General features: G+C 31.7%; 97 protein-coding genes and 2 tRNA genes (1 of these 99 running past the window's edge). 42 read left to right on the plus strand and 57 right to left on the minus strand.

Annotated features, from left to right (window positions below):
* The 5 genes from H527_RS21620 to folE form a co-directional block, all read right to left on the minus strand.
* Window positions 1-240, minus strand: a 240-nt coding sequence (locus tag H527_RS21620) for a transposase (RefSeq protein ID WP_035087603.1), incomplete at its 3' end; no start/stop codon positions are given.
* 301 nt (window positions 241-541) lie between these two features.
* A complete protein-coding gene (gene lgt, locus H527_RS0107095; protein ID WP_027412056.1) occupies window positions 542-1,471 on the minus strand; it encodes a prolipoprotein diacylglyceryl transferase in 930 nt (309 codons plus the stop codon).
* 119 nt (window positions 1,472-1,590) lie between these two features.
* On the minus strand, window positions 1,591-1,851 hold the full coding sequence (gene yidD / locus H527_RS0107100; protein ID WP_027412057.1) for a membrane protein insertion efficiency factor YidD: 261 nt from the start codon (window positions 1,849-1,851) through the stop codon (window positions 1,591-1,593).
* 18 nt (window positions 1,852-1,869) lie between these two features.
* Entirely contained in the window at window positions 1,870-3,366 is a 1,497-nt protein-coding gene (gene cysS, locus H527_RS0107105) for a cysteine--tRNA ligase (protein ID WP_027412058.1), read from the minus strand.
* Between the two features lie 37 nt (window positions 3,367-3,403).
* Entirely contained in the window at window positions 3,404-4,081 is a 678-nt protein-coding gene (gene folE, locus H527_RS0107110) for a GTP cyclohydrolase I FolE (RefSeq protein WP_027412059.1), read from the minus strand.
* Window positions 4,082-4,358: 277 nt separating this feature from the next.
* Between folE and H527_RS0107115 the strand changes: the two genes are divergently transcribed.
* Entirely contained in the window at window positions 4,359-5,873 is a 1,515-nt protein-coding gene (locus H527_RS0107115; RefSeq protein ID WP_027412060.1) for a T9SS type B sorting domain-containing protein, read from the plus strand.
* Between the two features lie 80 nt (window positions 5,874-5,953).
* Here the strand turns inward: H527_RS0107115 and H527_RS0107120 are convergent, their stop codons facing one another.
* Entirely contained in the window at window positions 5,954-7,468 is a 1,515-nt protein-coding gene (locus tag H527_RS0107120) for an OmpP1/FadL family transporter (RefSeq protein WP_035087605.1), read from the minus strand.
* A 65-nt stretch (window positions 7,469-7,533) separates the two neighbouring features.
* The gene (locus H527_RS0107125; protein WP_027412062.1) at window positions 7,534-8,616 is read right to left on the minus strand and encodes a hypothetical protein; all 1,083 of its coding nucleotides are present in this window, start codon (window positions 8,614-8,616) and stop codon (window positions 7,534-7,536) included.
* Window positions 8,617-8,715: 99 nt separating this feature from the next.
* Here H527_RS0107125 and proS point away from each other — a divergent pair, with 99 nt between their 5' ends.
* The 4 genes from proS to rpsT all read left to right on the plus strand — a co-directional run bounded on the left by proS (window position 8,716) and on the right by rpsT (window position 10,768).
* Window positions 8,716-10,194: a proline--tRNA ligase gene (proS, locus tag H527_RS0107130; RefSeq protein ID WP_027412063.1), complete on the plus strand. Its 1,479-nt coding sequence runs from the start codon at window positions 8,716-8,718 to the stop codon at window positions 10,192-10,194.
* A 77-nt stretch (window positions 10,195-10,271) separates the two neighbouring features.
* Window positions 10,272-10,343 (plus strand) — tRNA-Glu (locus H527_RS0107135).
* A 67-nt stretch (window positions 10,344-10,410) separates the two neighbouring features.
* Window positions 10,411-10,482, plus strand: a tRNA-Glu gene (locus tag H527_RS0107140).
* Window positions 10,483-10,519: 37 nt separating this feature from the next.
* Window positions 10,520-10,768 (plus strand): 30S ribosomal protein S20, encoded by a 249-nt coding sequence (gene rpsT / locus H527_RS0107145; RefSeq protein ID WP_027412064.1) that lies wholly within the window; start codon window positions 10,520-10,522, stop codon window positions 10,766-10,768.
* A 159-nt stretch (window positions 10,769-10,927) separates the two neighbouring features.
* On the opposite strand, the gene H527_RS0107150 is transcribed toward rpsT, so the two are convergent.
* From H527_RS0107150 to H527_RS0107160, 3 genes are all read right to left on the minus strand, one after another.
* Window positions 10,928-12,169 carry a glycosyltransferase gene (locus tag H527_RS0107150; protein WP_027412065.1) on the minus strand — a complete coding sequence of 414 codons (1,242 nt, stop codon included), beginning with the start codon at window positions 12,167-12,169 and terminating at the stop codon, window positions 10,928-10,930.
* 65 nt (window positions 12,170-12,234) lie between these two features.
* On the minus strand, window positions 12,235-13,011 hold the full coding sequence (locus tag H527_RS0107155) for a zinc ribbon domain-containing protein (RefSeq protein ID WP_027412066.1): 777 nt from the start codon (window positions 13,009-13,011) through the stop codon (window positions 12,235-12,237).
* Window positions 13,012-13,014: 3 nt separating this feature from the next.
* Window positions 13,015-14,109 carry a Nif3-like dinuclear metal center hexameric protein gene (locus H527_RS0107160; RefSeq protein WP_027412067.1) on the minus strand — a complete coding sequence of 365 codons (1,095 nt, stop codon included), beginning with the start codon at window positions 14,107-14,109 and terminating at the stop codon, window positions 13,015-13,017.
* A gap of 143 nt (window positions 14,110-14,252) precedes the next feature.
* Between H527_RS0107160 and lpxK the strand changes: the two genes are divergently transcribed.
* On the plus strand, window positions 14,253-15,269 hold the full coding sequence (gene lpxK, locus H527_RS0107165) for a tetraacyldisaccharide 4'-kinase (RefSeq protein ID WP_027412068.1): 1,017 nt from the start codon (window positions 14,253-14,255) through the stop codon (window positions 15,267-15,269).
* A 179-nt stretch (window positions 15,270-15,448) separates the two neighbouring features.
* On the opposite strand, the gene H527_RS0107170 is transcribed toward lpxK, so the two are convergent.
* Genes H527_RS0107170 through lipA form a run of 3 tightly spaced genes read right to left on the minus strand, consistent with a single transcriptional unit; the run spans window position 15,449 to window position 19,605 of the window.
* Window positions 15,449-17,671: a tetratricopeptide repeat-containing hybrid sensor histidine kinase/response regulator gene (locus H527_RS0107170; protein WP_027412069.1), complete on the minus strand. Its 2,223-nt coding sequence runs from the start codon at window positions 17,669-17,671 to the stop codon at window positions 15,449-15,451.
* A gap of 31 nt (window positions 17,672-17,702) precedes the next feature.
* Window positions 17,703-18,707, minus strand: coding sequence for a type I glyceraldehyde-3-phosphate dehydrogenase (gene gap, locus H527_RS0107175; protein WP_027412070.1), 1,005 nt, complete (start codon window positions 18,705-18,707; stop codon window positions 17,703-17,705).
* Between the two features lie 25 nt (window positions 18,708-18,732).
* Window positions 18,733-19,605, minus strand: a complete 873-nt coding sequence (lipA, locus tag H527_RS0107180; protein ID WP_027412071.1) for a lipoyl synthase — start codon at window positions 19,603-19,605, stop codon at window positions 18,733-18,735.
* 1,161 nt (window positions 19,606-20,766) lie between these two features.
* Between lipA and H527_RS0107185 the strand changes: the two genes are divergently transcribed.
* Window positions 20,767-20,997, plus strand: a complete 231-nt coding sequence (locus H527_RS0107185; RefSeq protein WP_027412072.1) for a hypothetical protein — start codon at window positions 20,767-20,769, stop codon at window positions 20,995-20,997.
* On the opposite strand, the gene H527_RS0107190 is transcribed toward H527_RS0107185, so the two are convergent.
* From H527_RS0107190 to H527_RS0107205, 4 genes are all read right to left on the minus strand, one after another.
* Entirely contained in the window at window positions 20,989-21,573 is a 585-nt protein-coding gene (locus H527_RS0107190; protein ID WP_027412073.1) for an RNA polymerase sigma factor, read from the minus strand. The two genes, H527_RS0107185 and H527_RS0107190, sit on opposite strands and share 9 nt — an antisense overlap.
* 37 nt (window positions 21,574-21,610) lie before the next feature.
* Window positions 21,611-21,817 carry a hypothetical protein gene (locus H527_RS0107195; RefSeq protein WP_027412074.1) on the minus strand — a complete coding sequence of 69 codons (207 nt, stop codon included), beginning with the start codon at window positions 21,815-21,817 and terminating at the stop codon, window positions 21,611-21,613.
* A gap of 241 nt (window positions 21,818-22,058) precedes the next feature.
* A complete protein-coding gene (gene murB, locus H527_RS0107200) occupies window positions 22,059-23,072 on the minus strand; it encodes a UDP-N-acetylmuramate dehydrogenase (protein ID WP_027412075.1) in 1,014 nt (337 codons plus the stop codon).
* Window positions 23,072-24,262, minus strand: coding sequence for a pyridoxal phosphate-dependent aminotransferase (locus H527_RS0107205; protein ID WP_027412076.1), 1,191 nt, complete (start codon window positions 24,260-24,262; stop codon window positions 23,072-23,074). The genes murB and H527_RS0107205 overlap by 1 nt, the downstream gene beginning before the upstream one ends.
* 104 nt (window positions 24,263-24,366) lie before the next feature.
* On the opposite strand from H527_RS0107205, the gene H527_RS0107210 reads away from it, so the two are divergent.
* Complete coding sequence (locus H527_RS0107210; protein WP_162143811.1) at window positions 24,367-25,737, plus strand: aspartyl protease family protein; 1,371 nt, start codon at window positions 24,367-24,369, stop codon at window positions 25,735-25,737.
* Between the two features lie 55 nt (window positions 25,738-25,792).
* Here the strand turns inward: H527_RS0107210 and H527_RS0107215 are convergent, their stop codons facing one another.
* The gene (locus tag H527_RS0107215) at window positions 25,793-26,194 is read right to left on the minus strand and encodes a DUF1573 domain-containing protein (RefSeq protein WP_027412078.1); all 402 of its coding nucleotides are present in this window, start codon (window positions 26,192-26,194) and stop codon (window positions 25,793-25,795) included.
* 126 nt (window positions 26,195-26,320) lie between these two features.
* Here H527_RS0107215 and H527_RS0107220 point away from each other — a divergent pair, with 126 nt between their 5' ends.
* Window positions 26,321-28,954 (plus strand): valine--tRNA ligase, encoded by a 2,634-nt coding sequence (locus tag H527_RS0107220; RefSeq protein WP_027412079.1) that lies wholly within the window; start codon window positions 26,321-26,323, stop codon window positions 28,952-28,954.
* Window positions 28,955-29,021: 67 nt separating this feature from the next.
* Here the strand turns inward: H527_RS0107220 and H527_RS0107225 are convergent, their stop codons facing one another.
* From H527_RS0107225 to rsfS, 6 genes are all read right to left on the minus strand, one after another.
* A complete protein-coding gene (locus H527_RS0107225; protein WP_027412080.1) occupies window positions 29,022-29,288 on the minus strand; it encodes an acyl-CoA-binding protein in 267 nt (88 codons plus the stop codon).
* A gap of 151 nt (window positions 29,289-29,439) precedes the next feature.
* Window positions 29,440-30,087: a phosphatidylserine decarboxylase family protein gene (locus H527_RS0107230; RefSeq protein WP_027412081.1), complete on the minus strand. Its 648-nt coding sequence runs from the start codon at window positions 30,085-30,087 to the stop codon at window positions 29,440-29,442.
* Window positions 30,077-30,937 carry a phosphatidate cytidylyltransferase gene (locus tag H527_RS0107235; protein ID WP_308427899.1) on the minus strand — a complete coding sequence of 287 codons (861 nt, stop codon included), beginning with the start codon at window positions 30,935-30,937 and terminating at the stop codon, window positions 30,077-30,079. The genes H527_RS0107230 and H527_RS0107235 overlap by 11 nt, the downstream gene beginning before the upstream one ends.
* Complete coding sequence (locus tag H527_RS0107240) at window positions 30,888-31,499, minus strand: LUD domain-containing protein (RefSeq protein ID WP_027412083.1); 612 nt, start codon at window positions 31,497-31,499, stop codon at window positions 30,888-30,890. The genes H527_RS0107235 and H527_RS0107240 overlap by 50 nt, the downstream gene beginning before the upstream one ends.
* A 115-nt stretch (window positions 31,500-31,614) precedes the next feature.
* The gene (ftsH, locus tag H527_RS0107245) at window positions 31,615-33,567 is read right to left on the minus strand and encodes an ATP-dependent zinc metalloprotease FtsH (RefSeq protein ID WP_027412084.1); all 1,953 of its coding nucleotides are present in this window, start codon (window positions 33,565-33,567) and stop codon (window positions 31,615-31,617) included.
* Window positions 33,568-33,580: 13 nt separating this feature from the next.
* Window positions 33,581-33,952: a ribosome silencing factor gene (rsfS, locus tag H527_RS0107250; RefSeq protein WP_027412085.1), complete on the minus strand. Its 372-nt coding sequence runs from the start codon at window positions 33,950-33,952 to the stop codon at window positions 33,581-33,583.
* A 90-nt stretch (window positions 33,953-34,042) separates the two neighbouring features.
* Here rsfS and H527_RS0107255 point away from each other — a divergent pair, with 90 nt between their 5' ends.
* A complete protein-coding gene (locus H527_RS0107255) occupies window positions 34,043-34,774 on the plus strand; it encodes a biotin--[acetyl-CoA-carboxylase] ligase (protein WP_027412086.1) in 732 nt (243 codons plus the stop codon).
* Between the two features lie 62 nt (window positions 34,775-34,836).
* Here the strand turns inward: H527_RS0107255 and H527_RS0107260 are convergent, their stop codons facing one another.
* Together H527_RS0107260 and pyrE are read right to left on the minus strand one after the other, a co-directional pair.
* Window positions 34,837-35,229, minus strand: coding sequence for a hypothetical protein (locus tag H527_RS0107260; RefSeq protein ID WP_027412087.1), 393 nt, complete (start codon window positions 35,227-35,229; stop codon window positions 34,837-34,839).
* A gap of 15 nt (window positions 35,230-35,244) precedes the next feature.
* The gene (gene pyrE, locus H527_RS0107265; RefSeq protein WP_027412088.1) at window positions 35,245-35,886 is read right to left on the minus strand and encodes an orotate phosphoribosyltransferase; all 642 of its coding nucleotides are present in this window, start codon (window positions 35,884-35,886) and stop codon (window positions 35,245-35,247) included.
* An 8-nt stretch (window positions 35,887-35,894) separates the two neighbouring features.
* Here pyrE and H527_RS0107270 point away from each other — a divergent pair, with 8 nt between their 5' ends.
* Window positions 35,895-36,488: an NUDIX hydrolase gene (locus tag H527_RS0107270; RefSeq protein WP_027412089.1), complete on the plus strand. Its 594-nt coding sequence runs from the start codon at window positions 35,895-35,897 to the stop codon at window positions 36,486-36,488.
* A gap of 253 nt (window positions 36,489-36,741) precedes the next feature.
* Here H527_RS0107270 and H527_RS0107275 read toward each other — a convergent pair whose 3' ends face one another.
* On the minus strand, window positions 36,742-38,487 hold the full coding sequence (locus H527_RS0107275) for a M14 family metallopeptidase (RefSeq protein ID WP_027412090.1): 1,746 nt from the start codon (window positions 38,485-38,487) through the stop codon (window positions 36,742-36,744).
* 159 nt (window positions 38,488-38,646) lie between these two features.
* On the opposite strand from H527_RS0107275, the gene H527_RS0107280 reads away from it, so the two are divergent.
* A complete protein-coding gene (locus tag H527_RS0107280; protein ID WP_027412091.1) occupies window positions 38,647-40,278 on the plus strand; it encodes a SulP family inorganic anion transporter in 1,632 nt (543 codons plus the stop codon).
* 180 nt (window positions 40,279-40,458) lie between these two features.
* On the opposite strand, the gene H527_RS0107285 is transcribed toward H527_RS0107280, so the two are convergent.
* Complete coding sequence (locus tag H527_RS0107285) at window positions 40,459-41,610, minus strand: hypothetical protein (protein WP_027412092.1); 1,152 nt, start codon at window positions 41,608-41,610, stop codon at window positions 40,459-40,461.
* A 397-nt stretch (window positions 41,611-42,007) separates the two neighbouring features.
* Between H527_RS0107285 and H527_RS0107290 the strand changes: the two genes are divergently transcribed.
* From H527_RS0107290 to H527_RS0107300, 3 genes are read left to right on the plus strand one after another with little or no spacing between them, the layout of a single operon-like run.
* Window positions 42,008-42,748: a prolipoprotein diacylglyceryl transferase family protein gene (locus tag H527_RS0107290; RefSeq protein WP_027412093.1), complete on the plus strand. Its 741-nt coding sequence runs from the start codon at window positions 42,008-42,010 to the stop codon at window positions 42,746-42,748.
* Complete coding sequence (locus H527_RS0107295) at window positions 42,738-44,132, plus strand: radical SAM protein (RefSeq protein WP_027412094.1); 1,395 nt, start codon at window positions 42,738-42,740, stop codon at window positions 44,130-44,132. The genes H527_RS0107290 and H527_RS0107295 overlap by 11 nt, the downstream gene beginning before the upstream one ends.
* Entirely contained in the window at window positions 44,129-44,347 is a 219-nt protein-coding gene (locus H527_RS0107300) for a hypothetical protein (protein ID WP_035087608.1), read from the plus strand. Before H527_RS0107295 ends, H527_RS0107300 begins: the two co-directional genes overlap by 4 nt.
* A 13-nt stretch (window positions 44,348-44,360) precedes the next feature.
* On the opposite strand, the gene H527_RS0107305 is transcribed toward H527_RS0107300, so the two are convergent.
* Window positions 44,361-45,182, minus strand: coding sequence for a class I SAM-dependent methyltransferase (locus tag H527_RS0107305; protein ID WP_035087610.1), 822 nt, complete (start codon window positions 45,180-45,182; stop codon window positions 44,361-44,363).
* A gap of 33 nt (window positions 45,183-45,215) precedes the next feature.
* A complete protein-coding gene (locus H527_RS0107310; protein ID WP_027412097.1) occupies window positions 45,216-45,512 on the minus strand; it encodes a hypothetical protein in 297 nt (98 codons plus the stop codon).
* A 200-nt stretch (window positions 45,513-45,712) separates the two neighbouring features.
* On the opposite strand from H527_RS0107310, the gene H527_RS0107315 reads away from it, so the two are divergent.
* Together H527_RS0107315 and H527_RS0107320 are read left to right on the plus strand one after the other, a co-directional pair.
* A complete protein-coding gene (locus tag H527_RS0107315; protein ID WP_027412098.1) occupies window positions 45,713-46,030 on the plus strand; it encodes a roadblock/LC7 domain-containing protein in 318 nt (105 codons plus the stop codon).
* Between the two features lie 32 nt (window positions 46,031-46,062).
* The gene (locus H527_RS0107320; RefSeq protein ID WP_027412099.1) at window positions 46,063-46,437 is read left to right on the plus strand and encodes a hypothetical protein; all 375 of its coding nucleotides are present in this window, start codon (window positions 46,063-46,065) and stop codon (window positions 46,435-46,437) included.
* Between the two features lie 246 nt (window positions 46,438-46,683).
* On the opposite strand, the gene H527_RS0107325 is transcribed toward H527_RS0107320, so the two are convergent.
* Complete coding sequence (locus tag H527_RS0107325; protein ID WP_027412100.1) at window positions 46,684-48,276, minus strand: choice-of-anchor I family protein; 1,593 nt, start codon at window positions 48,274-48,276, stop codon at window positions 46,684-46,686.
* Window positions 48,277-49,042: 766 nt separating this feature from the next.
* On the opposite strand from H527_RS0107325, the gene H527_RS23490 reads away from it, so the two are divergent.
* The gene (locus H527_RS23490; protein WP_081414567.1) at window positions 49,043-50,350 is read left to right on the plus strand and encodes a M12 family metallopeptidase; all 1,308 of its coding nucleotides are present in this window, start codon (window positions 49,043-49,045) and stop codon (window positions 50,348-50,350) included.
* Window positions 50,351-50,565: 215 nt separating this feature from the next.
* Here H527_RS23490 and coaD read toward each other — a convergent pair whose 3' ends face one another.
* Both coaD and H527_RS0107340 read right to left on the minus strand, forming a co-directional pair.
* Window positions 50,566-51,021 carry a pantetheine-phosphate adenylyltransferase gene (coaD, locus tag H527_RS0107335; RefSeq protein WP_027412101.1) on the minus strand — a complete coding sequence of 152 codons (456 nt, stop codon included), beginning with the start codon at window positions 51,019-51,021 and terminating at the stop codon, window positions 50,566-50,568.
* Between the two features lie 346 nt (window positions 51,022-51,367).
* Window positions 51,368-52,345 (minus strand): D-alanine--D-alanine ligase, encoded by a 978-nt coding sequence (locus H527_RS0107340; RefSeq protein ID WP_027412102.1) that lies wholly within the window; start codon window positions 52,343-52,345, stop codon window positions 51,368-51,370.
* A gap of 95 nt (window positions 52,346-52,440) precedes the next feature.
* Between H527_RS0107340 and H527_RS0107345 the strand changes: the two genes are divergently transcribed.
* From H527_RS0107345 to H527_RS0107355, 3 genes are all read left to right on the plus strand, one after another.
* A complete protein-coding gene (locus H527_RS0107345; protein ID WP_027412103.1) occupies window positions 52,441-53,025 on the plus strand; it encodes a PASTA domain-containing protein in 585 nt (194 codons plus the stop codon).
* Window positions 53,026-53,027: 2 nt separating this feature from the next.
* Window positions 53,028-54,077: an RluA family pseudouridine synthase gene (locus tag H527_RS0107350; protein ID WP_323054131.1), complete on the plus strand. Its 1,050-nt coding sequence runs from the start codon at window positions 53,028-53,030 to the stop codon at window positions 54,075-54,077.
* 142 nt (window positions 54,078-54,219) lie between these two features.
* On the plus strand, window positions 54,220-54,411 hold the full coding sequence (locus H527_RS0107355) for a cold-shock protein (protein ID WP_027412105.1): 192 nt from the start codon (window positions 54,220-54,222) through the stop codon (window positions 54,409-54,411).
* 59 nt (window positions 54,412-54,470) lie between these two features.
* Here H527_RS0107355 and H527_RS21630 read toward each other — a convergent pair whose 3' ends face one another.
* Window positions 54,471-55,880, minus strand: a complete 1,410-nt coding sequence (locus tag H527_RS21630) for a glycoside hydrolase family 99 protein (RefSeq protein ID WP_155837825.1) — start codon at window positions 55,878-55,880, stop codon at window positions 54,471-54,473.
* 452 nt (window positions 55,881-56,332) lie between these two features.
* On the opposite strand from H527_RS21630, the gene yaaA reads away from it, so the two are divergent.
* The 4 genes from yaaA (at window position 56,333) to H527_RS0107380 (ending at window position 60,228) form a co-directional block, all read left to right on the plus strand.
* A complete protein-coding gene (yaaA, locus tag H527_RS0107365; protein ID WP_027412106.1) occupies window positions 56,333-57,094 on the plus strand; it encodes a peroxide stress protein YaaA in 762 nt (253 codons plus the stop codon).
* Window positions 57,095-57,235: 141 nt separating this feature from the next.
* A complete protein-coding gene (locus H527_RS0107370; RefSeq protein WP_027412107.1) occupies window positions 57,236-57,739 on the plus strand; it encodes a TRAP transporter small permease subunit in 504 nt (167 codons plus the stop codon).
* Window positions 57,739-59,085 carry a TRAP transporter large permease gene (locus H527_RS0107375; RefSeq protein WP_027412108.1) on the plus strand — a complete coding sequence of 449 codons (1,347 nt, stop codon included), beginning with the start codon at window positions 57,739-57,741 and terminating at the stop codon, window positions 59,083-59,085. The genes H527_RS0107370 and H527_RS0107375 overlap by 1 nt, the downstream gene beginning before the upstream one ends.
* 12 nt (window positions 59,086-59,097) lie before the next feature.
* Window positions 59,098-60,228 carry a TRAP transporter substrate-binding protein gene (locus H527_RS0107380; RefSeq protein ID WP_051316677.1) on the plus strand — a complete coding sequence of 377 codons (1,131 nt, stop codon included), beginning with the start codon at window positions 59,098-59,100 and terminating at the stop codon, window positions 60,226-60,228.
* A gap of 57 nt (window positions 60,229-60,285) precedes the next feature.
* On the opposite strand, the gene H527_RS0107385 is transcribed toward H527_RS0107380, so the two are convergent.
* Window positions 60,286-61,119 (minus strand): hypothetical protein, encoded by an 834-nt coding sequence (locus H527_RS0107385; protein ID WP_027412110.1) that lies wholly within the window; start codon window positions 61,117-61,119, stop codon window positions 60,286-60,288.
* A gap of 234 nt (window positions 61,120-61,353) precedes the next feature.
* Here H527_RS0107385 and H527_RS0107390 point away from each other — a divergent pair, with 234 nt between their 5' ends.
* A complete protein-coding gene (locus H527_RS0107390; protein WP_027412111.1) occupies window positions 61,354-64,806 on the plus strand; it encodes a pyruvate carboxylase in 3,453 nt (1,150 codons plus the stop codon).
* 87 nt (window positions 64,807-64,893) lie between these two features.
* Here H527_RS0107390 and H527_RS0107395 read toward each other — a convergent pair whose 3' ends face one another.
* Entirely contained in the window at window positions 64,894-65,565 is a 672-nt protein-coding gene (locus H527_RS0107395) for a matrixin family metalloprotease (protein ID WP_027412112.1), read from the minus strand.
* Between the two features lie 396 nt (window positions 65,566-65,961).
* Here H527_RS0107395 and H527_RS0107400 point away from each other — a divergent pair, with 396 nt between their 5' ends.
* The 10 genes from H527_RS0107400 (at window position 65,962) to H527_RS0107450 (ending at window position 77,193) form a co-directional block, all read left to right on the plus strand.
* Window positions 65,962-66,684 carry a hypothetical protein gene (locus H527_RS0107400; protein WP_155837826.1) on the plus strand — a complete coding sequence of 241 codons (723 nt, stop codon included), beginning with the start codon at window positions 65,962-65,964 and terminating at the stop codon, window positions 66,682-66,684.
* 569 nt (window positions 66,685-67,253) lie between these two features.
* Window positions 67,254-68,762: an SGNH/GDSL hydrolase family protein gene (locus H527_RS0107410; RefSeq protein ID WP_155837827.1), complete on the plus strand. Its 1,509-nt coding sequence runs from the start codon at window positions 67,254-67,256 to the stop codon at window positions 68,760-68,762.
* Complete coding sequence (locus H527_RS0107415; RefSeq protein WP_027412115.1) at window positions 68,749-70,029, plus strand: GDSL-type esterase/lipase family protein; 1,281 nt, start codon at window positions 68,749-68,751, stop codon at window positions 70,027-70,029. The genes H527_RS0107410 and H527_RS0107415 overlap by 14 nt, the downstream gene beginning before the upstream one ends.
* On the plus strand, window positions 70,022-71,680 hold the full coding sequence (locus H527_RS0107420) for an MBOAT family O-acyltransferase (RefSeq protein WP_027412116.1): 1,659 nt from the start codon (window positions 70,022-70,024) through the stop codon (window positions 71,678-71,680). Before H527_RS0107415 ends, H527_RS0107420 begins: the two co-directional genes overlap by 8 nt.
* A 66-nt stretch (window positions 71,681-71,746) precedes the next feature.
* Entirely contained in the window at window positions 71,747-72,400 is a 654-nt protein-coding gene (locus tag H527_RS0107425; protein ID WP_027412117.1) for a uracil-DNA glycosylase family protein, read from the plus strand.
* Window positions 72,401-72,563: 163 nt separating this feature from the next.
* Window positions 72,564-73,508, plus strand: coding sequence for a tRNA dihydrouridine synthase (locus H527_RS0107430; RefSeq protein ID WP_027412118.1), 945 nt, complete (start codon window positions 72,564-72,566; stop codon window positions 73,506-73,508).
* 49 nt (window positions 73,509-73,557) lie between these two features.
* The gene (locus H527_RS0107435; protein ID WP_027412119.1) at window positions 73,558-74,481 is read left to right on the plus strand and encodes an endonuclease/exonuclease/phosphatase family protein; all 924 of its coding nucleotides are present in this window, start codon (window positions 73,558-73,560) and stop codon (window positions 74,479-74,481) included.
* Window positions 74,482-75,089: 608 nt separating this feature from the next.
* Window positions 75,090-75,929: a class I SAM-dependent methyltransferase gene (locus H527_RS0107440; RefSeq protein WP_027412120.1), complete on the plus strand. Its 840-nt coding sequence runs from the start codon at window positions 75,090-75,092 to the stop codon at window positions 75,927-75,929.
* A complete protein-coding gene (locus H527_RS0107445) occupies window positions 75,919-76,128 on the plus strand; it encodes a hypothetical protein (RefSeq protein WP_027412121.1) in 210 nt (69 codons plus the stop codon). The genes H527_RS0107440 and H527_RS0107445 overlap by 11 nt, the downstream gene beginning before the upstream one ends.
* Before the next feature lie 495 nt (window positions 76,129-76,623).
* Window positions 76,624-77,193, plus strand: a complete 570-nt coding sequence (locus H527_RS0107450) for an NADPH-dependent FMN reductase (protein ID WP_027412122.1) — start codon at window positions 76,624-76,626, stop codon at window positions 77,191-77,193.
* A 105-nt stretch (window positions 77,194-77,298) separates the two neighbouring features.
* Here H527_RS0107450 and trpA read toward each other — a convergent pair whose 3' ends face one another.
* The 11 genes from trpA to H527_RS0107505 all read right to left on the minus strand — a co-directional run bounded on the left by trpA (window position 77,299) and on the right by H527_RS0107505 (window position 86,927).
* Window positions 77,299-78,066: a tryptophan synthase subunit alpha gene (gene trpA / locus H527_RS0107455; RefSeq protein ID WP_035087613.1), complete on the minus strand. Its 768-nt coding sequence runs from the start codon at window positions 78,064-78,066 to the stop codon at window positions 77,299-77,301.
* 32 nt (window positions 78,067-78,098) lie between these two features.
* Window positions 78,099-79,280 (minus strand): tryptophan synthase subunit beta, encoded by a 1,182-nt coding sequence (trpB, locus tag H527_RS0107460; protein WP_027412124.1) that lies wholly within the window; start codon window positions 79,278-79,280, stop codon window positions 78,099-78,101.
* 57 nt (window positions 79,281-79,337) lie between these two features.
* Window positions 79,338-80,003, minus strand: a complete 666-nt coding sequence (locus H527_RS0107465; protein WP_027412125.1) for a phosphoribosylanthranilate isomerase — start codon at window positions 80,001-80,003, stop codon at window positions 79,338-79,340.
* Window positions 80,004-80,043: 40 nt separating this feature from the next.
* A complete protein-coding gene (locus H527_RS0107470; protein WP_027412126.1) occupies window positions 80,044-81,177 on the minus strand; it encodes an SDR family oxidoreductase in 1,134 nt (377 codons plus the stop codon).
* 4 nt (window positions 81,178-81,181) lie between these two features.
* Complete coding sequence (gene trpC, locus H527_RS0107475; RefSeq protein WP_027412127.1) at window positions 81,182-81,964, minus strand: indole-3-glycerol phosphate synthase TrpC; 783 nt, start codon at window positions 81,962-81,964, stop codon at window positions 81,182-81,184.
* Between the two features lie 111 nt (window positions 81,965-82,075).
* The gene (locus H527_RS0107480; RefSeq protein ID WP_027412128.1) at window positions 82,076-82,597 is read right to left on the minus strand and encodes a hypothetical protein; all 522 of its coding nucleotides are present in this window, start codon (window positions 82,595-82,597) and stop codon (window positions 82,076-82,078) included.
* A 22-nt stretch (window positions 82,598-82,619) separates the two neighbouring features.
* Window positions 82,620-83,615, minus strand: coding sequence for an anthranilate phosphoribosyltransferase (trpD, locus tag H527_RS0107485; protein ID WP_027412129.1), 996 nt, complete (start codon window positions 83,613-83,615; stop codon window positions 82,620-82,622).
* Between the two features lie 47 nt (window positions 83,616-83,662).
* On the minus strand, window positions 83,663-84,235 hold the full coding sequence (locus H527_RS0107490; RefSeq protein ID WP_027412130.1) for an anthranilate synthase component II: 573 nt from the start codon (window positions 84,233-84,235) through the stop codon (window positions 83,663-83,665).
* A gap of 7 nt (window positions 84,236-84,242) precedes the next feature.
* Entirely contained in the window at window positions 84,243-85,640 is a 1,398-nt protein-coding gene (locus H527_RS0107495; RefSeq protein ID WP_027412131.1) for an anthranilate synthase component I family protein, read from the minus strand.
* A gap of 228 nt (window positions 85,641-85,868) precedes the next feature.
* The gene (locus H527_RS0107500) at window positions 85,869-86,435 is read right to left on the minus strand and encodes a YceI family protein (protein ID WP_027412132.1); all 567 of its coding nucleotides are present in this window, start codon (window positions 86,433-86,435) and stop codon (window positions 85,869-85,871) included.
* A 30-nt stretch (window positions 86,436-86,465) separates the two neighbouring features.
* The gene (locus tag H527_RS0107505; protein ID WP_027412133.1) at window positions 86,466-86,927 is read right to left on the minus strand and encodes a MarR family winged helix-turn-helix transcriptional regulator; all 462 of its coding nucleotides are present in this window, start codon (window positions 86,925-86,927) and stop codon (window positions 86,466-86,468) included.
* A gap of 239 nt (window positions 86,928-87,166) precedes the next feature.
* Here H527_RS0107505 and H527_RS0107510 point away from each other — a divergent pair, with 239 nt between their 5' ends.
* The 4 genes from H527_RS0107510 (at window position 87,167) to H527_RS0107525 (ending at window position 89,218) form a co-directional block, all read left to right on the plus strand.
* Window positions 87,167-87,688, plus strand: a complete 522-nt coding sequence (locus H527_RS0107510) for a TlpA disulfide reductase family protein (RefSeq protein WP_027412134.1) — start codon at window positions 87,167-87,169, stop codon at window positions 87,686-87,688.
* Between the two features lie 39 nt (window positions 87,689-87,727).
* Window positions 87,728-88,354 (plus strand): thioredoxin family protein, encoded by a 627-nt coding sequence (locus tag H527_RS0107515; RefSeq protein ID WP_027412135.1) that lies wholly within the window; start codon window positions 87,728-87,730, stop codon window positions 88,352-88,354.
* Between the two features lie 145 nt (window positions 88,355-88,499).
* Window positions 88,500-88,814: a rhodanese-like domain-containing protein gene (locus tag H527_RS0107520; protein ID WP_035087615.1), complete on the plus strand. Its 315-nt coding sequence runs from the start codon at window positions 88,500-88,502 to the stop codon at window positions 88,812-88,814.
* 8 nt (window positions 88,815-88,822) lie between these two features.
* Entirely contained in the window at window positions 88,823-89,218 is a 396-nt protein-coding gene (locus tag H527_RS0107525) for a rhodanese-like domain-containing protein (protein ID WP_035087617.1), read from the plus strand.
* Between the two features lie 72 nt (window positions 89,219-89,290).
* On the opposite strand, the gene H527_RS0107530 is transcribed toward H527_RS0107525, so the two are convergent.
* The 7 genes from H527_RS0107530 to H527_RS0107565 all read right to left on the minus strand — a co-directional run bounded on the left by H527_RS0107530 (window position 89,291) and on the right by H527_RS0107565 (window position 103,271).
* Window positions 89,291-90,202 carry an ROK family protein gene (locus H527_RS0107530; RefSeq protein ID WP_051316679.1) on the minus strand — a complete coding sequence of 304 codons (912 nt, stop codon included), beginning with the start codon at window positions 90,200-90,202 and terminating at the stop codon, window positions 89,291-89,293.
* 279 nt (window positions 90,203-90,481) lie between these two features.
* The gene (locus H527_RS0107535; protein ID WP_051316680.1) at window positions 90,482-92,824 is read right to left on the minus strand and encodes a GH92 family glycosyl hydrolase; all 2,343 of its coding nucleotides are present in this window, start codon (window positions 92,822-92,824) and stop codon (window positions 90,482-90,484) included.
* Between the two features lie 54 nt (window positions 92,825-92,878).
* Window positions 92,879-94,177 carry a sugar MFS transporter gene (locus H527_RS0107540; protein ID WP_027412140.1) on the minus strand — a complete coding sequence of 433 codons (1,299 nt, stop codon included), beginning with the start codon at window positions 94,175-94,177 and terminating at the stop codon, window positions 92,879-92,881.
* 91 nt (window positions 94,178-94,268) lie between these two features.
* Window positions 94,269-95,177, minus strand: a complete 909-nt coding sequence (locus H527_RS0107545) for an ROK family protein (protein ID WP_035087619.1) — start codon at window positions 95,175-95,177, stop codon at window positions 94,269-94,271.
* Window positions 95,178-95,255: 78 nt separating this feature from the next.
* Complete coding sequence (locus tag H527_RS0107550; protein ID WP_081414568.1) at window positions 95,256-98,234, minus strand: GH92 family glycosyl hydrolase; 2,979 nt, start codon at window positions 98,232-98,234, stop codon at window positions 95,256-95,258.
* A 122-nt stretch (window positions 98,235-98,356) separates the two neighbouring features.
* On the minus strand, window positions 98,357-100,036 hold the full coding sequence (locus tag H527_RS0107560; RefSeq protein WP_027412143.1) for a RagB/SusD family nutrient uptake outer membrane protein: 1,680 nt from the start codon (window positions 100,034-100,036) through the stop codon (window positions 98,357-98,359).
* 82 nt (window positions 100,037-100,118) lie between these two features.
* Window positions 100,119-103,271 (minus strand): SusC/RagA family TonB-linked outer membrane protein, encoded by a 3,153-nt coding sequence (locus tag H527_RS0107565; protein WP_027412144.1) that lies wholly within the window; start codon window positions 103,269-103,271, stop codon window positions 100,119-100,121.
* A 401-nt stretch (window positions 103,272-103,672) separates the two neighbouring features.
* Between H527_RS0107565 and H527_RS0107570 the strand changes: the two genes are divergently transcribed.
* The gene (locus H527_RS0107570; protein WP_229809266.1) at window positions 103,673-104,173 is read left to right on the plus strand and encodes an Lrp/AsnC family transcriptional regulator; all 501 of its coding nucleotides are present in this window, start codon (window positions 103,673-103,675) and stop codon (window positions 104,171-104,173) included.
* Window positions 104,174-104,277: 104 nt separating this feature from the next.
* Here the strand turns inward: H527_RS0107570 and H527_RS23095 are convergent, their stop codons facing one another.
* The gene (locus tag H527_RS23095; protein ID WP_081414569.1) at window positions 104,278-107,631 is read right to left on the minus strand and encodes a basic secretory protein-like protein; all 3,354 of its coding nucleotides are present in this window, start codon (window positions 107,629-107,631) and stop codon (window positions 104,278-104,280) included.
* Between the two features lie 431 nt (window positions 107,632-108,062).
* Here H527_RS23095 and H527_RS0107585 point away from each other — a divergent pair, with 431 nt between their 5' ends.
* Window positions 108,063-108,593 carry a DUF4494 domain-containing protein gene (locus H527_RS0107585; RefSeq protein ID WP_035087621.1) on the plus strand — a complete coding sequence of 177 codons (531 nt, stop codon included), beginning with the start codon at window positions 108,063-108,065 and terminating at the stop codon, window positions 108,591-108,593.
* A gap of 459 nt (window positions 108,594-109,052) precedes the next feature.
* Here the strand turns inward: H527_RS0107585 and H527_RS0107590 are convergent, their stop codons facing one another.
* On the minus strand, window positions 109,053-113,885 hold the full coding sequence (locus H527_RS0107590) for a reprolysin-like metallopeptidase (RefSeq protein WP_027412147.1): 4,833 nt from the start codon (window positions 113,883-113,885) through the stop codon (window positions 109,053-109,055).
* A gap of 327 nt (window positions 113,886-114,212) precedes the next feature.
* Window positions 114,213-115,343, minus strand: the 3' portion of a protein-coding gene (locus H527_RS0107595; protein WP_027412148.1) for a PepSY domain-containing protein. It continues 1,065 nt past the right edge of the window; only the last 1,131 of its 2,196 coding nucleotides appear in the window; its start codon lies off the right edge, out of view; its stop codon occupies window positions 114,213-114,215.

Here is a 115,343-nt window from a genome sequence, read left to right on the forward strand (position 1 = left end):
CTCCACTACATCTACATCTGAAATGGTATAAATTACTTTTAGCAGAAGATATTTGAATAGTCTTATGGGACTTTCTGCTTTTCTGCCTTGAGTTTGAGAATATTTTGATTGAAGTTCTTCATAGATGAAATTAAAATCTATTAAATCATTTATACGCCTTAACAAGTTGGTGTGAGGAACAATTAAATCATATAAAGAACTGTACTCGCTTAATCGAAGAGATTCCTGTTGAACTATCATGAATACAAAATACAAAAAACGGCAAGTATCTAAAATACTTACCGCTTTTATTTAAGTTCGTGACTTTTTCAGTAGCCTCGTATTATAGTAGTTGTTTTTTTAAGTAGAAATATTCTTTGTCGTTATAAATCCTGTTTTTAGGCTTACTGTATAATAGTAAAAATTCCTAAATCAGGATTTATTTTTAGTACAAAAACAGTTTTATAGAGTAATAAACATAATAATACAAAATACTCTAGCCAATAATATAGTTATCTTTTACAAACCTTACAGCTTTTATATTCTGTAAGGTTTGTTTTTTTTAGTCAGAAATTTTCTTTTTGGATTGTATCACAAAATACAAACCAACAATAACAAAAGGAATACTTAGCCATTGTCCTGTAGATAAGGAATCACCTAATGAATCTTCAAAGCCTCCTTGACTGGTTTTAACATATTCTACAATAAAACGCACTGCAAATATTAAAATTAAATACATTCCAAAAAGAAATCCTCTATTATTTCGTTTATCCGTTTTCCAGTAGATCAGCCATAAGATAATAGATACAAATATATATCCAAAAGCTTCATATAATTGAGCTGGATGGCGATATGGAATAGCTTCTAATAAGTTAGAGAATTTAGGGTTTTCTACAATAGCAGAATACGCTTTATTAACACTGTCCATTCCTGTTTCTTTTAAAGCTTCTCTTTTGCTAAAACCATTACGGACGAACTTTACTCCAAAAAAAGAATCACCAGATTCTTTACCAATAATCTCAGAGTTAAAAAAGTTACCTAGTCGAACAAAAATACCTCCGAATGCTGCAGGAATAGTAACCCTGTCCAGAACCCAAAGAGGATGTTTGTGTATTATTTTTTTAGAATAATAATACATTGCAATAATAAAAGCTATAGCAGCTCCATGACTTGCTAATCCTTGAAAACCTGTGAATTCAAAGGCTGGGTCAAACCTAAAAGGTAAAAGAATTTCTAAAAGATTGTTCTTGTAATAACTCCAATCATAAAAAAACACATGCCCTAATCTGGCACCTAATAATGTACCAATAACTGCATATATAAATACAGAATCTAGTTTCTCCATAGAGATGTTCTCTCGGATATAGATTTTCTTCATTAAATACCAACCTAATGTAAATGCAATTACAAACATTAAGCTGTAAAAACGAATAACAAAAAAGCCAAGATCTATTCCTTCAACAGGGTTCCATATAATTTTTGATAATATCATGCGTAAATTTTATTTTTTGGAAAGTAAATATAGGTATTTATAAGCTAAAATGAAGATGTATTCCTGTTATGAAAGAAGGAATATGAAAATTAAAATAGAACTCATAAAGATAGTTTTATTTACTTGTTTTTTTTATTTTGAATATCTTTGTTGACATCTGGTACAGGATCATAACCACTTCCTCCCCAAGGGTGGCAGCTAAAAATACGTTTTAAAGAAAGTAAACTTCCTTTAAATAAACCATGTTTTTGTAAAGCTTCTATAGTATAATGAGAACAAGTTGGATGATAACGACAAGTAGCAGGAGTTAAAGGAGAAATTAAATTCTGATATAACCGTACCAAAATGATAAAAGGAAATATCAGAATTTTTTTTATTATTGTTTTAGCCAAAATATATTAGTTTAAAGAAAAACTAGTTCCTTCACGACCATCTTTAAGCTGAATACCAATTTCAAGAAGCTCATCTCTTATCTTATCACTTGTAGCAAAATCTTTGTTTGCTCTTGCTTCAGCTCTAAGGTTAATTAATAATTCGACAGTACCAGATAGTTTTTCACTTATGTCAGACGAAGTCTCATTTATATTAACCAGTCCTAATACGTCAAATACAAAATTATACATAGTTTGGCGTAACAAATCAAGATCTGTTTTAGATATAGTAGCCTTTTGTTCTTTAACAGTATTAATAAACTTAACAGCGTCAAATAATTTTGCAATTAGGATTGGGCTGTTGAAATCATCATTCATTGCGTCATAACATTCTTGTTCCCATGCTTGTACATTAAAACCATCTGTGCTAGAATTAGCTATTAATGTATTTACTGTTTGTATAGCGTCTATTAATCGATAGAAACCTTTTTCTGAAGCTTCCAGAGCATCATTAGAGAAATCTAAAATACTTCTATAATGAGCTTGAAGCATAAAAAACCGAACGATCGTAGGATCAAAAGGTTTGCTTAAAATATCATTATTTCCAGAAAATAATTCTCCTGGAGATATAGTGTTACCTGTCGATTTAGACATTTTTTTGCCATTAAGTGTAAGCATATTGGCATGCATCCAGTAATTTACAGGATTTTGACCACAAGCAGCTTCTCCTTGCGCAATTTCACATTCATGATGAGGAAACTTTAAATCCATTCCACCTCCGTGAATATCAAATCGTTCTCCAAGATATTTGGTGCTCATTACAGTACATTCTAAGTGCCAACCAGGGAAACCATCACTCCATGGCGATGGCCATCGCATGATATGTTTTGGCTCTGCTTTTTTCCAAAGTGCAAAATCTTGAGGATTTTTCTTATCACTTTGTGCAGACAGTTCTCTGGTATTAGCAATCATATCCTCAAGATTACGTCCGCTTAATTTACCGTAATGATTGGTTTTGTCAAACTTCTGAACATCAAAGTAGATAGAGCCATTAGATTCATAAGCAAAACCATTATTTATTATGGTTTTAATAATTTCAATTTGTTCTATAATATGCCCTGTAGCTGTAGGTTCTATACTTGGTGAAATAGCATTGAACCTAGACATGACATGATGAAAATCTAAGGTATATCGTTGTACGATTTCCATAGGTTCTAACTGCTCTATTCTGGCTTTTTTCGCTACTTTATCTTCCCCTTCATCTGCATCATTTTCAAGATGCCCAGCATCTGTGATATTTCTAACATAACGAACCTTATATTCTAAATGTTTTAAATATCTAAAAATTAAATCAAAAGAAATAAAGGTGCGGCAGTTTCCTAAATGTACATTACTATAAACTGTTGGACCGCATACATACATGCCAATATTACCTTCTATAATAGATTTAAATATTTCTTTTTGTCCCGAGATAGAATTGTAAATCTGTAATTCTTGAGTTTTATACAACGGAGTTGCTGCCATAATAATAGAATAATACGTGTAAGTTTATATTGAAAAATTAAAAAGTAGTGTCTAGTTTAATGTAATCTAAAAATTCTCTTTTTACAGAGTCTTCTTTAAATTTCCCTCCAAATTCACTAGTAACTGTGCTGCTTTCGATATCTCTAATACCTCTTGAGTTTACACATAAATGTTTAGCATCTATTACGCATGCCACATCTTTGGTTCCTAAAACTACTTGAAGATCTTGCACAATTTGCATAGTCAAACGTTCTTGTACTTGTGGGCGTTTAGCATAATAATCTACAATACGATTCATTTTAGATAATCCAACTACAGTACCATTAGAGATGTAGGCAACATGAGCTCTGCCAACAATAGGTAACAGGTGATGCTCACAGGTAGAATAAAGAGTAATGTTTTTTTCTACCAACATTTCTCCATACTTATAATTGTTTTTAAACGTAGAAGCATCTGGTTTGCGTAGAGGGTGAAGACCCGAAAAAATTTCATTTACAAACATTTTTGCTACACGTTGTGGAGTTCCTTTAAGACTGTCATCTGTTAAGTCTAATCCAAGTGTTTCCATAATATGCTTTACATCTTCTCTAATCAAAGTGATTTTTTCATTATCACTAAGTTTAAAGGCATCTTCTCTAAGAGGAGTGGTAGCGCTAGTAGCTATATGATTATCACCTAGCGCTTCAATAGCTTCAAGGGCCTTGTCAATTTTCACACTTCAAAATTTATAATTCATTAAAACTTCATTAAAAAATAATAAAGTAAAGCGATTTTATGAAAACCATTCTTTACTTTGCCATCTTTTTAAATATACAAAAGAAGATTATTAAACAATAGCTTCCGTTATATGGGTTGCAAAGATACGATTTTGTTGTTTTACTTAGTAAAAGCTATGTTAAACAATTAACTTGGTTAGATTTTTTGCAGAAGTTACGTATATTTAAATTCCGAATAGAACTAAAACAAACGAAAAACATAGTTTTTAACGTTATATGAAAAAGGCAAAAACATTACCTCAGATTTTATTATTTTTTAGTATTCTTTTTTTTAAAAGTACTTTTTTTTATTCCCAAGATTTTGATGTTGCCTGTAGAGGAGCGCAGCCATTTTGCTCAGACGCTTCTCGCGAGTTAACATTTTCTAACACCATTGGTGACATGGATGGTTTAGGAGAAATAGGTTGTTTAAACACAACTCCTAATCCATCTTGGTATTTTATTCGTATCGATCAGCCAGGAAAATTGGTGTTTAATATCCAACAATGGATAGATGCTGATGGAGATAGTGTTTTAGATAAAAGAGAGCGTCAATTGGATGTGGATTTTGTGGCATGGGGACCCTTCAAGACCTCTTTTATAGCATGCGATATACTTTCTAAAGGGTGCGATAATAACGGAGATGGGGATAATATTAGACCAGCAGAATGTGTGAATAATGTAGATGATCCATTTTATTATATTGAAAATAGTGATAATACAAATATTGTAGATTGTAGCTATGCAAGAACACCAGATGATGATGTTTATACAGAAACATTTACAATACCTAATGCGTTATCCAAAGAATATTACCTTATTTTAATAACAAACTTTGCGAATGAAGAAGGGGTTATACAACTACAGCAAACCAATTTAGATGAGCCTAATGCAGGTACAACAGATTGTGCTATTTTAGAACCTGGAGTAGGCCCTGATATAGCAACTTGTGGTGAATACCCAGTTACAATAGAAGGAAGGTTCCCTGGGGATCCTCCAGATGTGCCTGGAGCTGTATCTTTTAGATGGGCAAGAGCAGATGTTGGTACTACAAATTTTATAGATATTCCAGATCCAGAGGGGATGGTTCCTTTTTTAGAAGTAAATACTGAAGGAGTATATAGATTAAGTGGGTTTGATTCTTCTGGTAACCAAGTTCCTGATTCCCCAGATGAGCTAGTAGTTTTAGATGTTTCTAATGCGGTTGTTTCTGTAGGGTATGCGATTGCAGAAGAATCTTTTGCAGGAAGTTATACAATTACCGCAGAAGTAGTGACTACTCCTGAGATTGAAACAGCAGGTTTTGATAATTTTGAATATAGCCTTTATAGGAATTTAGGTAATGGTTTTGTAGAGTACAGATCCTACCAGTCTTCTGCAGCTTTTTCTAATGTTCCTCCAGGAGATTACTTTATTAGAGCAAGGTATGCTAATTGCCCAGACAGTGAAGAGAGATCAGAAATAATAATGATATTAGGGTATCCTAAATACTTTACCCCAAATGGAGATGGTTTTCATGATACTTGGAGTCTTATTAATATTGAAAACCAGCCTACAGCACAAATTTATATATTTGATAGATACGGTAAGCTTTTGAAACAATTAAGAGCAGGAGGTCCTGGTTGGGATGGTACTTATAATGGCAGAAATATGCCCTCTGCAGACTATTGGTTTAGAGTAGAGTTTAATGAGCCAAGAGACCCTAATATGCGAAGAAGGGTTTTTGCAGGGAATTTTTCTTTGATTCGATAGCGGCGCGGCTAACATAAGTTATGTGAAAAAAATAAGGTTTGTGGTTTTTTAAACCACAAACCTTATTTTTTGAAATGTTTTTAGAAATTCATTCCAACGGAAATAGTAATATTTTGAGTATAATTATCTATTAAAACAAAATTTGTGAAACTTGGATTGGAATAAAATTCTTCTGTACGTTGTTGCTCTGTGTAATTATATGCAGCGTCAATTTTAAATTTTCCAAAAGAATATCCTGCTCCAATCGAATACCCAGTCTTGTCTCCTAAAATGAAATTGTTTTTATAGGGGCTTTCTTCAAAACTGTACCCGCTTCTAAAACTCCAGTTGTCAAATCTCCATTCTGTTCCAATTCTTATGGTAGATGCTCCTTGTAGATTAGAATCTATATCGTTATTGAGGTTAGTTAAATTACTACCTTCATTAGAACTTGTTTTTATAGTAGAATAATCTTTGTAAGAATAATCTAGACTTATTAGACCTTGTTGATCAAATAATAAAGCGATACTTCCAGTTGCTTTTGCTGGAGTTCTTAATTTATATTCAGGAAAAACATTGATTATTCGAGGGTTTATAACAGCTCTACCGTCAGTATCACTTATTGTTTCTAACCTTTGCGTAGTCTCTTCTTCAATAAGATACCAAGTAGGGGACTCATAAGAAGCGCCTAAACGAATCATTTTATTTACTTTGGCTATACCTCCAATTTGAGCAGAGAATCCAGCTCCTGCGGTAGATAATTTATTAGTAAATATTATCTCATTTATAGTACTTCCGGTATTATTGTTCCCTTCAAAAAACTCAGTAACTTTATCATAGTTAATAAAATGAGAATTTAGGTTGATCCCTAAATAGAAGTTATTGTTAATCTGCGCACCACCGTTTATAGTAAATTTTCCATTTAAACCAGTGCTTTCAAGATAGTATTCCTGATCAAAAAAACCAGATGAAATATTTGAAGAATAAGAAGTGTTATCTGGGTTGTTAGAGTTGCTTGGTTCAATAATAAAAGCTTCATATCCTAAAAAAGCTTGTTGTGCTCGATATCCTTCATTTTCACCTAAAAAACTATATAAATCTTCAATGGTTTCTCCTGTTCTTCTCGAAATCAAGCTTAAAGGTAATCCTTGCGCTTCGTTTAGGAAAATGCTACTTATAGAGTTTGAGCTTCTTCCAGAAGCAAATAACTTATTTGCATTATCTGTAGTCTGATCATAAGTTAATCCTAAAGAGATTTTATTAACTCCTGAAGATTCATAATTTTTATTTTGATAAACAAAAACTGCTCCCAGCTGGTTTAGGTTTGTGCTTCTGAAACTACGATTATTAAATCTATTAAAATAATTTACATCGTTATCAGTATGTTTTGTAGAAAGAGTAAGAGAACCATAAGAATTAAGAAAAACAGCAGATCCTGCTGGGTTTATTTGTAGTGAGGATATATCTCCTCCTAGGGCTCCAAAAGCGCCACTCATAGCTCTAAAACGAGCAGTTCCTAATATTTCTTGTTGTGAATATCGTAAAGCATCGGTAATATCTTGAGCGTTTAAAAAAGACATAGATATTACACTTACGAATAAAAATATTTTTTTCATTAGTAGTTTAGTTTTTGAATCATAGGGTTTTAGAGAGGAAAAATAGTATGATATTGAACTTTGAATTAGTTTCTTCCACGGCTTCTGTTTCCACTGCTTCGATTTCCGCTACTTCTAGATCTACTACTACCGCTGGATCTAGAGTAGCCACTGTTACGAGAGGAACTACTTCTGGAATAACCAGAATTGTTATTGGATCTTGATCTACTGTTAGAAGGAGTGTATCCCCGACTTCTATTGGAAGAGGAATTACTTCTGGAACGAGTACTGCTCGGAGAGCTTGATCGAGAATTTGTTCTATTTATCGTTGATCTGGAACGAGAGTTTGCACTATTTGATGATCTGTTGTAATAATTATTTGAAGATCTAGATCTACCTGTTGCATTAACTCTTCCTTTAGAATACCCTTGTCTATTTCTGTTGTAATTTGAAGAGTTTCTGGATCTTGAATTGTTATAAGTTTGGTAAGATTTACGACTTCTGGTAGAATAAGAGTATGCGTTTCTTGATCTTCTGTTATGGGTATAATAGCGACTTCTGCCGTAGTAATAAGGATACCTATTATAATAAGATTGATAACCTCTATAGTAGCCTGCATAATGACCGCCATAATAATAAGGAGGACAATAAAAACCACCATACCAATATGGAGTGTTCCATCCTGCTCCCCAAAAAGAATTGTAATATCCACCCCATCCATAATTATTCCATCCGCCATATCCAATTCCTCCATACGGGTATCCAGACCATCCAGTGTTAATTACATTGACGTTAATTTCAGAAGGATTACTTCCCCATGATGGTTGTCCAACTTGATAGTTTAAAGCTGTGGTAATTGTATCTGCAGTATTGTAATCTTTACTTGAATATGTATCTATATCTGTAAAAATAGGATCCTCTTCGATCGCATCATCAATTTGGGCGGATTTTTCAGAAAAATAATTAGTATAATAACTAGGTTTTTCGTTTGTACTATGCTTGGTGTTCTCTGCGTAGTTCTCTGTTTTTCTGTGGTTTCCTGTTTCTCCATAAATACCATCTCTATAAGGAACATACTCATACGAACCACAAGATGTCAACATTAGTATGGAAGCTACAATTAGAAATCCTTTAGCTCCATTCTTCTGAAAATAATTTTTAAGTCGCATATCTTCTTATTTTATTGTTGAACATTACAAATTTAGTTAGTTTTGCGCTAATTAAATTATATTTAACAGAGTCACAACATTTGTGCCAAATAGAAGTATATGAGCAAGAATCTAACAAAACGTAGTGAAGACTATTCAAAATGGTATAATGAATTAGTTGTCAAGGCTGATCTGGCAGAAAATTCGGCAGTAAGAGGTTGCATGGTAATTAAGCCTTACGGGTATGCTATTTGGGAAAAAATGCAGGCTGAATTAGATAAAAAATTTAAGGAAACAGGTCATCAAAATGCTTATTTTCCATTATTTGTGCCTAAAAGTTTATTTGAAGCCGAAGAAAAAAATGCAGAAGGGTTTGCAAAAGAATGTGCTGTTGTTACTCACTACAGATTAAAAACAGATCCTGAAGATGCGTCTAAGCTTATCGTAGATCCAAATGCAAAATTAGAAGAAGAGCTAATTGTAAGACCAACTTCTGAGGCTATTATTTGGAGCACTTATAAGGGGTGGATTCAATCTTATAGAGATTTGCCTTTGTTGATTAATCAATGGGCAAATGTGGTGCGATGGGAGATGCGTACTCGATTGTTTTTGCGCACAGCTGAGTTTTTATGGCAAGAAGGGCATACAGCGCATGCCACAAAACAAGAAGCAATTGCAGAAACAGAACAAATGAATAATATATATGCCGATTTTGCTGAGAATTTTATGGCGATACCTGTAATTAAAGGAAGAAAAACAGAAAGTGAACGTTTTGCAGGGGCAGAAGATACGTATTGTATAGAAGCTTTAATGCAGGATGGTAAGGCCCTACAGGCGGGAACTTCGCATTTTTTAGGGCAAAATTTCGCAAAAGCATTTGATGTTAAATTTACGTCTAAAGAAGGTAAGTTAGATTATGTGTGGGCAACTTCTTGGGGTGTTTCTACCCGTTTGATGGGAGCGCTAATCATGACGCATAGTGATGATAATGGGTTGGTATTGCCACCAAATTTGGCTCCTATTCAAGTCGTAATAGTTCCTATATATAAAGGAGAAGATCAGTTAGATCAAATTTCAATAGTAGCTAATGAGTTAGTTATGGATTTAAGATCTAAAGGAGTTTCTGTTAAGTTTGATAATAGAGATACGCATCGACCAGGAGCAAAATTTGCTCAATATGAATTACAGGGAGTTCCTCTTAGGATTGCAATAGGCCCTAAAGATCTAGAAAAAGGTACGGTGGAGCTTGCGCGACGAGATACATTAACAAAGCAATTTGTAGAAAAAGATCAAGTGATAGATACTGTAGTTTCTTTGCTTAGCGAAATTCAGGAAAGCTTACATCAAAAAGCTACTAAGTTTAGGGATGAACACATTACGGAAGTAACCACTTTTGATGAGTTTAAGAATGTTTTAGAGGTTAAAGGAGGTTTTATATCGGCGCACTGGGATGGTTCTGCAGAAATAGAACAGAAGATTAAAGAGATCACAAAAGCGACTATACGATGCATTCCTTTTGATGGAAAAGAAGAAAATGGTGTTTGTGTATATAGTGGTAATCCGTCTAAAATCAGAGTGTTATTTGCAAAGGCGTATTAAGGTTGAAAAAAAAATAAAATAACACTTGCGCGATTGAAAAATAGTTGTATTTTTGCATCCGCAATTAGGCAAACAATGGCCCGTTCGTCTATCGGCTAGGACGCCAGGTTTTCATCCTGGTAAGAGGGGTTCGATTCCCCTACGGGCTACAAATAGTGAAATTAATTGCAAATTTAAAGTTAAAGCTATAAATTTGCAATCCTTGAAAAAGAAAATGGCCCGTTCGTCTATCGGCTAGGACGCCAGGTTTTCATCCTGGTAAGAGGGGTTCGATTCCCCTACGGGCTACAAATTTTATAGTAAGAAATTTAATTAGAGAAGAGAGATGGCAAATCATAAGTCAGCATTAAAAAGAATTAGAAGTAACGAGACAAAGCGTCTTAGAAACAGATATCAGCATAAAACTACACGTAATGCTATAAAAAAACTGCGTGAGTCTGAAAAGAAAGAAGCAGAGACCTTGTTTCCTACTGTTGTTTCTATGTTAGATAAGTTAGCTAAAAATAATGTTATTCATAAGAATAAAGCAGCTAATTTAAAATCTCAGTTAGCAAAGTACGTAGCTGCATTGTAATATACAATTGCGCTAAAAATATAGAGGCTTTTCCATAATATGGAAAAGCTTTTTTTTGTTTTCAATATTGAAAACAATTTTTTGATTGAAATAGGAAATGATTACGGATCAATCCCAATTGTTGTGGGATTTAGTATTTACATGATTACATGAATCTAATCATTTAATTTTGTTTTTTTCTTCTATCCAACGAGACATAAATTCTGTGCTTCTTATAGAGTGATGTTGTAGCATGGCACCTATAAAGTTATTGTTTCTATGTTGTTTTATGTTGTGTTGGATTTTTGAGATTTTATTCATGAATGAAACAGAAAATATTTTTTTCTGAAATCTTGTATTTATAATTTCTATTCCATTTTGCTGTGCTTGGCTCCAGGTACTAGAGTTGGTGTAAATGTGTATAGCTGCTTTAGCAAACTCTATAGGGTTATCGGTAATAAATCCGTTCCAATCTGATTCTTTATTAAGCATTCCTTCAGCTCCAATTGTGGTTGTGATACTAGGTGTGCCACAAAGCATTGCTTCAGCTAGCTTTCCTTTAATTCCTGCGCCAAATCGTAATGGAGCGAGACAAACTTTGGCTTGTTGCATAACTTCGTTTGCATTTTTTGCCCAGCCTTTAATATGGAACCCTTGTTTTGGGTTGTGTAACTGAGTTGCTTTTGGGGGAGGGTATGCACCATAGATGTGTAATTCTGCTTCTGGGAGTTCTTTTTGAATTAAGGGCCAAATGGTTTCTTTAAGATATAGGATACTATTCCAATTTGGTTCATGGCGAAAATTACCAATAGTAATAAAATGTTTTCTACTATTATAATTAGGCCACTCTTTTTTTGTTTCTGTAGTAATTGTGTTTAATAAAAAAGGAATGTGAAACAATAGGTTTTTGTCTATTTTGAAAACATCCTCTAATATTTTTACTTCATAATCTGAAATGATTAAAGAAAGATCGCATCTGTATATACTGGCAATTTCTCTTTTGGTGTGTTCATTGTTTAAAAGATCAGTGATTTCAAATTCCTTTTTATTTTTAAAGCATTCTTGTCGTGTTTTTCTAAGACAATGAAGGTCTTCTGTATTTAATATTTTTAAGGCACCTGGGCATTGTTTAGATACTCTCCATCCAAATTGTTCTTCCATTATAAATCTATCAAATAAAACGATGTTTGGTTGTGTTTTTTTAAGATAGGTGTCAAAACTTGTGCTATTTGGTTTTATGTTAACTGTAGAGATGCCAATATCTTTAAGGTTAAACATGTGTTTTGTCTCTATAGCAGGGCTAGCGAAGGTGATTTTCCAGTTTTGAGCAATATATAAATCGATAAGTTGTAGCATTCTACTTCCTGCAGCTGATGAGTTGGGTTCTGGCCAAACAAATCCTATGATAAAAAGATGATTCATGGTTTATAAAATCAAAAAAAGCCTCAGTTGGACTGAGGCTATGTGTTATTTAGGTACTTTTTTTACTATAATTTAGTAAAAAGTGTTTGCATTTTTTCTTTTTGTTCTCTGGCAAGTTCTTGATCTACCAAAATTCTACCGCTATGCTCATCGGTAATAATTTTTTTACGAGAGGCGATTTCCATTTGAACTTGAGGAGGTATTGTAAAGAAGGATCCTCCAGATGCTCCTCGTTCGATAGCTACAACTGCAAGTCCATTTTTTACATTCTCTCTAATTCTTTTGTATGCAGTGACTAAACGATCTTCAATTTCTTTTTGGTAATCTTCAGATTTAGAAAGTAAAGCTTTTTCTTCTTTTTCTGTTTCTGCTAAAATGGCATCTAATTCTCCTTTTTTATGACCAAGGTGATTGTTACGTTCGGTAACTTTTTGTTTTGTTTGGTCAATAATTTCATTTTTTTGAATAATCTGAGCTTTGTGCTCTTTAATGTGTTTTTCTGCTAATTGAATTTCTAATTCTTGAAACTCAATTTCTTTGCTAAGGGAATTGTACTCGCGATTGTTACGAACATTTTTTTGTTGTTCTCCGTACTTTTTGATCAGTGCTTTGGCTTCTTCTATTAGATTTTTTTTAGTTTTAATGCCTTCATCTATAGTGTCAAGGTCATTGTTTAACTTTTCTAATCTTTTGTTTAATCCGGCTACTTCATCTTCAAGATCTTCCACCTCTAAAGGTAATTCTCCGCGCACATTTCTGATCTCATCAACTCTAGAGTCAATTAATTGCAAGTCATATAAAGCTCTTAATTTTTGCTCAACAGTAACTTCTTTCTTTGCCATATTTTATATGTATTGAATAGGATTGGTATTTTTATCCGATAAAATGATTGCAAAATTACTGATTTTTTTTTGAAGATAACTAACAATTAAGTTTTTTGTGTACTGTTCACTTTCATAATGGCCAATATCTGCAAGTATTAGTTTTCCTTCTGCTTCATAAAACTGATGATATTTTAAGTCTGCTGTTATAAATATATCTGCTTCTGCATGTATGGCATTGGTGATTGCAAAACTTCCGCTACCTCCTAATACTGCTACTTTTTTGATAGGCTTGTTTAATAAAGAGGAGTGTCTTACACATCCAGAATTGAAAACTTTTTTGATATGTTTTAAAAAATGAATTTCTTCTATAGATTCTGTTAGTTCTCCTATCATACCTATTCCGATATTTTGATTTTTATTTTCTAGTGTAGTGATTTCATATGCGACTTCTTCGTAAGAATGATTTTCAAAAAGAGCTTTTAGTATTTTGTTTTCACAATGCCTAGGGTAGGTAATCTGTATCTGTGTTTCTTTTTCTTTATGAAGTTTTCCAATTTCACCAATAACAGGATTAGCAATTTCTGTAGGTTTAAAAGATCCTATTCCATTGGATAAAAAGCTACAATTAGTATAATTGCCTATTGTTCCTGCTCCAGCTTCAAAAAGTTTATTAAGTAATTCTTCAGTCTGATTGATAGGGGTAAAGGTTACTAATTTTTTTATGTTTCCGCTTTGTGGGATAAGAATTTTGCGATTTATTAATCCTAATTGCTCACATATCATATTGTTTACTCCGTGTAAAGTATTATCTAGAGCTGTATGTATAGCAAAGATTGAAATATCATTTTTGATAGCTTTGATTACAACTCGCTCTACATAATTAGTACCATTAAACTTTTTGATTCCTTTAAAAATAATAGGATGAAAGCTAATAATTAGATTACAACTATTTTGTATCGCTTCATCTATTGTTTCTTCGAGAGTGTCTAGGGTAACTAAAATCCCAGTAACGATAGTTTTAGGTTCGCCTACTAATAAACCAATATTATCAAAGTCTTCTGCGTAGGCTGTGGGAGCTAAGTCCTCTAGGTGTTCTATAACCTCTTTTATTTGCATTAGGATAGGTTTTTCTTTTTATTAAAATGTAAAAAAACAATATTTTTTGTGATAAAAATGGAATGTAAAAAAACTTTTATCAATAATCAAAGTTTCGTTTTATACTTTTGTTAGATAAATTTATTATTAAAAATATTAAGTGTGTGAATTTACTTCGAAAATTACTTTTGCCTTTTGTTCCTTTTTATTATTTGGTTACATGGTTACGAAATATAATGTATGATCTTGGACTTAAAAAATCTAGCACATATAATTTTCCGGTTATTGCTGTTGGTAATTTGAGTGTTGGAGGAACGGGTAAATCACCAATGGTAGAATATCTAATTTCATTATTGAAAGATGAATTTGTAATAGCAACACTTAGTAGGGGGTATAAAAGAGAAACAAAAGGGTTTCAGATAGTAGAGCCTTCGTGTACTGCAAAACAAGTAGGGGATGAGCCTCTTCAGTTTAAAAAAAAATTTAAAGACATTATAGTGTCTGTAGATGAGGATAGGCAAAACGGAATATCAAATTTACGATCATTATCTCCTTGTCCAGAAGTTATTATACTAGACGATGCATACCAACATCGTAAGGTAAAAGCAGGTTTTTATATTTTATTAACAGCGTATTATAATCTTTATTGTGATGATATTGTTTTGCCTACAGGAAACTTAAGAGAGTCAAGAAAAGGAGCAAATCGAGCAGATGTAATTATTGTTACAAAGTGTCCTAGCAATATATCTTTTGAAGAAAGAGAGAGGATTACTAAAAAACTGAAAATTCAATCTAATCAAGATTTGTTTTTTACGACGATTAATTACCAAAAAAATATAGTGAATGCTTCTGGAGTAAAAACTTTAGATTCTTTACAAGATATAAATTTCACTTTGGTAACAGGTATTGCAAATCCAAAGCCTTTATTGGATTTTTATATGTCATTAGGTTTGCAATTTAATCACATTAATTTTCCAGATCATCATAATTTCACTAATGAGGAAATGGAGAAATTAAATAATCTTGAGTTTATTATTACTACAGAAAAAGATTATGTTAGATTAAATACAGGTATCTTAGAAGGTAAATTGTGGTATCAACCTATGGAAGTTATGTTTGTGGAGAATTCGGGCATTTTTGATTGTAAGATATCTGATTATATAAAAAAGGATATACCATAAGTTTTTCCTTTTTTTAATCCACATTGTGGAGTTTAATTCTCCTAGGCTTGCCTCGAAAACAAAATATATTTTCAGAAGTATAGCTCGTGAGCTTGCTTTGATGTTATTGATTTTTGAACCTCTTAAATAAGAGGTTCTATAAGTTAATTGGATTATTACTTAAAAATATACTTAAAGTATTAGAAAGTAGTTTGGCTTTTTGTTAGGGCTTTATGAAGTTTAGTGAAAAACTCTTCAGTTTTATATGGTTTGGGTATAATATCATTAAAACCATTGTCGTAAAATTCATCCAAATTATCATCCAGAGTAACTGCTGTTAAAGCTATAATAGGTATATCTTTATTAAATATTCTTATTTGTTTGGTTGCTTCTATTCCGCTAATTCCAGGCATGTGAATATCCATAAGAATTAAATCAAAGTTATTTTCTTTAGCTTTGGCTACTGCAATATCTCCGTTGTCTGCAACATCACATTTTATTTTATTTTTTTCTAGTATTTTTCGAGTAATTAATTGGTTAATTTTATTGTCTTCGACTACTAAGATATATTTGTCAATCATTAAATTATGATCAATTTTTTTAGCTTCCTCTATATAATTAGGGCTTTTATCTTCGAAGATTTCGAACTCTAGATCGAATAAAAACTTAGAGCCTTTATCTGGTTCGCTTTCCAGTTTTATTTCACTATCCATTAATGATAATAGATTTTTAACGATAGATAAGCCTAGTCCTGTTCCTCCAAATTTCCTGTTGATTTGTACAGAGCCTTGTGTGAAATTTTCAAAGATAGTAAGCTGTTTTTTTTCGGATATTCCAACACCATTATCTTCAATTTCAAAATTAAGAGATATTCTATTTTCGATTTGGCTAATTTTTTTTACACGAATCCAGATATCTCCATTTTGTGTAAATTTTATAGAGTTGCCAATAAGATTGATAAGGATTTGAGAAATCTTTAGAGGATCTCCTTTAAGTTTTGAAGGTATAGATTCGTCGAATTCATAATGGAAGTTATTGTTTCTATCTTTTGCAGATTTGCCTAAAGCAATCAGTACATCATTTATTCGTTTCTTTAAATTAAACGAAGTGTTTTCTATTTCAACTTTGTTTGCTTCTAATTTATTAAGGTCTAGTATGTTGTTTATTAATGATAAAAGATATTCTCCAGAGAATTTAAGAGAATTAAGATGTTCTTTTTGGTTAGGAGTTGGACTTTCTTCAAGTAACAAGTGGGTTAATCCCGTGACAGCATACAAGGGTGTTCTTAATTCATGGGTAATAGTAGATAAAAATTGAACTTTTGCTTCACTCGCTCTTTCTGCATTTTCTTTAGCAAGTATAAGTTCGGTATTTTTGTTTTGTAATAGTTCGTTTGCTCTTGCTCTTAAATTATTGTTTTTGTATAAGGATAGTGTCAAAAGAGATAGTATTGTAATTAAAGCAATACTTAGTATTGTTGTTAGACGGCCTAGTTTTAAAGACCTTTGTTGTTGGATGTTTTCTTCGGTTAATTCTTCAATTAAAACATTATGTTCATTTAAATTTAGTTTAGCACCAGCTTCTTGGGCTATAATTTCTTTATTGGTATTAAACAAAGAGTCTTTTATTTTTTCGTGGGCCCTAAGATTACGTAAAGCAGTAGGGTATTCCTGTTTTTTTTCATATATCTGACTATATAAACCAAAGCATTCAGATTGTATTTCTGAATAGTTCATTTCTTTGCCAATTTCCATAGCCAGATCATTAGTCTGTTTTGCTTCGTTTGGTTTATTAAGTAATAACTGTGCTTTGGCTTTATTTGTGTATAGTTTAGCTTTGTAGTAGTATTGGTCAAAAGAATGTATAATAGGAAGTCCGCTATTGAAATGCAGTATAGCTAATTCGGGTTGTTCTTGAGCAAGCTCTAAAAGCCCTAGATTTAACTTGATAATACCTTCTTGGTCTTTAATTTTATTTTTTCTGGTTAGAATAAGAGCTTTTTCTAAGGTCTTTAATGCAGTATTATACTTTTTAAGCTTTATAGCTATAGATCCATAAATAGTATAGGAGCAGGATAGCATGTATTCATCATTGTCTTCTTCTTGAAATGCTATAGCGTCAAGAATTTGCTGTTCTGCTTTCTTTAAATCTCCTAGTTCACGATACAATTTTGCAAGTATCATATTAGTTTTTGCTATATAGATTTTATCCTGTTTCAGGACTGCAAGTTCTTTAGCATTTATAATATTAGAAAGTGCAGGTTGTAAACTAGCTTTATCAATAGATCGCGAAGCATTAGTTAGGTATTTATCAATAGAGTCTTTTATTTGAGTGTTTTCCAGGTGTTCGGTAGTTTGGGAGAAACCAAAAAAACAACAAATAAGAAAAATTTTGATTATATAATATCTGATTTGGGTTGGCATTTTTTCCTATGAAATATGTCAACTAAGATAGTTATTTCTTACAAATGTTAATAATTAAATCGATTATTCTGTTACTATATCCAATTTCGTTATCATACCACCCTATGATTTTTACCATCTTACCTATTACAGAAGTCATTAAAGAATCGAATGTGCAAGAGTATGGGTTTCCTAAAATATCGACAGAAACAATGGGATCTTCTGTATAGGATAAAATACCTTTTAAGTTAGTCTCAGAAGCTTTTTTGAATTCATCATTAATTTCTTGTATAGAAGTTATTTTCTTTACATTAAACGTAATATCAGTAAGCGAACCATTAGGAACAGGGACTCTTATTCCACAGCCTCCAATAACATTACTTAATTCTGGAAATATTTTTGTTAAAGCTTTTGCTGCTCCTGTAGTCGTAGGAACAATAGATTGACTAGCGGCTCGTGCACGTCTTAAATCTCTGTGTGGTTGATCATGTAGGCTTTGATCTGTAGTGTAGCTGTGTATAGTTGTAATGTACGCTTGTTCGACGCCGCATAGATCATTGATTACTTTGATCATAGGTGCAGCGTTATTGGTGGTGCATGAAGCGTTTGATAAAATAGTTTCTGATCCATCTAATATATGGTCATTAACTCCCATTACAATAGTTTTGATACTATCTTCTATAGCAGGAGCAGAAAGGATTACTCTTTTTGCTCCTGCTTTTAAATGCTTTTCTGCATCCGATTTTGTTTTAAATTTTCCAGTAGACTCTATAACTATATCTACATCATATAGTTTCCAGTTACAATGCTCTGGGTTTTTTTCATTAAGTAATGGTGTGGCTTTATTTTGAACTATTATATGATCTTTATTGTGTGTTACTTCATAAGGAAGTACACCATGTATACTGTCGTATTTTAAAAGGTGGCTTAGGGTTTTTGAATCTGCAAGATCATTTATAGCAACAACTTGTATTTGAGGATGATTTATTAATAATCTAAATAAATTACGACCAATTCTTCCAAAACCATTTATGGCGATTTTAACAGGAGTATTCATTAAGTATTTGCTGTTATTTTTTTGATTATGTTAAGTGTTTTTGTGCTTTATAAGAAGACCTAACAAGTGCACCACTTTCAACATGCCTAAAGCCCATTTTTAAACCAATTTCTTCATATTTCTTGAATTGATCTGGAGTTATAAATTCTTTTACAGGAAGATGTTTTTTACTTGGCTGTAAGTATTGTCCTATAGTTACAATATCTAAATTGACAGACCTAAGATCGCTAAGTGTTTGTATAACTTCTTCTTCTTTTTCTCCAAGACCAAGCATAATACCGCTTTTTGTACGATTTATGCCATTTTCTTTAAGGTAATTTAATACTTGTAGACTTTGCTCGTATTTGGCTTGAATTCTAACTTCTCTAGTTAATCTTTTTACAGTTTCCATGTTATGAGAAACTACTTCGGGTTTAACAGCTATAATTCTATCTATGTTATTTGTTTTTCCTTGAAAATCAGGTATTAATGTTTCTAATGTCGTATCTGGATTCATTCTTCGAATTGCCTGAATCGTTTCTGCCCAAATAATAGATCCTCCATCCAAAATATCATCTCTATCTACAGAGGTGATAACAGCATGTTTTATATTCATGAGTTTTATAGATCTAGCTACTTTTTCTGGCTCTTCCCAATCTATAGTCTCAGGTCTTCCTGTTTTTACGCCACAAAAACCACATGAACGTGTACAGATATTACCTAGTATCATAAAAGTTGCGGTACCTTCACTCCAACATTCACCCATATTAGGGCAACTACCAGAAGTGCATATAGTATGCAAATTATATTTATCCACTAACCCTCTTAGTTCAGTGTATTTTTTTCCTGTAGGAAGCTTAACTCGTAACCATTTTGGTTTTCCTTTAGGAGGTGCTACGCTAGTGATATCATTATTCATACAAGCAATATTTTTAGCAAAAATACAAAGAAAGCTTAGATTACTGTCTAGTAGATTCAAAAGTTATGATTTTGATGTGATTTTGAACAAGTTTTCTTTATTTGTATGACTATTAAGAAGAATTATAGTAAATAAAAAGAAGGTTTTAATACAGGTAAGATTTTCTAAGGCTGTTTTATTGTATTTTCTAAATTCATCTTGGTATGAGGAAAACAAGTATTCAATATATAATAAAATTTATTATAGGCTCCTTGGGTATTTACTATAAGAACAGTTTTATTAGGTCCGGTAGGTTAAGACTATTCGTATTTCAAATTTTATATCTTAATATAAAACAGTGTCTTAGTTTATGGGGAATATAGCTCTTTTAATAATACATTATCATTAGTTTTACTTTTTTTAAATAACCTCTTGATTTGGGGATTTCAGCTTCTATTGTGAGCTATTATAGAGAAGAGGTTTCTTTATATGAAACAGCATTATTGGTATTAAGCTAGAAAAAACTAGATTAAGTTGTATGTTAATATTTAAAGCATTGTAATTAGTAATTCTGTATTGTTTTTTTATAGCTTATCTCTTCTGTTTTTTTTCATGATTTAGTCGTAAATCACTTTAAAATCACTTTTTGACAAGTATAATTCTTTTCATAGTTTACTCGATAGCGGTAACTATTCACTTTTCTAATCTATTTAGGTTAAAACCTGTTTTTACTACTTTGGAAAATTTTTTTAAGGGAAGTTCGCCTATAGTTTCAATATTATTTGAATATTCTTTATAAAAAACAAAAAAAGCCGCTAAGAGGTTAAAAGACTACTGGATTTTTTAATTTCAATTTATGGAATAATTTTTGTCAAATATTAGTTGCTTTTGTACTAATATTATAAGAAATATCTTTTTATTTATGTTTTTTTAAGTTGTGTGAAAAAGATAAGTATGGATTAAAAAGTTTGATTTAATAATGTTGAAGATAGTGTGGTAGGAGTAGTAAAATTGTTATTTTACAGTGCTTTATGTTTAATTTAGGTTTTTGTTTTTTTGAAAATAGATTTTGTAGAAAAACCTTAATCCTACAGAGTGTTAACTTCAAGTTAAAATTAGGTTAACTTAAAATTTTTTTATGATTTATTAGTTATTCTCTCTAAAAAAGAGAAAAATAATATCATGCTCGAAGAATTGGTAAGCTCTAAAAAAACAAAAAATAATCGAAAGCGTGTAGAGAAATGGTTATTGAATAATCAAAAGTATATTAATATTACAGCAATAGAAAAAGAGATTTCTGCTCCAAAAGGACTTGTTCAAAAGTTTGTAAAATATGATAAAAAAATTAATGATAAATGGATTGAACCGTTATACAGTGTTATCAAACAATTTACTTCTTTTACATTAAGGTAATTTTTTTTGCTTAGCATTAGTGATAATCTCCGCTAATAATTTTTTTGCACGTAATAATTTTATTTTTACATTATTAATAGGTTCATTAAGTTGCTCTGCGATTTCTTTATAGCTTAGTTCTTGAAAATAGCGTAGATTGATTACTTTTTGATAATTAGGTTTTAATTGTTTTATATACAGAAGTAATTGTGCTAAATTTTGTTCTGTAATTAATTTATCTTCGGGGGTAGGGTTGGCGTCAATAATTTTATAGACAGAGTCGTCTACTTTTGTAGTAGTTTTAGATCGGATAGACGCATTTTTTTTTCGTAATAAATCTATATGTATATTTTTTGAAATTTGAATTAACCAAGTTTTAAAATTATACTCTTCTTTAAAGGTGTTAATTTTATCAAATGCTCTAGAAAAACTTTGTATGGTTATATCTTCTGCCTCATACTCATTGTGAGTTCTTTTTAATTGGAAATTGTACACTTCATTCCAAAAAGTATCCAGAAGATAATTAAAAGATGTTTGTTTTCCTTCTTTAGCTTTTTTGATATGATCTTCTAAGAGCGTAAGGTTTTCTTTTTTCAATTATTTTTTTTTGAGTAAAATAGATCAGCTTAAAGAACTATTTAGAATGTTTATCATCATTACAGTTCGAAAATTGATCTGGTGTTTTTCCACAAAGAGAACAGGATTCACCATCTTTATTTAAAAAAGGGCTCTGACTAGCACAGGTGCCTGCAAATTTACCATCTTTTTTAGCCCATAATTTAATAGCAATACCACCAAAAGCTAAAAGTAATAAACCAATTGTAAGTAATAGGAGTTTCATAAACGTATAAAATCAAAATTTATATACAAAGATACAAAGAATGTGTCTTTATGCTCATAATAAATAAATAATTAAGAGAATGATCTTTATTTTAACCCTTTATTAAGGATTTAATTTTTGAATACTTGCTTCGAAAACAAAGCATATCTCGTTAGCTTTTTTAAACTATTGATTTTTGTAAGATTTGCTATAGATCAATGAAATTTATAAAATTATTTTTAGCTTTCATCTGTGAGTTTTTTTAAATAATATTAACTTCTGTTTCTAGAATAATATTAAATTTTTCTTTTATTTCTGTTTGAATTTTTTTTGATAGATTTAATATTTCTTTGCCAGATGCATTATTATAATTAACCAAGACTAAAGCTTGTTTTTCGTGTATGCCAGCATCACCCCATCGTTTTCCTTTAAAACCAGATTGTTCTATTAGCCAGCCTGCAGGAACTTTAATATGTTCTTGGTCTATTTTATAAGAAGGAATATTTGGATATTTTTCTTGTATTTTTAAAAAATGATGAGTAGTTATGACAGGATTTTTGAAAAAACTACCGCTATTTCCTATTAAGGCAGGGTCTGGCAGTTTACTTTGTCTGATCTTAATTACTGCTTCTGATATATCCTTAATAGTTGGTTGTGTGATTTTTTTATTCAGTAAAGCATTTTCTATAGCTCCATAATTTGTGTTAAGGATGTGGTTTTTTTTGGTTAATCTAAATATAACTTTAGTTATGATGTATTTACCTTTAGCTTCTTCTTTAAAAATAGAGTTACGGTATCCAAACTTGCAATCTTTGTTTAAGAAAACATGTTTTTCTCTGGTAGTGATATGAATAGCTTCACAATGTGTCATTGTGTCTTTAAGTTCAACACCGTATGCACCGATATTTTGAATTGGTGCACTACCAACATATCCAGGGATTAGTGAGAGATTTTCTAATCCTCCGAAATTATTTTTAATACAATATTTTACAAAATCATGCCATTTTTCTCCAGCATTAACAGATACTACTACAAAATCGCTGGATTCTTCTATAATTTCTATGCCTTTTATTGCGATATGTATAACTAGATAGTCAAGGTTTTTTGTTAGCAACATATTGCTGCCTCCGCTTAATACAAAAATAGGTTTCGTATTGTTTTTTGCAAGTAAATTGTTAAGGTCAAGCTCAGATTTGATAGATGTAAACTCGCTAGCAATAGCGTCAATTCCAAAAGTATTATATTTTTTCAGGGATTTATTATACTCAATTCTCATTAATCGTTATATTTTTTTAATGCAAATTTTAATATTTCTATTGCTTTTGTTAAATCTTCTTTGTTTAATACATAGGCAATTCGTACCTGATTTTTTCCTTTATCAGGGGTTGAATAAAATCCAGAAGCAGGGGCAAGCATAACTGTTTCTTTGTTTAAGTCAAATTCATTAAGTAGCCATTTGGAAAAATGCTCTGCGTTTTTGATAGGTAGTTCTGCAATACAGTAAAAAGCTCCTTTTGGAATAGCCACTTTTACACCAGGAATTTCATTAAGTTTAGTGATGAGAATATCTCTTCTTGATTTGTATTCTATAACAGTATCTGTGTAGTAAGATTCAGGGGTTTCTAATGCTGCTTCGCTTGCTATTTGGGCAAGGGTGGGCGGACTTAATCGGGTTTGGGCAAATTTCATAGCGGTTTGCATAACACTTTTATTTTTGCTTACCATACAGCCAATACGAGCTCCGCACATACTGTATCGTTTTGAAACAGAATCTATGACAATAGCATGTTCTTCTAGTCCTTTTTCTTGTAAGATAGAATAATGCTCTGATTCATCATAAACAAACTCTCTGTATACTTCGTCTGAAATCAAAAAAAAGTCATATTTGATAGCTAATTTTGATAATTGTTTTATTTCTTCTTTACTATATAGGTAACCTGTAGGGTTTCCTGGGTTGCAAATAAGAATAGCTTTAGTTTTTTTGGTAATTAGTTTTTCAAATTCTTCTATAGATGGTAAAGCAAATCCATTTTCTATTTTAGATATTACAGGTACTATTTTAATAGTCGATTGTGTAGAAAAACCATGATAGTTTGCATAAAAAGGTTCGGGAACTATAATTTCGTCTCCAGGATCCGTTATACTTCCCATAGTAAAAATAAGAGCTTCACTACCACCAGTAGTAATCAGTACATCATCCGTAGTAACATTAATTTTATGTTTCGCATAATATATAGTAAGTTTTTTTCTAAAACTTTCAAACCCTGCCGAATGACTGTAGGCTAAAATATCTAATTGGTGGTTTCGTATTGCCTCCATTGCAACTGCTGGTGTTTTGATATCTGGCTGGCCTATATTTAAATGATATATATGCTTGCCTTCTTTTGTTGCTTTTTCTGCAAAAGGAACCAATTTTCTAATTGGAGATTCTGGCATAGCTTTACCCTTACTTGATACTATTGGCATCTGGTCTAGTTTATAAAAATAAAATAGTGGTAAATTTCTTAATAATTTAAGAAATAGAGACATGTTTGATGCGATTTTTCAACTATTTTTCTATATTTAGTGTAATGAAGATTTTATCTCTAGATTTTTGTCATTTTTTAAGAAGTAAGATTGTATTAGTGTTTCTGCTTTTTAGTATTGTTCTGTCTGCACAGAGCAAGTTTGTTCTTCCTAAAGGAAAAAAATATGAGAAAATTAAATTTGAACTAGCAAACAACCTTATTGTAATCCCTGTAGTAGTAAATGGTGTAGAGCTTTCCTTTATTTTGGATACAGGAGTAGGGTCTACAATTATTTTTAGTGTGGATAACAAAGGTTCTTTAGAACTCAAGAATGCTTCAAAAATTCATCTTAGAGGATTAGGAGATAATGAACCAGTAGAGGCAATGAAATCTATTGAGAATGAACTAAAAATAGGTAAAGCTGTTAGTGCAAACCATAAAATTTATTTAGTATTAGATGAAACCATTAATTTTTCTCCAAGAATGGGTTTTCCTATACATGGGATTATAGGGTATGATTTTTTTAAAGATTTTGTTCTAGATATTAATTATATAAAAAAAACAATAAAGATTTATAGCCCAGAATCGTACACATATAAGAAATGTGAAAAATGCTATCAAGCTAAACTTAGTTTTGTAAATCAAAAGAAAAGGCCATTTTTAACTGCTAAATATAAATCCGGGGAAGATCTTATAGATGTAAATCTTTTAATAGATTCTGGTTCGGGTTCCTCTTTGTGGTTATTTGAAAATAAAGAAAAAGGCATTTCGATACACAATAATTCTTTTAGAGATTTTTTAGGAAAAGGATTTAATGGAGATATATATGGGCATAAAACCAAAATTGAGGAGCTTCGAATAGGAGATTTTAGATTAAAGGAAGTTAAAGCTTCTTTTCCAGACTCTATTTATATACAAGGTATATCTTTAGAAGACAGGCAAGGATCACTAGGAGGAGATGTTTTACGAAGATTTACTCTTATTGTAGATTATCCAGGAAAAAAAATATCTTTTAAAAAGAATAGTTTCTTTGATAAACCTTTTCACTATAATATGAGTGGACTTACTATTCAGCATAGTGGTTTTTTACTCTCACAGAAATCTAAAAAAGATGGTTCTTATATCATAGAGAAAAATAGGGTTTACATGGGTTTAAATGGTGTTGTAAGTAAAAAAACATTAGAGTTGTCTACTAATTTTGTTCTTCAGCCAAAATATGAAATATCAGATGTTAGACCTAATTCTCCAGCAGCACTTATTGGGTTACAAAAAGGGGATATTGTGTTAGAAATAAATGGAAAGAAAGGATATAGGTATAAGCTTTCTAGTTTGAATGATCTATTTTATTTCGAAGAGGGAAAAAAGATAAAAATAATGGTAGATAGATTAGGAGTGGTAATAAATTATGAATTCTATCTTAAGAAAGTGCTTTAAATTAAAAAGCCACTGTACAGTGGCTTTTTAATTATAATTTAAAAAATATTAGGTATTAGTTTTTCTTTTCTAAAACGCTTCCGTCTAGTACGCTACCTTTTATTTTTATAGCCATTGTTGGGTTGTCTCCTGCGTTAGATGTAACTGTAATAGTTTTACGAATAGGTCCAACTCTGTTGGTGTCGTATTTAACTTCAATAACACTAGATTCTCCTGGAGCAATAGGGGCTTCAGGTTTTTTAGGAATAGTACATCCACAACTTGAGTAAACTTTAGAAATAACTAAAGGAGCATTTCCAGTATTTGTAAATTCAAATTGACGAACACCATCGCTACCTTTTGCTATTTCTCCATAGTCAACAACTTCGGATTTAAATTTTATTTGAGCTTTAGTATCTTGTGCATATAAAGTTGTGCCAAGAAAACCAATAAATAAAATTATCATTATTTTTTTCATAATGTAGGTTTTTATTAAATGTAAAAGTACTTACTTTTTATTCAACTGCAAAATCATAAAAGACTTTCTGGTTGTCAGATATAATAATTACTTTTGCATTTTAAAAATCAAAAATCAGACCAAAGTATGGCTTTAGCAGGAAAATATGACTCGAAATTGATAGAAGAAAAATGGTATGCCTACTGGATGGAGAATAATTATTTTCATTCAGAAGTAGATGAAAGAGAGGCGTATACCATAGTCATTCCTCCTCCAAATGTTACAGGTGTTTTACATATGGGGCACATGCTTAATAATACGATACAAGATGTATTAATTCGTAGAGCCCGTTTAAAAGGGTATAATGCCTGCTGGGTTCCAGGAACAGATCATGCCTCCATTGCTACAGAAGCTAAAGTTGTTGCCAAGCTAAAAGAAGAAGGTATTGATAAGAATAATTTAACTAGAGAACAGTTTTTAGAACATGCTTGGGAGTGGACACATAAGCATGGAGGAATTATCTTAGAACAGTTAAAAAAATTAGGAGCTTCTTGTGATTGGGAACGTACAGCTTTTACTATGGATGACAATTTGTCTGCATCTGTAATTAAGGTTTTTGTAGACTTATATAATAAAGGATTGATTTATCGTGGGTATCGAATGGTAAATTGGGATCCCGAAGCTAAGACTACCTTGTCTGATGAAGAAGTGATCTACGAAGAAAAACAAGGTAATTTATACTATCTTAAATATAAAATTGAAGGAACCGAAGATATACTTACTATTGCAACTACCCGACCAGAAACTATTATGGGAGATACAGCAATTTGTATTAATCCAAATGATGAAAGGTTTGCGCATCTTAAAGGTAAAAAAGCAATTGTGCCAATAGCTAATCGTGTCATACCAATAATTGAAGATGAATATGTAGATATGGAGTTTGGTACTGGGTGTTTAAAAGTAACCCCTGCTCACGATACAAATGATAAGGTGTTAGGGGATAAACATGGATTAGAGGTAATAGATATATTTAATGAAGATGCTACTTTAAATACTTTTGGATTGCATTATCAAGGTAAAGATCGCTTTGTAGTTCGTAAAGAGATTGTAAAAGAATTGGAGAGTATTGGTGCTTTAGATAAAATAGAAACACATCTTAATAAAATAGGTACTAGTGAGCGTACCAAAGCAGTTATAGAACCAAGGTTAAGTGACCAATGGTTCTTGAAAATGAAAGATCTTGCTCAGCCCGCGCTAGATGCAGTTTTAGATAAAGAGGTTAATTTAGTTCCTGAAAAATTTGTGAGCACCTATCGTTACTGGATGGAAAACGTGAGAGATTGGAATATTTCGCGGCAATTATGGTGGGGACATCAGATCCCAGCTTATTTTTATGGAGATGGTAAAGAGGATTTTGTAGTTGCAGAAAGTAGAGAAGAAGCTTTAGTTTTTGCTAAAGAAAAAACAGGAAATGACAAGTTAATAGATACAGATTTAACTCAAGACCCAGATGCTTTGGATACTTGGTTTTCTTCTTGGTTGTGGCCAATGAGTGTTTTTAATGGTATTTTAGAGCCAGAGAATAAAGAGATTAATTATTATTATCCTACTAATGATTTAGTTACAGCACCTGAGATTTTATTTTTCTGGGTCGCAAGGATGATTATTGCAGGATATGAGTATAGAAAAGAAAAACCATTTACGAATGTTTATCTTACAGGTATTGTAAGAGATAAACAAAGACGTAAGATGTCTAAGTCATTAGGTAATTCTCCAAATCCATTAGACTTGATTGATAAATATGGTGCCGATGGGATTAGAGTAGGAATGTTATTAAGTTCTCCTGCAGGTAATGACTTAATGTTTGATGAGGATTTATGTGATCAGGGAAGCAAATTTGTAAATAAAATATTTAATGCTTCAAGGCTTATTTTAGGTTGGGAGGTTAGTGATACTATTGGCCAACCAGAAGCTTCTATTGCTGCTATTGCATGGTATCGATCAAAATTTCAGAAAGCATTATTAGAGCTAGAAAATAACTATGATAAATATCGTATTAGTGATGCTTTGATGACTTCTTATAAACTTATATGGGATGATTTTTGTGGATGGTTGTTAGAAGCTGTTAAGCCTGCATACCAATCTCCCATAGATGCCAAAACATACCAAGAGGTGATTTCTATTTTAGAGGATAACTTAAAAATAGTACATCCGTTTGTTCCTTTTATTTCAGAAGAGATTTGGCACCAAATAAAAGATAGAACTAAAGAAGAAGCATTGATTATTGCTAGTTGGCCAAAAATAGAATCTATTAATGAAGATTTGATTTCTGAATTTGAAATTGCAGCAGATGTGATTTCAGGAATTAGAACTATACGAAAAGAAAAAAACATAGCTTTTAAAGAAACTATTGAGTTGTCAGTGTTAAATAGTGGTAATGGGACTACTACTTTTGATGCTATAATTAACAAACTTGGTAATCTTTCAGGATTAAATTATGTGCAAGAAACGGTAGAGGGGGCAATCTCTTTTAGAGTAAAATCTAATGAATATTTTATACCTGTTTCTGGAGTAATTAACGTAGAAGAAGAAATCAAAAAACTAACAGAAGAGTTGTCTTATACCGAAGGGTTTTTAAAATCCGTACAGAAAAAATTGCAAAATGAACGTTTTGTAAATAATGCACCAGATCAAGTTATTACTAACGAAAGAAAAAAAGAAGCAGATGCAGAGGCTAAAATAGTAACTTTAAAGTCTAGTCTAGAAAATTTATCAAAATAGATTTATAGGTATAGGTTGCATATCAAAGACTAAAAAAAACGCTTCATAGCATTATGAAGCGTTTTTTTTAGTCTTTGATATGTTTGTTTACTAATTCTATGTACTTTGTTTTAGCCTTTTTTGGAGAAATATTTTTTACTTGTAAAAGAGCATTTAGTTTGAATGCATTTCTAATCTCATTATCTCCTGATGGGGTAAAAAAACCCTCAGTGTGCGTTGCTCGCTTATAGTATGCGTATAAGTGAAGCATGATGTCTGGAGCTAATTGCGTTTGGGTGTTACTAGCACGTTCGTACGCATTATTAAAGGCTATATTTAATTCTTTTTCAGTCATGTAAGAAAAAACGAAACTCCTTTTTGAGAATTTATTTCAGAAAAAACTCAAAAACGGTGGTTGAACTATCTTTGGTTTATACTAATTTTTATATCTATCAGAGATAGATTTGTTTTTAGTATTTATCAGGATCTAGAGTTTGTCTATGATTTTATAGTAAAGCAATAATACTTTCTCCTCCTTTTACCTTTTGGTTTAAAGTAACATCTACTTTAGTGCCTATAGGTAAATATACATCTACTCTCGATCCAAATTTGATAAATCCGCTATCAGAGCCTTGAGTTACTTTTTCTCCTTCTTTAGCATAGTTTACAATCCTCTTTGCTAATGCTCCTGCTATTTGGCGATATAGTATTTCTATCTGATTATTTTTTACAACGACTGTAGTTCTTTCGTTTTCTTCAGAAGCTTTAGGATGCCAAGCTACTAAATATTTACCAGGATGGTATTTGCTAAAAGCAACCTCTCCACTAATAGGATGTCTGGTAACGTGTACATTTATAGGAGACATAAAAATAGAAACCTGTAATCTATTATCTTTAAAGTACTCCTTTTCATACACTTCTTCAATAACAACAACTTTTCCATCAACTGGTGCTACTATAGTAACCTCGTTAATTTTAGTATTTCTTTTTGGGTTTCTGAAAAACTGTAAAACTAAAATTAAAAATGCTGAAGTTATTGCTAATATGGCAAATTGCCATTCTCTGATTTGAATAGCGACATATGCAGCTACATTAACACCTATAAATATAATAAGTGCTATTGATATTATTTTATATCCTTCTTTATGAAACATGCTTTAATATTTGTAAAAATGCGTACAAAAATGGGCTTGCAAATATAATACTATCTAAACGATCGTAGATACCTCCATGGCCTGGCATTATAGTGCCACTGTCTTTAACTCCAGCCTGTCTTTTAAATTTAGATTGGATTAAGTCTCCCAGCGTGCCAAAAATACTCATAATTATGCTTATAATCAACCAAATTTCTATAGATAAAATATCAGAAAAAATAGCAATTAAATATCCTGCTAATAAAGAGAATATAAGGCCACCAATAAACCCTTCAATAGTTTTTTTAGGAGAGATCCTTTCTAAAAGTTTATTCTTACCAAGGTTTTTTCCAACTAAATAAGCAAAAGTATCATTAACCCAGGTGATTAAAAAGGCTCCTGCAATTATAAGAGGTTGATATTCTCCCGTATAATTAGGTATAAGAGTAGTAAAAACTATACAGCTAATTAGATAAAAAATACTGGTAAAGTATTTTCTTTTCTCAAACATGGGGATGATTCGAATAGTAAAAAGATCTTTTACTAAAAACAACTCTGTAATAATGGTAAATATCAAAACAGGAAGGATGGCATAAAGATAAAGTGTGTCCTGGTATAAATTTAATAATACAATGAGGGTGATAAATATTAAGTAAAGCCTCTTGTTTTTAAGGTAGATTAGCTTTTGGAATTCAGATATGGCAATGATGCCAAAAACCAAAAATACCCCTATAAAAGTATATCTAGAAATGAATATTGATAGTAGTAATATTAGTATGTAAAAAAATCCCGATAGAGATCTTGTGAGCAGTTCTTTCATATTATAAATCTTCCAGCAGGAGCAAATATAAATTTTTTGAACTACTTCCATAGCTTAAGAAATCCTTTTCTTTTTGAGGTTCAAAATCTTTAATCGTAGTAATATTAGAGGGTATTGAATTTTTATTTTTATTTTTTATGCCTTTTAATCCTTCTCCAATACTTTTAACCAGTTGACTAGTAGCTGCTAAAATCACAAAATTATCCGGTAATTCTATTAATTTCTTCTCTTTAAGTTGATTTGAAGAGATTAATATGGCACCGTTATCCGCTATTAAATATTCACAAGTCGCAAAAAAGAAAGAAGAAGAAATATCTTTTACAAAATTTAAATTAAAACCAGAAAACTTCTGTTCCAGAGTTGTGTCAAAACAACATACGTCTTTTTCGTACCAGTCATTTTCCAAAAGAATTTTGTCAAAAGAATCAGAAACTTCATTGTCGTTATCACAATAAAGAAACTTACCTCCATTTTTTTTGAAGTTCATCATAAAGCTTTCATCAATCGGAAGATCAATTTCTGGCATATATTTACTACGATTATCTATATGACGTTCTTTATTCTTTTGGTCTGATTTAGATTTGGAGAAAAATAATCTTCTAAATAGACTCATATTTTAGATTGAGATTGGGGATTACGGTTTTACATTACTTCCAAAGATAAAAAAAATCTTAACCTAATATTCCATTAGGTTAAGATTTTTTAAATTACTAGTAAAAATAATAGTTTTAAGAAGGTTCTTTAACAATTTCTTCTTCTTTTTTACCAAAGGGTCTTTCTCCAAATATTTTTTCTAGATTATCTTTAAAGATAACTTCTTTTTCTAACAATACTTCTGCTAATTCGGTTAATTTATCTTTATTATGTTCTAATAAACTAATTGCTCGTTGATATTGTTCTTCAATTATATTTGAAATCTCTTTGTCGATCAATTCGCTGGTTTGTTCGCTATATGGTTTCGTGAAATTATATTCACTTTGTCCTGAAGAGTCATAGTAAGTAAGGTTTCCTACCTTGTCATTAAGTCCATAAATAGTAACCATTGCTCTTGCTTGCTTTGTTACTTTTTCTAAATCGCTTAATGCTCCTGTAGAAATTTCATTAAAGATAACTTTTTCTGCTGCTCGACCTCCTAGTGCAGCACACATTTCATCTAGCATTTGATTAGGTCTTACAATTAATCTTTCTTCAGGTAAATACCATGCAGCACCAAGGGATTGTCCTCTTGGTACAATAGTAACTTTTACTAATGGAGCTGCATGTTCCAGCATCCAACTAACAGTAGCATGACCAGCTTCATGAAATGCAATAGCTCTTTTTTCATCAGGAGTAATGATTTTATTCTTTTTTTCAAGCCCTCCAACAATTCTGTCAACGGCATCCAAAAAGTCTTGTTTACCTACTGCTTTATTGCCTTTTCTGGCAGCTATAAGAGCTGCTTCATTACATACATTGGCAATATCTGCTCCAGAGAACCCAGGAGTTTGTTTTGCCATGAATTCTGTATCTAGTTCATTTTCAACTTTTTTTAGAGGTTTTAAATGAACATCAAATATTTCTTTACGTTCGCGAATGTCTGGTAGATCTACATAAATCTGGCGATCGAAACGACCAGCTCTAAGTAGTGCTTTGTCTAATACATCTGCTCTGTTAGTTGCAGCAATAACGATTACGTTAGTATTGGTACCAAAACCATCCATTTCTGTTAATAGCTGATTTAATGTATTTTCTCTTTCATCATTAGATCCTGAAAAATTACTTTTTCCTCTGGCTCTACCAACAGCGTCAATTTCATCAATAAAAATGATAGCAGGAGATTTTTCTTTTGCTTGTTTAAATAGATCTCTAACACGAGAAGCTCCAACACCAACGAACATTTCTACGAAATCAGATCCTGATAAAGAAAAGAAAGGCACTTTTGCTTCTCCTGCAACAGCTTTTGCAAGTAATGTTTTACCAGTTCCTGGGGGGCCGACTAATAATGCTCCTTTTGGTATTTTTCCTCCTAAGGAGGTGTATTTTTCTGGATTTTTTAAGAAATCTACAATTTCTTGTACTTCTTCTTTAGCACCTTCTAAACCAGCTACATTTTCAAAAGAAACTTTTACATCTGTGTTTTGGTCAAAAAGTTTAGCTTTAGATTTTCCGATGTTAAAAATTTGTCCTCCAGCACCGCCTCCAGAACCACCACTCATTCTACGCATAATAAATATCCAGACTCCTATTATTAATGCAAAAGGTAATAAGGTGATGAAAATTTCACCCCAAACATTGCTTTCTGTATCGTAACTTACTTGTGTGTCTAAGTTATTATCTGCTTTTGTTGTAGCAATTTTGTTTTCAAAGTTTTGTAAATCACCAAATTCAAATTGATAATCAGGGTCATTAGGACTTGTAGGAAGTATAGATTTATTTTGGTTTTTTAGGTGTTTTTCTAAGGATTTAGCTTCTGAAGTAAGAAAAACTTTCGCTTTTCGACGATTGACAATTACTACTTTTTCTACTTCTCCATTTTTTAAAAAATCCTGAAATTCTGAAGGGGAGGTTGTCGGTGCAGATCCTAATCCGCTACCTCCCATAAAATTCAATGCTAAAAAACCAACTATAATAATAGCGTAAATCCAATACGCGCTAAATTTTGGCTTTTTATTTGGTTCTGTTTTTTTATTCTCTTTGCCCATTTACGGTTTTCTTTTAATAATTTGTTTTGATAACTGTAGTTTTTGCGTCTCCCCAAAGGCCTTCTATATCATAGAATTCTCTTATGTGTTTTTGGAAAACATGTACCACAACATTTACATAATCAATTAATACCCATTCTGCATTTTCGCTTCCTTCCACATGCCATGGTTTGTCTTTAAGTTCTTTACTTACCGTTTTCTGGATAGAGTTAACAATTGCGTTTACTTGGGTATTAGAAGTTCCATTGCAGATTACAAAGTAGCTACATACTGTATTTTCAATCTCTCTAAGATCTAAAATATTAATGTCATTCCCTTTTACTTCTTCAATACCTTTTAATATTTGAGCAATTAATTGATCGTTACCAATTTCTTTTTTAGTCATGCATTTTTTTAATTTGTGTAAAGTTATTACTTTTTATGATTTTAATGTCTCTATTAGTCGGACATTTGTAAAACTTTTACACCTTAATGTATGCATATAATCAAAGTTGATGCCATTGACTCTACAAATACTTTTCTTAGAAACCTTAATCGTGAAAAACGTTTGACCAACTCAGTTTGTGTTATTGCAAGAGAACAGCTTGCTGGTAAGGGGCAAATGGGGTCGGTTTGGCAAAGTAATCCTGGAAAAAACCTTACATGTAGTGTATTTATGCAGGTTAAGGATTTACAATTAATGGATCAGTTTTATCTTTCTATAGCTACATCATTAGCCGTTTATGACACTTTAAAGAGTTTAATGGTGCCTAAATTAGCTATTAAATGGCCTAACGACATTCTGTCAGATAGGCAGAAAATTTGTGGAATTTTGATTGAAAATGTGGTTAAAAATGGCAGTATACAGGGGGCGATAATAGGAATTGGGATTAATGTTAATCAAATGGAGTTTGATAATCTGCCTCAGGCAGCTTCTTTAAAATATATTTTAGGAAAGAGTTTGCATATTGAGGAACTTTTATATTTATTATTGGCTAGATTAGAAGAAAGATTTTCTTCATTACATATTTCTAGTTTTTCTAAATTAAAAGAAGAATATGAATCTGTGCTTTTTAGAAAAAATAAACCCTCTACATTTTTGGATGCAAAGGGTGATTTTTTTGTTGGAATTATTCAAAATATTACTAAAGAGGGAAAGTTGCAGGTTTTAATAGAGGATGAAGTCGTCTCAGATTTTGATCTTAAAGAGTTAAAACTACTGTATTAAAACTGCGGGCTTTTGTAATAACTTTAATAAAGCTACTCGGTAGTAAAATTATTCTGGATTGATTATAGTTTTTCTATGTTCTGACTAAGAGTGTTAATAAAATTTTGGATAGGTTTTTTAATCATCATAGACATCATTGCATTAAACTGTCCGTCAAAAGTAAGTTTTGTGGTGCTTTTTCCATCTCCACAATCTATAATGTCTGCGGTAAGTGTGAAAGGAAGTTTGTCACTTGCTGCTCCTAAAACTACTTGGCTAGGACAGGTACTTTCTTTTTGGTCTAATACTAATTCAGGCATTCCTTTTAATTGAAAAAGAAATCGCGAGTCACTTATCTTTTCAAATTTTTGTTTGCTTTCAGGCATCAGTTGTTCAAAATTTTCAACTTTAGTTAAAAATTCGAATATATCTTCTGCACTTTTATTTACATTTACAGTAGGGCTTTCTAAGTTCATAATACTATTTAATAATTATATATTCCACTCAGCAGGATTAATTCTCCAGTTTTGTAGAGTTTGTAGTTCTTCTTTTGTGATATAACCAGTATCCAGAGCTTGTTCTAACAGGTTGTCATAATTACTTAGAGTGTGCAAAGATAATGCCGCATCTATAAAGTTTTGTGTAGCAATATCAAAACCATAATTAAATATAGCAACCATTCCTAATACGGTAGCATCCACTTCTTTTAAAGCTTCTACAGCATTAAGACTACTTTTTCCTGTACTTATTAAATCCTCAACAACAATAACATTTTTACCAGTAGGAACAATACCTTCAATTTGATTTTTCCTTCCATGTTTTTTCGCCTCGGGGCGAACATAAATAAAAGGGAGATCCAGTTGTTCGGCAACCAACATTCCTATTCCAATAGCCCCTGTAGCCACTCCAGCAATTACATCAGGCTTACCATATTCATTTTTTATAAATTCAGCAAGATGTTTGCTTAGATAGTTACGTATTTCTGTATACGAAAGCGTAATCCTGTTATCGCAATAGATAGGAGATTTCCATCCAGAAGCCCATGTAAAAGGTTCTTGCGGTTCTAATTTAATTGCATTAATTTGCAGAAGTAGTTCAGCAGTTTTTTTTGCTGTATTTTTATCAAAAATCATAGTTGCAAATGTATAAAGTTTTTGTGAATAATACTCCTATTATTCTATCTACAAAAAAGTCTATTGAGGATTATAAAGTAATCCAGATCAAAGATGCTGATTTTCCATCAATTATAAGAGATATTTTAGTTAAGGGAACTAAGTATCATCTTTATCATAAAAAAGAAGATAAGCTTATTGAGTATTTGTATACAAAGCTACCTGTAGTTATTGCAGGAGGAGGAAAGGTATATAATACGAATAATGAAATTTTGTTTATTCGGCGTAATGGAAAATGGGATTTACCAAAAGGTAAAGCAGAGAAAAATGAAGATATGGAAACTGCTGCAATACGAGAGGTTGAAGAGGAAACGGGAGTTACAGGATTAAAGATTACAAAATTTTTGTATAGAAGTTACCATATATTTAAAAGGAATGGAGAGTTTAGATTAAAGGTAACGTATTGGTTTGAGATGAAAACAGATTATGATGGAGAATTGATACCACAAAAAGACGAAGGAATTACTAAAGTGAAATGGAAAGATAGAAAAAAAGCAAAAAAAGCGTTGCTAGATTCTTATGCTAATATAACACAGTTGTTTTCATATGATTATCTATCATAGATACAACGGGGTGTATAACAAATTTACTTATCTATTATCATTGTTAATGTGAAAATTTTGCGTGAGGGATTGGAGTGCAAATCCCACAGCCCGACAAAGGAGGAGCGAGGAATTGAAACAGAAAGCCCGCCCCTTGTGGTCACGCCCAAATCTAAAAAAAGGAATTTGTCGTACACCTTAGATATTTTTGGACGAAAAGAGTAATTAATTTACAGCCTCTTTATGTTTTTAAGGATATTAAGATAAAAGAGCTTCATCTTAATATCCTATATATAGGATATCGCATATGTGCTTTTTCATAATTATCGGATTGTTTATGTAACCAGTCTAATTGCATATACCAATTGTTAGCAAAAGCAGTATCTTTCTTCTTAAGTTCGAATTGTATTCGTAGTTTTTCATTGTTTTTTAATAACTCAACAGCTTTATCTTCCCAAACGTAAGGTGAGAATCCTTCTTTTTGCTGTAAAATGGTATCAAAAAAATTCCAATTGAAAAAGGAATCTTTAGCTTCAGGTTCTAGAGTTTCAATAAGATATCTAAACGCTTTTTGATCTGTATTAACTAGGATGTCTCCTTTTTTAAACGTTATTTTTTCAATACTTGTATTAACTGAGGTTTGATAATGTATGTAGTGTCCCTCAAAAGGATTTTTAGATGTTTGGTAATTTTTGATATGGTATACTTCTGCAGTAATAATAGAATCTTTTTTAAGAGTTTTAAATGTAACTTCGTTAATAGTCAATAAATTAATTACTCTAGACCATTCTTTTGGAACTATATAAGCTTTAGGTACTTTTATTTGAGTAGCGGGAGAAAAATAATTCTTATAATTAATTTTTCTTGTATACGGTTTATTTGGATAATACTTTAATCTCTTACCTCCAGTAATTTCACTATTTATAAATTCACCTTCAAATCCTTTAAAATTGAATTCAGTGATTTTAGTAGTGTCTACGCTCCAATGTATCGGATAGTATTTTTGTTTCATTTGATTCGCAAAAGTTTTTTCTCGTAGTAAACGAATCTTATCTCCATCCTTTTCGAGAATATCTATCATAGATTTCATGAGCTGATGTGTTCCTTCTACTCTTTGCTTATAAGGTTTTAACATATGTGTTTCGACCATCATGCCCAAGGTATTCCATAATGTAGTGTATCCTGTTGAATATCTAGGAGAGTCCAGAAATTGACTCCATCCTTTATCTGGAGTTGTTCCCCAAACATTTACGTATGGGGTGATGTCCCAATTTTTAACTTTAAGTAAATTTTCTAATTGAGGGTGCATTTCCTGATGCAAATAATTTCCTAATTCGCCACCTAGTTTATTATGTTGTGTAAATAAATGGGTAAGTGTATATGGGTAATCAGCTCCATTGCTGACATGATTATCTATGAAAACATCGGGTTGTACTAAATGAAATATTTTAGCGAAAGTTTCTGCATTTTTTGTATCACTTTTTATAAAATCCCTATTTAAATCATAATTGCGCGCATTTCCTCTAAATCCATATGATTTAGGACCGTTTTGATTTGTTCTTGTTCCAGAATTTCGGTTTAGAGCACCACCAATATTATATATAGGTATGGTTGTTAGAACCGTGTTTTTAGGAATTTTTGTTTTGCCTTGAGCAAGGTCTCTAAACAATAACATGGTAGCGTCGATACCATCGCTTTCTCCAGGATGAATCCCATTATTTATAAAAAGAATACGTTTAGATTCTCGTATTGTTTCAAAATCAAATATAGCATCTGGATTTAGAGTAATAATGTGTAAAGGATAACCACTATCTGTTGTGCCTATTTCTTGAATATGAATTGCAGGGTATGTATCAGAAAGTTGTTTGTAGTAAGAGATTACCTCATGGTATGTAGGGGTTTCTGTACCCTTACTTTTTTCAAATAGTGTGATAAAGTTGAGTTTTTGAGATTTTTTTGTATCAGAAGTAGTACAGGATAGAATGCTTAGAAAGCTGAAAAACAGAAGGAATTTTTGCATTAGTATAGTGTATAAAAAAGCTAAATATACTAAAGTTTTAAATTTTAAAACTCTATATGATAATTTAGAGTATAGTTTTAGGAGCGACAAGATAAGGTTCTTGTTTTACTTGTAGGGCTATAAAATAACTGTATTTTTGCACCTTTAAATATAATAACCATGACTGAGTTTGTAAGAAAGATTATACCAAATGCAAAAGATGATGTGTTGGCAGGAATTACGGTATCATTAGCTATGATACCCGAAGTAGTGGCTTTTGCCTTTGTGGCTCAGATAGATCCTTTGGTGGCATTATCAGGAGCTTTTATTATAGGGTTGATAACAGCAATTTTTGGAGGTAGGCCAGGACTGATTTCTGGGGCGGCAGGTGCAGTAGCGGTTATTTTTGTCCATATGATATCAGAAGGACATGCCAAAGGAATGGCTTTTGATGTTCCTGTAGAAAATATGGGATATTATTATCTGTTAGGAACAGTAATACTAATGGGGATTATCCAAGTAGGAGCAGGAGTATTAAAATTAGGACGTTTTGTGCGTTTGATACCACATTCTGTAATGATGGGATTTGTAAATGGTCTTGCTATTGTAATTTTTATCGCACAGGTAAAGATGTTTTCTCATAAAAAATTAGAAATAGGTGTTGATGGCGTAAAAAAATATATAAATATACCTATGGAAGGGACTGAGTTGTATACTACAATCGGTTTTGTTTTACTCACAATGGGTATCGTTTGGTTATTGCCAAAGATAACAACCAAAATACCTGCAGCATTAACAGCAATATTAGTAACAACTACTGTTGTTATTTTAGGTAAATTTCAGGTAAGTACAGTGGGTTCTTATATTAGAGAAGGAGGAGGAGCTGGATTATCTGGGGAGTTTCCGACACCAAACATGGAGTTTTGGCAGTATATACCTTTTACATTAGACACACTAACTTTTATATTGCCATACGCTTTTTTAGCTGCCTCAGTAGGATTAATTGAATCGTTAATGACAATGAATTTGGTAGATGAACTTACAGAAACAAGAGGTAACGGTAATCGGGAATGTGTAGCTCAGGGAGCTGGAAACATTTTGAGTGGATTATTTGGAGGTACAGGAGGATGTGGTATGATAGGACAGACTGTAATAAATATTAATGCAGGAGGTAGAGGAAGATTGTCTGGTGTAATGATGGCATTGACATTGTTAACATTTTTGTTATTTGCAGATCAGTATATAGAGCAAGTTCCTATTGCAGCATTGGTAGGAGTAATGGTTATGATGGTGATAGAAACATTTGCATGGTCTAGTTTTCGTATTCTCAGAAAAATACCTAAGGCAGATGCAGCTGTATTGATTATCGTTTCTGCAGTAACTGTTATTTATGATTTAGCAATTGCTGTTTTTGTTGGAGTGATTATTTCTGCATTGGTTTTTGCTTGGGAAAATGCAAAACGAATTCGTGCTCGTAAACATATAAAAGAAGATGGTACCAAGGTATATGAAATTTGGGGGCCATTGTTTTTTGGATCGATACAAGATTTTAATAACAAGTTTGATGTTAAAAATGATCCTGAATGTGTTGAAATCGATTTTATGGAATCCCGCGTGTCTGATCACTCTGCACTAGAGGCAATATTTACATTAGTAGGAAAATATCAAGATGCAGGCAAAAAAATCAAAATAAAACACCTTAGCGATGAGTGTCAGGCATTAATGATTAAAGCTTCTCCAAAATTAGCAGGTGTGATAGAACATGATATTGATGATCCAAGATATCATGTGATGGCAAAAGTTATGAAATAAATAAAGTGTTTTATTCTTTTTTTAAGAAGATTTAAAGAGAGTAAACAACGACTTAATACAATTTCAAAGTATTATTAAAATAATGCACTAATTAAAAAGAGGTTTATAATTTAAGAAAATTATAAACCTCTTTATTCCTTTAGAAAAGGAACCAGTATACGGTTTCTGTATTACCTAGTTTTATTTACTAGTTTTAACTTCAACTTTACTGTCCATATAAATATTAGAAGCAGGAAGTTGTTTTTCTATCTCAAAACTATATATGCTAGTAGCGGTGTCAAATTGTTTAGAATAGTTATTGGTAATACTATTTTTAGTAGTACCATAGCTAAAACTTAGCTCACACATTTCATATCCTGCATTTACTTGATACTCTATTTTTAAAGTAGTATCACTTACAGATGCAATATTAATGTGACCTATTTCTTCACTATTAGTAGTATCACATCCATCGAGATTTGTAATTAACTCAATACTAAATCCATCAGGGCCTTTAGCATCAATAAAAGAGTACGCTAAAAAAGTATAGAAAACATTATCCTCGCAAAATCCACATTGTTCATGGTATCCGTAAGCAGAAGTACAAGCAACTTCACATTTTTGTTTGCAATATTCAAAAGATCTTACCCAATCTCCATAATAATAACAATTAGAATAGTGAGAATATCTATATCCTTGAGTTAAATTTTTGTTGTATGCAAAAGCAGTATAATAACAACGACTATCTTTATTATACACCTTAGAATATGCTATTATTTCGAAGCAATCCAGATCTATAGAAGATAGTGGGATCACATAAGTAGCCTTCTTCATTCCGCCATAGTAATAAGGAAAAGCCTTGTAGTTAAATTTGCTAAGATTAGGAAAACCATTAGAGTAAAAAGGTATGTTTTCTTTTGCTCCTATATAAAGATATACTTTCTTCATAAGGTTACGACTATTGGCTTCAAAATTTAGATATAGATTTTCACCATCATTAGATACAGTAACATTACCAACTTGTAGCTTTCTAGAACCAACTAATAAAGGCATACTTGTAGTGTTACCACAAGCTTCAATATCAACATCAGATGGTCTAAGTAGTGTATAGTTGCAGTGCCCGTATGTTTTTGCACCAGGTGTAGTTGTAGTAGGAGCTTCCTCTTCTCCTTCTAGCTCTTCATCATTTAAGCCTTCAGAGCCATCGTTTTTAACAAAATCAGGTTCAATATTAGTTTTTTCAGATTCTAAAATAATTTCATCTTTAATAACTTCATTTTCTTCTTTGCTACAAGAAGCAAAAATTAAAAATAAAGCAATAAAAGAATACCCCAATAAGTACTTTTTTTTCATAATAAGTGTTTTTGATTAATTTGTTTACATTGATAATAATGAAAGCAAAGTTAACAAGAATTTATGATGTGTATAACTAAAAGAAAGAATAAAACAGGTGTATTAAATTGATAACCAGTGGTATAAGGGTATTCTTACAAATGAAGTTTTAGTTTAGGCTAAAAAGCAAATAAATCTGTTAGAAGTAAGAGGATCGTTGTTTTTTTATGGGGAAATTTCACACTAAAAAAGAGGGAATTTTCTTCGTTTATAAAGAGAGGTAAAAAAATAATTATAAATAAAAATATTTAATTAGAGATGAAAGCAGCATTTTTCTGCATAACCTTCTTTATTTATTATGAGTTTATTTCAGTAAATATGATGTATATTTCGATTCTAAAATAGAATTAGTAAGTAAATGAATATCCCTTTTGAACCTGTTTTTTTTGGATATAAAATAAATGTTCATTTGATTTTAGAGTATGCAGCCTTTTTTATAGGTTTTCGATATTATATATACCTTAAAAAAAACAAGCAAGATTCTATTTCTTCGGCAAACAGACTTTCTATAATTATAGGGGCGATATTTGGGGCGTTTTTTGGCTCCCGAATTATTGGTTTTTTAGAAAACCCTGTGTTTTCTTTTACTCCAGAGTATATAATTCAATTATTAAATGTAAAAACAATCATGGGTGGGCTTTTTGGCGGTTTGCTCGGAGTAGAATTGGCAAAGAAGGTAATTAAAGAAAAAAAATCTTCTGGGGATTTATTTACGTTTCCGATTATATTAGGGATTCTTATAGGAAGAATAGGTTGTTTTTTGGCAGGAATTACTGAGTTTACGTATGGTAAGCAAACTTTGTCTATTTTAGGAATGGATTTAGGAGATGGAATTCTAAGATACCCAATAGCTTTATTTGAAGTTGTTTTTCTGATCATTTTATGGGGTGTTTTAAAGCGAGTTCAATCTGGATCTAAACTAGAAAGTGGAACTCTATTTAAATATTTCATGATCTTTTATTTTTTATTTCGATTCTGTATCGAATTTTTAAAACCAAATACATTTTTAATTCTAGGTCTTAGTAGTATTCAATATTTATGTATATTATGCTTAGTTTATTATAATAAAACCATTAGATCACTATTATATGCCCGTTAGAGATTATACCTATTACGATTTTACATTAAGTTTATGTCCTACTTGTCTTAAAAGGATTGATGCAAAAATTGTTTTTGAAGAAGATAAAGTGTTTATGCTAAAACGTTGTCCTGAGCATGGTCGATCTAAAGTTTTGATTGCAGATGATATAGAATATTATAAAAATATCAGAAACTACAATAAACCATCAGAATTTCCTTATAAGTTTAATACCGCTACTGATTATGGTTGTCCTTATGATTGTGGATTATGCCCAGATCATGAACAACATTCTTGTTTGACTATTATAGAAGTAACAGATAGATGTAATTTAACGTGTCCTACTTGTTATGCATCCTCATCTCCTCATTATGGAAGACATCGATCATTAGAGGAAATTAAAAAAATGCTGGATACTATTGTAGAAAATGAAAAAGAGCCAGATGTTGTTCAAATAAGTGGGGGAGAACCAACGATACATCCTCAGTTTTTTGAAATTTTGGATTATGCTAAACAATTGCCAATTCGGCATCTTATGCTAAATACTAATGGTATTCGTATAGCAAAAGACAGTAAGTTTGCAAAGAGATTGGCAGACTATATGCCAGATTTTGAAGTTTATTTACAGTTTGATGCTTTGGATACAGAAGTTCTAAAAAAATTAAGAGGAGAGGATCTTACTGAAGTTAGAAAGCAAGCTATTAAAAATCTAAACGATGTAAACCTGTCTACCACATTAGTAGTTACTTTAGAAAACGGTTTGAATGATCATTTAATAGGAGATATATTAACTTTTGCTACGCAACAAAAATGTGTTAGAGGAGTTACATTTCAGCCTACTCAAATAGCAGGAAGACTTGAAGATTTTAATACACAAACGGATAGGATAACATTAACAGAGGTAAGAAGAAAAATTTTGGAACAATTTCCTGTTTTTGAATCCGATGACCTTATTCCTGTTCCTTGTAATCCAGATGCTCTGGTAATGGGATATGCATTAAAGAATGAAGAAGGGATTTTGCCTTTAACAAGGTATATAAATCCAGCAGATCTTTTAGATAATGGTAAAAACACTATTGTGTATGAGCAAGACGAAGAACTACATGGCAAAGTTTTAGAATTGTTTAGTACAGGAAACTCTGTAGAAACAGCCTCAGAAAACTTAAAATCTATTATGTGTTGTTTGCCAGAGATAGATGCACCAGATTTAGGGTATGATAACTTATTTAGGATTATAATTATGCAATTTATAGATGCTTATAATTTTGATGTACGAGCAATCAAAAAATCTTGCGTGCATATTGTAAATAAGGACTATAAAATAATCCCATTCGAAACTATGAACTTGTTTTATAGAGATGATAAACAAGAGTACTTAGAACAATTAAGAAAAGAAACCATATGATAACTAATACTATTTTATTAGAAGTAGGAAACCTTGACGGATTAGTTTATTTCCTCCTTTTGATTCTTTTAGGGCCTGCAATTTTTTTAGCAATAATTGGCTTGATATTGTTTAAAACACAATATCGTAAAGCAGGAAAAATTTTCTTTATTCTTTCTGGAGTATACTTAGTAGTTGGATTAGGAATCTGTGGAGTTCTTTTGACCGGTTTTTAGAAAGAATTGAATTCTAAGTTTTTTCTAAAAGATACATGTTTTCATTAAGTATCTGATTTTTGTCCTTGAAAGCACTATCTGGAATATAGATTTTTGATAATTGAAATTCATCTATATGTTCTTTTAGTAGATATCCTTCTATATTTTCATAATACGAAGTAGGAATTGTTTGATGAGCAAAAGAGTCATTAGTATCGTTATTGCTATCAAAATATTTTAATAAACGATTGTAGACATCTGTATGTTTAACTTCTGGTAAATAGGATACACTGCCAACTAAATCTCCTGGGTTTTGTAATTCTTTAAAAACTTTAAATAATTTATTTGTGGTATTTTGATCCAGAAAAAAAAGAACGCCTTCTAAAAGAATAAAAATGGGTTTGTTTTTTATTAAAGGACGCAGAGTTTCGATGATTTCTTTTTCTGTCCTTTGATTAAAGTCAATTGCAGAATATTGGATTTCCCGATAAGGAAGTTTTCCTTCGAGAACCCACGAATCAATTTTCTCTTTTTTATAGTCAATAATGTCCTGCTTGTCAATTTCGATAGTAGATACATTATCTTCCACAAGAAATTGATACATACTAAAACCAGAACCAAAATTTATTAGAGTTCCTCCATTATTTTTTGTAAAAAAAGAACGCATTTGCTCATAAAAAAAACGATTTCTAATACTATGTAAAATAGCTTCATCTTTAGAAATTGTTTCTAATATAGAAGGAATTAAAGTGTCGGTTTTAGGATTGTTCCATAATTCAGCATAAATATCTTTACTTATATCTTCGTGATACGACCGATATGTAGAAACTATAAAAGCGGTTTCATGTATTTGCATTGATATTTTTTAAGAATTATAGTATTTAAAACATCAAAAACGTGTTTTTCTTTTTCCAAAATACCCGTTTTTTATTTTCTCGGTATAAGTTTGCGTTGCTTTTGTAGTATCCTCAGCAGTTATTTGAGCAACAGACTCCAAAGTTTCTTCTTTTTTTGAAGAACTCTTTATTTCTTGTTTTGTTAACCGATCTATTATCTCTGAGATATCTTCTTTACTTTCAGTGTTTTTAGAAATTTTACCATTTGCTATTCGGTAAGAAGCAAAATCCTTTTTTCTTTTTTCTAAAATTGTTTTTAATTCTGAACTAGGTAATGTTGTTAAGGTCATAAAATCATTATATATTTGGGTATGACAAATATACACTGACAAATCAATTTTAAATATTTTAGATATCGAATTTTATTATGTATATATAGAAAATCTCGATAAAAATTATATACTATCTTATTAAAATACCTTTTATTTGCTTTTTTAATTTTCTTCTTGCCTAAACCAATAGGAGAAGAGATATTTAATTTTAAAATATTATGATTGACCTTAAGAAAATCAAAGAAGATACAGATGCTAGTATTGTAGTGTTAGCAGACAAAACAGGGAATATTGTAGATTCTGTAGGAACAGAATACGAAAGCAATGTTGCTTTAATGTTAGAAGCTGCTTTTACAATGTGTAATGATTTATCAAAAGATTTGCTAAATGGGGATTTAGATCAACTAATGGCTAAATGTTCTCAAGGTTATTTTATAGCTAATAAAATAAATCCAGACTCAATTATCCTTATCGTTACTAATGATTTATCAAAGCTTGGATTACTACTTAAATACATGAGTGCCCTAAATAACTAAAAATAATTTAAATCCTTAAATCTAATTAAACTATGTCGAATTTTTTAGACCAATTTATCGAAGATATCAAAACTAATGTACCTGGTTATGTTGCAGTTACAGTAACTGAGGTAAGTACAGGTGTTTGTTACGTGTCTCATTCTGAAAGTGCAGATTTTGATCCAGAAATAGCTTCAGCTTATAACTTAGAAGTTGTTAAAGCAAAACAAAATGCTATAAAAGCATTAGGGTTAACATCAAATATTCAAGATATTTTGATAACTCTTAATAATCAAATCCATATTATAGATCTTTCTGAAAATGGTGAGTATTTTATTTATTTAGCAGTAGATTCTACAAAAGCAAATTTAGGAATGACCAGAGCACTCCTTAAAAAATACAAGAAAGATGTAGTATCACAATTATAATTAGTTTCATATAGTAATTTATAATTAAAATATTATATATGAAATAGTTATACTTACTAGAAATAAATAAAAGCCTCACTAGTTTTTAAATTGGTGAGACTTTTATTTTTATAAAGAATTATAATTGACTTGTATATCAGTTTTTAGCTATATTTTTATGATCAAGCTGATTATAATAATATGTCACTTGATTTTTTTAAGATCAACTCTAGGAAACAAGCTTTCCATATACTATCTAATCATCATTTATTCTTCATTTTCATAAATAGAAACCGTGCCGCTACCTTCGTTTGATACTACCATTAACGCATTTCCTGTTGGGCTATCTGATTCTTGTATAGCGAGTAAACCCTCTGGAGCCTCATCACCAGAATGCGATAATATCTGAACAAATACAGGATTTGTAGGATTATCAATATTATATACCATTACTTGATGGTTTCTTTCTAATCCTACAAAAAGAACATGAGCTTGATCATCATCATCATCATCATCATCATCACCTAATTTTAAAACCTCTACTGTTTCAGGTTCTGATCCTTTGTCATCACTTCTACTATCATTACTATTAAATAAATCTGGTGTTAATTCTAATGTTTTAGCTGCAATAGAAGAACCACTATCATACACGATATTTCCATTTGTTGTCCAGATAGAAAAAGAACGCCCACCAAAAGAGTATAACTTATCATAATCTCCATCGTTATCTATATCCCCCATGGTACTTATTATTTTCAATCTTCCTAGATTCGAATTGTTTTGATAATCTTTATCAGTAGAAAATACGGTTGGTTCTAACACTATATCTTTAACTCTTGTTTCATCTACAAACCCAGGATTTCCTGTATATTCTCTAGAATCCCCTTCATTAGCAGTTATGACATAACCTTGTCCTTTAATAGATATATATTCGATACCATCTGGCATATACAGACCGTACAATGGTATATCCCAGTTTTTTAATACTTTTTCATTGTCTTTATCGCTTGCATCTATTTTGTTCTCACTTAAAGAATAATCTTTATAACCTAATGGATATATTGCTTCTATTTGCTTAGTTATTAGATTTACTTTTGCAATCCCATTATTTTCTTGTAACGATACCCAAGCAGTTTTAGAGTCATCCGATACTGCTACATATTCTGGTTCTGTATCTTGAGAAAGGTTTGCGTTAAGTCCAGAAACTCGATATCCTTGAGCTTCTAGAGTTGCCTCTTGTGCATCATAGTTATGAAAATCTAACGTATTAACACTGTTGTGTTTTAGATCAATTACACTAATAGAGCCTTCAGGGTCATTAGTGTAATCTATATTTGGTTCACCTTCATTAGCTACTACAATTATATTACCATCTGGCGTAAAAGTAACCATATCCGGCAATGAGCCTACATCAAAAGTGTTTTCTAATGTCATTGTTTTGGTATCGTATACCAAAATTTTTCCTTGGTTTTGCTTTACGATTGCTTCTACTGCGATTGCTAGTTTTCCTTTTTTAGCAGAAACACTATTTGCACCTCCTAAAGAAATCAAATCAATTGAAGCTTCTTTTGTAGGGTTTTTGATATCACTTATATCATAAACAGATATTTCTCTTGTCCCACTATTCTGATCATTATTAACAATAAATAATCTATTGGTTTCTGGGTCAAATGTAGTTATTTCTGCTGCTGTAAGTCCCCCTACATTAATTGTAGATGCATATTTAAAATTAATACTAGCATTTGATGAAATGTCATCGTCGTCGTTGTCATCATTTGTTTGATAAATGTCTCCCGAACAGGAAATAAAAAATGTTACAAAGGTAGGAATAGCTATATTCCTTAATAAAAAAGTTCTCATTTTATGTGTTGTTGATTAATAATGCTTTAACAACTGTTAAACACATATTTATATTATACTTGAATTATTTTTTATGTCGATTTTTGTAGCCCCGTTTAACATAGAAAACACATCTTTTTAATAGAAAATTTATTCTGATGAGATTCCATAAATCTATACCTTAGTTGTCTCTCTTAGAAAAAAAATGCTAATCATCTTTCTTAAGATATCACGCTCTAATTTAATGTCTTGTAATTGCTTTTTTAACTTCTTTACCCTCAATTGTTTTATATTTAATTTTGCTTAATAGTAAAATTTACAGAATTTGATTCATAGGTTTTTTTTCACTTCCTGATTATGCTATCATTCAATATATATTACAAACTAACTTGTTTTGTAATATGATCTGATTGTAAAGGCTCTACAATTATGAATTTAATTTTTTTGTTATGTACTCTCTTTGCTATAATTCAGATATATTTAAGGTTATAGCTATGAAAAACGTCCTCACAAAATTAGAGCTTTCATGTTAAGGTTTATCTTGGTGTTTTTTAAGTAAAATATTTCATAAGCAGATTTTATGGTTGTCGTTCTAATAAGTATAAAAAAAATAAAAAAGCGGAGCGAAACTTATTAATTGTTCAGATTTTTTTTTTGCTGAATAATGTTAGAAACGTTTGTTGTTTAGGTGTTTATGTAAAGTGTTGAGAGAAAATAAAAAGTGGTTTAGGCAATATTTTTTGTAATTCCTTAGTTTATAAATCATATTAACATAAACTATATTATTATGAATAATTATTTAAAAATTGCAGCATTAGGAGTAACTACCCTTGCTGTGTCAATGGTTTTTAACTCATGTGAGAAAGAATCTTTTGAAACCACACCATCAGATCAAGCAACTATTGTAGAAGAGATGTCAACAGAATTGGCTTACCCTAATAAAGCGGGGGAAATTGTTACAATTCAATTAAACGGTGATCCTGTTCAGGTAGAAAAAATAGGAGACGATTATATCTTACAAGGAGATATTATTGTGTATCCAGATGATTCACAAGAATCAAAAAGTGTAGGGCGAACTTCGGGCAGATGGCCAAACAACATCGTATATTATGATATACAAAGTAGTCTGCCTAATCAAACTAGAGTTACTACTGCCATTGCGCATTGGGAGGCTAATACTAGTCTTAAATTTGTAAGAAGAACAAATCAAGCTGCTTATATTTATTTTCAGGTAGGTAGTGGATGTTCTTCTCAAGTAGGACGAACAGGAAGAAGACAAACCATTAATCTGGCAGGAGGATGTTCTACAGGATCCACTATTCATGAGATCGGGCATGCTGTTGGATTATGGCATGAGCAAAGTAGAAAAGATAGAGATCAGTATATAACGATCAATTTTCAAAACATCCGACCAGGAATGGAACATAATTTCCAGACTTATGTGCAACGAGGTAGAGATGGAGATGAGTATACTTCAACATTAGACTTTGGATCTATTATGATGTATAGCTCAAGAGCATTTTCTACAAATGGACAGCCTACTATTGTTAAAAAAGACGGGTCATCTTATACAACAAACAGAAGTGGACTTTCTCAAGGAGATCTTGCAGGTATTAGAGCAATGTATGGCGGTGGCGATGGTAATCAAGCACCTACCGTATCGATCACTTCTCCTTCTAGTGGAGCTACATTTGTAGAAGGAGCTACTGTATCAATAAACGTTTCAGCATCAGATAGTGATGGTAGTGTAGCCAAAGTTGAATTTTATAGAGGATCTACAAAACTTGGAGAAGATTTGAATAGTCCATATGTGTATACATGGAATAACACAATATCAGGAACTCATAATTTAACCGCTGTAGCAACAGATAATAAAGGTAAATCAACTACTTCATCTAGTATAAGAATTACTGTGCAAGGTGGTACTGGTGGTGGTTGTGATGGTATCGCAGAATGGAGAGCTTATCCACAAGTGTATTCACGAGGGGATAAAGTTGTATACCAAGGAACACAATATGAAGCTCAAGTTGGGCAATTATGGGTAACTCCAGGAAGTGGAGAGCACTGGTGGAAAACTATTGGGACATGTAATTAATGTATTAACCTAAGTTCGATTAATCTGAAAAATATTAGTTTTTGATACAAAATTCTTAACAGAATTACATTCAAGATAACGTGTTTTAGGTTGATAAAATCAGGTTATTAAGTATTGTATTACCTTTTAGAAAATCCCTTATATAATGTAACATTATATAAGGGATTTTTATTATCTGTGTTTGTTTTTTGAATAGCAAAAAATGAATCCTTTTATTATTTTACACGAACAGTATCCGGAACTAGTTCAGATACATCACCGCCATTACGAATCACATCTCGAACGATAGAAGAGGAAATATAACTTTTTCCTGAAGAGGTTAGTAAGAATACGGTTTCGATATGAGACATTTTTCTATTCGTATGCGCTATTGCTTTTTCGAATTCAAAATCTCCTGGATTCCGAAGCCCCCTTAGTATAAAATCAGCACTTTGTTTTTTACAAAAATCAATCGTTAGACCTTTATAGGTCATTACGGTTATTTTTGGTTCATTTTTAAAAGCTTCTTCCATAAATTGCTTTCTCTCTTCCAGAGAAAACATATATTTTTTTTCTGAATTTACTCCGATAGCAAGAATAATCTCATCAAATAAAGTAAGTCCTCTTTCTATAATGTCGTAGTGTCCTAAGGTGATGGGGTCAAATGATCCGGGAAAAACAGCTCTTCTCATTGGTAGTTGTAGATTTATTTATGTGTATTACAAATATAAATGAATTTATGGATCTAATATGTTTTCCTTATGTTTTGGGATGGATTCTCTACTTTTCGGAAATGTTTCTCAGTACTTCGAGCTTATTTCTCGACACCTCGAGGTTGTTTCTTGTCGCTTCGAGGATATTTCTCAACACCCCGAGGTTGTTTCCTGTCGTTTCGAGGAGGTTTCTCGACACTCCGAGGTTATTTCTTGTTGCTCCGAGGAGGTTTCTCAACACTCCCCGGTTGTTTCTTGTCACTCCGAGGATATTTCTCCATACTCTGAGTTTATTTCTCGGTATTCTCAGGATATTGTCAATAGCTTAAGAATGCAGGCAAGCTTCAATAGCATTAGAAAATAATTCTTTTAAGCTAATCCCGGTTTTATTTGCTTGTTGTGGTAAAATACTAGCTTCGCTTAACCCAGGATTGGTATTCATTTCTACAAAATGAGGTTCTCCATTATGAAAAATATATTCACTTCTGGAAAATCCTTTCATTTTTAAAATCTGATATACTCTTAAAGCGAGATCTTTAACCTTTTTAGTATCTTCATCTGATAGGCGGGCAGGGGTTATTTCTTCAGACTTACCAAGATATTTAGCTTCATAATCAAAGAACTCATTTTCGGTAACAATTTCTGTAATAGGTAAAACTAAATCTTTACCGTTATGCTGGATAACTCCAACAGAAACTTCGGTACCACTCAAAAAAGATTCGATAATAATTTCGTCATCTTCCTTATAAGCCACTTCAATTGCAGGAAATAACTCTTCTTCAGTTTTAACTTTAGATACTCCGTAGCTACTACCTGCTTTATTAGCTTTTACAAAACAAGGTAGACCTACGGTATTTAAAATAGCTTTGGTATCTATTGCATCTCCTTTATTCAAAAAATAATTAGTAGCCGTAGGTATTCCGTATGGTTTTAAGGTACTAATACAATCTCTTTTATTAAACGTAAGTGCTGCTTGGTAAAAATCACAAGAGGTTTGTGGTATTTCGATAAGTTTAAAATATGCCTGTAATAATCCATCTTCACCAGGGGTACCATGCACAGTGTTAAAAGCAGCATCAAAATTAATTTTGGTGCCATTTAAAGTAACAGAGAAATCATTTTTGTCGACAGAATATTTTTGATTTTCATCATTTACATAGTACCAACCTTCATTGGTGATATGTATTTTATAAGGGTTATATACATCTCTGTCTAGATTTTTGTATACTACATTTCCGCTTTGGATCGAGATATCAAATTCGCTAGAGTATCCTCCCATCAAAATGGCTATGTTTTTCTTCATTACGGAGTTTTTTTAAAACAAAAATATCATTTATCTTATAAGAAAAGATTAAAACTTTCCGTTTTTATATATTTGTCCAAATTATAAATGTATTTATGAGTTTTATTAGAAACCTTTTCAAGTTTGTTTACAGCAAATTATTCTTGATTCAACTGGTTATAGCAGTTGCGATGATCGCTATCCTATCTTATGTAACCTTAGAATGGTTAGATGGTACAACAAATCACAATCAACGTATTGTAGTGCCTAGTTTAAGTAAAAAGACTTTAGATGAGGTAGGTAAGGTGCTAGAGGAGAAAGAATTACGATATGAAGTTCAGGATTCTGCAAATTTTAATCCAGATTTTCCCAGATATTCTGTAATAGAACAAAATCCAATAGCAGGTAGTGAGGTAAAAGAAAACCGAAAGATTTATGTAACACTAAATCCATCTGGATATCGCAAGATAGAAGTCCCAGATGTAGTACAAAGAACAAAAAGACAAGCAGAGCCAAAATTAATAGCTTTAGGATTTAAGATAGGGACTGTTACTTATCAACCTAACATTGCTAAAGATATGGTGCTAGAGTTGCGGCATAAAGGCAAGCGATTAAAGCCAGGAACTAAACTAATGAAAACCTCTACTATCGATTTGGTTTTAGGGGATGGACAACAAGGAACCATAAACCTTTCTAATTGATTTTGAAAGAAAATAGAGACATAGGAGATTTGGATACTAATGAGGATGATCTTTATGAACATTATCGTTTTGTAGCCGGTGCAGGACAGATTCCGTTACGGGTAGATAAGTTTTTGATGAATTTTGTCGAGAATGCTACTCGAAATAAGATACAACAAGCAGCCAAGGATGGTAGTGTATTTGTAAATGATATTGCTGTAAAATCAAATCATAAAGTAAAACCTAAGGACGTAGTTCGAGTATTGTTTTCGCACCCTCCTTATGAAAACTTATTAACTCCAGAAAATATACCTCTGGACATTGTTTATGAAGATGATGTGTTACTTATAGTTAATAAACCTGCAGGGATGGTAGTTCATCCTGGTCATGGTAATTATTCTGGGACTTTGATTAATGCATTGATTTACCATTTTGATAACTTGCCTAACAATAGTAGTAACCGTCCTGGATTAGTACATCGTATCGATAAAGATACTAGTGGTTTATTGGTGGTAGCTAAGACAGAAGAGGCAATGACACATCTTGCTAAACAGTTTTTTGACAAAACCAGCCAACGAGAATACGTAGCTATCGTATGGGGAAATATCGAGGAAGAAGAAGGTACTATTGAAGGAAATATAGGTCGACATCCTAAAAACAGATTGCAAAATACCGTTTTTGAAGGAGAGGATGCAGATAAAGGTAAGCATGCCGTTACGCACTATAAAGTTATAGAAAGATTAGGATATGTAACCTTGGTATCCTGTAAACTAGAAACAGGAAGAACGCATCAAATACGTGTCCACATGAAGTATATTGGTCATACGCTATTTAATGATGAACGTTACGGAGGTGAAAAAATTTTAAAAGGAACGACCTTTACTAAGTATAAGCAGTTTGTAGAAAATTGCTTTAAAGTATTGCCAAGACAGGCGTTGCATGCAAAAACTCTTGGATTTGAACACCCTGTAACTGGAAAACAAATGCATTTTGAAACTCCTGTCCCAGAGGATATAGAACAATGTGTGGAAAAATGGAGAAATTATGCAAAAAACCAATTGCTCGAAGAATAGATTTCTTTAGTATTTAAACCTCTTACCCCATTGTTAATAAAGTGTTTGTGTGATATTAAATAAAGGTTATTAAAAATTTTATTTTGAAAAATAAATAAATAAATGAGGAAATAATAGTACATTAGCATTTTAATATTTTATAATGAGCAAAGGAACAGTAAAATTTTTTAATGACTCCAAAGGATTTGGATTCATCACAGAAGAAGGATCAAACAAAGATCATTTTGTACACATTTCAGGTTTAATCGACGAAGTGCGTGAAGGTGACGAAGTAGAGTTTGATCTACAAGAAGGTAAAAAAGGATTGAACGCGGTAAACGTGAAGGTATTATAATATACATTTGACTTTTTTAGAACAGACAAGCCCACCGAATTCGATGGGCTTTTTTTTATTTAATAAAACCTTTTAACCGCTTTTAATATCATATCTGCACGTTGTATATTAAGATTTTTTATATACTTATAAGTTCGATTTAGAAATTTTTGAGCTTCTATATTATCTCGATAATCTTTTCTTGTATTATACAAATCTAAAGCTATTTCTAAATCATTTACAGTAAAAGAAACCCCAGTATATTCCTGAAGTATTTGTAAAAAAGTAAACCCAAATTCCTGAGTAGGCTCAATCATAGTACCTTCTCCAAAATCATTCCACGTTATAATTTGAATAAAATCAGAAAGTTCATGATGCGTGTAGTTAAGGGTTTCTACAAAAGTTTGTCCCGCATTGATATCGATAGTCCAATCATTGATGCCATCCTGCCATCCACCTTGTGTATAAAAACTTTTAAAACCAGGATAAGAAGACCCTACAGTTGTTTTGTTAAAAGATTGATAGGTGTCATAATAATATTGATGAGCAAGTAAGTGATCTTTATCTACCCATAAAAACTCTCCAGATGCATTAACTCCAACTCGATCTTTTGCAGCCCATAGGGTTAAAAAATCAGGATGATTTTCTGGAGGTAATATATCAAAGACCTCATTCCATTCTGCCTCTGTTTTTAGATAATTAGGACCAAATACAAACAACATCTTTTTATCCTTATATGTCATGTATTTTGGACTAGAAAAATATACAGAATTAATATATGTTAAATCCTCTTGAGCAGCTTTAATGACTCCTGTAGATAGGGATTCCTCAGTAGCTTGTAGAGCAACTCGATCTTCATACATTATCGAAAATGTAAGATCTAAATCTTCAAGAGTCTTGATAAAAGTTTCTGTTGATTTTTTGATCAAACCATAATCATGTAAATCCCTACTACCATACCAATCAAAAATAACTCCATCAATACCAGAAAGTTTCATCATTAAAAAATGATACTCATGCAAATCTGGATCTGAAGAGGAATAAGGACCAATAAGAGGGTAGTAATGTGAGGCAATTTGTAGGTTGCCATTTGGCATTTGAATATCAGGATTTTGATTACTCATCGTCCAGTGTTGTCCCCAGTACCCATCAAAAGCTTTGTTTTGAAACCAAGGTAAATAATGCACATAGATTTTTTTCGGATTTTCTTTAACAATATCCATTCCCGAAATATCTGCAATATGTCCTTTTTGTTCTAGTTCTAAAAATTCTGTTTCTTCTTTTAACACTTTTAATAACTCAGCATCTGTATAAGTAGAGTCTCGAGAGCTCTCTGTAAGGAGTAATCCTTCAACCTGTTCTTCTTTGATAAAATTAAGGTCTTCTTTCTCGCAAGAATTAAAGAAAATAAGGGATAAAACAGCATAAATAATAAAAACACTATAGGATCGTAACATATTACCAAAAATTAAATTATTTAAAATTCTCAAAAAAGAAAGTCTTTTTTTGGCAAGAAGATGTGTGTGATTAGGTGAATAAGAATGCTTAAAAAGTTGAAAAACAGTATAAGTTGCCAAACTTCGACAAGCTCAACCTAATAACTATAAATTACTTTTTAGACATTAGCTCTATTAAAATTTTATGACGAAAAATAGAGATTTCATTCCCTTTATGATACGTTATTAAAATTAAAAGTAGTTATAATTTTCTTCTTTGGAAAATTTTCTTGTTATTTTTTTATAATTTAACCTCTGTATATCAGTGTGTTGTTGTTTTTAGATGAGGTTGTCTATTTAAGAGTATTATTGATGGGCTAGAAAAAAAAATCTTCTTAAATGGGTAGATAGAAGAAAACAATACTTGAATAAATAATAAATACTTTCACAGATTTTAAATATCCATTGACAATTGTATTTTTGAGAAACAAAAAAATCTTGTCTAAATGAAAATTGTAATATCTCCTGCCAAATCCTTAGATTTTGAAACGACAGTGCCAACACAAAAATATACAACTTCTGATTTTCTTGCAGATGCAGAAAAATTGAATGAAGTGCTTAAAGGAAAATCACCCAAAAACATATCAGAGTTAATGAGTATAAGCGATAAGTTAGCGCAACTTAATTGGCAACGTAATCAGGATTGGAATCTTCCTTTTACTATCGATAATGCAAGGCAAGCAGTGTATGCTTTTAACGGAGATGTCTATACAGGATTAGATGTATATACACTTGCAGAAGATAAATTAGATATACTGCAGGATAAATTAAGAATACTTTCTGGATTATACGGTATTTTAAAACCTTTAGACCTTATGCAAGCTTATCGCTTAGAAATGGGAACCAAGTTAAAAGTAGGGAAAAAAGATAACCTGTATGAATTCTGGAAACAGACAATTACGAATCACCTAAATGAAGAGTTAAAAGAAGAAGAGTTGTTCGTAAACCTTGCAAGTAATGAATATTTTAGCGCAATAGATAAAAAAACATTGAAAGTGCCAGTGATTACTCCTCAATTTAAAGATTGGAAAGGAGATAAACTTAAAATAATTAGTTTTTTTGCTAAAAAAGCAAGAGGCATGATGGTTCGATATATTATTGATACCAGAGCAGAAACTCTCGAAGATTTAAAAGGTTTTAATTACGACGGTTATGGCTTTAGCGAAGAGTATACTACTAAACCTAATGAATTGGTTTTTGTAAGATAAGATATTTTATAAAAGTCTTTACGTTTTTGCATTTCAGATTTTATATTTCTGAAAGTAGTATTGCGATATACCCTTCTGTTTTTAAATGTGTCTAATTTTAGTATCTTCAACTTTAATATTAGTAACACAAATTATTAGTGGATGTATAAGGTTATCAATTTTTTAGATTGGATCGGTGAAAAAACAGGATCATTAGTTAGTTGGATCTCAGTAGGCCTAGCTATAGTTATTGGTCTGGATGTTATTATTCGTTATATTTTTCAATTTACTAATGTTTGGATGGTAGAAATAGAGGTATATCTATTTGGGATGTTATTTTTATTAGCTTCGGGATATACATTTAAGTATGAAAAACATGTACGTGTAGATGTTTTTTATTCTAAACTATCTAAAAAAGGAAAAGCCTGGGTAGATGTCTTAGGAGGGGTATGTTTATTGATCCCTTGGTGTTATGTTGTGATTGTATCTTCTTGGTATTACGGGTTATCTTCTTTTTTAATTGGTGAAACCTCGGCGCAACCAGGAGGGTTGCCAGCATTATATGTACTTAAGTTTTGTATTACTTTAGGATTCGTTTTTCTTTTGCTTCAAGGAGTATCTCATATACTCAAATCCATTCAAATCATTGTTAATAAGGATGCGTAATGGAATATCTGGCGATAGTATTATTTGTAATCATTTTTATCCTTATTCTAAGAGGATATCCAGTTGCTTTTACCTTAGGAGGAATCTCTGTAGCTTTTGCTTTTGGAGTTTCTATTTTTGCTCCAGAACAATTTCAGATGTCTACATTTTATTTACTTCCTTCACGAATAATGGGAGTAGTAAATAATCATGTATTAATGGCAGTTCCGTTATTTGTTTTCATGGGGATCATGTTAGAAAAGTCTGGACTTGCACAAAGTTTGTTAGAAACAATGGCAATGCTATTTGGGCGTGTACGCGGTGGTTTAGCAATTTCTGTTGTTATTGTAGGTGCTTTATTAGCTGCCTCTACAGGGATTGTTGGAGCAACGGTGGTGACTATGGGTTTAATAAGTTTGCCGACTATGCTTAAAAGAGGGTATAAAACAGAGTTAGCTACTGGTGTTATAGCATCTGCGGGGACATTAGGACAAATTATTCCACCATCTATTGTTTTAGTATTATTAGCAGATACAATTAATAGCTCCTCCAGAGGAGTAGCTTCTGTAGATGTAGGAACATTGTTTTCTGCAGCAATGCTACCAGGGGTATTGTTAGTAGGATTATACATAGGTTATATTTTAATAAAGTCATTTATATATAAAGACCATGCTCCAAGTATTCCTGCGGAAGAAATAGCAGTGTTCAGAGGTGGTGATTTTACTGCAAAAATCCTGAAAGCATTGTTTCTACCATTACTATTAATTGTATTAGTATTAGGCTCTATTTTTACAGGAATAGCTTCACCTACCGAGGCTTCTGCGATAGGAGCGATAGGGGCAACTATTCTAACGGTTATTCAAAAAAAGTTTTCGTTTAAAACGCTAAAAGAAGTAGCGCAAGAAACCACTAAGTTAACCACTATGGTGTTTTTTATCTTACTGGGTGCAACTACATTTACATTAGTATTTAGAACCTTAGGAGGGGATACCTATCTACAAGAATTAATATTATCGTCTAATCTAACCCCAATGTTATTTTTGTTGTTAGTGATGGTAGTTATCTTTATAGCAGGTTTTTTTATAGATTTTATTGAAATTGTTTTTATAATTGTTCCTGTAGTAACCCCTGTTTTTAATGCTTTAGGGATGGATATGCTATGGGTAGGGATTTTAATAGCATTAAACTTACAGACCTCCTTTCTAACACCACCTTTTGGATTTGCATTGTTCTATCTTAAAGGAGTAGCTCCAGAAAGTGTAAAGACAAGTCAGATTTATAGAGGGATTATACCTTTTATCATCATTCAATTACTTATTGTTGGTATCGTAGTATTTTTTCCTGAGATTATTTTTATTTCCAAATAAAGAAACAGCAGTATGAGATTAGCAGTAAAGATACAATATGGTATAATTAAAGTGTTTACAATGGTAATAGTTGCATTATTGTTTTTATCCTGTTTAGGAGATCCACCTGCAAGTATGAGCGTTAATTCGTATGATGTAGCTAAGCCAGATAAAATATTTTATTGGAAAATGACTACGACATGGCCTCCTAATTTTCCTGTAGTAGGAGAAGTAGCAGAAAAATATTCAAAGTGGGTAGAAGAACTATCTAATGGGCAAATCAAAATAAAGGTATATGGCGGAGGAGAATTGGTGCCACCATTAGAGGCTTTTGATGCCGTTTCTCAGGGAACTATCGAGATGGGTTGTGGAGCAGCATATTATTGGGCAGGAAAAACACCAGCAGCACAGTTTTTTGCAGCAGTACCATTTGGCATGAATAGCCAGCAGATAACCTCTTGGTTAGAAGTTGGTGGAGGCTATGAGTTATGGAAAAAAACATACGCTACCTTTAATTTGGTGCCTTTTATGGGAGGAAATACAGGAGTACAAATGGGAGGGTGGTTTAATAGGGAAATTAACTCTGTTGAAGATTTAAAAGGACTTAAAATGAGATTACCCGGTATTGGCGGTAAAGTATTAGAAAAAGCAGGGGGAGCAGCAGTTTTGGTAGCCGGTAGTGAGGTGTATACAAGTTTAGAAAGAGGTGTTATAGATGCTACAGAATGGATTGGGCCATATCATGATTATAAAATGGGATTTCATAAAATTGCAAAATATTATTACACCCCAGGATGGCATGAAACAGGTTCGCAGTTAGAGTTCTTTATAAATAAAAATGTATACGATGGCTTACCACCACATTTACAAGCAGTATTACAAGCTGCCTCTAAACGAGCACAAGTCTGGGTTTTGGCAGAATTTGATAAACAAAATGGAATTTATCTGGATAAATTGGTAAATGAAGAAGGGGTTGAGATTCGAGAATTTTCTAAAGAAACATTGGATGCCCTTCGAGGATATACAAAAGAAGCAATAGACGAAATGATAGGAGACGATCCGTTATCTAAAGAAGTATATGAAAGCTATTCTAGTTTTCAAAAAAAGATATCCAAGTGGTCAGAGATTACAGAAAAAGCATACTATAATAAAATACAGGAATAATAAAAAAAGCCGTTTCAGATATTTTTCTGAAACGGCTTACTTTAAAAAGATGTTTTATTATAACTCTATAGTGGTTTCATTGCCATCGGCATCTGTTTGTGTCGCAATATTATCACATTCACCATCCCCATAATTTAAAGTAGTAGTAGCACTATTTTCTTTAGTCGTTATAACCCCACTAACAATATATTCGCAAGAATTTTCGTTTCGCAAAGGTGTTGTGATTTCAACAGTATACTTATCTCCATTACTAAATTCTGCTATACTATTGCCTGTAACTAATGTGTAAAAAACTAAGCTAGCAGGAGTATCAGGATTAGTATGCCCAGAAAAAGACTCTGTTATAAAATTGGTTTTACTGGTTGCGGTAAGAGTATCTTTCCATACAAAGGAAAAATCAGATTTTGTAGTAAACTTAGTGTTTCCAGTATCGTTTTGAAATGAAAATATAGTAGTTGCATTTCCGTTAACCGTAATATCTTTGTATACAATTTTATCTAGAGTAGATTTTATTTCTATTTTACTTTCAGTATCTAGTTGAAGGCTAAAAGTCATGCGGATACTACCAGAAATCACTTCGCCATTAGATAACTCACAACGATCTCCAAAATCAATAATAACTGTTTTTATATCATCTATTATTTCAGAAGTTATAGTTGCACATTCTGGCGACTTTAATTTAGAATTAATTTTACTACGAACACTCGATTCTGTTCCAAAAACATTTTCTACTATAGAATTTATTTCTTTGTTAGCAGATGCAATGTCTTTATGTTGCTTAGATGTAGTAACAGCTCTAGTTGGGGTATCGTTATCATCATTGTTACAACTTAGTAAAAAACTACAGGCTAAGCATAACATACCAGTAAAGACAAAAATTCTTTTTTTCATTGTTATATATTTTAGTTAATAATTAAAAAAACTTTGGGGTTATTGTAGCTAATAACGATTATAAGATGGCGAATCTTATAAAAAGCAGCTTTAACTTTTGTTAATAATTGTTAAGGATATCACAGAATGATTTTATTTATATCAATTTTAATAATACTATTGCGTAACGTTTTTGTTATCAATATCTTCGTAGCGAATGTTCGCTAAAAAATGGTTTAATTTATAATTCACATCATGCAAATTAAAAAAGTATTAGTAGCAAATCGAGGGGAAATTGCTATCCGAATTTTTAGGGCCTGTACAGAGATCGGAATACAAACTGTAGGAGTATACACCTACGAAGATCGCTACTCGTTACATAGGTATAAAGCCGATGAGGCATACCAGATCGGAGAGAATAATGAGCCTTTAAAACCATATTTGAATATTGATGCAATCATAAAGGTAGCTAAAAATAATGGTGTAGATGCGATTCACCCAGGGTATGGATTTCTTTCCGAAAATGCAGATTTTGCCCAAAAATGTTTAGATAATGATATTATTTTTATAGGCCCAAAAGTATCTGTACTTCGCTCTTTAGGAGATAAAATTACTGCAAAAAAAGTTGCGATAGATAATAATATTCCGATTATTGAAAGCAATAAAGAAGATCTTACAGATATTAAAATAGCTATAAAAGAAGCAAAAAGTATTGGTTTTCCTGTAATGCTTAAAGCCGCATCTGGAGGCGGAGGGCGAGGAATGCGAGTAATTCGTAATGTAGAAGAATTAGAAAAAGCATATCCAGAATCTCGTAGAGAAGCTCTTAATGCTTTTGGAGATGATACCGTGTTTTTAGAAAAATTTGTAGAGAATCCAAAACACATCGAAATACAAATTGTAGCAGATCAACATGGTAACATGGTACATCTTTTTGAGCGAGATTGCTCTGTGCAACGACGATACCAAAAAGTAATTGAGTATGCTCCTTCTTTTGGAGTTTCTGAACAAATAAAACAAAATCTATATACGTATGCTATTAATATTTGTAAGGCGGTAGGATATAATAATATAGGAACCGTAGAGTTCTTGGTAGATGATGATGGTAGCATTTACTTTATAGAAGTAAACCCACGAGTTCAGGTAGAACATACAGTAACCGAAATAGTTACTGGTATAGACCTTATTAAAGCACAGATATTTATTGCAGGAGGCTATAAATTATCAGATCAGCAAATAAAAATAGAAAGCCAGGAGAGTGTAAAAACCACTGGATTTGCTTTACAATGTAGAATAACTACCGAAGATCCAGAAAATGATTTTAAACCCGATTATGGAACCATTACTACGTATCGTAGTGCATCTGGATTTGGGATTAGATTAGATGCAGGAAGCGTATATCAAGGAGTAACTATTTCTCCCTTTTTCGATTCTATGTTGGTAAAAGTTTCTGCAAATAGTAGAACCTTAGATGGGGCATGCCGAAAGATGTTAAGAGCGCTTTCAGAATTTAGAATACGTGGGGTAAAAACCAATATGCCATTTTTAGATAATATCCTGCGACATGAAACTTTCAAAAAAGGAGAAGTAACCGTTAATTTTATTAGAGATACAAAAGAGCTTTTTATTATAAAAGAACCGCGTAATCGTGCTACTAAATTAGCAAACTTTTTGGGAGATGTAATTGTAAACGGTAATTCGGATGCTAAAAAGATAGATCCTAACAAAATTTTTGTTACCCCAACGATACCAAAGTTTGATGTAACAGCAGACTATGCCAAGGGGACAAAAAATTTACTTACAGAGCTTGGACCAGAGAAATTTGCAGAATGGTTAAAAAATGAAAAGAAAATTCATTTTACAGATACCACTATGCGGGATGCACATCAAAGTTTATTGGCAACCCGAATGCGAACGTATGATATGCTTAAAGTAGCAGAAGGATTTGCAAAAAATCATCCCGAGATTTTTAGTATGGAAGTATGGGGAGGAGCTACTTTTGATGTTTGTTTACGTTTTTTAAAAGAAAATCCGTGGGAGCGACTTCGCTCCTTGCGAGAAGCTATGCCAAATCTTTTATTGCAAATGCTAATTCGTGGATCTAATGGGGTAGGGTATACCGCATACCCAGATAATTTAATCGGAAAATTTGTAGAACAATCCTGGGAGAATGGAGTAGATGTATTCAGAATTTTTGATTCCTTAAACTGGATGAAATCTATTGCACCTTGTATCGAACATGTACGTACAAGAACCAAAGGACTAGCAGAAGGTTCCTTATGCTATACCGGGGATATTCTGGATCCAAAACGAACAAAATATACTTTAGCATACTACATACAACTGGCAAAAGATATTGAAAATGCAGGAGCACATATTTTAGGAATCAAAGATATGGCAGGATTATTAAAACCATATGCCGCTTACGAACTAGTTTCTGCATTAAAAACAGAAATTAATATCCCAATACATTTACATACACACGATACCTCCTCGGTACAGTCTGCTACCTATATTAAAGCTATTGAAGCAGGAGTAGATGTAGTAGATGTAGCTCTTGGTGGATTATCGGGATTAACATCCCAACCTAACTTTAATTCGGTTGTAGAAATGATGCGATTTCACGAACGTGAAAACACAATGAACATACCAAAATTAAATGAATATTCTAATTATTGGGAACAGGTAAGAGAGTATTATTATGTTTTTGAATCTGGATTAAAAGCAGGAACAGGGCAGGTCTATCAACACGAAATCCCAGGAGGACAATATTCTAACTTAAAACCACAAGCAGAAGCATTAGGGCTAGCAGATCGTTTTCATGAAATTACCAAAATGTATGGCGAAGTCAATACATTATTTGGAGATATAGTTAAAGTAACACCAAGCTCTAAAGTAGTTGGGGATATGGCACAATATTTAGTAAGTAATAATCTAACTATAGAAGATGTTAAAGAACGAGGCGATACGATCTCTTACCCTCAATCGGTAGTTAATCTATTTAAAGGAGAGTTAGGGCAGCCTGTAGGGGAGTTTCCAAAAGATCTTCAAAAATCAATACTAAAAGGTCAAAAACCATTTACTAACAGACCAAATGCGCACTTAGAACCAGTAAATTTTGAAACCGAGTTTAAGGAGTTTGTTAAAGTATTTAAAAAAGGAATGGGACGAGATCTCGATATTACCGATTTCCTTTCTTATAAACTATATCCAGAAGTATTTACAGGAGCATATAACCATCACCTAAAATATGGTAACGTAGTAAATATCCCTACAAAAAACTTTTTCTATGGTATGGTGCCAGGAGAAGAAATAATTATTGAAATAGATAAAGGAAAAGTACTATTAATAGAACTTATATCTGTAGGAGAGCCTAATGAAGATGGTATGGTAACTGTATTTTTTAAAGTAAATGGGCAGACCAGAAACGTAGAGATAAAAGACAACTCTATCAAAGTAGATAAAGTAATACATGTAAAAGCAGATAAAGCAGATGCAAAACAAATAGGAGCACCATTACAAGGATCATTATCCTCTGTATTGGTTAAAAATGGGCAAGAAGTAAAAAAGAATGATCCGCTATTTATAATTGAAGCTATGAAAATGGAAACGACTATCACAGCTAACGAAAACGGAATAGTGAAGAAAATTGTTCTTAAATCTGGCACTATGGTAAATGCAGATGATCTGATACTTATACTTAAGTAAGGAAAAATTCTTTTTTAGGATATCCCATGAGTTATGAAAATTACTCATGGGATATATTAATACCTAAAGATATTTTATGATTTAAAACTACCTTGGATCGATAGGAAACAACGTTTCACTTATAGTATTAGCCTCTGTTGGTGATATTCCTCCCCAGTTTTCATGAACTTCTGTAAAATTAGGGGCCATAAAACCTATAGGATCAAAATGAGTAAGTCCTAAGTTATGCCCTAATTCATGTGTCATTATGTAATATCTAAGATTAGGGGTTAAAGCAAGGTTTTGGTTGTCGTCGTAGTTGAGGTTTATAGTTACAAATTTTCCAACTGGCCCATTTGCAACATCAGGAAAATCTGCACCTGCAGGAGAACTGTTAAGCCCAATTTCTGCTTCTCCAGAAATTACAATATCTGCATCTGCACGAGAAAAAACCCTTCTCATATTTAACAAATTATTAAAGGAACTCCATTCGGTAAGAGCTCTATTTGTAGGAGTAACCCATTCTTGAGGAACTTGATTATAAAATATCTTTATATCCCTTAAAAAAACTTTACCTGCAAGGCCAACAGGTACTAGACCTTTACTATTAATCTGGTCGTGGGGTAGATTTAGATATGTATCCCTAGTTTGCTTAGAAATGATTTCTTGTTGGTCAAAAATTTCTAGCCCTTCTTTTTCGCAAGAGGTAAACAATGTAATGGTTGATAATGCAGTAAGCATTAGTAATCTAGAAGCATTTTTTAAAAATGTCTTTTTCATTTGTGTAAGATTTTAATGAGTTATAATAATTACAACTTAAGTTTATCTTTTTTAAGATTAAAATATATACAAATAAGTGATTTGCTCCGGATACAAAATCTTACTTATAATCTATTTTTAAAGAGCTTAAATTGGCTTTGTTAGAGCAAATAAACTAAAGTTATTTTGTTATAAGCAAATCTATGGTTTCACTATAGTATCTAGTTGATTTTGAAGTTGGATTAACTAATGATTAATTAATTATTAACTAAAACATGTTATTTTATAAAATTACTATATGATTACTTTTTTAAGATAAGATAAAAGATTATTTAAGTTATAATATCTTTCTGAACTTCTCAAAGAGAAGCGTATAATATTTTAAACAAAACCAATAGTTTTACCTATTTTTGCAAGATGCAATACTTTTTAATTATAGCCTTGCAAGGCTTTTGTATCTATCACGCCATTAAGAATAAAAACAATTACTATTGGTTCTTTGTAATTGTGTTCCTGCCTGTGATAGGAAGTGTTATTTATCTTTTTAGTCAGGTATTTAATAAAAAAGATCTGGATGAGGTTCAGAAAGAAGTTGTAAATGTTATTAATCCTACCAAAAGGATTAGCGATTTGCAAAAACAATTGGATTTTGCAGATACATTTCAAAATAGAACTAATCTAGCAGATGTTTTGTTAGAAACTGGGGATTATGCAAATGCAATAAAAGAATATGAAATAGCAATTAATGAAAACTACAATAAAGATGTAGGAGTAGTCAAAAAATTAATAGAAGGTTATTCTAATCTAAAAAACTATGATAAGGTTATATCCTGTGCCGAACATATAATGGTTAAGCGTGATTTTAAAGGATCTCGTAGTCAATTTTTATATGGTTTGGCATTAGAAGAAAAACAACAATCAGAAAAAGCAGAAGAACAGTTAAGGCAAATTGATCAGCGATACTCAAATTATAAAGAACGATATGTGCTTACTCAATTTTTGATAGGAAAAGGAAAAATAGAAGATGCTAAGGAAATCTTATCCGAAATAATAACAGAATCAGATAATATGTCTAAGCCTAATAAAAATAAATATCACGCAGTGGTAAATGATGTAAAAAAACTAGTAGCATCTATATAATATAGGTTTAGTGATCTAAAAAGATACTAAAACAATACACATCAAACGCTTCAAAAATCTTAAGGATCTTTGAGGCGTTTGTTTGTTTAATGCACAATTATCTTAAGTTATATAAAGAAGTCTAAAAAAAATACTCTCGATAGCTCTGCCTAGTTTTCTCGAAGTATGGAAAAACAAAATAAATGACACATTTCATAGAGCACTTCCCTTCTGGAATATAAAATAGTAGTGTTTAGACACTGCTATTACTAGTCCCGGCAAGCAGGAAAGGGTTTAGCACCGCCGGGAGAGGTAATCCAAGTGCCGGGAGAGGGTTTAGTACCGCCGGGAGAGGTAATCTAAGTGCCAGGAGAGGGTGTAGTACCGCCGGGAGAGGTAATCCAAGTGCTGGGAAAGGGTTTAGCATCGCTGGGAGATATTTTGTAGCACTTGTAAGATAAAATAAGGTACCCTATCTAACTAATTATTAAAAACTATTCACTGTCACTCACATACTAGGCAGTAAAGCTCTTTGTAGTTTAGAAAATCTTTCTATTTTTACAAGATAGTAACATTTTTTTCAAGAAAATTTGAGAATCAGGCCTATTCAAATATCATTATTTATTCTGTTTATACTAGGAGCATTGTTTGGACTTATGTTTCTAAGTAAAAAAGGACAAGTCGAAAAAGCACAAACGCAAGACGATGGATTCTCCTATGAAGGAGTTTCTGTAAAATACCCGACCTACACTACTTTTTTAGGATTAGATAAAGACACTGTTTTGACTAGAAAAGATATTTTAGAAGTAGCTAATATCGTAACCCCACTAGAAGTAGAAACAGAAGAGGAAGAAAATACTACAGTGTTATCCAAAGAAATAAAACAGCTGCCAGATTTTTCTAAAATAGATACTACTAGAATCGTTAGAATTAGATACCCGGATAGTAACCCTGGTTTTGCAAAGAAATTAAAAAACAAGCTCTCTTCCAGATCTTGTAGAATTATACATTATGGAGACTCCCAAATAGAAGGAGATAGGATTACTGCGTATTTACGAAACCGATTACAACACATGTATGGAGGCAGTGGTCCTGGTTTTATTCCTGTATTACCAGTGTATTCACAAATAAGTGCAATAGTAGAACCAAGTAGTAATTGGCAACGATTTGCTTTTTTTGATCCAACTCAAAAAAAGTTTTCGCATAAAAAATATGGGGCATATTTGTCTGTTTCTCGTTTTACAGAACATCTCGAAAAGCTTCCGGATAGTACCAAGATAGATTCTATGCCAATAGTTAAAGCTTCTATTAAAATTGGGAAATCTAAAAAAACATATGCAAAATTTAGACGATTTACAAATATAGGTTTGCATTACGGTAATTCTAATTTTCCTATAAAGATATCGGTCTATAATGATGGAGCTTTACTTCAACAAGATAATTTAATTGCAGACGGTAAATATCATGAGTATAAAATTAGAACAAATACCACACCCGCTAATCTAAAAATAGAGGTAGAAGGTAAAGTAAGTGCAGATTTTTATGGAGTAACATTAGATGGGGGATCTGGAGTACAAATAGATAATGTAGCAATGCGAGGAGCTTCAGGAACTATTTTTACCAGATCCAATACCGCTACCTATAGTAAAATGATAAGGCAATTGAATCCGGAGATTGTTATTATGCAATACGGAGGTAATACCATGCCATATTTAAAAGACTCTACAGGTGTAGAAAACTATGCAAAACATGTAATATATCAAGCAAATTGGATCAAAAGACAAACAAAAAATGCCAATATTATATTTATTGGACCTACCGACATGTGTTTGCCTGTAAATGGTAAGATGGAAACCTATCCATTATTACCATACCTTAACGATAAATTAATGGAAACCTGTTTAAAGAACGATATTGCTTATTGGAGCATGTATGCTGCTATGGGAGGAAAAGGATCCATGAAACTCTGGGTAGACGAAAAACTGACCGCCAAAGATTATATGCATTTTACCTGGAAAGGAACCAAAATAATATCTGAACTATTTTTTACAGCCCTATATCTGGACCTCAAAGAACCTAAAAATAATGACAATACCTAAAAAAATATCTTTTTGTTTATGGCTTTTTGCATTGCCTATAGTAGCACAAACCTATGTTTTGGATACTATACAAAATAAATACTCTTTTGTAAACTGGGAAGCTAATACTATAAAAATGGCAGAAAGTTCTCCAGCATTTAAATCTCTTTTTCGTAAGCTAGATACTATTGCAAAAGGAGGAAAAGAAAAACTACATATTTTTCATATAGGAGGATCCCATATCCAAGCAGATATTTATTCTAACCGACTTAGATCCTACCTTCAAACAATGAGCCCAACAACCAAAGGGCAGCGAGGATTTATATATCCATATAGTATGGCAAAAACGAATAACCCTGGTAATTATAAAATAAAGTATGATGGAAAATGGTCTGGATATCGATGTTCTGTTAGAAAAGATAGTGTAGCTTGGGGATTATCAGGGGTGACAGCCGTTCTTAAAGATACTGTCTCTAACATAAAAATAATCGCTAATGGTAATAACTATCATGATAATATGTACGATTTTAATAAAATCAGAATTTTTTATGATAACTGGAGCGACGATTATGAAATTTCATTTAAACAAGACTCCCTAGTCTCTAAAATAACAGAAAATAAGCAAGCACATTTTGTAGAGTATGCTCTTAATACTACTGTAGAAGAAATAGAATTTTGTGTTCGTAAAGTAAAAGATACTGTAAATGCAGAGTTTTTGATGATGGGAGTAGAGTTAATGAATGATAATACAGGAATCGAATATACCTCTATAGGCGTTAATGGAGGGAGTTTTTCTTATTACGAACGATGCCGATATTTTAAAGAGCAATTGCTACTTTATAAACCAGATTTGTTTATTATATCGATAGGAACAAATGATGCATATCACCCGGATTTTGATCCCAAAGCATATAAAAAATATTATACGGATTTCATAAAATTAATTCAACAAGCAAACCCTGATTGTGCAGTATTATTAACCGTACCAAACGACTCTTATTATAAAAGGAAATTTCCGAACCCCAGAACTCGAATTGCCAGAGAGGTTATTTATGAAGTTGCCAAAGAACAAAAAATGGCAGTTTGGGATTTTTATGAGATAATGGGAGGGTTTAACTCCTCACAAAGCTGGTATACTAATAAATTAATGCCTCGGGATCGTATACATTTTACGGTTAAAGGATATAGAATAAAGGCAGATTTATTATTACAAGCACTGGCAAACTCTTGGGAAAACGAACTACAATTAGAGTCCAACTCTATTTTGAATCAGATTATTAATGAATAGACTTATTGACATATTCTCTTTTTCAGAGGACTCTCCGTTAATATTTACACAAGCAAATTTTTGGATATTCTTTGCTGTAATATACTTTGTCTATTCCATATTATATAGTAAAAAGAATTTACGAAGTGCATATCTGTTTGCAATCAGTTTACTTTTTTATTATAAAACCAGTGGGCTTTTTGTAGGGATCTTGCTTTTTAGTACCGTTAATGATTTCTTTTTGGGTAAAGCCATTTATAAAAGTAAATCTGTTTTGCTGCAAAGATCTTTGGTAGCAGTTAGTGTGATTATTAATCTGGGAACATTATGTTATTTTAAATACGCTTATTTCTTTACCGATTCCTATAATTACCTTTTTCAAACCAATTATGAAGTAGTTAATTATTTAGCACAATGGGCTAATACTTGGGGAGCAGTAGACTATTTTACAATCGATAAGATTATACTTCCGGTAGGTATTTCATTTTATACCTTTCAGACCATTAGTTATAGCGTAGATATTTATAGAAAACAAATCAAACCATTAAACTCTATTATAGATTTTGGTTTTTTTGTAAGTTTCTTTCCGCAATTGGTAGCAGGGCCAATTGTACGGGCTTCAGATTTTGTACCACAGATACGTAAAGAAATTAGTATTACTAAAGAAGACTTTGGTAGGGCTTCTTTTATGATTTTAAAAGGGCTGATAAAAAAAATGTTGTTTGCAGATTATATCGCTGCAAATTTTATGGATCGTGTGTTTGATGTACCCGAAATGTTTTCTGGGTTTACTAATATCATGGCAATGTTTGGATATTCATTACAGATTTATGGGGATTTTTCGGGGTATACAGATATTGCAATAGGATTAGCATTACTTATGGGATACAAATTGCCAGTTAACTTTAACTCCCCATACAAAGCCATACATTGTGGAGATTTCTGGCAACGTTGGCATATTTCTTTATCTACATGGTTAAAAGATTATCTATATATACCCATAGGAGGTAACCGCAACGGAACCATTTTTTCTTATGCATTTATATTAGTATTTACGTTTTTAGGAGTATTTGCAGTTTCGGATTATGCAATAGCCCTGTCGGTAACCTCAGTAGTAGGAGGGATATTAATTGTGACTTTATTTTCAACTAAGTTAGCAAAGCATTTTAACCGTAATGTGAATATCATGATTACTATGTTGGTTGGTGGATTATGGCACGGTGCCTCATGGAAATTTGTGATTTGGGGAGGACTTAATGGTTTAGGAATAGTAGCGTATAAATATTGGCGTAAGATAAGCCCGTATGAAAACTCAAACGCATGGTATGTTATATTATGGAAGATTGCCCTAACTTTTGTCTTTATTACCTTTACTCGTATCTATTTTAGAGGAAATAGTATGGATCATATACAGCGATTTTATGAGCAAGTAATGACAAATATGGATTGGCAAAATGCCTTAATCGTACTATGGGAGTACAGAATGGTATTTATAATTATGCTTTTGGGGTATATAACACATTGGTTGCCATATAGTACCAAAGATTGGATCGAAAGCCTGTTTATTAAAAGTAATATGCTAATCAAAGCTTTAGTGGTAATGATTGTTGCAATTATTTGCTATCAAACTTATGCAGCAGATTTTCAGCCTTTTATTTATTTTCAGTTTTAGATAATTTTTGAGTCTGTTAACAAGTAAATTTTTGCGTGTTGCCTACTTTTAATTTTTACATTTATCATGTTTTTACATACGCATCCTTATAAACCATTTTTTCCTGAAGGAGCAACAAAACTAATTGTTGGTACATTACCCCCACCAAGATTTGCTACAGGAGAGTTAAAAAAAGGGGATGTTGATTTTTGTTACGGTAGTATTAGTGGTTTGTTATGGCCGGTATTGGATCAGATTTTTGACTTAAACCTTATTTTTGAAACGACGCAAGAAGCAATAAACCAAAGAAAAAACTTTTTGGTATCTCGTAATATAGGAGTTTGTGATATTGTACATAGTTGCGAGCGACAAAAAATAGATGCATCAGATTTAGGAATGCAAAACATAAAACTTAGAAATGTTTTACGGTATTTAAAACAATACCCTAAGATTAATACACTACTATTTACAGGGGGTAATAGTAAAAATGGCCCTGAATATTTTTTTAGAAAACATATAAAAGAACACGGGATACGATTAGAAATAGTATCTAATGATATTCCTAGAATACACAGGTTTGTTATAGAGAATCGCGTAATAAAAACGGTATCTCTTACCGCACCCTCGGGTGCAGCAAACCGATCCATAGGTGCTTTGGACGAATACAAAAACTTAAAAAATAATAACCCTGATTTTAATACAATAGATTTTAGGGTACTACAGTATCAGCGATTTTTTTAGATAATATATAAACCGAAGGTATTCTTTTTATGTTATTTAGGGTAAGGTGATGCTTTTCGAGTATATTTGCACGATTTTTAACCTAAAAGAATTCTGTCCAAGGTTGTCTGATACATAGTTGGATATATTCTAGCTTTTTAGATAGTTTTATTTTTTATTTGGTATGAGCCTTACACTTCTTTCTTCCCCTTTACAGGGATTTACAGATTTTCGATTTCGAAATGCTTTTAATACCTATTTTGGAGGGATTGATACGTTTTATTCTCCTTATATTCGGTTTAATGGTAAAATGGTGATCAAGTCTTCTTTTCAGAAAGATATCTTGCCAGAAAATAATACAGTACCCAAGGTAATACCTCAAATCATGACCAATGATGCAGAGGAGTTTTTGTTTGTAGTTAAATTTATTCAGCAATTTGGATATAAAGAACTTAATTGGAATCTGGGATGTCCATATCCAATGGTTACCAAACGGGGCATGGGGTCTGGATTGATCTGCGATCCCCAAAAGATAAATCATATTCTGGATAGAGTGCATACAGAAACAGATATTGTGGTATCTATGAAAATGAGGATGGGATATGAGAATAGCGAAGAAATTTTGCATGTGTTTCCTATTCTAGAAAAGTATCCTATAAAAAACATTGCGATACATGCGCGCATAGGAAAACAATTGTATAAAGGAGGAGTGGATTTAGAATCGTTTCAGCGTTGCCTGGATACTTCCAATCAAAAACTATATTATAACGGTGATATTACTTCGGTAGCTGTATTTAGAGAAATGCAAGAACGATTTCCTAAAATAGACCATTGGATGATTGGTAGAGGGCTTATTGCAGATCCTTTTTTACCAAGTATGATAAAAAATAATACGACTACATATCCCAAAAACAGATTTGAAATCTTTAGTGAATTTCATGATACAATATATCAACAATATGATGAAGCACTATCTGGACCAACACCCATTAAAATGAAAATGTTAGGGTTTTGGGAGTATTTTGCCACAGCATTTCCGAATCCCCAGAAAACGTATAAAAAAATAAAAAAAGCAGGTAATGCAAGAACATACCAACAGGCAGTAAAAGAGATTCTGAATAGTATATAATCTCCCATTAAAGCAAGAGTGTTTTTATCGCATTTTTAATCCATAATTAGTGTTGCTTAAAAAAACAGTAAAACAGAAGTATCGTATTTTAAATAAAAAAATTCTACTGGTATTGTATGCCGTATTGGTTTTTATTCACTTTGTAGTAAAAGATAGTATATCCCCTTTTCATATTCTATATTATGCATTTCCACCATTACTTTTAATTATAGGAAGTTTATTTTTAAGCGTATTGTTTTTTAGTGTAAAAAAAGTGTTTTATCCTATGATAGTCTGTTTTTTATTCCTGCTATTATATTGGTTTAGCTATTATTATAACGGGCAACCCTCTTTAAATAATCTAAATACAACAAGTAGCATATTATTTTGGAATGTTGGAAGAAAAGGAGGAGAGTCTATGGATATCATCATCAAAAAAGTAAAGGAGCAGAAAATCTCTTTTATAGCTTTGGTAGAAGCTGAAGAAATGACAGATGTAGATTTAGGACGATTTAAAAAAACATTTCCTGGATATAGTATACAAAAATTACAGGGAGATATGGTATTGGCAGTAAAAGGAAAAATAAAGGATGTTAGCTATTATTGCCAAGACCTGAGTTATAAGTTTAATTATGTAACCGTTATTTTAGACCATCAAAAAAACTCCATACTAATTGCAGATGTTAATGCGGTGCCTTTTAATAATAGAGAATCTGCTCTGCATACTATTTATGAGTTTACTAAAAAAAACAACTGCTCTTTTATTGCAGGAGATTTTAATACCCCTTATGAAAGCGTTCATTTTAATGATTATAGAAACAACCTGAATAGCTTTCACTCGGTTTCTAAGGGATTTACAGCAACATGGCTTTATGGTATTCCTTTATTTGAAATAGACCAAATTTGGAGTGCAAAAAAAATCACACCGGTTGTACTTGAAAAAGAATTTTATAAAGTATCTGACCATGCACTTTTAATAGGAGCATATAAATAATATCGGATAGATTAAAATTTGGATTGGGTAAGGTGTCTGTAGATAAAATAGAATTGTGTATCAAATTACCCTAGTTGATTTTAAGTTGATTAAAAATAGGCTAGATTAATAAGAGATATAAGAAAATAACATCTAATTGTTTTTTTAAGTGTTTATATGCCATTGGATATGTGTTCTACTATGCTAAAAAAAACATATATTACTATTGAAGATATAAGAAACAGTAGTTAGCAAGTGTTTTCAGGTTTTTTTGATAAAAAATATTTTAGAATAAATAACAATTAACAAGGTTAGAAACTAATTTTATCTAAACCTTATCTCTTAACGAACAAAAAGACAAACCTAAAGAGAATTAATTTAGAATTTTTATCTTTGTAGTCTGTTTTTACTAATCTAACATATTATCTGTGTCTTTCTCAAAAAGGCAAACTCGACAAGCGAGTACTTAATGTATGAAAATCATCTGATTTTTAATGCACAGATAACTATTCCAATTATTTTATCAAAAATTAAACTAAAACAATTGATTATTGAATAGGTTACTTTATCACTCTGTAATGTATTAAATATTTCAAATTGTGATCATAATACAATGATTTAAAAAAAAAATGAATAATAAACAGTTAATAAGCAGAGATATAGAGTTTTTTTATAATAAAATGTCAGAGGAAAACAGACTTGATAAAGGAATGGGGATATTTGAATTTGAAAGAAGTAAATCACTCATAGAAAAATATATTTCCTCTTCACCTTCAAAAATAATTGATATTGGTGGTGGAACTGGAAAGTATTCGGAATGGCTTGCGAAAAAAGGACATCAAGTTCATTTAGTAGAACCAGTTTCAAAACATATCAAAATAGCTAAAAATAGAGCCAATAAATTAAAAAATAAGTTTGCTATTCATTTGGGTGAATCTCGAAAATTGGAATTTCCAGATAATTTTGCAGATCTTATAATTTTACACGGCCCTCTTTACCATCTTCAAAAAAAGGAAGATAGAGATTTAACAATTTGCGAAGCTAAACGAGTTCTAAAAAATAACGGAATTATATTGGGATTTGCTATTAATTATACAGCATCAACTTTAGTAGGTCTTCTAAACGGGCTAATTCATAAAAAAACATTTTTTGAAATGTGTAAAGAAGAGTTAACAACAGGAATGCATAATCAACCAGATGATTTTCCTTGGCTTTTAACGGAGGCGTATTATCATAAACCAGAACAACTTAAAATCGAATTTGTAAACCAAAAGTTAACCTACCTTAATACTTATGCAGTTGAAGGAATGGCTTGGTTAGACAAAGATTATTTTGCTAATATGTCTAATAGTAAACGTAAAAATACATTATTAGAACTTATTCAAGTAACAGAAAACGATAGTTATCTTTTACCTTTTAGTCCACATATGATGATAGCAGTAAAAAAACAAACGACATATGGAAAATAAAGAAAGATATTTTAGAGCATTAATAGAAAATAACGGTCAGCTAAATGAAATTGATCTTGGAGAAAAACTTGGTCTTGAGGAGAATGAAACAAGAGAAATAATTGTACAACTTTTATCCGAACATAAAATTGAATATGCAGAAAACAGAGTTTGTAATTACAGCCTTATGAAAACCCTGAAAAGAAAAAATAACAAGTAGTAATAGAGTAGCTCAACGTGATGGGTTTTCATCATGTTGAGTCTCTAAGACCAAAGTTTATATCACATAGCCTTAAATGATTAAGAGCCTAAAGAACCTGTTCTGAGTGATTATACCAATTTAAACATACGTCATTAGAAAATTAATTACTCCATTCATAAGGAGTTTATACTCTCTCGATTAATTATGTATCTTCGATAAATAAAAATACAGAAATGCAGGGGATATACAATGTGTAAAAGGAATAGTGTTTTAAGTACAAACTTGCTTTTAATTTAGTAAATGGTAAATTAAAAGTTGATAAATATTAAAAAAGCCCGCCAAGTTTAAAATCATGCTAAGTTTTATTCTGAAAGAGTAAGTGTTTTTAAACGCTTATGGTATAGTGTGTCGAGCAAGAAACGGGGTAACAATTATTTATAATATCTACCATTTTTAGATTAATCTACCTTAGGTTTATGTAAAAGTTAACACGATGAAACAAAACAAATTATAATGGACAAGAAATTAAATGTTTTAGGAATTAATGGTAGTGCAAGCCAAAACTCTTCTAATCTAGCCATTCTAAAAATAATAGCAGAAAAAGGAGCTTCTAATTTTAATTGGACTTTTTTGGACGACTTGACAGAATTACCTCATTTTAAAACAGAGCTAACTAGTGAGAATACACCTGAAAAAATCATTGAATTTCGAAATCAAATAGAGAATGCTGATGGAATACTAATTTGCACTCCCGAATATGTTTTTAGCATTCCGAGTGGATTGAAAAATGCTATAGAGTGGTGTGTATCGACTACAGTTTTTTCTGATAAAGCAATTGGATTAATAACGGCTTCTGCAAGTGGAGAAAAAGCGCATTTGGAGTTAAAATTGATAATGAAAACGATACAAGCTAATTTTACAAACGATACGACATTATTAATTCAAGGTGTCAAAGGAAAAGTGAGTAAGGAAGGAGAAATTGTAGATGCCAAAACGGAAATGGAATTGGAGAGATTTATGCAATCTTTTAATGAACGGGTAAGAGAATCCAATAAGCAGACGAGCTTAAATTCTAGTTTTTAGGCAAATTGTTATTGCTAATAATACAATCTGCTAAAGTAGCTTGTCGAAGACCAATGTATGATCTATTGGTTAAAATTTTTGACAAGCTACTTTAGCAGGTATGTGTTAATCTCTTATTTTTTTAATAAATGCACTAATTGTATCGGTACCTTCATTGGTTAAATGCTTAATAAAAGCAGACCCTATAATTGCTCCTTTTGTAGTTTTTGTAGCTTGGGTAAACGTTTCAGAATTACTAATTCCAAAACCAACAATTTGAGGATTTTTTAAATCTAAGGATTGAATACGCTCAAAATATTGTTGCTGTACATCTCCAAAAGTATTTTTAGCACCTGTTGTACTGGCAGAACTAACCATATAAATAAACCCATTGGATACGCTATCGATAAATCGAATTCTTTCTTCAGAGGTTTGTGGTGTAATTAGAAAAACGTTGATCAAACCATATTTTTCAAAAGTATCTTGATAATGCTCATGATATTCTGCTACTGGTAGATCCGGAATAATCAAACCATCTATACCAATTTCCTGACACTTTGCACAAAAAGCTTCTATACCATACTGCATCATTGGGTTAAAATATCCCATTATAATTAGAGGAATTTGTACAGATTTTCGAATATCTTTGAGTTGTTCAAAAAGGATATTTGTAGTCATTCCATTTTTAAGAGCAATGGTAGAACTCTCTTGTATCGTTGGGCCATCAGCCAAAGGATCGCTAAAAGGTAGTCCGATTTCGATCATATCTACCCCATTTTTCTCAAGATCCTTAATTATGGTTACCGTATCATTTAAGGATGGATACCCAGCAGTAAAATATATAGATAGTAGTTTTTTGTCTTCTTTTAATTTTTCTTTTATTCTATTTTTCATGAGTATGTGTATTTCCGTGAAGACGGTAATTTTTATAATTTAAAATATTCGATATAGGTGTCCAGATCTTTATCTCCTCGACCAGAAAGGCTTATCACTACAACATCATCGGGTTTAAATTTTTTCTCCTTAAAAATAGCCAGTGCATGCGAGGTTTCTATTGCGGGGATAATACCTTCTAATTTTGATAATTCTAATCCGGCAGCCATAGCATCATCATCGGTAACCGAATAAAACTCCCCACGACCTGTTTTATATAAATGCGAATGTAATGGCCCTACACCAGGGTAATCTAATCCAGCAGAGATAGAGTATGGCTCTGTTATTTGCCCGTCTGGGGTTTGCATTAATAAAGTTTTACAACCATGAATAATGCCTTCTTTTCCTAATTGGGATGTAGCGGCACTCTCTCCGCTATGCACACCTTTTCCTGCGGCTTCTACGGCTATAATACCAACGCTTGGTTCTTCTAAGAAATGATAATAGGTGCCTGCTGCATTGCTACCGCCTCCTATACAGGCAACTACATAATCAGGATTTTCTCTTCCTTCTTTTTCTTTAAGTTGCCATTTGATTTCTTCAGAAATTATAGATTGAAATCTGGTAACCATATCCGGGTATGGGTGTGGTCCTATTGCAGATCCAATAATATAATGGGTATCAACAGGATTATTAATCCAATCCCGTATAGCCTCGTTAGTAGCATCTTTTAATGTTTTGCTACCAGATTTTGCAGGTCTAACCTCGGCGCCAAGCATTTTCATACGGGCTACATTAGGAGCTTGTCGTTTGATATCGATTTCTCCCATATAAACGATACATTGTATTCCCATTAAGGCACATACCGTTGCGGTTGCTACCCCATGCTGTCCAGCGCCAGTTTCTGCAATGATTCTGTTTTTACCTAATTTTTTAGCTACCAGAATTTGCCCGATAGTGTTATTTACTTTGTGGGCTCCTGTGTGGTTTAGATCTTCCCGTTTTAGATATACTTTGGTGTTATATTTTTTAGAAAGACGCTCGGCATAAAACAGGGGAGAAGGGCGACCTACATAATCTTTTAATAACTGATTAAACTCTTCTTTAAAAGAAGGCTCATTCATAATATTTAAATACGTTGTTCTTAACTCTTCTACATTAGGGTATAGCATTTCTGGGATGTATGCCCCTCCAAAAACCCCATAATATCCTTTTTCATTAACTTGATAATTCATGTGTTTTAGTTTATAGTTTTTAGTAAATGGATGCTGTTGTTTTAGTATTTAAAATAATTAACGATCCACTGATAATAAATTTTTAAATTCTTTTAATTTTTCTATGTTTTTTAATCCTGGTTCGATTTCAAACCTACTGTTTACATCTATAGCATATAAATAGTTAGATTCTGGTCCTTTTAAAAAAGATAAAATAGAGTCTGTTTCTTCTAAACCAATACCACCACTTAAGATAAAGGGGGTAGAAGAGGAGTAATTTTTTAAAACACTCCAATCAAAAGTATATCCATTACCTCCTTTTTCTTTTCCTTTGGTATCAAATAAAAAACAATCTACAATGCCTTCGTAAGGTTTTAGTACATCAAAATCAAATGTGTCTTTAATAGAAAATACTTTCCAGATTTTGATTTTATCATCTTCAGAAGACCTCACAGGTTTTAAAAACCTGTGAGGTCTGTCGTCAGAAATTAAAGTATCTTTTAGATCCTGACAATATGCGGCGGATTCATTTCCGTGTAATTGAATTGCTTGAAAATCGTATTGCTTTACTTTTTGTAGAATAAAATCTATAGAGGTATCTACAAATACGCCAGTTTTTTTGATTGTACTTGGGATCGCTAAAATTTTTCCTTCAAAGTTTCTTGGAGATTTTTCATAGAAAATAAATCCTAAATAATCTGGTTGCAACAGAGTTACTTCCTGAATATTTTCAGGAAATTTCATTCCGCAGATTTTTATTTTTACTTCTTTGTTTTTCAAAGCATTAAATATTTGGTTCTACTATAATATTGGTGTTGTCAAAATTAATATCATGTGCAAAATTATATACTTCGCTAAAACTGTTTAACATATTTGGTTCTTCGATATCTGCTAATAATTTTCGTATTAGTTTAGACTCAAAATTATGTTTTTTAGATGTCGAATATTTTACTAATTGGCTACCAATGGTTTTATAGAACAGTTTTTCGATAGTAGTTTTATCTTTGGGTTCTTCATCTACCAACTCTATTTCGACATCACATTTTCTTAAAATACTTGTAATTATATGGTGGGTAGGAACATTTTTGGTTAACGTAATGTTTACTTGCTCTTCTTTAGTGTCTGCTGCTCGAAGGATTCCTTTTGCAACATAATCTACAGGCACAATATTAAGTCCGCCATCCATATTTAATGCCATTCTTATTTTTCCTAAATCGGGGTATAGCTTTTTCATTTTTTTAAAAAACTCTCCAATAGAATAGAAAACGATATATCGGCTACTCACAAATTTCGGAAAATCTAAGAGCCTACCTGATACCACACTTGGTCTAACGATAGTACAGCTAAAATCATTTTCTTTTGCGATTTGCAAGACTAGTTTTTCAACTTTCATTTTATAAGCTTCGTAAAAGTTTCTGAAAGTAAAATCGGTTACAGAGTGATAATCATCTGTGATTTTTCCTTCGATTTCGCCTCGGGAAAAGGCGGTGCTTACAAAAACTAATTTTTTTATTCTGGTCTTGATTATCTCAAAAAAAGCTTGTGTATTATGGTAGTTTATATTGGTAATCTCGTTTTTAGCTTTCTCGGTATTACTTAGATTTACAGAAGCTGCCAGATGGTAAACGGTTATTTTATTTCCAGCTTCCTTTGGGATTACAAAATTATGTATCTCTCCTTCGATAACATGTACGTATTTTTCTACATAAGTTTTGTAAAAAGATGCTATTTTTTGTGGGATTAGTTGTTCTGTAAAAACTTCATCTAATAAACGCTGTTTTGCTGATTTTTTAGATTGTTTTCGGATTAGCACATAAATAGTTGCTTCTTCATTTTTTGTATATAAATCAAACAATAACTCATACAACACATGCGAACCTATATTACCTGTTACTCCCGTTATTAGTGCAGTATTCATTTTGTTAGTTTAACTCTTTAATAAATTCTGTAGCACTAGCGCCTGGATTTTCTGTTTTCATAAAATTTTCGCCAATAAGAAAACCTTTATAACCATATTGTTTTAGATCTTTTATAGCTTCGATACTACTAATACCGCTTTCTGAAACTTTTACAAAATCATCTGGAATATGGGAACTAAGTTGTTTGCTTATGTCGGTACTAACGTCAAAAGTTTTTAGATTTCGATTATTTACTCCTAACATATCTATAGAGGACATAATAGATTTCTCTAACTCTTCTTGATTGTGTACTTCTAATAAAACATCCAAGGATAGGCTTTTTGCAAATTCTGATAAGAATTTTATTTCCTTTCGAGATAAAACTGCAGCAATAAGTAGGATTACATCTGCTCCATATGCTTTTGCTTCTAATAATTGATATTCATCAATAATAAACTCTTTGCGAAGTAAAGGTATTGTTGCTGCAGCTCTGGCTAATAAAAGATCGTCCAGAGATCCTCCAAAGTATTTGCCATCTGTTAATACAGACATACCACATGCTCCAGCAGTTTCATACCCCAAAGCTACATCTTGTACACTTAATTTTTGATTAATCACCGCTCTGGATGGAGATCTTCGTTTGTGTTCTGCAATAATACCAGTAGTACTGTTTCTTAAGGCATGGGCTAATGAAGTGGTATTGCGATCAAATAAGGCGGCTTGCTCTAATTGTTTAATGGGGATCAACCTTTTTTTAAGTTCTACTTCTTTATGTTTATCTGCTACTATTCTATCTAGGATGTTCATTTTAACTGCAGTGATTAGTTGTTAGGGGTGTATTTTTGATAAGAAATGACTTATCTGATGTTATAATCGTTATTTTATTATGAGTTACATTCATTATAGGCATGTTATATACTATACTTTATGTAATGGGTTCGCTTTTTTTATTTCGTCGTTCATTAGTAATCGAATAGATTCGAAATAATCAGATTCAAAAGCAATAGCAGCAACTTCATAGATTAAAAAATTATAGTCGTATTCTTTTTCGATACTTCCGTTAGAGTTTATCAAATCGATATAAAACATATCTACTTTTACGTTATTTAGTTTTCCGTAAAATAAATCCCCTTCATTATCCTGAAACTCGAATAAACCATATTTTTTTTCAGACCATTTTAATATTTCAAGAACACTGTCTAGTGATAAAGATTCTGGAGTTTTTGTTTCGATTTTTTTAAGTTGTAGAACTCTTGCTATTTTTTCTTCTTTCGTTTTGGATTTTCTTTTTTCGATAGCGCTTTTTTTGTAAACCTTATATCCATCGACTACATAATCTACAGGGATATGTTTTACTAAAATCCAATCTTCATTTTCATCTATAAGTAGTCCTGTTTCTTTTTCCTTCCAATCTTTAATTTTATATGTTTCTACTTTCATGTGGGAATGGTTTTATGATACACTAATTTCTGCTAAGTTCTTGTATTTTTTTTAATGCAGTAAGCCCTTTTCCAGATATTAAGGATTCTTTTGCTTTTTCAAAACCTTGTTTTGGTGATAAGTCTTCTACAGTTGCAATAGCCATACCTGCATTTGCACAAACCACATTGTTTTGGGCTTCTGTTCCTTTACCACTTAAAATATTCATAAAAATAGTTGCAGATTCTTGGATAGTATCTCCTCCTGCAATTTCTTCTTGACGTAGTATTGGTACTCCAAAATCTAAAGGAGTTAGCATTCCTTCGGTAGTATTAGATATTGTTTTGGTACTTCCTGTAAGAGAAATTTCGTCATACCCATCCAGAGCGTGGAGGATAGTAAAATTCTTATTGGTGTTTTGATAAAGATACCCGTACATTCTGGCAAGTTCCAGATTAAAAACTCCTACTATCTGATTTTTTGGAAATGCTGGATTTACCATAGGTCCTAGCATATTAAAAAACGTTTTTACGCCTAATTCTCTTCGTATTGGAGCAACGTTTTTCATAGCAGGATGAAATAAAGGTGCATGCAATACGCATATCCCTGCTTCATCTATACTACGTTTTAGAAAATCTTTATCGTTGCTAAATTTAATACCAAGATGCTCCATAACATTAGAACTGCCACAGGTAGAAGAAACACCGTAATTACCGTGTTTGGTTACTTTAATTCCTGCTCCTGCAGACACAAAAGAGGAAAGTGTAGAGATATTAAAAGTATCTTTACCATCTCCGCCAGTACCACAAAGATCCACAGGATTATAATCGCTTAAATCTATTGCTATGCAGAGTTCTAATAAAGCGTCTCTAAAACCTTCTAACTCTTCTATAGTAATGCTACGCATCATAAATACAGTAAGAAAAGATGCTATTTGACTTTGATTATATTGACCTTTAGAAATGTTAACCAAAACACTATTAGCTTCTTCTTTAGAGATGGTTTCGTGATTGATTAATCGGTTGAGTAAGTTTTTCATACTATTATGTTTTACACCTTATAGGTTTTTAAAGTATTAATAATGTATTAGTTATTAACCCAATTTTCTAATATTTTTTTTCCATCGGGTGTTAAGACAGATTCTGGATGAAATTGAACACCACGTACATCTAATTCTTTATGTCGAAGGGACATTATTTGTCCGTTTTCATCATAAGAGGTAACTTGTAAACAATCTGGTAAATCTTGGTTTGCTACCACCCAAGAGTGATATCTACCAACATTAAATGATGTATTAAGTCCATCAAACAAGAACTCATCTGTTACCGATAGTGTTACACTGGTTGCAACACCATGATATACATTGTTTAGATTGGTAAGTGTGCCTCCAAATACTTCTCCTATTGCTTGTTGTCCCAGACAAACACCAAAAATACTTTTAGTACTCGCGTATTTACGAATAATATCTTTTAGTAATCCTGCTTCGTCTGGTATTCCTGGGCCAGGAGATAATAAGATTTTTTGATACGGTTCTATATCTTCTAATTGTAATTGGTCATTACGTTTTACGGTAACTTCGCAGCCTAAATCTTCTAAATAATGAACGAGATTATAAACAAACGAATCGTAGTTATCTATTACTAATATTTTTTTGCTCATTTTGTATTTATATTTCTTCAGCTAGCTTTAGCGCTTTTGTTAATGCCCCCAGTTTATTATATACTTCTTGTAATTCGTTTTCTTCTTTAGATTCGTTTACTAAACCTGCTCCTGCCTGCCAATGTAATTGGTGATTTTTGCTTAAAAAGGTTCGAATCATGATTGCGTGATTAAAGTTTCCTGAAAAATCCATAAAACCGATTGCTCCACCATAAAAATCTCGGTTTACATTTTCATATTTTTCGATAAGTTGCATGGCCATGTGCTTTGGAGCACCGCTTAAGGTACCCGCAGGAAAAGTGTCTGCAACTATTTGCATGGTCGAGGTGTCTTTGTGTTTTTTACCAGTTACTTTACTTACCAAATGGATTACATGAGAGTAAAATTGTACTTCTCTATAGTTTTCTACGGTAACATTGTTCCCATTTCGGCTTAGATCGTTTCGAGCCAGATCTACCAGCATTACATGTTCTGCATTTTCTTTTTCATCTACCGATAGTTTTTTTGCAAGCTCGGCATCTTGTTCATCGTTTCCTGTACGTTTAAAAGTTCCTGCAATAGGATGGATTTCGGCAATATCTCCTGTTACTACCAGTTGCGCTTCTGGAGAACTCCCAAATATTTTAAAATCTCCATAATCAAAGTAGAAAAGGTAGGGAGAAGGGTTGACACTTCGCAAAGCGCGATATACGTTAAACTCATCTCCTTTAAATTTTTGCGAAAAACGTTTGGATAATACTAATTGAAACACATCTCCTCTTTGGCAATGTTTTTTAGCTAGACTAACATGTTCTTTGTATTGCTCATCATTAAGATTAGAGGTTGTGTCTCCAACTGTAGTAAAATTGTAAGATGCAAAATTTTTAACTTTAAGTAGAGATTCAATTTCTGCGATATTGCTTTCTGATTGATAGCAGTGTGCAAAAATATAGGCCTCATTTGTGAAATTACTAATAGCAATAATGTTTTGATATACTGTATACTGCATGTCAGGAATATCAAGACTTCCTTCTTTTTTAGTAATAGATATATCCTCAAAATAGCGAACTGAATCATAAGAAATGTACCCAAATAGCCCGTTGTTGATAAACTTAAAGTCACTTTTTGAGGTTTCAAATCGGTTTCCAAATTGTTCTACTACGGCAGGAATATTAGTGTCTTTGGTTATTGGTGTTTCTGTAACAGTTTTGTCTGGAAAGTTTTGATAAATAATTTCGTTTTCTATCTTGAAAGAGGCAATCGGATTGCAGCAGATATAGGAAAAACTATTTTCACTACCTCTGTAATCATTGTTTTCTAATAATAAACTATTAGGAAACCGATCTCTAATCTTTAGGTAAACACTTACTGGTGTAAATGTATCTGCTAAAATTTGTTTGAAATGTGTTGTTAGTTTATAATTCATTTTATTTTTTAATAATTTGTAATTATAATTTTGGTTTTAAGCAATAAAAAAAGGCTTGTCGTGAATTCGACAAGCCTTTGATATGTTTTCTACTTAACATAATTGAAGGGGCTATCTCACGACGTTTTCGCTTTGAGATGACCACCACCAATTTTTTGTTAAGATTATTTTCATTTTTCTATTGTTGCTCCAAATATATAAATTAATTATAAGTAGAGAAAATAAAATTTACATTTTTAAATTAACGGTCAATTCAAATTCATCACTAATCGTTTTATCCCCTAAATTATCAAAGAAACTTCCTGATCCGTATTTAATATCATATTTAGTTCTGTCTACTTTAAGAGTTGTAGAGGCAGTGTCTCCTTTTATATTAAGATTAAATGTTATGGGATTTGTTTTGTCTTTAATAGTAAGGTCTCCTGATATTTTGTAACCATCTTTAGTTTTTAGTGTTTTAGCAACGACAAGTTTTGCTGTTTTATAGTTTTCTGTTCCAAAAAAATCATCAGAATTTAAATGTCCTTCTAGTTTTTCTTTTCCTTTTCCTGCTTCCAGATCCGTTACAGTAAGGGTAGTCATATCTACAACAAACTCACCGCTAGTTATTTTGTCTCCTTCAAATACAAGAAAACCTTCAGATAAATTTAAAGTTCCTGTATGAGATCCAGTAACTTTTTTTCCTGTCCAGTTTATAGTGCTTTCTGAAGCTTTGATTTCTTTTTTTTGTGCAAAAGCCGATGTTGTAAATACTACTGCAATGGCTAAGATTAATGATTTAAGTCTAGTTTTCATGATTTTTAAAATATTTATTATGGATATTTATTAATAATTTGAGTTTCTTAATTTATTTAATAATTCATTTAAATGTATCAAATCTTTTTCTGTTAGATTTGAGGTTACTTCGTTTTCGAAATTTGTCATCACAGGACTTACCTTATTCAGAAATAATTTTCCTTTTTGGGTAATAGTAATTTCAACTTTTCTTCGATTGGATTTGCATATTATTCTTTTTACATATCCTTTGGTAATTAGTTTATCTACTAATCGAGTAGTGTTACTCATCTTAGTCACCATTCTTTCTTGTATAGTAGAAAGATTAGCAGGTTTTTCCTTTTGGCCTTTTAAAATTCGTAACACATTAAATTGTTGAAGAGATATGTCATGGGCTTTTAATTCTATATTAATTTTATCCATAACCCAATTCTCTGTATACAATAGATTTATTATTACCTTTTTTGAAAGAGGAAGTTCTGCTTCTGTTTTTATGATTTTCTCTATATTCAATTGTATGTACAAAATTTGTATATACAAATGTATGATGATATTTGTTTGTAAAAACATGAATTGATATTAATTCTTTGTTAAAGTTAGAATTAGAAGTTAGGTTAAATAGTATTATTGCTACTCAAAATAAGGTTGTTACTAGGGGGGAGTATTAGTAAAATTTTTGAAAAATTTAGATAAAGTATAGAAACCTTGTTAATTTTCTTTTGCCTAAGTAATGGTTTTGATAAATTAGTGGTATGTCAAGATGGATTATATATAGTTTTTTGATAATAGCTTTTGCAAGTTGCAAAGGAGAGCAAACTGTTGCTTTGGATGCAACCAATGTTTTTGAAAGCAAAGGAGTAGAAATCCCTGTGTATGATTTTGAAAGTTTTAAACCTCTTTTAACAATAGGAGATGGTAAAACCAGAGTAATTAATTTTTGGGCTACGTGGTGTAAACCTTGTGTTGTAGAGTTACCATATTTTGAATTAATAAATAGTAAATATCCCGAAGATAAAGTAGAGGTTATCTTGGTGAGTTTAGATCTCCCTAATCAAGTAGAGTCAAAACTTATTCCGTTTATCAAAAAACAAAAAATACAAAGTAAAGTAGTTTTATTAGATGATCCAGATGCTAACAATTGGATACCTAAAGTGAACAAGAATTGGTCAGGTTCTATTCCAGCAACAATTATATATAAGAATGGAACTGTTAATTTTTATGAAAGATCTTTTACTTATAATGAGTTGGAGAAAGAACTAAAAAAGGTGTTATAATATATTATAAATATAATAGCTAAATTAAAATTTAAGTAAATGAAAACTTTAAAAATTCTAGTAGCAGTAGCTTTTGTGATTGCAGTAAGTGCTTTTGCATTAAATAAAGTGTCTGTAAATAAAATTATTAAAGGATACTCGATTGGAGATGTGGCTACAGATTTTAAATTGAAAAATATAGACGAAAGTTATGTCTCTTTAGCAGATTATAAAGAAGCCAAAGGTTTTATTATAATTTTTACTTGTAATCATTGTCCTTATTCTGTTGCTTATGAAGATAGAATTATAGAATTAAACACTAAATTTAAGCCATTAGGATACCCTGTAATTGCCATAAACCCTAATAATCCAAAATCTTACCCTGAAGACAGTTTTGATAATATGAAAATAAGAGCTAAGGAAAAAGGTTTTACTTTTCCTTATTTACTAGATGATGGGCAATCGATATATCCTCAATATGGAGCAACTAAAACCCCTCATGTTTATGTTGTAGAAAAAACAATTAAAGGGAATGTAGTTAAATATATAGGAGCTATTGATAATAATTACAAAGATGCCAATGCGGCTACTAAAAAATATGTTGAAGAAGCAGTATATGCATTGTTAAAAGGTGAAAAAGTTCCTGTCCAAATTACAAAAGCTATAGGTTGTAGTGTTAAAGCATAATTTTTAATCTATTATCTATAAAGTTTAATTCTGCTATTTTTAATAAATGAATCGTTTAGTTTTTATACAATTTATAAAGTACTGTTTATATTTGTAAGGATTATAAAAAAAGAAAAGTCTAATTTTTAAGTATAATAAAGTTATAATGGCAGAAGATATCACAAAAGAAGAATGGCAAGAACAAATTGCTAACGATAGTAATGCAATTATTTTAGATGTAAGAACAGAAGAAGAGGTAGAGGATGGTTTTATCCCCAATATGTTGAATATAGATATTCGTATGGGACAAGGTTTTCTTGATGAAATAGCGAAGTTGGATACCTCTAAAAACTATTATGTGTATTGTCGTTCTGGGGCAAGAAGTGCTCAGGCTTGTACATTAATGGATCAAATGGGATTTTCTAAGACATACAATTTAATAGGAGGTTTTATGAATTGGGATGGAGAAATCTCCGAATAATCTATTATATGGTTTTAAAAAATAAAATAATCATAATCATTGTTGTTTTATCCATACTTAGCTGTAATCAAGCAAAAACCAAATCTGTAATAGAAGTGATTACAGTAGAAGAGATGGATTCTCTTTTACAGATGGAAAAAGTACAGCTTATTGATGTAAGGACTCCTCAGGAGTATGCTGAAGGGTATATTGAAGGGGCCTCGAATATCGATTTTAGAAATGAAAATTTTGAAGAGCTTATACTAAAAGTAGATAAAACCAAACCTGTAGCTGTATATTGTGCTAAAGGGGGAAGAAGTAGTAAATGTTCGGAGTTTATGAAAAAAGCAGGTTTTACTAAGATTTATGATCTTGATGGAGGGATTACAGAATGGAAATTTAAAGGGAAAAATGTAATTAAATGATTTAATAGCATATTTATATCAAAAAGCTGAATTTCTAAGTTTTTTTAACTTAGAAATTCAGCTTTTAACTTTTTAAAAAGCTAATCCTTTATAAAAAGTATCATCGACTAACCTAGCACTCCCAAGAAGTATAGCTTTTTCTTTAAGTTCACTTTTGTATATTTTAATAGTGCTGCATCCTAGTGAATGAAGCCTTTTTTCCAGATTTATAGCAAAAAATGGCCATGCTTTAGCAATACTACCACCGATAACTATAGCCTCTGCATTATAAGATTGTAACCACGGATTTAAGAAATCTCCTAAATTCTCAGAAAACTCATTGAAAATCTGTTGTACAATAGCATCATTTTTTAAAGCAGCTTCTGTTAACTCATCTATAGTTTTAATTGCTATATTGGTAAGCTCTTTATAACGTTTTATAAACCATCGAGTAGAAAAGAAATCATCCGCTATTCCACCTTTATAAGGAATATGATATAATTCTCCATCTTTAGGTATTCCTTCTCCAGAAAGTAAAGGAAGCCCATGAAAAAGAAAAGAAGCACCAAACCCAGCTCCTAAGGTTATTCCTAGCCCTCTTCGAATAGATCTAAGTTTCCCTTTCCATACTTCGCCAATACCAAAACATGCAGCATCATTATAAAACCGAACAGGAAGATTGTCAGGTAACTGTAATTTATTTTTTAATATTTCCTTTATGTTAAAACAAAAAAGAGAAGTGTATTTTTGTTGCATTTTAAAAGCAAAAATACCATTGTAATAATCAAACGGACCAGGGATAGCTATACCAATACCTTGCATAGGCTTTTCTAGGGTGTCTATAGCTTTTTGTAAAGCAAATAGCCATCGTTCTAATATTTCATCAGCTTCCGCCTTATTATCTACAGAAATAGAAACCAGATTAGTTTCTGATAATTTGTTTGTTTTGGAGTCTACTCCAGCTACAGTAATATAATTACCTCCAATATCTACTCCTAATATCATATTTATTTATGTATATTTTATTGAATATCATTTGCTTGAAATTTCAGTTAATTACAAAATAACAATTTAAAAATAGTTTTTTAATCCACGTTATGGAGCTTAATTTCCTAAGGTTTGCCTCGAAAACAAAATATATTTTCGAAATTATATCTCATGAGGTTGCTCTGAGGTTAGTGATTAAATTGTTTTTTTGACAAATTAATGATATTTCATAAGAAACCTCAAGATTTTTTCTTGAGGTTTTTTATTAAAAATTTAAAATTAGTATACAATCTTATATTATGGATTAATTTTCGGAATGTTATTCATTTCAAAAATGATCTCTCCACCATTAATTATATCTTTGTGAGAAATTGTAATGTCGTTTATAGCTTTGCCATTCACTAAAATTTGATGGACATAGATATTGTCTTTACTTTGGTTTTTAGCTATTATAGTTAATTTTTTTCCATTTTCTAAATGTAGTACTGCTTCTTTAACCAAAGGACTTCCTATTGCATAATTTGGAGATCCTGGAGTAACAGGGTAAAATCCTAAACTACTAAATATATACCAGGCACTCATTTGTCCAGCATCATCATTACCGCATAATCCATCAACGGTAGGTCCATACATGGTATTCATGATCATACGAACACGTTCTTGAGTTTTATGTGGTTTTCCTGTCCAATTATATAAATAAGGTATATGATGCCCTGGTTCATTGCCATGTACATAATTTCCAATAATCCCGTCTCGGGTTATATCTTCATGTTTCTCGATATATTTATCTTCTAATTTCATAGTAAATAAAGAATCTAGGTGTTGACTAAAACGTTCGTTACCGCCCATCATTTTTACCATTTTTTCTAGTTGATGAGGTACATACAGACCATAATTCCATGCATTTCCTTCAATAAAACCTTGTCCATGTGTATCTAAAGGATCAAAATCTTTTCTAAATTCTCCATTAGCTAATTTAGGACGCATATATCCAATTTTTGGATCATATACGTTATTGTAATATTCTGATCGATTTAAGAATATATCCGTAGTTTTTTTATCAGAATTGCTTTTGGCAATTTGTGCAATGCACCAATCATTATATGCTAACTCTAATGTTTTAGAAACAGAAGAGTGGCTTTTATCTTCTGGAACATAATGATACTTTATGTAATCACCTAGACCATCAAAATAAGAAACATTAGCAGTGCTTACTGATGCTGCTAAGGCTTTCTTTTTATCAAAATCACCAACCTCTTTAGCAATAGCATCGGCAATTACCGAAGTTGCATGATATCCTATCATGCACCAATTTTCATTAGCATAATGACTCCAGATAGGTAACATATGATGCACACTTTGTTCTTGATGCGCAAGCATAGATTTAATCATATCGTTATTACGGCTGGGTTGGGTAATGTTGAATAATGGATGTAGTGCTCTGTAGGTGTCCCAAAGAGAAAATACTGAATAATTTGTAAAATCTTTGGAAGTATGAATATTTTGATCCAATCCAAGATAGCTGCCATCTACATCTTCGTAAAGAATAGGGCTAAGCATGGTGTGGTACAAAGCAGTATAAAATGTAGTTTTGTCTGCTTCGGTAATGGTTTTTATTTCAATTTTTGATAACTCATCATTCCATTTTTGTTGTGTTTCTAATTTTGTTTTTTCGAAATCCCAAGCAGGTAATTCTGCTTCCAAGTTTTTTAAAGCACCAGCAGTACTAACAGAGGAGAGCGCAAATTTGATGTTGATTTTTTCATTAGCTTGCGTTTCAAAATTAAAATAAGCTCTTATATCTTTTCCTGCCATTTCAGGGAAATTTTCTTCTTGTTTAAATCGGCGATAAAATCCATCATATTTTACAGAATCATACTTTTGATGTCCATAACTTTTAAAAGGTTTGGAGAATTGCATGGCAAAAAATACTTTTTTTGTTCTTGCCCATCCTTTGGTTTGTCTATAGCCAGTTACCAGAGAATCATTTTCTACTCGTAAGAAAGTCCATACATTTTTGTCATCATGATGGTATACATTGTAAACTAAATCTAGAAGAATGTGAGCATCCTTGGTTTTAGGAAAAGTATATTGATGAAATCCTACACGTTCTGTAGCAGTAAGTTCTGCGATAATATTATAATCCTTTAGTTTTACTTTATAGTATCCGGGAGAAGCAGATTCTTCTTTGTGAGAGAATGTAGAGTAAAATCCTTTTGTGTTCTCTTTAGTTTTTATAGGATCAAGAATTAAGTCACCCGTAGTTGGCATAACTAAAAAATCCCCTAGATCCGAGTGCCCTGTACCACTTAGATTAGTATGAGAAAAACCAATTATAGTAGTGTCCCTGTATTGATATCCTGCGCAGTATTCATAGGTTTCTTTATTATAACTCCCATCTTTATTAAACATTACTTCAAAATTTGTTTGAGGGCTTAGTTGTACCATTCCAAAAGGGGCTGTTGCTCCTGGATAAGTATGTCCCATTTTACTAGTACCAATAAAAGGATTTACATATTGGGTAAAATCTGGTTTTTGAATAGTTTTTGATATAGGGGCCTGGATCGCAGAGTCTTTAATGTTTTTCTTACAAGAAGAAAAGCAAAGTATTCCTGTTAGTAGAAGTATTATATGTTTCATTGTTATGTGCTTTTTTATTATCAATTTTATAAAGAGATGATTTTTTGTGTATTTTTAAGAAGTAACTTTCTTTCTGCCATAAAAAACAATATATAGATAACAGATTATGACCAGAATAAAAGCAGTTTTAAACCCCGTTTGATCGGATAGTAATCCAAATATAGGTGGGATTATTGCCCCGCCAACAATCATTGTGCATAAAATACCTGATGCTTGTGGTTTTAAATCTTCTAAACCTTCTAGAGATAAGGAAAATATAGTAGGGAACATTATAGAGTTAAACAATCCTACTGCAAGAATACTCCACATAGCTATAAAACCAGAACTGGAAATAGAAACTAAAATTAATAAAATAGCTCCAATTGCAAAGAAACTTAAAACTTTTGCTGGTTTTATGATTTTTGTTAAATGTGCTCCTATAAATCTACCAAGCATAGCGCCACTCCAGTAAAAAGTAAGGAAAGCACCTACTATTGCATTATTATCTAAATCTTCACTATTAGATCCAAGAATATTTTCAGAAATACTTCTCATAAATTCACTTTCTTTAATTAAAGTAGCCAGATTCATATCTAAAAAATAATTAATTAGATAACTACCTATTGCAACTTCAGCCCCGACATATACAAATATCCCGATAGCTCCCATAACTAAAGACTTGTTTTGTAGAGCTTTTATATACCCGCCTTTTGGACTGTTCTTTATTAGTTTTGGTAGTTTTACAAATATAAAAGCAAAAGCTAATAAAGCTACAAACATTGCAATACCAATAAAAGGAGATTGTACAGCAGCAGCTTCAGAAATATAATAATTTTCTTTATCCAGAGTGTTTAAAGCAGCAATTTCCTGTGGACTTTTAACTTTGTCACTTAAAATAAACATTGCGCCAATAGCAGGTGCTATCGTGGTACCTAAAGAGTTAAATGCTTGCGATAAGTTAAGTCTGCTAGAAGCACTTTCTTCTGGGCCTAAAACTGCAACATAAGGATTTGCAGCAACTTGCAGAATAGTAATGCCACTAGCTAGCACAAAATAAGCTAACATAAAAATACTAAATTCTCGATAGGATGCGGCAGGATAAAATAATAAGCACCCTGTTGCAAGGGTTAGTAGACCTAATAGAATACCTTTTTTATACCCAATTTTGGATAAAATAAATCCAGAAGGAATGGATAATAAAAAATAAGCACCAAAAAAAGCAAACTGAACTAATCCTGCTTGAAAGTAATTTAAAGTAAAAACTTCTCGAAGCCTTGGTATTAAGGAGTCGACTAGTACTGTTATAAATCCCCACAAAAAGAATAAGGAAGTTAAAAATATAAAAGCACTTTTATATGTTTTATTATTTTTCAAAATAGTGTTTTTAGATTAAAAATAATTGTATGTTTTTTAATACATACTTTTAATTCATTATGTTGTATCCTAAATAATCCTTTGTTTTGATTTAGAAACAAAGGCTTTTATAGAATGTATCGTTTACTAGTCTTGCTCCACCTAATAATATTGCTTTTTCTTTTAGATCACTTTGGTGTATTTTGATAAAACACCCTTGGTTTTTTAGTTTATGTTTAAGGTCATGAGCAAAAAAATCCCATGCTTTAGATATATTACCACCAATTACAATAGCATCTACATGGTAGCCTTGTAACCAAGGCAATAGAAAAGTAGCTAAATTACAAGAAAACTCTTCGAATACTTGAGTTATACATATATTAGGCTCTGAACTATTGGTTAAATCTTTTACTCCGTTAATGGTAATACCTGTTAAGCTTTCATATTTTTTAATAAACCATCGAGTAGAGAAATACTCATCTGCAATACCATCTTTAAATGGAATATTGTATAGTTCACCATTTTTAGGAACACCATTTCCATGAAGTACAGGGAGTCCTTCCGATAAAAATGTAGTACCAAAACCAGTTCCTAAAGTTATGGCTATTGCTTTTTTTGCAAATTTAAGCTTGCCTTTCCAAGCTTCTCCAATTCCAAAACAAGCTGCATCGTTATAAAAGCGTAAGGGTATATTATCGGATAAGGATAATCGTTGAGCAATGATTTTTTTAATATTTAAACCATATAATGAAGTGAATTTATGCTCCATTGTATAAGCAAAAACACCTCTGTTATAATCAAAAGGACCAGGTAAAGCAATACATATGCCTTCTAATTCTTCTTTTTTACTAATAGCAATACTTTTTTGTAAGGCATAGATCCAATTATCTATAATATCATTTGCCTGTGCAGTACTATCCACTTTAATAGATACTAAATTAGTATCTAGTATTTCATGGTTTTGGGTTTCAATGCCAGCTACGGTAATATGACTTCCTCCTATGTCTACTCCTAAAATCATCTGTTGCTTTACTATTTGTTGTTTAGTGTGTTCGTCTATTATTAGTTGTTTAAGAATAGTTTTTACACTTTTTGTTTTTTATTGTTCGTTATTCAGGTAAAATAGATTGGAAGAATCAATTTCTTTTTTTTCAAAATCAGGACCGCTCCAATATACTTTTAAGCCAATATTGTCTGAGCATTGAAAGTACTTTATTGTAAACCTATGCAACCCTCTAGATAAAATTATATTATTTTTTTGAGTGAAACTAAACGATTTTCTTCCGTCACTTTCAAATAGTTCTTTGTTGTCAATCAATAATTGCGCACCATCATTGGCTGCTATTTCAAAGTTGTATAATCCGTTTTTAGGAATATTAATAAAACCATCAAATTCAAAACCTATCCATTCATCCCTTAATCTAGATTGTATATTTATATTGTCAGTTTTTCCTTTTTGTACAGGTTCATCATCAGAAAAATCATAAACAGATCTAAAAATACCTTCATAGTACTTATAAGAAAGCCCGTTTTCAAGTTTATTTTTTAATTTCTGAGGATCTACACTTTCTAGTTTCTCTAAAAATAATGGAGTAGTGTAACTAGATCTTAGATTACCTTTAAAAGCTTTTATTTTTAAGGAGGTAGTTTCTTTTATTTCGAAAGGAGTAGTGTATTTTGCACTATTTTTTGTGGGTTCGCTACCATCTGTTGTATAGTATATTTCTGCATCTTTTGTGTCGCAATCTAAAGAGATGGTTTTGGTATCCAGAAATGTGGTGTAATCTGATTTTAAGTAAGGAATGTTTACTGTTTTTTGAGTGTCAGACATAGGTCTGTTGGATAGATCGGTACCCCAAGTTTTATTAGGTGTATCTGTCATTTCAAAAACTAGTTCTCCTCCATTTAAAATATCTTCATGTTTAAGGTATGTATTAGGGTAATCTTTTCCATTTAACTTTAAAGATGAAAAGTGAATATTTTTTTTACTGGCATTATTCGCTTTTATGGTAAATATTTTTCCATTATCCAAATGAATTTCAGCTTTTTCGAAAGTAGGGCTTCCAATTACATATTCTGGAGCTCCAGGAGTTACAGAGTAAAATCCAAGACTGCTAAGTACATACCATGCAGACATTTGTCCGCAGTCATCATTACCACATAATCCATCAGGTTCCGAAGTGTACATTTCATTCAATATCTTATGGATTGTTGTTTGGGATTTCCATGGTTTACCAGCATAATTATATAGGTAAGCAAGGTGATGACTAGGTTCATTACCGTGAGAATATTGACCTATAAGTCCAGAAACATCTGAATCTTCACTAATTTCTTCACCAGAGTTTTTAGAAAATAAATTGTCTAACCATTGATTAAATTTTTGATCACCACCAACTAGATCAATCACACTAGCTATATCATGTGGGACAAAAAGGCTGTATTGATATGAATTTCCTTCTGTGAAATTAAAGTTGTAGGTTTTTTCTACCGATGTGGGATTAAAATCTTCGTACCATTCTCGGTTAGAGTATCTGGGTCTCATAAAACCTGTTTGTTTATCAAATAAGTTAACAAAAAATCGGGATCTTTTAGAGTATTCCTCGTAGATGTCTGTTTTATCTAAAGCTTTTGCCATTTGTGCAATACACCAATCATCATAGGCATACTCTAACGTTTTGGATACAGATTGACTACTTTTGTTAGAAGGAACAAACCCTAATTCGGTATAATAATTAATACCTCTTTTTTTTACATTAGAGCTTTCTATCATTGCTTGTAGGGTTTTTTCAGGATCTATATTTGTAATTCCTTTTAAATACGCGTCGGCTATGACAGAGACTCCATGATATCCTATCATGCACCTAGTGTCATTTGCTGCGAGTTCCCACATTGGAATTTCTCCAAATTGTTCATGTTTTTTTTGTAATGTAACTACAATATCTCTGGTTACTTTTGGTTCTATAATAGTTAATAAGGGGTGTAGACCTCTAAATGTATCCCATAAGGAAAAAACAGTATAATTATTAAACCCTTCTGCTGTATGGATTTTATCATCCATACCTCGATATTTACCATCTATATCGTTATATAAGTTTGGGGTTAATAAGCTATGATATAATGAGGTGTAGAAAATTTCTTTTTTATCTTCATCGCTATCTGTGATTTTTATTTTGCTTAATGAAGTATTCCATATTTCTTTCGCTTCGTTTTTAATTTTATCAAAATCCCAATGAGTAAGTTCTTTTTTTAGGTTTTTCCTTGCTCCTTCTATACTAACTGCAGAGAGAGCTACTTTTACCAGAATTTCATCTTCTGAGCTATCAAAATTAAGAGCTGCTATTATTTTTTTATCATTAAATTCTGAACCAGTATTTTCAATTTTTTGTCCATTAAGAATTTGATAGGATGTTATAGGTTTAGAAAATTGTGCAACAAAATATTGACGTTGATTTCCTGCCCAAGCTTTAGATCTTCGATATCCTGCTATTTCTGTTGTGCTAATAATTTCAAACTTTGCTTCGATTACTGGATCTCTATGTTCAAGATCAATAATGATACTGGTGCTATCTGTTTTTGGATAGGTATATCGGTGTACTCCAACTCTTTTTGTTGTTGTTAATTCTGCTTTTATATTATAATCATCTAAGGTGACAGAGTAATATCCAGGTTCTGCAAATTCACGATTATGAGAATATCTAGAACGATATCCTGAATCAGGGTTTTCGGGACTACCTGCATTGTATTTTATTTTTCCTGTAACAGGTATGAATAAAATATCGCCTAAATCAGGAACTCCTGTGCCAGAAAGATGGGTGTGTGTAAAACCAATAATAGAGGAGTCTGTGTAATCATATCCAGCGCATGCAGGCCAGCTGGTATGATCGTTTCTGGTGTCTGGACTTAGTTGTACCATTCCGAACGGTAACATAGGCCCAGGGAATGTATGTCCAGGGGATTTTGTACCAATAAAAACATCAACATAATCTACAGGCTGTTTTATTTTTATATTAGAACAGCTTATTCCTAAGCCCCCTAGTATAAAAAAGATAAGTGTTTGTTTTATTATAAAACATTTCATAATTCTTATTTTTTGACTAATACTATCTATATTTTAGTAATATGAGAAAGACAGAATCTAAAAATGATCCTGCCTTAATCTTAAAACAACAAACAATAATTTATATAGCAACTCATTTATATTTAGTATCCAGAATTTTGTTTTAAAGCCCCTTTAGAGGAGTTAATTGCGTCTAGTGGAATTGGATAATATTCATTTTTTTGACTAGTAAAATTAGCTCCATTAAGATATACTCGTTTAGAAGATTCTTCATTAATGTATTTGTTTAATACTTGTGGAGCTATCCCCCATCGAACAAGGTCAAAAAAGCGATGTCCTTCGGATGCTAATTCTAATCTTCTTTCAAAGCGAACAGCTTTGATCGCATATTCTTTATCAGGAAATGATGTATATTGATTAATTCTATAGTTTGCTGCTGGGGTACCGTCTGGATTTTTTACAAATCCATCAGGATTAGCAGCTCTTGCTCTTATTTGGTTTACCAAATTCATAGCCTCTCCTAATAATCCATTTTCTGCATAAATCTCTGCTCTCCATAGTAGTATATCAGAATATCTTATTAATGGGGTGTTTATAGCATTATATTGTGGTGCACTGGCAGCAGAAATTGTTCCTTCTTGAGATTTTAGAACTTCATGTTTTTTTCCTACATAAGGACCACCATTAGATTGATCCCGTATCCATCTAGATCCGGGCATAGGCCCCCAACCAAGGTATTCAATACCTCTTCTGCCTACTGTCCAGTCCAATCTAGGGTCTAGGTTTCCGGTATAAAGAGTAGTAAATGGTTCGTCTGAATTTATGCCTTGATCGTTGGTAACATCAGATTCATTAAAAGAATCTAATAATGGCAATCCATTTGTGTCTGTTTTAAATGCATTAACCAGATTTTGACTAGGCTGAAAAAAACCACAACATCCTCCTCCGGGAGCATCAGATCCATAAGGGTGATTTAATCGGTTACCTCTATTTCCATTAATATAACCATCTCCACCATCATTTACAGAATTTTGAACAGCAAATACAGATTCAGAATTATTATCTTTTTCTCCATTAAAATTATCATGATAATTAGGTACTAATTGATAAGGACCTTCGTTAATTATATTATCTAGAACAGTGCTTGCAGCTTGATGATCTTTTTGAAACATATGTGCTTTTGCTAGGTATGATTTTGCGACCCAAGAAGTAGCTCTTCCTATTTCATCTTGAGTTTCAGGAAGATTATTTATTGCGTAAATAAGATCTTCTTCAATCATAGGCCATGCATCTATTTCATTGGAAGGGGTTTCTGTAAGGCCTCTAGTAATAAATGGGATGTTATTCCAAATTTTCTTAGCATCCATATGATAATATGCCCTTAAGAAACGTGCTTCTGCACCAAATACTATTAATTTTTCTTTAGCAGTACCTTCTTCTATAGCTTTTTCTATAGACTCTAAGGTTTGATTGGCTCTGGATACACCTTCAAATAGAGATTCCCATTTTCTGGTAACATAGATGTTAGTCGTTCCTGAGGAGAATCGCTCTACATCATTCAATGGCGGTTGGTCATCTATAGAAGATCCTTTATGAAAATCATCAGAAGCTACATCTCCTAACGCCCAGTTAGATGCAGGAGCCCAGAAATAACCTGGGTTGCCGTCTAGTATAGCATACGCACTTGTAAGTTGCAGATCTACCCATTTCTCATTATATTCTATTAGACCTTCAACAAGAGCTCCTTGTGGTTCGATCTCAAGTTCTCTATCACAAGAAAGTATGCAAAGAACTACGGATATAAAAATGATTATTTTTTTCATGTATTTATATTTTGAATGTTTTTGTAATAACTATAACAGATATGTTTTTAAGTAAAACAAAATGTTTTTTCTAACGTATGATTTACAGACTAAGGTTAACCCCTAAAAGAAATGACTTTGCAACAGGATATGCTCCTCTATCAATACCTATATCTAAATTACCAGAAGTACCTCCATATTGTAAATTAATTTCAGGGTCTAAACCAGAATATTTAGTCCATGTATATAAGTTCTTTGCTTGAATATAAAATCTTAATTTTTCAATTTTCAATTTTGATATTATTTGCTCAGGTAAACTATAGCCTAATTGTACATTCTTTACCCTAAGGTAAGATCCGTCTTCTATGTAATAGTTACTTGCACTAGAGTAATGTTCTGCAGGACTATTTGTTAATTGTGGTAATGTGCCCGAAGTATTTGTAGGACTCCATGAATTTAAATAGTTTCTGCTTTTTGCACCTGGAAAACTATTGAAATCTGTAAAAAATTTAGTGAAATTATAGATATCGTTCCCTTGGCTTCCTTGAAAGAATATGGAGAAATCAAAATTTTTGTAGTCAAACCCTGTAGTAAAGCTATACGTGAAATCTGGGTGAGGATTTCCTATAAAACCCCTGTCTTTGTCTGTAATTACACCATCATTGTTAAGATCTCTGTATTTAAACGTTCCAACATCATAACCAGAGTATTTAGCTGCTGTAGCAAGTTCTGCTTGGTTTTGTATAATGCCATCAATAATAAACCCATGAAAAGAAGAAATGGGTTGACCAGCTTGCGTTCTTGCGGGTCTAGTTTCTCTTGCCAAGTTTCCTTCTATAAAATAGTCTGAATTATCTCCTAATTCTTTTACTTTGTTTTTATAGGCGGATATATTTACAGAAGTATTAAATTTTAAATCCTTACTAATTTGCTTACTATACCCTAGGGATAGATCGAATCCATTATTTTCTACTGTTCCTCTATTTAAGTATTTTGCTTGAGCATTACCTATAATAGTTGCATTAGCTTGTTTTTGAATTAATAATTTTTTGGTAACTGAATTATATAGTTCTAAATTAAATTGAAAAGTATTGTTAAATAAAGCACCATCAATCCCTATATTTTTTGTGCTTGTATACTCCCATGTTAAATTTTTATTACCAATAATAATTTGACTATATCCAGGCAAAACATTTGAATTGGCACCTAATAAGTCATAATTTGTATCATCGTTATTGATATACTGGCTATATATTCTTCCTTGTGGAATACTTTCGTTTCCTAATTCTCCGTATCCAGCTTTTATTTTAAGATCATTAATAAAAGAAACATTTTGCATAAATGGCTCATTAGATATTCTCCATGCAGCACTGTAACCAGGAAATAAATCAGCTCTATTGTCTTCGGCAAATTTAGAAGAAGCATCTCTTCGTAGGGAAGCAGATACTAGATATTTGTCTTTGTAATTATAATCTACTTTACCAAATACTGAAAAATACCCACTTTTATTCCCTGTACCATTATTATCTCTTGTTCCTTCTCCTCTGTTTAGATATCTGTAATTTATATCATTAATCAGAAACTCTGTTCTTGATGCACTTAAGAATTTATTTTGTGTTTTGTTACTTTCTGTACCAGCCATGATATCAAGATTATGTTCTCCAAAAGTTTTTGAATAACTAAGCGTGTTAAACCATGTAGTTGCGATAGCATAATTATTTGTTTCTGTTAATCTATTAACATTATTAGGTTCTGCTACTTCTGGATTTAAAAATGTAAAAAAGGAAGCGTTATTAGTATCGTAGTCAACACCTAAATTGGTTTTGAAGGTAAAATTCTTTAGAAAATCTATTTCTGCATAAATACTACCGATAGTTCTAATTCTTCTTGTTAAATTATCTTTGTTTCGTGTAGCACTTGCTACAGGGTTAATACCATTGCCCAAACCAGCACTTTGTGGGCCAGCATAATTGCCTGCAATGTCGTATACAGGGATTATAGGTTGTGCTCTATAAAGGAAAGAAATATCTCCATCTGTAAATTGACTTCCTGTAGAGCCTACTCTATCTGAGTATGAGATGTTAAAAGATTCTCCTATTCTAAAATTATTAGATATTTTAAATTCTGAATTTACTCGTAATACATATCGGTTAAATGATGTATGCAATGTTACACCATCTTGTGTCAAAGCTCCCATTCCTACATGAAATTTTGCGTTTTCAGAGCCTCCAGAAATTCCTAGATTATAATTTTGAACAAAAGCAGCGTTAAAATACTCATCAAACCAGTCTGTACCATTTTTGTTAGCCCTTGTGATTTTATTGTTTTCTGGATCATAAGCAGATAAATCTGTAACAAAGGATCCTGTTGGAGTCAAGAAAGTAGGTAAAATAGGTCTAGCCCCATTACCGTATTGAGGATGAGAAGGTGCGGTGCCATCATTTAAAAAACGAGCCCAAACTATGTCTGCGGTTTCTTGTGGAGATAATAAATCTGGAAAAGAAGATTCTGGAACATTATCTATACCGAGATATGAATCAAAGGTAAATTTTGTATCACTATTATATTTTCCTCCTTTTGTGGTGATAAGAATAACCCCATTGGATGCTCTAAACCCATAAATAGCAGAGGAAGAGGCATCTTTTAATATTTGCATAGATTCTATATCGGCAGGGTTTAATTGATTTATTCCTGTAGTTGTTGGTGTACCGTCGATTACATATAAAGGATCATTGTTGTTAATTGTTCCAAAACCTCTTATTCTTACCATTGCTTCTCCTCCTGGTCCTCCTTCAGAACTTACTGTTACTCCAGAAGCAAGTCCTTGTAAAGATTGCTCTATGTTTACAGGAGATGTTGCTGCAAGATCTTCAGCTTTTACAACGGTAACAGATCCAGTTATGTTTCTTACCGATTGTTTTGAGTATCCAGTTACTACAATTTCATCTAATTGATTAGAGTTTTCTTGCATAATGATATCATACACTCCAGATTTTACTACTGTTATGTTTTGAGGTTCCATACCTAGATAGCTAAATAATAATGTTTCTCCAGGTAAAGCTTTTAAAGAATAGTTTCCATCAAAGTCGGTTTGTGTTCCTTTAGAAGTGTTTTTTATGATAATGTTAACACCAGGCAATAGCATCTCATTACTATCTGTTACTTTACCAGTAATTGTAACTTCTTGTGCAATTATTTTATTGGTAAATGACATGAAGGTAAGTACAAAAAATAGGTATCCTAGTTTATTCTTCATATTAAAATTGATTTAGTTAATTATTTGACTGCTGATTTTTACAATTTGTTCTTCTAAAGCAATTATGTTATTAAAGGGTTAATAATTTATTATGTTTAAAAGATTTATTTGTTATCAAATTTATAATATGAAGTTTATTTTTTTAAATAATGGATAAATAACAGTGATTATTATTATTAAATATGTTTTTAAAAGTTTTTATTTCTTTTATTTGTAAATAATAAGCTTTGTTTAAGTGTTTTTTCTTACTAAAAAAAGAGGTTTTTGTAGAAATACGCATTGAATAATAGTTAAAATGCTGTATAAAACATTAAAAATGTTAATTTTATGTATTTAATAGAATAACAAATAAAATTGGTATAAGCCTATATTTGTAATTAAAAACACTTGGTTGTGTTTATATGAAAGTGTTTTTTATTTTAATAGAGTTAAAAAATAATATGGAAACATTAGATAATACAGATAAAACTATTTTACGTATCCTTCAGCGAGATTCTAAAAAAACAGCAAAAGAAATAGCTAATCTTTTAAATTTGACTGTATCTCCTATATATGAGCGTATAAAACGTTTAGAAAGCAGAGGGTTTATAGAGAAGTATGTTGCGATTGTTAATAATAAGCTTGTTAATTTGCCTATAACGGCTTATTGTCAAGTGTCTCTTCAGTCTCATGGTGAATCGTTTATTGATAAATTCGAAAATCAAATAAAAAATTTGAAAGAAGTACAAGAGTGTTATCACATGGCAGGACAAGTAGACTTTTTGTTAAAAATTAATATGCCAAGTCTAGAAGATTATCACGAATTTATGCGGTCTAAGTTATCTAAAATAGATAATATAGGAGTTTTAAATACGACATTCTCTTTAAAAGTTATTAAACATACTTCAGAATATTATTTGTAACACATTTACTTGTATAAATACTGTGTTTTACACAAAAAAAAACACCCATTCCTTTTATAGAACAGGTGTTTTAAAAATATCATTAATCAATGTTATATTCGAAATTATTTTTTGATAAATCGGTTTCGGGATATTACCTCTCCATCTTTTTTAATAATTAAAAAATACATATTACTATTAAGATGGTTTAAGTTAAGTTCCTTACCAAAGGTCTTTTCTTTATGAATTAAAATGCCTTGGGTATTATAGATTTCATATAAAAGAGTTATGTTTTGTATGTGATCAGATTTAACTATAAAAAGGCTGTTTTCTACTGGATTAGGATGTGTTTTAATACTAAAATCAAGACTAGAGGTTGTGTTTTTGTTAGAAAGAATGTTGTTTGTATTACCACAATCTAACGTCCAAGGATAATCTCCATCATAATCTAAAGAATTACCACCATTGATATAGTTTTTATATTCATTCCACACCGTTTCTACACCTTTTCCTAGTATAGATTTAAAAGCACTATCAAAAGACCATGAACCACCAAGGTCTTTAGCAGCTTTGTTAAATTTATAGATAAAATTCTTGTCGTATTTTTGGGTAACATACTGTAAGAAAAATCCTGTGGTAGTGTATCCTCCTAACCATTTTCTAGAATTGTTCACATCAGGAGTTCTTGTTTGGTGAAAGCCTGCATATATACGTACTCCATCTGCAATACCTTCTGTATATGCCCAAAAAGGAGAGGATCCATCATAAGTACCTCCTGTGGTTGGAGATAGGTTGTATCCATGAGTTACTTCATGGTATAATATACCATCAATTTCATCTTTTATTACTTGTGGGTTATTGCCAGAGTCTCTATAGATTTTAGCTAGGTGTTGTGTGCTTACTTCAATAGTCATTTGATCGCCATTTCCAAACTTATGAGCTACAAAATCTTCGTTTTTCAAGTTGAATTTTAATAACCTGAATCTTGGTGCATTTGCTGAATTTCGGTATAATATTTTGGCTACATCTAAACAACGTTGTTGCATATAGCTTTCAGCATTAGGAATTACCTGTTTAAATATTTGAGATCCTAGGGTAGAGCCATCAAAGTCTGTAAATTGTACAGTAGGGGTAAGGAAGCTATTTCCCCAGTTGCAGTTTCCTCCGTCTCCTTTTGGTAATACAGTAATGTATGCAGTTTTGTTTTCTGTATCAGAACCGAAGCTATTAGTTGCTTTTAAGACTACAGAATAAGTTCCTTTTCTATCATATCGTATTGTTGGGTTTGTTTGTGTGCTATTAGCAGGAGTACCTCCGTCAAAAGACCAATTATATGAAGAGGCATTGGTTGAAGAATTAGTGAAAGAAATACTTTCACCTTCTTGAATACTAGTTTTATTTGCGCTATAGTTTGCTACAGGCAAAATGTCTCCTCCTGTAGAGCTTTCTTTTCCAAATAGTTCAAGTTCCGATACTTGTAGAATGGTTCCACTGTTGTTGTTCATGGATAATCTATAGTATTGATAGGTAACGCTCGTGTTTACTTGAAAAGCTCTTTTTTGTTTTCTGTTAGGGAAGTCTTGATTGGATTTCTGATCTATATTTTGCCAGTTACTTCCGTTCGAGGATCCTTGTAAAGTCCAACTTTTTGGGTCTCTTTCTGGAGCGTCATTTCCTGAAGTTACGGTGTATGAAGATAAAATATAAGATTTAGTAGCTTTATATTGTACCCATGAGGATGCATTAAAAGTTAAAAATTTAGAATTAAGGTTGTTATCGATAATTTTGGATATATTTTCGAAAGATGGAGAGTCGTTATATTGGCTAGAAGCAGTTCCTCCATCATTAGTTATGTCAACCATGTCTCCTGATCCACTATCACCATTTCTGGCTACAGTAATAAACGAAGGTTTGGTTTCTGTATTAGAACCATCATTATTTATTGCTTTTAGAGTTACCGAATACGTTCCTGCTGTATTATATCTAATTACTGGGTTTGTTTGTGTGCTACTAGATGGAGCACCTCCATTAAATGTCCAGTTGTATGAAGTGGCATCGGTAGAAGAATTAGAAAAAGAAATACTTTCACCTTCTTTAATACTAGTTTTATTTACACTAAAATCTGCTATAGGGAGTTGTATCTGTTTTTCTTTTCCAAACAATTCAAGTTCTGATACCTGTAGAGTGCCTCCGCTATTATTTGTCATTGATAATCGGTAATATTGGTATGTAGAACTAGTGTTTATTTGAAAAGTTCTTTTTTGATTTCTGTTAGAAAAATCTTGATTAGACTTTTGATCGATATTTATCCAAGAACTACCATTGGTAGATCCTTGTAGTGTCCAGCTTTTAGGATCTCTTTCTGGAGCATCGTTTCCAGAGGTTATAGTATAGGAGGATAAGACATATGACTTGGTAGCTTTATATTGTACCCAGGTAGAAGTGTTAAACGTTAAAAATTTGGAATTGATATTGTTATCGATCAGATTAGAAATCCCTTCAGTAGAAGGAGAGTCGTTGTGTTGGCTTGATATGCTGCCGCCATCATTAGTAATATCTATAGTTTCTCCTGTAGGAGGAGGAGTGTCTCCTTCGCAATCTAATGACCAAGGATAGTTTCCATCGTAATCCAAAGAATTGCCACTGTTAATATAGTTTTTATATTCATTCCATACCGTTTCTACATTTTTTCCAAGAATAGATTTAAAAGCATTGTCAAAGGACCATGAGTTTCCTAAATCTTTAGCGGCTTTATTGAACTTATAGATAAAATTTTTATCGTGTTTTTGAGATATATAGTGTAAAAAGAACCCTGTTGTAGTGTAGCCACTTAACCATTTTCTTGAGTCGATTACATTTGGGTTTCTTGTTTGATGAAATCCAGCATGTATTCTTACAGCATCTGCAATACCTTCTGTATATGCCCAAAAAGGAGAAGATCCATCATAAGTACCTCCTGTAGTTGGAGATAGGTTGTACCCATGTGTTACTTCGTGGTATAATATACCATCAATTTCATCTTTTATTACTTGTGGATTATTGCCAGAATCTCTGTAGATCTTAGCTAAATGTTGTGTGCTTACGGCGATAGTCATTTGATCTCCGTTTCCACCTTTGTATGCTACAAAGTCTTCGTTTTTTAGTTCAAATTTTAATAACCTGAATTTAGGAGCGTTGGCAGAATGTCGGTATAGTATTTTAGCTACATCCAAACAACGTTGTTGCATATAACTTTGCGCATTAGGAATAACTTGTTTAAATATTTGGGATCCTATAGTAGTCCCATCAAAATCTGTAAACTCTACTCTTGGAGTAAGGAAATTATTACCCCATTCACAGGCTTGCTTACTCTGTGAAATAAAGGATCTATCTATTCCATCTTTAGAAACTGATTTTTTAGGATTTGCATTAATTTGTAATGCAAATACCATTAATGCGATCATGCTTATGCTAAGCATGAGGTTTTTGTAGTTTTTCATTGTTAAGTTTGTGTTTTTTATTAGAGATCGTTAAGGATCTGTGTAATAAATGTTTAGTTAGGGTAAAATTATGATTTAAAGGTTTATTATTCGATTTTATACTTAATTTCAGTAATTTTTATATTGATTCTTATTTTTTTTAGTTTTTTTTACTTTTAATAAGCTTTGTAGGTTAGTGATAAAGTGTTTTTTATGCTTAAAAACTAGTGATTCTATAGAGTTAGTGGAAAAAAATATTTTTTTATAAGTCTTTTGGAAGGTAGAATGCCAATCAGGTATTTTTCTCTAATTAATTTTAGGATAATTATTTTTAGAGCAGATAAAAGTGTGCTATCTAAAACATTCCATTTTTAGATTGTGAATATCTATTCTGTTTTTTACGGTTCAAACTTTTTAAAAAAATTATATTTGTCAGCCTAAAAAAAAACGATATGAACACTACTTGGTATGAATGCAAAGTAAAGTATAGAAAAATTAATGATTCTGGAGTGCAAAAAGTTACTACAGAGCCTTATTTGGTAGATGCTTTATCTTATACAGAAGCAGAGTCTAGAATAAACGAAGAAATGTCGGCATATATTAGTGAAGAATTCAAAATCACAAATATAAAAGTGGCTAATTTTGCAGAGATACATCCGTTTGAAAATTCGGATCGCTGGTTTAAATCCAAAGTTTCTTTAATAGCCTATGATGAAGAGAGTGGAAAGGAAAGAAAATCTAACTTATATTTATTGGTACAAGCTAATGATGTAAAGGAGGCTTTTGATAATACGAATAGTGTTATGAAAAATACTATGGGAGATTATACAATACCTGCTATTTCTGAATCTCCTATTATGGATGTTTTTCCTTATTTTACAGGAGAAGAAGAGCAATTAGAAAAATTTAAAGCAATAAAAGATACAACTGCTCCTAAGGAGGAAATACTGCCAGAAAAAGTAATCTTAGAAGAGGAGGAATAATTAGAAATAATGAATATTCTGGAATTTTTTTACAAACAAAACCCTTTGGATACCCAAAGGGTTTTGTTTATTAACGTGTAAATAATATCATTGATAAACTTTATTTTATAACCTGGGCTCAATTTATCTGAAATGCGTTAGTTTGAGTGGAGTTCTGCTAAAAATTTTGTATCGAAAACCAGCATTTCAGTACTAAAAATCTATTCTAGATATAGTTTTTCTCCATATCTAATACAAAAAATCACTCCTTTAGATTTGTTTACAAAGAATTAGTAAATTAAAAACGGAAATACTATCGAATCACTCGAATTGACGGTTTTTATGGTACATCCGAATATTAATCGAAACTTTGGTTATTAGTGTTCAATGTATTAGCCTTTATTTTTGATAATATAACTATGAAAAACCTCTGCAATCACCTGTTGTTTGCAGAGGTTTAATATTGATAGAATCCAAATGTTATCTTTTAAGTACTTTTATAACTTTTTTGCTTTTGCTAGTGTATATAGTTATAAAATATAGACCCTGAGATAAGTTTTCTAATGGTAAAGTAATATCAGTAGTATTGTGCTTATTGATAAAAATAATTTTCCCAGAAATGTGAGCTACTTTAATTTCTAATATTGGGTCACTAGATTCGATAAAAAGATTGTCACGTGTAGGGTTCGGGTAATATGCAAATCGACCTTCTATAGGCTTAGGTTCTAGTTTAGCTGTTTTAAATGAGTAAGGCCCTTTGAGATCACCATTCTTATCAATACATATACTTTTTATAAATACATCATACAAAGTATCTGGAGTTAGATTTTCTAATAAGATTTGATTAGAGCCAGTTTGAATCACTTTTTTAGTAGTATTATCTCCAGAGATATGATAAAAGATTTCCCATTCAGAGTTATTTGGATGCTCTTTCCATAAAGCTTTAGTACTATCCAGAGTAATTTCTGTAAAAGAAATTATATCTGGAGATTGGCATATCGGTTTAGGTTCACAAATTACTCTTGCATCCCAGCCTGATCTTGGCGAATAGAACGAATTAGAAACAAATAGAACTGTTAATTTTCCACTTATGTGTGTTGATACAATTTCTGGTGGTGCAGCATCTATATATGTGCCTATTAATGGGGCAGAAGTATCTGGGCCATCATAAATATTCATAGTACTACAACAGGCTGCAATATCAAAAGAATCAAAAATTAGGCGAACACGAGATTGTTCATCATTAGGTTCTAAAACGGTTATACGGCGCTCTCCATTTTTGTAATTATAATTAGCTCCCCCAGAATCATAAAAATGATCTCCACTACAATAATCAGTAGCAATGCCAACAAATATATCATCAATTAAAATATCTCCAGAACCAAAATAAGAATTGTTTTCTTGGTAGCGAGTGACTTCGAATTTTAGCTTAATGGTATTGGTAATAGGGTATCCCGAAATGTCAAATGAATATTCTGTCCATCTATTAGAACTTTCTTGTTGTGTTAGTAATGTGTTCCATTGATTTCCGTCAAAAAAACTAACGACTATTTTAGAATTTCTTTCATCTGGAAAAACTTCATTAAAAAGTGCAAATCCAATACTAGGTTTTTCTAAATCACTAATATCAATATATGGGCTTTCTAATGTAGATATGGATGTTGTTTGATTAATTGGATCTACAGTATTACCCGTAACAGAGGCGTATCGGGTACCTCCTCCTGGAGTATGATCACCAGCAGAAGAACTTGCACCTCCATGACTATAATTTACGGTCCAATTAGGAACTCCACTATTGATCCAACAATCAGGAATTTTGTAATTAGGGAAAGATTCATTAAAAGGAGCTTTGATACTATCACATAAGGTCTTAAAAACAAATGGAACAGGCATTGGATCACTGTATCCTCCGGCTTTACATTTGGCTCGTATATACACTTGGTATTCTGTATATTGATCCAGGTTTTGGATGATGTAGCTACTAGAGCCAGACGTAACTAATGTTCCTTCGCCTGGACTAAAACCTTTTAAACCATATTCTAATTCCCAAGTTTCTACTGTATTTTGTGTAGGCCAATTAATTGTAACAGAATTAGAAGTATGATTAGTAGAACTTATGTTATCAGGAAATCTACACATAGGCTTTGCTTCACAGGTTACTATAGCATCCCACCCAGAATTAGTAGTGTTTTCATCAGATAAGAACTGAACCGTTAGTTTTCCACTTTCATGTGTAGAAAATATAGATGATGGAATTCTTGTGCCAGTAATATATGTTATACGTCGGGAATATATATCTGGGCCATCATAAATTAGTAATCGATCATTATATACTTCTAGGTCTACTTGTTTAAAATCCAATCTAACTCTTTGGTTATTATTGTCAGGGATTAATACAATAGTTTCATCTTCACGATTATCGTAATTTCCATTTGGTCCTCCAGAATCATAAAAACGATCTCCACTACAGTAATCAGCCAGTGTTTTTACTTGGATTGGGCCTATATTATTTCCTGTGTATCCTATTCCACATTTAGATCTTAGGTATATATCATATTTCGATAGCTTTAATAGATCTGTTAATTGAATGTTTTGGGTGTTAAACGTTTTTATGGTTCCCGTTCCAATGGCAAAACCTAGAGTCCCGTACTCCAATTCCCAGGAATTATTACTAGTATCGTCCCAACTTATATTTGCGTAATTATGTCCTATTTCATTTATGACAAAATTTTCGGGATCTGCACATTTGGTAATAAAAGAAAAAGGAGAAGTATAGGTTCCTGATTGGCATGTATTAATTTTTCTTGCTCTCCAGAAATATTTGGTATTATAGTTTAAAGACTGTAGTGTAACTTCAGGTTGTGTAATTATATTATTTTCTATAATGTTGGTGAAATTGATATTTGTTGCTAATTGATATTCAAAAGAACTGGCATTAGGATCATTTTCCCAACGAAGTGTAGGGGTTAAGTTATTTACAAATGACCCATTGGTAGGATTTGTTAAATTTAACAAAGTCATAGTGTTGTCGTATACACTAAGCGTTATATCAATCTCCTTTTTTAGACTGGATGCCGTTGTTCCTACTAGGGTAATATTATAAGTGTTAATAGCTAATCCAGTTGTATTAGATATAGTAGCTTTTATTTCTTTTTCTGCCAGATGCTTACCTGTTATGGTAGCTGGTACAAAAGAGATTGTAGTTCCTGTAGGGAGGTTTTTGGCTGAAAAAGTAACAGTTTCATTAAAATCTAAAAAAGTCTGGTATTGTAGAACAGAGATAGCTTCTTCTCCTTTACAAATATCTAGGGTTTGGTTTAGAGTGTTTAATGTAAATTCTGATGACTGAATTTTAAAATTAGTACTATTTATCGCATAAAACACATTGTTTACTGCTTGAACCATGATTCGGGCTTTTTCGGTAGTAGCTACAGCAGGAATCATAATGGTTTCAGAACCATCATTGGGTGTGTTATTCGATAAGACATATGGATAGGTATATCCACCATCTAAAGAAAGAAGCAGGTTTACATGAGAAACTGAAATAGGCGCTTGATTAGTTTTACCTACATTCCAGTTAATCGTAGCTTGCTCACCCTGATTCCATACAAGATTAGATATGTTTTGGGACGTTATCTCAAAAACACCAGAACCTTCTGCTACAGTGATGGTCATCAAATCGGCATTAGTTTGCCCGCCTAGAGGATCATTGTCCCGTACCGTAAAAGCAAAATCCATAGTTCTGGCAACATTAGGAAGCACCTCCCAGGTAGGGGTTAGATTTCCTTCAATAACATGGTTTAGGGCTGGAAAATATCTTTTTGGTGAATTTGTAGGAGGAAAAGAACGAAATAATGGACCTTTTGTCCAATTAGGTTGAGGAGGTGTCGAAGATTCCGTTTTTTCGGGATTGTTTTGCTCCCAGTTATAAGTAAGATTACCTGTTTCTTCAATATCAGTGGCTTCTCCAGTTAATACAAAGGGAGTAGAGATAGGTATTATATAATCATTTCCTGCATTGGCAATAGGCGAATTATTTGTTGTAGTAATAGTTTTAGCACATGATGCAGTTGTATTAATATAGGTTTGAATATCTCTAATATTTACATAATTATAGTATCCATCCATTTGTGTTTGTACTATTGGGGGGCATATTCCTGCATAGCTCATAATGGTACTACCACTTCCTGGTTCAACTTCGCTAATACCGTTACCACTTCTGCATCTGTTGCTACTTTGCACATGATAAGCTCCAAATTGATGTCCCATTTCATGTGCTACTAATAATCTCATATCTTCAGAGGCTGGATTTGTATGTACAGAATACGCCTTTCCTTTATCTTCATCGATACAAGCATTTCCAACACTACCAGCGTTACCATGTTTGTCGTTTTCTACCTGAAATAAATGTCCAACATCATAAGCAGTAACTCCAATATTTGGATTTTGATTTAATGTGCTTTTTAAACTAGATCCATAGTTGTTTCCGCCTAGAAACCAATAGTTATAAGGATCTGTTTTAGGATTTAGAAAGATTACAGCATCTGTATTAGGAATAAGCTCTAATACAATACCAAGATCTCGTTTAAATATTTCATTAATTCTGTTAATAGTAGTAACTATCGATGTAAGAACTTTGGTTTTTCGTTCCAGGTCATTTTTTTCAGTACCATCAAGAAAAAACTGCGAATATTCACCTGCAACAGATATGGCTAATCGGTATTTTTTTAATTCTTTTGAAATACTTTTAACCGTAGATTTATTCTTAGGAGCAGAATAGGTTTTTGATACCTCTTCTGTTAGGCAGTTAAAAGAGTCGTATAATGATTGCTCCTGTATAGTATTATAAAAACGATGTTGGGATTTGCTAATAGGTTGTATTGAAGTTTTCTTTTGGCGGTCTATTATAATTCCATGAATACCAGTTGTTGTAGAGTATGTAAACCGAATAGTTTTGTTGGACCCATCTGTAGCTTTTCCTGCATAAGTTTTAATATCTTTAAATTTTGCAGCTAATTCGGGATGCATTACATAGGTTTGCCAGATACGGTATTCTTGAAATTGATCATATGTATTTGGAAAACTTAAAAGGACCTCTTTTTTTGTAGATAATTGTTCTAAGGTCTTTTGGAGATTGGTTGTTTGTAATTCAAAAATTGATTCATCGATCGAAAGTTTAGATTTTAAAATTTCCTTTTTTGAAGTATTTGTGGTTGTCTTTTTCCAAATTATAGTTTGTGATTGAATGTTTGTGGTTGTTCCCCATAGAATTATCAGTACAACCAATTTTATAAGTAATGTAATTTTCCCCATGATATACATTAATGTTTAAAATTGAAAGATTCTTATATAGTCTTTAAAAAGCATTTTTTATAGAGTAGGTGTGTTTCTTGTTTTTTTAGAATTTTTTTATGTTTTGTAATACATATTACGTGGTTTATTTCGATTTGATATTGTTGTCATCATAGATCAAATTTGCTAAAAAATACAAGTATCTTTTTTGAAGATGTAATATTACCTAGAAAGCAATATTTTTTTCTTAAATAAAACATAAAAAACGAAGTAAAAAGTTAAGAAAACAGGTGTTTTAAGTTGTGTTAATGGTTTCCTTATTAATGGATTTCTTTACTCAATAATAATTTAATAACAATCCATTTTGAGTTGCCCTTTATTTTGATAATAACTCAATGGCTTGTGGTTTATTTTTTGGCAAATTTGATCTATGATCGCAATTACTTCCTTTTGCATAGCAACAGATCCGCAAATTAGTATTGCACCCTTTTTATCTAATGTTTTTGCAATAAAAGAACTGTTTCTTTTTAATAAATGTTGCACATATATTTTTTCTTGTACTCTGGAATATGCAGGATAAAAATAAGCTGTTCCATTTTTTTTAATACTATTTTGAATTATTTCATGATACAATTCAATAGATTCTTCATTTCTTCCTCCCCAAAATAAATGAGATTTTATTTTTTTATTTGTATTTATCATTCCTAAAAAGGGAGCTATACCAGTTCCATTTGCGATCATGATAACTTCTGTTGCCCAGACAGGAAAGTTAAAATCAGGATTTCGTTTTATCGAAGCTTTAATAATGTCATTTTTATTAAGTTTACTAAAGTAGGTCGAACATACTCCAAACTCATGTTTTTTTACACTTAGAAGAATGTCTCCATCAATTTTTCCAATAGAGTATAAGCGTTCTATAGGATCATTTTCTGGATAAAAACTCAATAAATCTCCTGACATAAAAGATATTTTATTTTCAGAGCGTAAACGTATTAAAAATGTATCATCAGTATTTAATAAAGATCTACTCTCGACAGAAAAGGAGGATTCTTTTTTAGATTTATTTTTTTTAGGAGGTTCTTTTAATTGTATTGGTATGCCAGTATTTTTACTCCATTGTAAGGACCAGTTTTTAAAAGCTTCAAAAGATTGGTTATTTATTTTGTGTAGATCTAAAATAGACTTAAAAAGCATATTTGATTGCAAAGTTTTATCAATATCTATAGCATATTTACAAAAATCGGGATATGCCAGAGAACCAAAACCTACTACAGCATAAGAAATCTCTTTTGTAGGGATATTTTTTTTTAATAGAGTTATAAAGTTTTTTGCATTTGAAGGTGGTTCACCTTTGCCATAAGTAGCAGCAAATATGATAAGATGTTTTGCTTTTTTATATGAAGAGTATTTGTTTAATTCTGAAATGAAAACAGTTTTGTTTAGATCTAATAATGAGTTATAGAAAATTTTTGCAAGATC

It is taken from the genome of Aquimarina muelleri DSM 19832, from assembly GCF_000430665.1.
GTDB classification, from domain to species: Bacteria; Bacteroidota; Bacteroidia; order Flavobacteriales; family Flavobacteriaceae; genus Aquimarina; species Aquimarina muelleri.

Excerpts from the sequence above, each read along its gene's own strand:
- H527_RS0107185 (WP_027412072.1), top strand. The coding sequence starts at position 20,767 with ATGCTCGAAGAATTGGTAAGCTCTAAAAAAACAAAAAATAATCGAAAG.
- H527_RS0107345 (WP_027412103.1), top strand. The coding sequence starts at position 52,441 with ATGAGTTTTATTAGAAACCTTTTCAAGTTTGTTTACAGCAAATTATTC.
- H527_RS23490 (WP_081414567.1), top strand. The coding sequence starts at position 49,043 with ATGAATAATTATTTAAAAATTGCAGCATTAGGAGTAACTACCCTTGCT.
- H527_RS0107495 (WP_027412131.1), bottom strand. The coding sequence starts at position 85,640 with ATGAATTATAAACTAACAACACATTTCAAACAAATTTTAGCAGATACA.
- H527_RS0107565 (WP_027412144.1), bottom strand. The coding sequence starts at position 103,271 with ATGAAGAATAAACTAGGATACCTATTTTTTGTACTTACCTTCATGTCA.
- H527_RS0107570 (WP_229809266.1), top strand. The coding sequence starts at position 103,673 with ATGAAAGTGTTTTTTATTTTAATAGAGTTAAAAAATAATATGGAAACA.
- H527_RS0107530 (WP_051316679.1), bottom strand. The coding sequence starts at position 90,202 with ATGATATTAGGAGTAGATATTGGAGGTAATTATATTACTGTAGCTGGA.
- H527_RS0107340 (WP_027412102.1), bottom strand. The coding sequence starts at position 52,345 with ATGAAGAAAAACATAGCCATTTTGATGGGAGGATACTCTAGCGAATTT.
- H527_RS0107270 (WP_027412089.1), top strand. The coding sequence starts at position 35,895 with ATGTATAAAGTTTTTGTGAATAATACTCCTATTATTCTATCTACAAAA.
- H527_RS0107440 (WP_027412120.1), top strand. The coding sequence starts at position 75,090 with ATGAATAATAAACAGTTAATAAGCAGAGATATAGAGTTTTTTTATAAT.
- H527_RS0107490 (WP_027412130.1), bottom strand. The coding sequence starts at position 84,235 with ATGAGCAAAAAAATATTAGTAATAGATAACTACGATTCGTTTGTTTAT.
- yaaA (WP_027412106.1), top strand. The coding sequence starts at position 56,333 with ATGAAAATTGTAATATCTCCTGCCAAATCCTTAGATTTTGAAACGACA.
- H527_RS0107590 (WP_027412147.1), bottom strand. The coding sequence starts at position 113,885 with ATGGGGAAAATTACATTACTTATAAAATTGGTTGTACTGATAATTCTA.
- H527_RS0107210 (WP_162143811.1), top strand. The coding sequence starts at position 24,367 with ATGAAGATTTTATCTCTAGATTTTTGTCATTTTTTAAGAAGTAAGATT.
- H527_RS0107300 (WP_035087608.1), top strand. The coding sequence starts at position 44,129 with ATGATAACTAATACTATTTTATTAGAAGTAGGAAACCTTGACGGATTA.
- pyrE (WP_027412088.1), bottom strand. The coding sequence starts at position 35,886 with ATGATTTTTGATAAAAATACAGCAAAAAAAACTGCTGAACTACTTCTG.
- H527_RS0107400 (WP_155837826.1), top strand. The coding sequence starts at position 65,962 with ATGCAATACTTTTTAATTATAGCCTTGCAAGGCTTTTGTATCTATCAC.
- H527_RS0107275 (WP_027412090.1), bottom strand. The coding sequence starts at position 38,487 with ATGCAAAAATTCCTTCTGTTTTTCAGCTTTCTAAGCATTCTATCCTGT.
- H527_RS0107545 (WP_035087619.1), bottom strand. The coding sequence starts at position 95,177 with ATGATTTTAGGAGTAGACATAGGAGGAAGTCATATTACCGTAGCTGGC.
- H527_RS23095 (WP_081414569.1), bottom strand. The coding sequence starts at position 107,631 with ATGAAAAACTACAAAAACCTCATGCTTAGCATAAGCATGATCGCATTA.
- H527_RS0107325 (WP_027412100.1), bottom strand. The coding sequence starts at position 48,276 with ATGAGAACTTTTTTATTAAGGAATATAGCTATTCCTACCTTTGTAACA.
- trpB (WP_027412124.1), bottom strand. The coding sequence starts at position 79,280 with ATGAATTATCAAGTTAATGAAAAAGGATATTATGGGGTTTTTGGAGGG.
- H527_RS0107375 (WP_027412108.1), top strand. The coding sequence starts at position 57,739 with ATGGAATATCTGGCGATAGTATTATTTGTAATCATTTTTATCCTTATT.
- rpsT (WP_027412064.1), top strand. The coding sequence starts at position 10,520 with ATGGCAAATCATAAGTCAGCATTAAAAAGAATTAGAAGTAACGAGACA.
- H527_RS0107120 (WP_035087605.1), bottom strand. The coding sequence starts at position 7,468 with ATGAAAAAAATATTTTTATTCGTAAGTGTAATATCTATGTCTTTTTTA.
- H527_RS0107510 (WP_027412134.1), top strand. The coding sequence starts at position 87,167 with ATGTCAAGATGGATTATATATAGTTTTTTGATAATAGCTTTTGCAAGT.
- H527_RS0107220 (WP_027412079.1), top strand. The coding sequence starts at position 26,321 with ATGGCTTTAGCAGGAAAATATGACTCGAAATTGATAGAAGAAAAATGG.
- H527_RS0107380 (WP_051316677.1), top strand. The coding sequence starts at position 59,098 with ATGAGATTAGCAGTAAAGATACAATATGGTATAATTAAAGTGTTTACA.
- H527_RS0107445 (WP_027412121.1), top strand. The coding sequence starts at position 75,919 with ATGGAAAATAAAGAAAGATATTTTAGAGCATTAATAGAAAATAACGGT.
- H527_RS0107115 (WP_027412060.1), top strand. The coding sequence starts at position 4,359 with ATGAAAAAGGCAAAAACATTACCTCAGATTTTATTATTTTTTAGTATT.
- H527_RS0107310 (WP_027412097.1), bottom strand. The coding sequence starts at position 45,512 with ATGACCTTAACAACATTACCTAGTTCAGAATTAAAAACAATTTTAGAA.
- H527_RS0107430 (WP_027412118.1), top strand. The coding sequence starts at position 72,564 with ATGAGCCTTACACTTCTTTCTTCCCCTTTACAGGGATTTACAGATTTT.
- H527_RS0107535 (WP_051316680.1), bottom strand. The coding sequence starts at position 92,824 with ATGAAACATATAATACTTCTACTAACAGGAATACTTTGCTTTTCTTCT.
- H527_RS0107585 (WP_035087621.1), top strand. The coding sequence starts at position 108,063 with ATGAACACTACTTGGTATGAATGCAAAGTAAAGTATAGAAAAATTAAT.
- H527_RS0107465 (WP_027412125.1), bottom strand. The coding sequence starts at position 80,003 with ATGAAATTTCCTGAAAATATTCAGGAAGTAACTCTGTTGCAACCAGAT.
- H527_RS0107205 (WP_027412076.1), bottom strand. The coding sequence starts at position 24,262 with ATGCCAATAGTATCAAGTAAGGGTAAAGCTATGCCAGAATCTCCAATT.
- H527_RS0107260 (WP_027412087.1), bottom strand. The coding sequence starts at position 35,229 with ATGAACTTAGAAAGCCCTACTGTAAATGTAAATAAAAGTGCAGAAGAT.
- coaD (WP_027412101.1), bottom strand. The coding sequence starts at position 51,021 with ATGAGAAGAGCTGTTTTTCCCGGATCATTTGACCCCATCACCTTAGGA.
- H527_RS0107225 (WP_027412080.1), bottom strand. The coding sequence starts at position 29,288 with ATGACTGAAAAAGAATTAAATATAGCCTTTAATAATGCGTACGAACGT.
- H527_RS0107150 (WP_027412065.1), bottom strand. The coding sequence starts at position 12,169 with ATGAATCATCTTTTTATCATAGGATTTGTTTGGCCAGAACCCAACTCA.
- murB (WP_027412075.1), bottom strand. The coding sequence starts at position 23,072 with ATGAGAATTGAGTATAATAAATCCCTGAAAAAATATAATACTTTTGGA.
- H527_RS0107125 (WP_027412062.1), bottom strand. The coding sequence starts at position 8,616 with ATGCGACTTAAAAATTATTTTCAGAAGAATGGAGCTAAAGGATTTCTA.
- trpD (WP_027412129.1), bottom strand. The coding sequence starts at position 83,615 with ATGAAAAACTTACTCAACCGATTAATCAATCACGAAACCATCTCTAAA.
- proS (WP_027412063.1), top strand. The coding sequence starts at position 8,716 with ATGAGCAAGAATCTAACAAAACGTAGTGAAGACTATTCAAAATGGTAT.
- H527_RS0107320 (WP_027412099.1), top strand. The coding sequence starts at position 46,063 with ATGTCGAATTTTTTAGACCAATTTATCGAAGATATCAAAACTAATGTA.
- H527_RS0107195 (WP_027412074.1), bottom strand. The coding sequence starts at position 21,817 with ATGAAACTCCTATTACTTACAATTGGTTTATTACTTTTAGCTTTTGGT.
- H527_RS0107155 (WP_027412066.1), bottom strand. The coding sequence starts at position 13,011 with ATGGCAAAGAAAGAAGTTACTGTTGAGCAAAAATTAAGAGCTTTATAT.
- H527_RS0107420 (WP_027412116.1), top strand. The coding sequence starts at position 70,022 with ATGAATAGACTTATTGACATATTCTCTTTTTCAGAGGACTCTCCGTTA.
- H527_RS0107315 (WP_027412098.1), top strand. The coding sequence starts at position 45,713 with ATGATTGACCTTAAGAAAATCAAAGAAGATACAGATGCTAGTATTGTA.
- ftsH (WP_027412084.1), bottom strand. The coding sequence starts at position 33,567 with ATGGGCAAAGAGAATAAAAAAACAGAACCAAATAAAAAGCCAAAATTT.
- H527_RS0107500 (WP_027412132.1), bottom strand. The coding sequence starts at position 86,435 with ATGAAAACTAGACTTAAATCATTAATCTTAGCCATTGCAGTAGTATTT.
- lgt (WP_027412056.1), bottom strand. The coding sequence starts at position 1,471 with ATGATATTATCAAAAATTATATGGAACCCTGTTGAAGGAATAGATCTT.
- gap (WP_027412070.1), bottom strand. The coding sequence starts at position 18,707 with ATGAATACTCCTGTTAAAATCGCCATAAATGGTTTTGGAAGAATTGGT.
- H527_RS0107280 (WP_027412091.1), top strand. The coding sequence starts at position 38,647 with ATGACTGAGTTTGTAAGAAAGATTATACCAAATGCAAAAGATGATGTG.
- H527_RS0107450 (WP_027412122.1), top strand. The coding sequence starts at position 76,624 with ATGGACAAGAAATTAAATGTTTTAGGAATTAATGGTAGTGCAAGCCAA.
- H527_RS0107385 (WP_027412110.1), bottom strand. The coding sequence starts at position 61,119 with ATGAAAAAAAGAATTTTTGTCTTTACTGGTATGTTATGCTTAGCCTGT.
- H527_RS0107550 (WP_081414568.1), bottom strand. The coding sequence starts at position 98,234 with ATGAAATGTTTTATAATAAAACAAACACTTATCTTTTTTATACTAGGG.
- H527_RS0107425 (WP_027412117.1), top strand. The coding sequence starts at position 71,747 with ATGTTTTTACATACGCATCCTTATAAACCATTTTTTCCTGAAGGAGCA.
- H527_RS0107230 (WP_027412081.1), bottom strand. The coding sequence starts at position 30,087 with ATGTTTCATAAAGAAGGATATAAAATAATATCAATAGCACTTATTATA.
- H527_RS0107515 (WP_027412135.1), top strand. The coding sequence starts at position 87,728 with ATGAAAACTTTAAAAATTCTAGTAGCAGTAGCTTTTGTGATTGCAGTA.
- H527_RS0107355 (WP_027412105.1), top strand. The coding sequence starts at position 54,220 with ATGAGCAAAGGAACAGTAAAATTTTTTAATGACTCCAAAGGATTTGGA.
- lipA (WP_027412071.1), bottom strand. The coding sequence starts at position 19,605 with ATGAATAATGATATCACTAGCGTAGCACCTCCTAAAGGAAAACCAAAA.
- H527_RS0107470 (WP_027412126.1), bottom strand. The coding sequence starts at position 81,177 with ATGAATACTGCACTAATAACGGGAGTAACAGGTAATATAGGTTCGCAT.
- H527_RS0107290 (WP_027412093.1), top strand. The coding sequence starts at position 42,008 with ATGAATATCCCTTTTGAACCTGTTTTTTTTGGATATAAAATAAATGTT.
- H527_RS0107235 (WP_308427899.1), bottom strand. The coding sequence starts at position 30,937 with ATGGAAGTAGTTCAAAAAATTTATATTTGCTCCTGCTGGAAGATTTAT.
- H527_RS0107560 (WP_027412143.1), bottom strand. The coding sequence starts at position 100,036 with ATGAAAAAAATAATCATTTTTATATCCGTAGTTCTTTGCATACTTTCT.
- H527_RS0107395 (WP_027412112.1), bottom strand. The coding sequence starts at position 65,565 with ATGAAAAAGACATTTTTAAAAAATGCTTCTAGATTACTAATGCTTACT.
- H527_RS0107170 (WP_027412069.1), bottom strand. The coding sequence starts at position 17,671 with ATGCCAACCCAAATCAGATATTATATAATCAAAATTTTTCTTATTTGT.
- H527_RS0107520 (WP_035087615.1), top strand. The coding sequence starts at position 88,500 with ATGGCAGAAGATATCACAAAAGAAGAATGGCAAGAACAAATTGCTAAC.
- H527_RS0107255 (WP_027412086.1), top strand. The coding sequence starts at position 34,043 with ATGCATATAATCAAAGTTGATGCCATTGACTCTACAAATACTTTTCTT.
- H527_RS0107370 (WP_027412107.1), top strand. The coding sequence starts at position 57,236 with ATGTATAAGGTTATCAATTTTTTAGATTGGATCGGTGAAAAAACAGGA.
- H527_RS0107215 (WP_027412078.1), bottom strand. The coding sequence starts at position 26,194 with ATGAAAAAAATAATGATAATTTTATTTATTGGTTTTCTTGGCACAACT.
- H527_RS0107415 (WP_027412115.1), top strand. The coding sequence starts at position 68,749 with ATGACAATACCTAAAAAAATATCTTTTTGTTTATGGCTTTTTGCATTG.
- cysS (WP_027412058.1), bottom strand. The coding sequence starts at position 3,366 with ATGGCAGCAACTCCGTTGTATAAAACTCAAGAATTACAGATTTACAAT.
- H527_RS0107295 (WP_027412094.1), top strand. The coding sequence starts at position 42,738 with ATGCCCGTTAGAGATTATACCTATTACGATTTTACATTAAGTTTATGT.
- H527_RS0107305 (WP_035087610.1), bottom strand. The coding sequence starts at position 45,182 with ATGCAAATACATGAAACCGCTTTTATAGTTTCTACATATCGGTCGTAT.
- trpA (WP_035087613.1), bottom strand. The coding sequence starts at position 78,066 with ATGAAAAATAGAATAAAAGAAAAATTAAAAGAAGACAAAAAACTACTA.
- H527_RS0107285 (WP_027412092.1), bottom strand. The coding sequence starts at position 41,610 with ATGAAAAAAAAGTACTTATTGGGGTATTCTTTTATTGCTTTATTTTTA.
- trpC (WP_027412127.1), bottom strand. The coding sequence starts at position 81,964 with ATGAACATCCTAGATAGAATAGTAGCAGATAAACATAAAGAAGTAGAA.
- rsfS (WP_027412085.1), bottom strand. The coding sequence starts at position 33,952 with ATGACTAAAAAAGAAATTGGTAACGATCAATTAATTGCTCAAATATTA.
- H527_RS0107525 (WP_035087617.1), top strand. The coding sequence starts at position 88,823 with ATGGTTTTAAAAAATAAAATAATCATAATCATTGTTGTTTTATCCATA.
- H527_RS0107390 (WP_027412111.1), top strand. The coding sequence starts at position 61,354 with ATGCAAATTAAAAAAGTATTAGTAGCAAATCGAGGGGAAATTGCTATC.
- H527_RS0107480 (WP_027412128.1), bottom strand. The coding sequence starts at position 82,597 with ATGAAAGTAGAAACATATAAAATTAAAGATTGGAAGGAAAAAGAAACA.
- H527_RS0107240 (WP_027412083.1), bottom strand. The coding sequence starts at position 31,499 with ATGAGTCTATTTAGAAGATTATTTTTCTCCAAATCTAAATCAGACCAA.
- H527_RS0107160 (WP_027412067.1), bottom strand. The coding sequence starts at position 14,109 with ATGCAAATAAAAGAGGTTATAGAACACCTAGAGGACTTAGCTCCCACA.